The organism is Pseudomonas simiae, from assembly GCF_900111895.1.
In the GTDB taxonomy this organism is placed as follows: domain Bacteria; phylum Pseudomonadota; class Gammaproteobacteria; order Pseudomonadales; family Pseudomonadaceae; genus Aquipseudomonas; species Aquipseudomonas simiae.
Genome location: NZ_FOKB01000002.1, coordinates 338,381 through 453,723 on the forward strand (window position 1 = coordinate 338,381; position 115,343 = coordinate 453,723).

The following is a 115,343-nucleotide window of genomic DNA, read 5'->3' on the forward strand; positions in this document are numbered from 1 at the left end:
GGAAACTGCGGCCTATACATTTGTCTACCACAGACCGTTTCGCAACGGCCTCATCGCGATCAGCGAAGTCAACTCACCGATGGGGGGTAACACACTCATCAGCTACGAAGAGAATGGCCATCAATACGCAAACAATCAGTACATCCCGCGCGTGGTGGGGTGGCGGCAAACCCCGGGGGGTAATCAGCCACCGATCGGTCGTAAGTACAGTTACAGTGCGGGGACTAACTTCACAGGTTATCCCTACTCGGGTGGCTTCACTCCGGGTGAAGAAAACATGTACCTGATTGCCGGTGACTATGCCTATTGGGGCGAAGAGACGGTCATTGATGTGAGCAACAATGATGCCCCGTTGTATGCCACCCGCATGACCTATAACAAGTTCCACCTGTTGACCGAGGAGCGCGTGACCCGCGAAGGGACCCGAACCACCACAAGTCTTGCCTATAACATCCTCCCTGGAAAATTGTTCCCTGATCAGCCGCCCAACCTGCAATTGCCTCGGCAGGTGGTCAGACGCTTCGAATTGGTTGCTGGCGGCAACGCTCGTGAAGAAGTGCAAACCATGGAGACCGATGACTATGGCAACGAGCTAAGTCGTACCGAAGCCTCTGGCGTTTGTGTCGAACGCAGCTATTACCCGGTCGCGGGCGAGGCGGGAAAGTGTCCGGCCGACCCCCATGGTTTGTTCCAGCGCTTCGTGAAGCAAGAGCGCCTTGTTGCCGCAGGCGATACGCCAGCCGCACGACTCACCGAGTACACACATACCCGTGTGCCACAGACGGGTAACAGCTACTTTGTGGTGCAGGAGTCGGTGACTCAACCTGACCTGTTCAGCACGCGGCATACCTACTACGACACACCCGTCTTGTTGGTTGGTCGATTGAAAAGCACGTCCAATACAATCGACGAGCTTGCGTTGACCAGTCACTTCACCTACACCGTTGCGGCGGGCAACCTTGTTGAGACCCGGCGCATGATGGGGCGTGAAGGGCAATGGCTTGAGTCGGCACGCACGCTCTCGCTGGTCAATCGGCGGTTGCTGTCGATGACTCGAGACGGTGGTTGCTCACTGGATCTGGCGTTCGATGTCAGTGGCCGTTTGACAGCGGAAACAGTTTCTCTCGGCAAACCCCAGCAAGCCGGGCGGCGTTACGCCTATCATTTTGCGACGCCGGAAAAACGTGCTCATTTGATCACCACTGATGCGCAAAATAACCAGGTCATTACCTACTTTGATGGTGTCGGGCGCCAAGTGTCCGAAGCTCAATTGATCGGTGCCAACCGTGACCAGGAGCGTGTCACCAGAACGTGGCGTTACGACGCGTTGGAGCAACTATCGGAAGTGGTCAAGCACGATTACCTGACCGATGGGCAGCGCTCATTGAAAAGCACCTACTCCTATAACCATTGGGGCAACTCCAGTCGTGTGACCCGCGCCGATGGCAGTGTGCAGATCGATGAGTACGATCCACTGCTCAACCTCAGGGTCGAAGGAGTTGAAGGCGGCGAGCGCTTGAGGCGTTACTTCAATGAGCACAATCAGCCGGTAAAAGTGGAACGTCTCGACGCAGGCGGCGCGACTGTCGAAGTGGAGTCGCGCACCTACGATGGCTTGGGGCGCTGCCTGTCGGTACTGGATAATATGGGCAACAAGCGCACCGAGTTTACCTATGATGCCTTCGACCGGTTAATGACGACCCTTGAAATACCGCTTGATGGCACGCCGCAAAGGCTGCAAAAAACGGACTATGCCCCCGGCACCAGCGACGCAATGATCAGTGCGTTGGCGGTCGATGGCAAGTGTCTGGGGGCCCGTACTTATGACAGCTTGGGCCGCTTGACCAGTCAGACGCGCGGGACGGGGCAGACCACAACCTGGGAGTATGAGTCTGGATGGACTGAGCCTGTCGCCATAACTTCCCCACGGGGTCATCGTCAGACGCTGACTTACGATAAAGAGTTGGGTGTACCGATCCGTAGAGAGATGACAGGGCTTCCGGTGAGCGCCTACCGACATGATGCAACTACCAGCATGTTGACCCGCTCGGAAACCGATGGCCTGATTCACGAGTATTTTCAGGACGCGAATGGCCATCCAGAAAAGGATATTCAAACCGCCAACGGTGAGTCACTCACTGCGCTGTATAGCCATTCTCCTGGTGGGCGCCTGTTGCATCAAACGGCTGCCGATGGTCAGCTCAGCACGCTTGAGTACGATATTTACGGGCGTTTTTCCCGGATCACCACCGGGCCCATGGTGATCGAGCAAGGCTACGATACCCTTGGCCGGCCTCAGGACCTGACCACGGTCTATGAGGACACGACGGTGGTGACCAAGGTGTCTTATGATGCATGGGGACGGGAAGCCGAACGCCGCTTCGAGGAGAACGGTGTACTGCTGCAGGTGATGACCAATACGTATCACGCCAACAGTCTGTTGGCGACCCGCTTTCTTCGAGACGCGAGTTCGCGGGTGGTGATTGGTGAAACGTTCACCTACGACGCTTTCTTACGGTTGAAAACCTACCGTTGCGAAGGCCTCGAACAGCCTCAGGATCATTTGGGGAGAGGCATTGTCGGGCAGGACTTCAGCTTAGATGGCCTCAACAATATCACCGGCGTAGTGACCACCTTTGTCGATGGCACGCAGGACATCTGCGAGCGATTTTTCACCGGCGCCGATCCGACACGATTGACTCGCCTGACCCATACGGCACCACCACAAGATGTGACCCTGACGTACGATGCGGCGGGCAACCTGCAGGCAGGACCGTCTGGGCAGGTCTATACGTACAATGCCTTTGAGCAACTGACAGGTGTGCACGCCGGTTCCGACCAGTACAGCTACCAGTACGATGCCGACTCCCGACAGGTCGTTGCATCCCGGGGCGATGAGCCGCCAGTGAGGTTGGCCTATAGCGGCGAAGGCCTTGAACTACTGGTTGAGGGGAACAAAACCATCCGTTACGCCAACGGCGATGATCAAGTGATGGCACTCAGCGGTGGGGTGGATGGGGTGCAGTTGTATGCCAACGATGCCTCTGGCAGCGTGCGCGGCATAACCGCCCCAAGCGAGGCTCATGTGCGGCGACACTACACGCCCTATGGCGATACGACGATATCGCTGGACGATGGTAAGGCCCGCAGCATGGCCGACCTGCAACTACCTGGAATCAATGGCCAGCGACTGGACGTAGCGACCAACCTCTACGTCCTCGGCAGCGGCGTGCGCGCCTATGACCCGCGCCTGATGATATTTCTGCAGGCTGATCCGCTGAGCCCTTTCGATGAAGGTGGGGTCAATGGTTATGGGTACGCTGCGTGTAATCCGACCAACATGATGGACCCCAGCGGGTTGTGGCCGACCTGGTTGAAGTGGGCTTTCACAGGGGCTGCGTTGGCGTTTGGCGTTGTGACACTGGGGGCAGGTTTGGCAGGCATTGCTGCTGCTGGTTTAGCCGCCGTTACCTCGGCCCAGATAGTAGCCGTCGTCGGAGCGACGATGGGTGTCATTGGCAACATCTTAGGGGTGACCGCACTGAGTATAGAAGCGGTTGATAACGCAAACGGATGGGATCGCTCCCATCACATTAAAAATCTGGGGTGGGCGTCTTTCTCCTTTTCCATCGCCAGTTGGTCAGCCAGTGGGTACAACGCCTGGGGGGCTGCGAGTAAAGCGTATGGCGCGGCGAAGACGGGGGTGGATGTAGGGAAGAACACAGCTGGTTTTGTTGTCGACGTCCCACTGCGTGAGGCGCTGAGGAGTGGGAGCAAATTAATCTTGGGTCGAACCTTTAAATTCGGTAAAGCGGTGACCACTAGCAGTAAGGCGTTCGGTTCCACACGAGCATTTGTCAGAACGGCTAATTTGATGCGCTCGTTGGTGGCGCGTTACGACGCTCTCGACTCCCCTTCCGAAGTGGACGACGCGACTAAGGGGGAAAGACGTGAGGCGCAGTCGCAATCACGTTCGGAGCTGGCGCACATCGCCGACATGCCAGACACCGCAAACCGGTTTTATCTGGCGTTCAGGGAGGAGGCTTTACGTATTCGTCAGCCGATCCTGAGTGAGCTTTACCAGGCGGCACCACAACGGTAAGGGTGATTCAAACACATCAGCAACGTGGAAAGCGTTGCGGCGATGTCGCTCCGCTGGAAATAGTGGACAAAAAAGCAGGTACATAAAGCCCTGCTTCTTCGTCCTTGGTTCAGGCTTACGGGCGTTTGCGCTCGACAGGGCGCAACAGGTGCGTCGGCGGCGTTTCACAGCTGATCTTGCGCCCCAGCAGCGTCTCGATCGACGGCAACTGATACGAGTCATCTTCCCCGGCAAAGCTGATCGATACACCCGCCGCCCCGGCACGACCGGTACGGCCGATACGGTGTACGTAATCGTCCGGCACTTCCGGCAGGGTGAAGTTGATCACATGGCTGATGCCATCGATGTGAATCCCGCGACCGGCCACGTCGGTGGCCACCAGCACGCGGATCTTGCCTTCGCGGAAGCCTTCGAGGGTCTTGATGCGCTTGTGCTGTGGCACATCGCCCGACAGTTGCGCAGCGTTGACGCCGTCACGCACCAGGCGTTCTTCGATGCGGCGCACTTCGTCCTTGCGGTTGGCAAACACCATCACGCGCTCCCAACCGTTGTCGTTGACCAGGTTGTAGAGCAGCTTGTACTTGTCGGCACCGGCCACGGCATAGATGTGTTGCTCGACGTTCTCGCTGGCGACGTTTTCCGCTTCGATCTCGACGATGGACGGGTCGGTGGTCCACTGCTTGGCGAGGTTCATCACGTCCTCGGTGAAGGTCGCGGAGAACAGCAGGGTCTGACGCTCGGATTTCGGCGGGGTCTGGCGAATGATCTGACGCACTTGTGGGATGAAACCCATGTCGAGCATGCGGTCGGCTTCGTCCAGTACCATCACTTCTACCATGTCCAGGTGCACGTCGCCGCGCTGGTTGAAGTCCAGCAGTCGGCCCGGCGTGGCTACCAGAATGTCGCAGTGACGGGCTTCGAGGTGCTTGAGCTGTTTATCGAAGTCCATGCCGCCGACGAACGTCATTACGTTAAGGCCGGTGTACTTGGTCAGGTCTGCGGCGTCCTTGGCAATCTGTACCACCAGCTCCCGGGTCGGGGCGATGATCAGCGCGCGCGGCTCACCCATGTAGCGTTCTTTCGGCGGCGGCGTCTGCAGCAACTGGGTAATGATCGAGATCAGGAACGCGGCGGTCTTGCCGGTGCCGGTCTGTGCGCGACCGATGGCGTCTTTGCCGGCCAGGGTGAAGCCCAGCACCTGCGCTTGGATCGGTGTGCAGTACGGGAATCCCAGGTCCTGGATGGCGTGCATCAGTTCAGGCGCCAATTTGAAATCGTGGAAGCGCGTCTTGCCTTCCTGCGGCTCGACGACGAAGTCTTCGAGTTTCCATGGGATCACCGGCGGCGTTGGCGCACGTTCGCGACGTGGCTTCGGTGCCACTGGCGCGGCAGCGGGTTCAACCGGCTTTGCCTGTTCAGGCGGTGTCACCGTTGGCTTCTTTGGCTGGGCAGCCGGTGCGTGCCGTGCGGGCTGTTTGCCGTCATTGCGGCTACCGGCTGTCGGAGCAGGAGCACTGGAATCAGGCGCGAGCGGCTCAGCCTCGCTTTTGCCGAACATCTTCTTGAGTGCTTTGAGCACGGTGATCTCATTAATTGGTTAAGGAATGTACGCCGGCCAGTGTAATGCAAGAATCGGGCGCGGCGTAGTGCGTCTGTCATACAGCTACATAAACTGTGGTTTTCAGCCCAGGCGAACGGTCAACCAGGCACCGATATCGCGTATCTCCTCGGGTAACACTTCGTGGCCCATTGGGTATTCCTGCCATGTCACGGTGACACCACGGGTTTTCAAATGCTCGTAAGCGCTGCGGCCCATGGCGTTCTGTACCACATCGTCGTACTGGCCGTGCAGGCACAGGGCGGGAATGCGCTGTTGGCTGGCTGATAATTCCAGCTCGTCGCTGAACGTAGGGGCATAGGTGGAGAGGGCGATCACGCCACCCAAGGGACCTTCCCAGTTCAGGAATGCGGTGTGGAAAACCACGGCGCCGCCCTGGGAAAAACCGGCGAGGAAAATTCGCGAAGCGTCTATTCCGGTTCTCTTCTGCGCTTCGATCAGGTCCGTGACCATTTTTGATGATGCTTCCAGTTCTTCCAGGCTGATCGAACGGGCCGGGCTCATGGCCTTGATGTCGTACCAACTGGGCATTTCATAGCCCCCGTTGATCGTCACCGGACGGGTCGGTGCCTGAGGCAAAACGAAGCGAGTGGTCAGCAAGCTTTCTTGTAGCGCCTCGGCCACCGGCAGGAAGTCGTAGCGATCGGCACCCAGGCCATGCAACCAGATTACGCAGGCATCTGCGGGCTTGGCGGGCTGAAGAATCAAGGGGTCGGTCATGTCTGCTCCATTAATGTGCGTGCGCTCCGATTAAGTGCGACGGAACGGTGCGTGGCTTGTCGATCTGTTAAGAGAATGTCGCAAGGTTGAATCTTTTGCACTTGATCATGGGCTGAAACGGCTCAGCCAGCACTCTGGTACGCGCCTTGCTACGTGTAGGTCGATGTCAGAACTTTCCTCAAGCGGTAACACTATCAGTGCATGCCGCTTGTAGGAAACAAGCTGGAATTACTGCGACAACTTCATGCCGCTTGACCCTAAAAAAAGCCAACACGGGTCGATATCGCCTCATAAGGGTGCGCTGAGGTTCGAGCTCCGACACAACAAGAGCAAACTGGAGGTTTGAATGAAGGTATTGAAATCCACCCTGGCCATCGTTTCCGCGGCGGCCGTTCTGGGTGTCAGCGGTTTCGCCCAAGCCGGCGCCACTCTGGATGCCGTGCAGAAGAAAGGCTTTGTGCAATGTGGCGTGAGTGACGGCCTGCCGGGTTTCTCGGTGCCGGATGCCAGCGGCAAGATCCTCGGGATCGACGCTGATGTGTGCCGCGCCGTGGCCGCTGCCGTTTTCGGCGACGCTACCAAGGTCAAATTCAGCCAGTTGAATGCCAAGGAGCGTTTCACCGCGCTTCAGTCCGGCGAAGTCGACATTCTGTCCCGTAACACGACCATGACCAGCTCCCGCGACGCCGGCATGGGCTTGAAATTCCCAGGCTTCATCACTTATTACGATGGCATCGGCTTCCTGGTAAACAACAAGCTGGGCGTGAAAAGTGCCAAAGAGCTGGACGGTGCAACCATCTGCATCCAGGCCGGTACCACCACTGAGCTGAACGTTTCCGACTACTTCCGCGGCAACAACCTGAAATACACCCCGATCACCTTCGATACCTCCGACGAAAGCGCCAAGTCGCTGGAGTCCGGGCGTTGCGACGTGCTGACCTCCGACAAGTCCCAACTGTTCGCCCAGCGCAGCAAGCTGGCCGCACCGAAAGACTACGTGGTACTGCCGGAAACCATTTCCAAAGAGCCATTGGGCCCCGTCGTGCGTAACGGCGACGACGAGTGGCTGGCCATCGTGCGCTGGGTTGGCTACGCCATGCTCAACGCTGAAGAAGCCGGCATCACTTCGAAAAACGTTGAAGCTGAAGCCAAGTCCACCAAGAACCCGGACGTTGCACGTCTGCTCGGTGCTGACGGCGAATACGGCAAAGACCTGAAAGTGAAGAAAGACTGGGTCGTACAGATCGTCAAGCAAGTCGGTAACTACGGTGAAGTGTTTGAGCGCAACCTGGGCAAGAGCACCCCGCTGGAAATCGACCGTGGCCTGAACGCGCTGTGGAACAACGGCGGCATTCAATACGCACCCCCTGTGCGCTGATCGCTGATGGTTCTGTCACCCGGTGGGCCAACCGCCGGGTGATGTTCTGTTCCATTATTTTCGGGGCATTTCATGCAAAAACAAATCGGCGCACCCAAGCAGAAGCTCAGCTTCAGCGATCCCAAATTGCGTGCGTGGCTCTTCCAGATCATCACGATTGTGGCGGTGGTCTCGCTGGGCTGGTACCTCTTCAACAACACCCAGACCAACCTTCAGCACCGAGGCATTACCTCGGGTTTCGACTTTCTTGAACGCAGTGCCGGCTTCGGCATCGCGCAGCATTTGATCGACTACACCGAATCGGACAGTTATGCCCGGGTGTTTGTGATCGGTTTGCTCAACACCTTGCTGGTGACTTTTATCGGCGTGATCCTGGCGACGCTGCTCGGGTTCGTCATCGGCGTGGCGCGGTTGTCGCCGAACTGGATGATCAACAAGCTGGCGACCGTGTATGTGGAAGTGTTCCGCAACATCCCGCCGCTGCTGCAAATCCTGTTCTGGTACTTCGCGGTGTTCCTGACCATGCCGGGGCCACGCAACAGCCACAACTTCGGCGACACCTTCTTTGTCAGCAGCCGTGGCCTGAACATGCCGGCAGCGATTGCCGCTGACGGTTTCTGGCCATTTGTGGTCAGCATCGTGGTTGCCATCGTGGCAATCGTGCTGATGGCGCGTTGGGCCAACAAGCGCTTTGAAGCCACCGGCGTACCGTTCCATAAGTTCTGGGCGGGCCTGGCGTTGTTCATCGTGATCCCGGCGTTGTGCGCCTTGATCTTCGGTGCACCGCTGCACTGGGAAATGCCCAAGCTGCAAGGTTTCAACTTTGTCGGCGGCTGGGTACTGATCCCTGAACTGCTGGCATTGACCCTGGCGCTTACCGTGTACACGGCAGCGTTTATCGCCGAGATCGTGCGTTCGGGTATCAAGTCCGTCAGCCACGGCCAGACCGAAGCCGCGCGCTCACTGGGCCTGCGCCCTGGGCCGACGCTGCGCAAGGTCATCATTCCGCAGGCCCTGCGGGTGATCATTCCCCCGCTGACCAGCCAATACCTGAACCTGGCGAAAAACTCGTCGCTGGCAGCCGGTATCGGTTACCCGGAAATGGTTTCGTTGTTTGCCGGCACGGTGCTCAACCAGACCGGCCAGGCCATCGAAGTCATTGCCATCACCATGAGCGTGTACCTGGCGATCAGCATCAGCATTTCCCTGCTGATGAACTGGTACAACAAGCGCATTGCGCTGATCGAGCGGTGAGGAAACGCCCATGAGTTCACATACTTTCAAACCGGATATGCCGCCGCCGAACAAAGTGTTCGGGCCGATGGCATGGATGCGCGCCAACCTGTTTTCCAGCTGGCTCAACACCCTGCTGACGCTGTTGGCGTTCTACCTGATCTACCTGGTGGTGCCGCCGATCCTGAGCTGGGCGATCATCGACGCCAACTGGGTTGGCACCACGCGTGCCGATTGCACCAAAGAGGGCGCCTGCTGGGTGTTTATCCAACAGCGCTTCGGGCAGTTCATGTACGGCTACTACCCCGGCGACCTGCGCTGGCGCGTGGACCTGACCGTGTGGCTGGCCATCGTCGGTGTGGCGCCGTTGTTTATCTCGCGTTTCCAGCGCAAGGCGGTCTACGGCCTGGGTTTCCTGGTGCTGTACCCGATCATCGCGTTCTTCCTGCTACACGGCGGGGCGTTTGGCCTGACCAACGTGGCGACCAGCCAATGGGGCGGCCTGATGCTGACCCTGGTAATCGCCACTGTCGGCATCGCCGGCGCCTTGCCGCTGGGCATCATGCTCGCGTTGGGGCGGCGCTCGAACATGCCGGCGATTCGGGTGGTCTGCGTGACCTTCATCGAGTTCTGGCGCGGTGTACCGTTGATCACTGTGCTGTTCATGTCCTCGGTGATGCTGCCGTTGTTCCTGCCGGAAGGCATGGGCATCGACAAACTGCTGCGGGCGCTGATCGGCGTGATCCTGTTCCAGTCGGCCTACGTGGCTGAAGTGGTGCGCGGTGGCTTGCAGGCGATTCCCAAAGGTCAGTACGAAGCGGCCGCTGCGATGGGCCTCGGCTACTGGCGTTCGATGGGCCTGGTGATTCTGCCGCAAGCCCTGAAGATGGTGATCCCCGGCATCGTTAACACCTTTATCGCGTTGTTCAAGGACACCAGCCTGGTGATCATCATCGGCCTGTTCGACCTGCTCAACAGCGTCAAACAAGCCGCCGCCGACCCGAAATGGTTGGGCATGGCCACTGAAGGCTACGTGTTCGCGGCCCTGGTGTTCTGGATTTTCTGTTTTGGTATGTCGCGCTATTCCATTCATTTGGAACACAAGCTCGACACTGGCCACAAGCGTTAGGAGTTGATGTTATGAGCGAAGCGATCAAACAGCCTGTGAGCCCTGAAGGCATTATCCAGATGCAGGGCGTCAACAAGTGGTACGGCCAGTTCCACGTGTTGAAAGACATCAACCTCAACGTCAAGCAAGGCGAGCGTATCGTGCTGTGCGGCCCGTCGGGTTCGGGCAAGTCCACCACCATCCGCTGCCTCAACCGTCTGGAAGAGCACCAGCAGGGCCGCATCGTGGTCGATGGCGTGGAGCTGACCAACGACCTCAAGCAGATCGAAGCGATCCGCCGTGAAGTGGGTATGGTGTTCCAGCACTTCAACCTGTTCCCACACCTGACCATCCTGCAGAACTGCACGCTGGCGCCGATGTGGGTGCGCAAGATGCCTAAGCGCAAGGCCGAGGAAATCGCCATGCACTACCTGGAGCGCGTGCGCATCCCGGAGCAGGCGCACAAGTTTCCGGGCCAGCTCTCTGGCGGCCAGCAACAGCGTGTGGCGATTGCCCGTGCACTGTGCATGAAGCCGAAAATCATGCTGTTCGATGAGCCGACTTCGGCACTCGATCCGGAAATGGTGAAGGAAGTTCTGGACACCATGATCGGTCTGGCTGAAGACGGCATGACCATGTTGTGCGTGACCCACGAAATGGGCTTTGCGCGCACCGTGGCCAACCGTGTGATCTTCATGGACAAGGGCGAGATCGTGGAACAGGCGGCGCCAAATGACTTCTTCGACAACCCGCAGAATGACCGGACCAAGTTGTTCTTGAGCCAGATTTTGCATTGATCGATGTCTGAAAAAATAAACCCGGCCAAGTGCCGGGTTTATTTTTGCCTGCTGAAAATTTTCAGGAGGCTTGTAGGGCGAGTTGTTGTGCGTCAATCGAAAATACCGCTCCTTTTTCCTACCTAAGAACCCCTAGTGCGTTGCCTTTGTAGGTCAGTCCGAATAGGCTGTAGGAAAATTCATCCTATGATGGGACGAAAGCGCAAAATCCTATGACAGACATCGCCCCCCTGATCAAACGCTCTCTGGTCGACCAGGCCCTGGAGCAACTGCGCCAGCGCATCAGCCAGGGCATATGGGCCATCGGCGAGCGCCTGCCCACCGAGCCCGAGCTTTCCGCAGAGTTGGGCATCAGCCGCAATACCGTGCGCGAAGCCATGCGCGTATTGGCGTTTTCCGGCTTGATCGAGATCCGTCAGGGCGACGGCAGTTACCTGCGCTCGATGACCGACCCGCTGGGCGCCATGCGCGCGTTGTCCCATTGCACTCTGGAGCAGGCGCAGGAGACGCGGCAGATCCTGGAAGTGGAGGCCATCGGCCTGGCCGCCCTGCGTCGTACCGAGCAAGACCTGCATCGGTTGCGCGCGGCGCTCGACACCAGCGCCGCGCTGTACCACGGGGAACTGGAGGCCTACATCAGCGCCGATCTGGTATTCCACCAACAGTTGGTGGACGCGGCGCACAACCCGGCGTTGAGCGAGTTGTACCAATACTTTTCCAGCATCATCGGCGCGCAACTGCGCCAGACCCTGAACCTCTCGCCGCGCCGCCAAGCGGTGTTCGACCTGCACACCGCCCTGCTTGATGCCGTCGCACAGCAAGATGCGGAGCGCGCCAAATCCCTTTGCCGGCAGTTGATCAATGAACCCTGATGCCCCACGCACGCCTGAGTTGGAACAACTGCTGATTGACGCCGAGGCCGATGACGATGAGGTCCAGCACAGCCCCCCGCCAGTGAGCCGGCCGTGGCTATTGCTGCTGGGCCTGGTGCTGGTGGCGCTGAACCTGCGCCCGGCCCTGTCGAGCCTGTCGCCGCTACTCAGTGAGGTTTCCAGCAGCCTGGGGTTGTCGGCGGCCAGGGCCGGTTTGCTGACCACCTTGCCGGTGCTGTGCCTGGGTCTGTTCGCGCCGCTGGCGCCGATCCTTGCCCGGCGTTTCGGCGCCGAGCGGGTGGTGCTGGGGATTTTGCTGATGCTGGCCGGCGGTATTGTGCTGCGCAGTGCGTTCGGAGAAGTCGGCTTGTTTGTTGGCAGCCTGATCGCCGGCGCCAGCATCGGCATCATCGGCGTGTTGTTGCCCGGTATCGTCAAGCGCGACTTCGCCAGACAGGCGGGCACCATGACCGGGGTCTACACCATGGCGCTGTGCCTGGGCGCGGCGTTGGCGGCGGGGGCCTCGGTGCCCTTGAGCGACTACTTCGGCCACCGTTGGAGCATCGGGTTGGGCTTCTGGATGCTGCCGGCGTTGCTGGCCGCGTTGTGCTGGTTGCCGCAAATCGGGCACAAGCATGGCGCGCATCGCGTTGCCTACCGGGTGAAGGGCTTGCTGCGTGATCCGCTGGCCTGGCAAGTGACCTTGTACATGGGCCTGCAATCGTCCCTGGCCTACATCGTGTTCGGCTGGGTGCCGTCGATCCTCATCGACCGCGGCCTGAGCGCCACCGACGCCGGGCTGGCGCTGTCCGGTTCGATCATCGTGCAACTGCTCAGCGCCCTCACCGCGCCGTGGCTGGCCACGCGCGGCAAGGACCAGCGCCTGGCCATCGTGGTGGTGATGCTGCTGACCCTCGGCGGGCTGATGGGCTGCCTGTATGCGCCGCTCGACGGGCTGTGGGGCTGGGCGATCCTGCTGGGCCTGGGGCAGGGCGGCACGTTCAGCCTTGCGCTGACCTTGATCGTGCTGCGTTCGCGGGATGCCCACGTCGCCGCCAACCTGTCGGGCATGGCCCAAGGTATCGGTTACACCCTGGCGTCCCTTGGCCCGCTCGCGGTGGGCCTGATTCACGATTGGACCGGTGGCTGGGCCGCCACCGGCTGGGTTTTCGCGGTGATCGGCCTGGGCGCCATCGTCGCCGGTCTCGGTGCGGGGCGGGCCAAGTACGTCGGCGTGTGCAGCGAAAAAGTCTAGAGGTACACCACCTCCAGGGTCGCCGAACCGTCCATGAGGATGTCGGTACTCAGGTCCAGATTCTGTTTGGCGTTGATCACCGTCTCCAGGGTCAGCGTGCTGGTCAGGTTCTGGATCGCCATGGGGCCGGCGGTGCTGCCCGCAGTATCGGTGAAGCCCAGCAGGCTTTTGGCGCCCACGTCGATCGGGTTGCGGTTGGCCGTGCGCCAGGCCAGGCCGCCGGTGGTGGATTCGGTGCCGTAGACCTCGGCCACGGCGTCCACCACGGTCAGCGTTGGATCGAACGTCACTGAGTACACGCCGATCTTGTTCGCGCTGTTGTCCAGGCCCAATCCGTAATAAATCTCGCTGTTGACGTAGGCGGTGCCGTCGCGGTTGTCGCGCATGCGCAATGCGTAACGCACCGGGCCGTTGCAGGTCACCGTCAGGCCCAGGGACTTGAGCGGCAGCCGCGTGCCCGTCGTGAGGTTGAGGTCTTGCTGGGCGATCTTGCCGAAGTCCACCTGCCCGTTGTCCGACAGGCTCGGCACACAGGACGCCGGGGTGATTGTGCCGTTGACGTTCAGGTCGACAGCGGCGGCCTGCGCCGGTTGGCTGAACAGCAGGGGTACGAGGATCAGGTAGCGAGTAATCATGGGAGCCTCCGAGGTGCTTAGAAGTAGGTGATTTCCAGGGTCGCCGAACCGTCGAGCCGCACTTCACTGCTCAGGTCCAGGCTGTCGAGCGGCGCGACAAAGGCTTTCAGGCTGAGTAGCGCGCTGAGGTTTTGCAGGGCCGTCGGGCCTTCTGTGCTGCCGGTTGTGGCGGTAAACCCCAGGAGGCTGCGTGCGCCCAGGGGAATTGTGCTGGCGCTGGCGTTGCTCCAGGCGGCGCCGCCGGTGGTGGAGTCGGTGCGATACAGCTGTGGCAGGTTGTCGGCGCTGGCCTGGGCGGGGTCGACCAACAGGTAATAGCGGCCGATTTTCTGCCCGCGTGCATCCAGGCCCAGGCCGTAGGCGGTTTCATCGATGCCGCCGGTGGCTGAGCCGGCGCGGTTGTCGTGCATGACCAGGGCAAACGGGGTCGGGCCGTCACAGCTGACCGTGAGACCCAACGCGCGGGCGGGCAGGGCGGTGTCTTTGTCGCGACGCAAATCGCTGACCGACAACTTGCCAAAGTCCACCGTGCCGTTGTTGGCCAGGGTGGGCGTGCAGGCCGCTGGCGCGAAGCGCGCTTGCAGATGCAGCTCGCGCGAGCGTCCGGACGCGGGGGCATCGACCAGCGCCGAGGCGTCCCAGGTCTCGGCATCGCGCACCCGAAACGCCTCTTCCCGGGCCCAGGCATTGACCTGCAGTTGTGCAGAAAAACTGCGCCCGGCGACGGGCTGGCCGTCGTGCAGCGGGACGATGCCATGGTCGGCGCGCCAAGTCAGGCTCGCCGCCACCTGGGCGGGCGCCTGGCCGGGGCCGGCGAGCAGGCCCAGTTGCACCGCGCGGCCATCGAGCACGGCGTCATGCACTTGCACGCGGTAACTGCCACCGTCGGTGAAGCGCAAACGCTCGGTGCCGGCGGCCAGAGCGCGGTAGAACAGGCTCATGTCGGCGGTTTCCGGGCAGTTGAGGGTCAAGGACAGGCGTCGTTCACCGAGCAGTCGCTCGGCGGTCGGCGTTGACGCAATGGCGCGGTTCATCAGGCCAAAATCCAGGCGCGATTCGCTCAGGTCCAGGCGGCAGTCGTCCTGGGCCAGGGCGGTGCCGGTACACAGCAGCAGGGCTGCCAGGCAGTGGTGACGTTTCATGGGGCGTTCCTCAAGGCCGCTGGCAGCGGGCCGGGGCGGTTTCGAAATACACGTGGGGGTCGGCCTTGGCCGGCAGTTCAAAGCGCAAGTGGCAGCGCGGCTGATCGGCGGCCTTGATCCAAAGCGAACGGGTGTCGAGCACGTCGGACAAGAACACTTGGTTGCCTTCCTGGACCAGCGTGATGAACTCGCCGTCCTCGGTGGTCACGGTCGAGCCGCGTGGCATCGGGGTGTCCAGGGTCAGCAGCGCGCGGCGGGTGAGCGACACTCCGAACTCGATGCGGTCCACCGCGCCGCGCCCTGCCGAGACCACCGCGAGCCCGTTGTGGATGTCGGCATTGCGCGGCAGCGAGCGGGTTTGCACTTCCAGAGGGCTGCGCCCATAGGCGCTGAGCTGGGGCGCGACGGCCTGACCCTGCCAGTCGGTCCACACCGGGCCGCTGGGGGTATTGACCTTGATTCCGGCCATGTCGCCCACCGACAGCACGGCAAAGGTGTCGCGCACCGGGTAGGGCGAGAACGTCAACCCGTCGCCGTGCAGCACCACCGCGCCGCGTGCGCCGCCCTGGTAGCTGGAGCGTTCGGCGTCGGAGCGGGTGTAGTTGAAGTCCAGCTGGCTGTAGAACGGCAGGGCCGAAACGCCCAGGGACGACTCGACCTCGCGGTCGCGGGTGTCATGTTCGACGCCGACCCGATACGCCAAATGGTCGTTGATCTGTTCGTTGAGCCCAAGCCCGGTGCGGTGCTCGCCACCGGAATTGCGCACCCACGCGCGGCCTCGGCGGCTTTCGCCCAGGGGCAGGCTGACCGTCAGGTACAGGCTGTCGTCGTTATAGCGACGCCCGCCCATGTGCCATTCGGCGGTGGCGGACACCGACATGCCGGCGATTTGCGTGCCCCAGGACGCCAGGGCACGGCTGCTGCTGTCGCCCTGGAACGAGGACGAACGCGAAAACCCCGCGCTGAAGGCGCCCAGCCACGGATGCGACCACGAGGTGGTGGCGCTCTGCTGGTCGCGGTAGCGCGTGCGTTGCTGCTCGCGGGTGTCGACGACGTAGGTCGACTCGCTGAGGTCGCGGTAGCCCAAGGTGCGCCAGGAATTGGCCGCCGTGAAGGCCCAGCGCTCGCTCAGTTTCTGCGACCACGACAGGTCGGTCTGCACACCGCGCTCCTGGGTGCGCCGCGAGGCTTCGGAGGCGACCACGGCGACTTGCACCTGGCTATCCTGCCAAGGCAACAGCCCCAGGCTCAGGCCCGCCGAGCGATAATCCTCGGCCGCCAACAGCCCGCTGCCGAAGCTGACCTGCGGATGCGGCGAGGCGCTCCAGCCCGCACTCACCACCCAGGGTTCAGCGCCTGGGCCGTCGCCGATATTGCGCACCCGCCCGGCCGCCACCGAGTAACCAGGCGCGGGCAGGCCCAGGCCGAGCATGGCGGCGGGCACGGTGAACCGGCGTTCCTCGCCGGTGCTTTCCTTGACCGTGACTTCGACGTCGGAGCGCCCATTCAGCCGCGGCACATTGCTCAGGCTGAACGGACCGGCGGGCACCACCGTGGAGTGAATCAACGTGCCGTTCTGGCGCACTTCCACCTGGGCCGGGCCATTGGCGATGCCATGGATGGTCGCGCCCTGGTTCTGATCTTGCAGGGCCTGTTCGGTGAGCACTTGCACGCCGGTGATTTGTGCCCCGGCGAGCACCGGGTTGTAGAGGTTGATCTGCCCGGCCTGCAACACCGCCTGGTGGCTGGCGAAGGTGCGCTGGGCGTAGGCGTCCAGGTGGGTGGTGCTTGAGGTGCTGTCTTGCCAGGTCTGCACCTGGCGGCTGCGCACGATCCAGTCGCCGGCATTGAAGCCGACCTCGGTATTGGCCGAGCCGAAGCGGCTGGCGTCGTCGCCGTAGTGGTTGTACAGACCGGTCACGTCGTAGTTGAGCAGCGCGGCAAACCCGCCGGTCTGATAGCCGGAAATGTCCTGGGTGACCGGGCGCAGCGCCTGGGTCGGTACCACCAGGTTCAGGTTCAGGTTGGCCGGGTCATGCTCAATCACGGTTTGCGGGTATTGCTGGAGAAAGTCGTAGCAACGGCTTTCCTCGGCCGGGCCCGAAGACGGCGTCACCAACTGCGCGGCGTTCAGCAGCGGCGGGTCGAAGCAGGTTGCGCCGTGCTGATCGATGCTCACATCGACGCGCCCGTGCCGCTGGCCGTTGACCGTCAGGTTGAGCGCGTGGCGGCCTTGGGTAAACCGCGGGGCCTGCATCAGCAGGCTCGCGAGTTCAGGGTCGATGCCGCGCTGGAGCAGGGTCTGTGGGTCAAAGGAATCGCTCGACGACGGCGTCTGTGCCCAGGCCAGGTTTGTCGGCAACCCCAGGCTGAGTGTCAGCACAAGCAAGGCGAGGTGTGGTGAAACGCCGGGCACGGCTTTGCCGTCACGGTAATGAATGACTGTGTTCACACAAATGCACTCGGATGATGGAAGTACCCGGCGTGATTCCCTATCGCGTCAGGTCTTCCCGGTGGCCTTCAGTGGGTGGCCACTTCGTTATCGTGGCGCCGTTGCATCCCTGGGCGCCGTTGCATCACAGGGTTATGGGCGCGTCGTGGGGCTCGACGGCAAAGCCATACACGGTGGCCGGTTGCAGGCGCACGCGGGTGGCGCCGGTGCCGGTGCCGCTGGCGGTCATGGTCAGTGTTTCGCCGGGCAGCACATAGGTGCGCGGCAGCATCGCCGAGGCATTGCCGGGCAGCAGTTGCAGCTCCTGGGCCAGGCGCACTACATACGGGGTAGGGTTGTGGACGCTGAGTTGGTCGGCCTTCAAGGTCCAGCTCAGGCCCAGCCACGGTGTGCGATTCGGTGCCAGCCCCTTGGGATGAATGATCACCGGCAGGTTCTGGCGTACGGTCACGCCCACTTGCGCGCGCCCGGCCTGGGCCGGGTCGCGTTGGGCGGGCATGCCTTCGAATATCGCGCGCTTGAGGCGCTGGGTTTGCAGCGGCGCCTGGGTTTGCAGGATGAAGCGCACCAGCTGGCTCTTGGACGCTTCGACGCGGGTCAGGGGTGGGGTCACGAACAGCAAGGTGTCGCTGTCCTCGGGAATGTTTTCGAGGGTGACGTGCAGCAGGGCCATTTTGTTGTCGGTGTTGGTGACCGAGACCGTAGCCTCGCCGTCGGCCTCGTTGACGATCACCACCGAGGTGTCCGGGACCATGCCGTCGGCACGCGCGACGGTTGCGCCGAAGACGGCCAGTGCCACGCAGCAGAGGCGCGGCATCGCACGCCAAACGGAAAGAAACAGGTTCATAACAGGGCTCTTCAATACAAGGTGCTTCAAGGGGGCCGCCATGTGCTCGGCACGTGACCGGGGCGCTGACGACGCAGGGTCAGAGGTAACGCAGGTTCAGCGTGATCGAGCCATCGAGGGGCACCTCTTCGTGGAGCGTCAAGGTGTTGGCCGGGCTGATCGAGGTGTCGACCCGCAGAGAGGCCACCAGCAGCCGGATCGGCGCGGGCAACGCATCGCCAGCGTGGGCGAAGCCCATGAACAGGCCGGGGTACACGTAAGGCTCGGGTTTCCAGGTGGCGCCCTGGTCGGATGAGGTCAGGGTCTGCATCAACTGCGAATCGCCAACCGGCCCGCGCAATGACAGGCTGACCGAGCCGAGGCGTTCGTCGGGGGCGTGGGGGTTCATGCCCAGCCCATAGAAGTAGTCCGGCGCCAGCGATGACTCGCGTTTGTTGTCGATGCCCACCAGAGCGAACAACACCGGTCCTTCGCAACTGATGCTCAAGCCCATTTGCTGATTCGGCAGCACGGTGTACTCACTGGGGTGCAGTGTCGTCGCGAGGATCCTGCCGTGGTCGACAAGGCCGTTGTCCGACAACGATACGGTGCAGGCGCTGGGGGTTATTCGCCCGTTGACGTCCAACTCCACAGTCGAGAGGGCGAAGGCCAAGGGCGTCGTCAGCAACAGCGAGGCGAGGGCCGGCAAGCGAATAAGCAGGTTCATGGCGTAAGTTACCTGGTGTTGAACGGTGGTACGGGCATCGGCTCAGGCGGCGTTACAGGTACTTGACTTGGATCGTGACCGAGCCATCAATCGGGGTATCGTCTGTGAGCGTCAGGTTCTTTGCCGCCAGGATGAACGGCCTTACCGCGAGCTCCATCGCAGTGTTCTTGGCCGCGACAGGGATGCGCCCTGCGTTGGGGTCGCGGATTGAAATAATGAGGTTTTTTGACCAGTTAGTGTCCGGATCATGGGTGCCCCAACTGGCGCCGTTGTCCATCGAGAAGATATGTGTGACGGCAGCCCCGTCGGCGACCCCTTTGTCGAGGAGCATGATGTAACCACCGATACGCTCACCCGCGAGCGTCTTGCCGATGCCATATCGGCCGATGTCACCGGAGTCTGCCCGGTTGTCAGTGGTCTGCATGGCAAACAGTGTCGGTGCCTCGCAGTCGATGCCCAATTGCAGGGTGGCCGGGGTCAGCCAGGTTGACGCCTCCGGGTTCAGGTCTTTGACCGAAATCCGGCCGACGTCGACGGTGGTGGCCGACAGGCTTGGCGTACACGCCGAGGGTACGATCAGGCCCTTGACGCTCAGGTCGACGGTGGATGCGGCGAATGCCGGGAATGCGCTGGCGATCAACAGGCCGGCAACGCTGGTGCTGAGTAGTTTTTTCATCACGGGTAAAGCTCCAGGGAAAGGGGGCATGCCCAGCCCATACAGGTGAACGGCGATACGGGCTTCGGGAAGGGCAGTGGCGTTACAGGTACTTGACTTCGATGGTGGCCAAACCATCGATCGCGGTGTCTTCGCTGATGGTCACGTTCTTTGCCGGGTGGATGAACGGGTTGACGGAAAGCGCCATCAGCGTGTTCTTGGCCGGGATGGGTGTTGACGCCGTACCGATTGCCTTGATCGAGATCAGACTCGTGGATTGCCAAAGGTCGTCTTCATAATGAGTGAACCAGGTGGTGCCGCCGTTGTAAGAAACAATGGTTTGGACGGCGACCGCGTCGGCCACGGCGTTGTCGAGAAACAGACCGTAGCCGCCGATCGGTTCGCCGGCGGCGGTCTTGCCGATACCAAACTCGCCGGCGTTGGCACTGGAATCAGTGCGGTTGTCGGTGGCCTTCATGGCGAACATCGTCGCGGCCTCGCAGTCGACGCTCAGCGACAAGGTGCTCGGGTTCAGCAGGGTGCGGCTTTCCTGATTAAGGTCCTTGACCGACACCCGGCCCATGTCGACGGTGTTGGCCGACAGGCTTGGCGTACACGCCGAGGGCACAATCAGGCCCTTGACGGTCAGGTCCACGGTGGACGCGGCGAGTGCCGGTAATGCGCTGGCGATCAACAGACCGGCAACGCTGGTGTGGAGTAACTTTTTCATGCGGGTAAAGCTCCAGGGAAGGATAGGCATACAGGGGGTGCAGGGGTTACAGGTAACGCACCTCGACGGTCACGTGCCCGTCGAGGGGGGCTTCATCGGTCAGGGTCAGGCCGTCGGCGCGGGCGATCCGGGTGTAGAGCGCAACGTCCGCGTCGAAACGCGTCACCGCCATGGGCCGGGTGGTGTTGTCGGCCGAAGCAGCCGCGAGCAGGTTGAGGTGGCTCAGCTGGGTTCCGGCGGCCCAACTGGTGCCGCCATCCAGTGACACGATGGTGCGCGCGGCCGCCTCATCCGCCACCGGGTTGCTCAAAGCCAGGGACACGCTGCCCAGGTTCTCGCCTTGGGACGTCGTGCCCAGGCCGTGATGGTTGGGAATCACCGCGGTGCCTTGACGGTTGTCGATGGTGGTCAAGGCAAAGAGCGTCGAGCCCTCGCATTGCACGCTCAGGTGCAGGGAATTGGGGGGCAACAGCGTGTGTCGGTCCGGGTTGAGGTCGCGCACGGTGACTTTGCCGTGGTCGATCACGCCGTCGTTCGACAAGCCCGTGATACAGGCTTTGGGCGTGATCGCGCCGGTCACGCGCAGGTCGGTTTGGCTGCCAGCCAAGGCGCTGGGCACAGTGGCCAGTAACAGGCTCGCCAGCAGCGCTGGGACATATTTATCCATGGAACGAACAACCTCTCTGGGTAATGTCCTGAGTGGATGGGTCACAGGTACTTGACTTCGATCGTGGTGGAGCCGTCGATCAGCACTTCATTGCTCAGGTCCAGGCTGTTGGCGGCGGCGATCTGGGTGTCGACCAACAGGTCGACGATCACGTTTTTGAGCGGGATCGGCTTACGGTTTTGCCCCGTCGAACCGTCGCCGAACGCCGCCAGGTACTGGCTCTGCCACATCACATCGTCGATGGGGCGCCAGCTCACGCCGTCCAATGACTCGATGGGCTCGGCGGCGACGTTGTCGGCCACCGGGCTCCTGAGGGAAATCCAGAACGTGCCGATTTTTTGCAGGTTGTTGATCAAGCCCAGGCCGTAACCGTAGCTGCTGGTCGACGACCCGGCGCGGTTGTCGATGGTGCGCAGCGCAAACAGGGTCTGGGCTTCGCAGTCGACGTTGAATTGCAGCCGGGCGGTGGGCAGGTTGGTCGCCGTGGTGAGGTTCAGGTCTTTGGCCGAGAGCTTGCCGTGATCCACCAGGCCATTGCCGGACAACGTCGGTGTGCAGGCACTCGGGGTAATCACGCCAACGACCGCCAGTTCCACGGTGCTGGCGGCAAACGTCATGCCGCTGCAGACAAGGGCGACGGCGGCGGTGAGGGCGGCTAAGGGCTTTTTCATGTGATCGAGCTTCCAGTGCAAAGCTGATTGCCGAGGGGTCAAGGGAGGACGCGTCGGCAACGAGGTGGCGAACGCCTGGAGTGGCCGGTCGCGTCCCGCTTAGGGGATGCCGGGCAATTTATCGGGGGGAAGGCGTCTGGCAAATACAACAAATACGACAATGAACGGGTGTCGCACACGCCCAATCGACTTGTCGGAACTCGTTTTAGTGTGTGTAGGAAATTTAAGGATTTCGTAGTTGTTGTATCGCTTCAGCGCGCTCATTCAACTAGCGTTCCGGCCGATAGTTTTTCCACAGCACATTCGAACAGGTCTGAGCGTCAGCGCTTGAACCGCGGCCCCTCCGTCGGTGGATGGTGTGCCAGCCGTTGAGGTTGCCGATTCCGGCGCCGCGCGCTTTTTGAAGTTGAGGTAGTCATGTCTTCAGACCCTATCCCAGGCGACCAAGCAGGGGATGACCGGGTCGCGCAGCCCCCGTCGACCGTGCATTGGCGTGAGCTCAAAGTGTTGTTGGTGGACGATCACCCCGCATACTGCCTGCTGATGGGCGCCATGTTCGAGCGGCTGGGGCTGGCTTTTGAAGTGTGCGCACATGGCCAGGCCGCGCTGGCGTTTCTGGACGTTACCTGTGTCGACCTGATTTTCAGCGACTGCCAAATGCCGGTGATGGACGGCTTTGCCATGACGCGCGAACTGCGCCGCCGCGAACAGCGCGCCGGAACGCAGGGCGTGCCGGTCATCGCGTTCACCGGCAAGCTGGGCGCGCATGAAATCCAGCAGTGCCAGGCCGCCGGCATGGATGCCTGGCTGGACAAACCGGTGACTTTCCAACAACTGCGCCAGGTGCTCGGCGACTGGCTGCCCGGCCCACGTATCAGCGAGGCGGTGCAGCCGATGGTGGCGGTCGAAGGGCGCTGGCCGAGTCGCGCACGGCTGGGTCAACTGTTCGGATGCCCGGAGGCGTTGCCCGGCATCCTGGCGAGCCTGGTGTACGAAGCCGAGATCGATCTGCATGCGCTGGCACAAGCCACCGACGGCCTGCACGCGCAGGCAACGGTCGAGCACCTGCACCGCTTGATCGGCAGCGTGGCATTCTTCGGTGCCACACCGCTGGAAAAGCGCGGTCACCTGTTGATCGAAGCGATCAACCGCGACGGCGTGGCCATGCACCTTCCGCGCTTGCTCGCATTGCGCAGCGACTTGATCGGGTATTTGAACTATTTGTCGGCGTTAGGAAATGGATGACAGTTCATGCTGATGTGTGTTGTAGGTCTTCGGAGTGGGGTATTTCCTTTTTTTCTGTAGGGCAAAATCCTGTTTCCAGGGATTGCTGGGCTATCTGCCATTACTGCTTTCAGGGGCGGTTGTTGCTGATCCGATCCGGGAGTATTTTGCGCGGATTCAAGTTGCCATCATGGTGGTGCTCATGCTTCGCGTAATTATTGCTGACGATCATCCCATTGTGCGTATCGGGCAGAAAGTGGTGATAGAAGCCAATGGCCGATGCAAAGTCGTTGCCGAGGCCGACGGTCCGGATCAGTTGCTGGCGCTGGTGGACAGCACGCCGTGCGACATCCTGGTCACGGACTTTGCCATGCCGGGTAACCAGCAAGCCGACGGTTATAGCTTGCTGGGCCTGATGCAGCGCCGGCATCCGGACTTGCCGGTGATTCTGGTAACCATGTTTGCCAGTGTCGCCACCTTGCGCGAATCGTTTGCCCAGGGGGCCCGGGCGGTCCTGGCCAAAAGCGCGTCGGCCCGTGAACTGCCGCTGGCGATTGCCGCCGTCAGTGAAGGGCGCACCTTCGTCAGCGAATGTTTGCGTGCGCAACTGGCGGAGGCCGGGACGGGTAACCAGCAAGCCGTGCCGCAGTTGTCCTGCAAGGAGCGCGAAGTGGTGCGCATGCTCGCCAGCGGTATGACCGTCAGCCAGATCGCGGCGCGGGTCAACCGCAGCATTTCGACCATCAGCAAGCAGAAAAGCACGGCGATGAACCGGCTGTGCATTTCTACCGATGTGGATCTGTTCGCCTATGCCCGCAGCAGCGGCATGGTGCCCTGAGCCCGGCGCGGCAAGCCGCCCATTTGCGCGGCGAATGTTGCTAGCCTTGGCGCTGCCGGCGGCTTATCGTGCGGCTATCTTTTCGACGCCAGCGGACCCTGCCCATGAGTGATGCCCATAACGCCCTGATCACCGAGTTCTACAGCGCCTTCCAGCGCCTGGACGCCGAAGCCATGGCCGCCTGCTACACCGACGACGTGGTGTTCAGCGACCCGGCCTTTGGCGAGCTGCGTGGCCGCGATGCCGGGGATATGTGGCGCATGCTCACCACCCGCGCCAAGGACTTCTCCCTGACCTTCGACCATGTGCGCAGCGATGACAGCACCGGCAGTGCGCATTGGGTAGCGACGTACCTGTTCAGCGCCACCGGCAATACGGTGGTCAACGACATCGGTGCGCGGTTCGTGTTTCGCGATGGCAAAATCTGCGAGCACCACGACCACTTCGATCTGTGGCGTTGGTCGCGCCAGGCCCTGGGCTTGAAAGGCCTGCTGCTGGGCTGGTCGCCTGCGCTGAAAAACGCCGTGCGCGCCCAGGCGCTCAAAGGGTTGAAGGCATTCCAGGCCGGTCGTTGATAAGATTAGCGTTCCTCTGGTTTGCAGACATCGCCCGTGACTGATCCTTCCGCACCCAAACCCTGGTTCGTCTACCTGGTGCGCGCCGCCAATGGTTCCCTGTATTGCGGCATCAGCAATGACCCGGTGCGCCGCTTTGCCTCGCACCAGAGCGGCAAGGGCGCCCGGTTCTTTTTGTCGAGCCCTGCCGTGGCGTTGGTGTACACCGAGCAATGCGCGTCCAAGGGCGAAGCGCTGCGCCAGGAACGCCTGATCAAGAAGTTGAAGAAGAGCGCCAAGGAGTGCCTGGCGGCCAGTGGCTCATTGATTTGACTGATGGGTTCCCATCGCCCCGTTTCCTGTGGTTGCAGGCTAAGCTAGCGGTTCATTTCTAGCGCGGAGCCTGGCATGTCTGAGTTAATCCTCCACCATTACCCGCAGTCCCCCTTTGCTGAAAAAGCCCGCCTGCTTCTGGGTTTCAAGGGATTGTCCTGGCACTCGGTGCATATCTCGCCCGTCATGCCCAAGCCTGACCTGACAGCCCTCACCGGCGGTTATCGCAAGACCCCGGTGTTGCAGGTCGGCGCAGATATCTACTGTGACACCGCCTTGATTGCCCGTCGCCTGGAGCAGGAAAAGTCTGCGCCGGCACTGTTCCCCCAAGGCCTGGAACTGGTCACTCAAGGCTTCGCGGCCTGGGCGGACTCGGTGGTGTTTTCCCATGCTGTGGCGCTGGTGTTCCAGCCGGAATCCCTGGCGGTGAAATTTGCCAAGGTGCCGCCGGAAATGATCCAGGTGTTGGTGGCGGATCGCAGCAAGCTGTTCAGCGGCGGCACCGCAACCCGTGTGCAATTGGACCAGGCCAAGCACCAGTGGCCGACGATCATCCATCGCATCCATCAGCAGTTGCAGCACCCGGCGGAGGATTTCCTGTTCGGCGAGCCGTCGATTGCCGACTTTGCCCTGGCCCACCCACTGTGGTTCCTCAAAGGCTCTTCAGTGACGTCGCCGTTGGTGGACGCCTATCCGACCGTCGCTGCCTGGCTGGACCGTGTGCTGGGGTTCGGCCATGGTACCTCTATCCAGATGAGCGCCGAGCAAGCCTTGGAGGTATCGCGTAACGCTGCACCGGCTGTTTTGCCTGAAGAAGTGTTCGAGGACTTGAACGGCTTCAAGGCCGGCCAGCAGGTGACCATTTCCGCCACCGACTACGGCACCGACCCGGTCGCTGGGGAACTGCTGTTCGCCGGGCGCGAAGAGCTGATCCTGCGCCGTACCGACGAACGTGGCGGCACCTTGCATGTGCATTTCCCGCGCATGGGGTTTTGCATCCAGGCGCAATAAACAAAAAAGTTGCAAATAAAAGTGAGGTAAATCCACGGCCCATCCGTGTAGTGCTTGAAACTGCGATCTATTCGCATTAACAGCGTTTTCTACACGGGTTCTCACAGCATGAAGTCGACGGCGGGCGGTTGGGTTAAACAGTGGCTGGGAGCCTCGGTATTGGCGGTATCGGGGCTGGCGCTGCTGCCCTTGAGTGTGGCGCAGGCGCAGGCGCAGGAGCAGCAAAGCGCCCGGTTCAACTTCGCCCTGACGGCCAAGCCGCTGCCCCAGGCCTTGAGCGATTTCAGCCGCGTCACCGGCATCAGCGTGATCTACACCGATGAAGCGCCCTACGGCCTCAGTGCCCCGGCGGTCAGCGGGCAAATGAGCGCGACCCAGGCCCTGCAACGGCTGCTGAGCAACACCGGCTTCACCTTCCGTCAGATCGATGCCCGCACCCTGGCGCTTGAGCCGGTGCCGACGGAGGGCGCGGTCAACCTCGGCGCAACCACCATCAGCGGTGTCGGCCAGCAAGTCGAGGACAGCACCAGCTACCAGCCACCGCCCACCAGTTCGGTGATGCGCTCCCACGCGCTGCTGCTGGAAACCCCGCAAACCGTCAACGTGGTGCCTGCCCAAGTACTGCGTGACCAGACCCCGCGTAATCTGGATGACGCCCTCGCCAACATCAGCGGCATCACCCAGGCCAATACCTTGGCCAGCACCCAGGACGCCGTGATGCTGCGGGGCTTCGGCGACAACCGTAACGGTTCGATCATGCGCGATGGCATGCCCATCGTGCAGGGGCGCGCGCTGAATGCTACGGCCGAGCGCGTCGAAGTGCTCAAGGGCCCGTCGTCGCTGCTGTACGGTATTCAGGACCCGGGCGGCGTGGTGAACATCGTCAGCAAAAAGCCGGAGCTGATGCGCTCCACTGCCCTGACCGTGCGCGGCTCTACCTTTGGTGACGGCAAGAACGGCAGCGGCGGCAGCCTCGACACCACCGGCCCGATTGGCGACAGCGGCTTGGCCTACCGGCTGATCGTCGACCATGAAGACGAAGATTACTGGCGCAACTTCGGCACGCACCGTGAGAGCCTGATCGCGCCGTCCCTGGCCTGGTACGGTGACAGCACCCAATTGCTGTTTGCCTACGAACACCGCGAATTTCTCACGCCGTTCGACCGTGGCACCGCCATCGATCCCAAGACCAATCACCCGCTGGACATCCCAGCCACACGCCGTCTGGATGAACCTTTCAACAACATGGAAGGCCGTTCCGACCTGTACCGCTTCGAAGCCGATCATGACCTGAACGATGATTGGAAAGCCCATTTCGGCTACAGCTGGAACCGCGAGACCTACGACGCCAGTCAAGTGCGTGTGAGTGCGGTGAACGCCAACGGCACGCTGACCCGCAAGATGGACGGCACCCAGGGCGCGATCACTACGGACCGCTTCGCCACGGCGAGTCTGGAAGGCAAAGTCAATGTGTTCGGCCTGCAAAACGATGTGGTGTTCGGCCTGGATGACGAGTACCGCAAGATCTACCGCGCCGACCTGATCCGCCAGAGTTCGCGCGCCACCAGCTTCAACTACAACAATCCGGTGTACGGCAACGAAGTGGCGGGCACGACCGTCAGCCCCGCCGACAGTGCCCAGACCGACCTGCTGCGCAGCGATTCGTTGTTCTTCCAGGACGCCATCCACCTGAACGAACAGTGGATTTTTGTCGCCGGCGCGCGCTACCAGATGTATGACCAATACGCCGGCAAAGGCGTACCGTTCAAGGCCAACACCAACGGCAACGGCCAGGCCTGGGTGCCGCGCGCGGGCCTGGTGTATCGCTACACCGATGAGTTGTCGTTCTACGGCAGCTACACCGAGTCGTTCAAACCCAATTCCACCATCGCCGCCTTGGCCGATGGCAGCACCTTGACCGGCGACCTCACGCCCGAGGAGTCCAAGTCCTGGGAACTGGGGGCCAAGCTCGACATTCCGGGACGCATCACCGCCAGCGCGGCGTTGTTCAATATCGACAAGCGCAACGTGCTCGTCTCTGTTGGCTCAGGCGCCAACACCGTCTACAGCATTGCCGGCCAGGTGCGTTCCCGTGGCCTGGAACTCGACGCTACCGGGCAGTTGACCGACAAGGTGAGCCTGATCGGCAGCTACGCTTACACCGATGCGCTGGACGTCAAGGACAAGGACCCGACCCTGGAAGGCAACCGTCTGCAAAACGTCGCCAAGCACACCGGCTCGTTGGCTGTCGCCTATGACTTCGGCAACATCTTTGGTGGCGACCAGTTGCGGGTGGGGACCGGTGCACGTTACGTCGGTGCACGCGCAGGCGATGCGGCCAACGATTTCACCTTGCCGGGGTATACCGTGGCGGATGCGTTCGCCACCTACGACACCAAGATCGATGGGCAGAAGGTCAAGTTCCAGCTCAACGTGAAGAACATGTTCGACCGCGTCTACTACACCTCGGCGGCCAGCCGCTTGTTTGTGTCCATGGGCGATGCACGGCAGGTGTCGGTGTCCAGCACCCTGGAGTTCTAAGGGGGTTGTGGTAGCGTTGCCGCCATTGATGTCTTGGCGGAAACGATACTGATGCATTTTGGACGATGGCTACATCTGCTGTGCTTGAGCTTTTTGCTGGGTGGTTGCGCGAGTGTTTCACCGACTTCCACCCCGGCAACCCTGGAGCAACTCCTGGCTGACCCGGCCCTCAACGGCGCCACTGTTTCCCTGATGGTGCGTGATGCCCGTAGCGGTAGCACGCTCTATCAACACAACTCGCGTACACGGTTGATCCCCGCGTCCAATCTCAAATTGCTCACCACCGCAGCGGCGATGGATGTGCTGGGGCCGCAGTACCGTTTTTCTACCCAATTGCTGAGTAATGGCACGCTGCAAGGCGAGCGCCTCACCGGTAACCTGTACCTCAAGGGCCTGGGTGATCCGACCACGCAGTTCGCTGATTACCAGGCATTGGCGGCACAGCTTGCAGCCCAAGGCGTGCGTCAGGTCCAGGGCGACCTGGTTTTCGACGATACCTTTTTCGACGCCGAGCGCCTGGGTGTGGACTGGGCTCACGACGATGAAAGTACCTATTACGGTGCGCAGATTTCAGCGTTGACCGTATCGCCGAACACGGATTTTGATGCGGGGACGTTGCTGGTCACGGCGAAGGCCCCTAGCGGGGTTGGCCAACCGGTCAGCGTGGTGGTGAGCCCGTCTACCGACTACGTGCAACTGAGCAACCGTGCTGTCAGCGGCCCCGGCAACAACTACGGCATCACCCGCCAGCATGGCACCAATCTGTTGCAGCTCACCGGCACGCTGGCGCCGGGCAAGCAAAGTCGACAGTGGGTGAGTGTGTGGGAGCCGACGCAACTGGTGGCCAATCTGTTTGAGCAGGCGTTGGCGCAGCAGGGCATTCAGGTGCTGGGGCGGCGTGTGATCGGTGGCGCAAGCCCGGTCACGGCCAGGGTGCTGGCCGAGCATCAATCGGCGCCGCTGCAGGCACTGCTCACACCGCTGCTCAAACTGTCGAATAACAACATGTCCGAAGCCTTCCTCAAGGCCATGGGCCGCAAGGCGTCCAATGCAGGGACGGCGCAGGCCGGTGTCGCGGCAGTGGCAGACTTTATGCGGCGCCAAGGTTTGGACCCGATGACGCTGAGCCAGGTCGATGGTTCGGGCTTGTCGCGGCGCAATCTGGTGTCGTCGCAAAACCTCACCGATCTGCTGCTGGCGACGGCCAAACAACCCTGGTTCGAGGCCTGGTACAACGCCTTGCCGATCGCCGGTAACACCGATCGCATAAGCGGCGGCAGCCTGCGTTATCGACTGCGCGGGACGCCGGCCGAAAATAACCTGCATGCCAAGACCGGCTCCATGGCCGGCGTGTCATCGTTGAGCGGCTACATCACCGACGCCCAGGGCCGGCGCCTGGTGTTTTCTATTATCAGCAACAACTACCTGAGTACCGCCGCACCGATCCGCGCCCTGGAAAACCGCGTGGCGCTGGCCCTGGTCCAGTGGCACGACTAGTTCAGGGCTGATAGCCCATGCGCCAACTCACGGCCCGGGTCGCCGCCAGCAAGTGCTGCGCCGCCGGGCCATCTTCGTCGGCATGGAACAACGAGGTGGGGCCAACGACGGTCATCACCGCCGCCACTTGGCCGATGGCGTTGAACACCGGCGCCGACAGGGCATCGACGCCGGGCATCAACAGACCGTGCACGAAGTGCAGACCACGGCTGCGGATCTGCTCGCAGGTGGTGGCGTAGGCCTGGTCATCCGCCAGGGCATGAGCGATGCCGGCCTGGATTTCCCGCTCACGCAGCTCCACGGTTTCCCGCGACGGCAGGTAAGCGCTGAACACCAGCCCGGTGGACGAGCTGAGCAGCGGCAGCACCGAGCCCAATTGCGTGACCACTGTTACCGCGCGCACCGCCGGCTCAATCTGCACGACGGTGGCGCCCTGGTTGCCCCACACGGCTAAAAAGCAGGTTTCATTCAGTTCATCGCGCAGCTCCGCCAGGGGCATCGCGCCGACTTTCAACACATCCATGCTGCCCAGCGCCGCCAAGCCCACGCGCAACGCTTCACGGCCCAGGCCGTAGTGGTTGGTGGCGGTGTTCTGTTCGGCAAAACCCGAGGCGATCAGCGCCTGTAAATAGCGGTGCACCTTGCTCGCCGGCATCTGCACGTGCTCGGCCAGGCGTGACAGCGAAGTGGCCGGCGACAGTTCGGCCAGAGCCTTGAGGATATCGGTGCCGACTTCGGCCGAGCGGACTTTCTGTTTACCGGTGTCGCGGGGCTTTTCCATGGAAGGGCGAGAATCCGAGAGATGAATGGGCGTCTTTATAGCTTGACGGTCGATGGTGATCAAATTACGTTATGCGTAACTGGATTACGATAAAAACAACTTCCGTGTAGAGGACGATCCATGAACCTCGAATACCTGTCGGGCTTCGGCAATGAATTCGCCAGCGAAGCCTTGCCCGGCGCGCTGCCGATCGGCCAGAACTCCCCGCAAAAAGCGCCCTACGGGCTGTACACCGAACTGTTCTCTGGCACTGCGTTCACCATGGTGCGCAGTGAAGCCCGGCGGACCTGGCTGTACCGCATTCAGCCGTCGGCCAATCACCCTGCATTCATCAAGCTTGAGCGGCAACTGGCCGGGGGGCCGTTGGGGGCGGTAACGCCTAATCGCTTGCGCTGGAACCCGTTGGATATGCCGAGCGAACCGACGGACTTCATCGATGGGCTTGTAGGAATGGTCGCCAATTCAGGGGCAGAAAAGCCCTCAGGCATCAGCATCTACACCTACCGCGCCAACCGTTCCATGGAGCGTGTGTTCTTCAACGCTGATGGCGAGTTGTTGATTGTGCCGGAGCTGGGTCGCCTGCGTATTGCTACCGAGCTTGGCGTGCTGGAGGTGGAGCCGCTGGAAATCGTCGTGTTGCCTCGTGGCCTGAAATTCCGCGTCGAGTTGCTGGATACGCAAGCGCGCGGTTACGTCGCCGAGAACCATGGTGCGCCGCTGCGTCTGCCGGACCTGGGCCCTATCGGCAGCAATGGCCTGGCCAATCCACGCGACTTCCTGACGCCGGTTGCCCACTACGAAGATGTGAAAAAACCAACAACGCTGGTGCAGAAATTCCTCGGCGAACTCTGGGCCTGTGAGCTGGACCATTCGCCACTCAACGTGGTCGCCTGGCACGGCAACAACGTGCCGTACAAATACGATCTGCGCCGCTTCAACACCCTTGGCACCGTGAGCTTTGACCACCCGGATCCGTCGATCTTCACTGTGTTGACCTCACCTACCAGCACCCACGGCCTGGCCAACCTCGACTTCGTGATCTTCCCGCCACGTTGGATGGTGGCTGAGAACACCTTCCGTCCGCCGTGGTTCCACCGCAACCTGATGAACGAATACATGGGCCTGATCCAGGGGGCCTACGACGCCAAGGCCGAAGGCTTCCTGCCCGGTGGCGCGTCGCTGCACAGCTGTATGAGCGCCCACGGCCCGGACGGCGAGACCTGCACCAAGGCCATCAACGTGGACCTGGCGCCGCACAAGATCGATAACACCATGGCCTTCATGTTTGAGACCAGCCAAGTGCTGCGTCCCACCCAGTTCGCCCTGGACTGCCCGCAACTGCAAAACACTTACGACGCGTGCTGGGCCTCGCTGCCCGCCACCTTCAACCCGAACCGGAGATAACCCATGACTCAGCCTACACTTACCCGCAGCTGGGTGGCCTCCGCCAATGGTCACACCGATTTTCCCCTGCAAAACCTGCCGTTGGGCGTGTTCAGCGTCAACGGTTCGACCCCGCGTGCTGGCGTGGCGATCGGCGACTCGATCCTGGATCTGCAAGCCGCCATCGATGAGTTTGACGGTGAAGCCCGCCGTGCGGTCGAAGCGACCGCGGGTGGCCAACTGAACGCGTTTTTTGCACTGGGCCGCGGCCCGCGCGTGGCCTTGCGCGAGCGTCTGTTGGAGTTGCTGGCCGAAGGCAGCACGTTGCACACCCGTGAAGCGCAGGTGCTGCATCGCGCTGCCGATTGCCAGATGCACGTTCCGGCGCGGATCAATGACTACACCGACTTCTACGTCGGCATCGAGCACGCGCAAAACGTCGGCAAACTCTTCCGCCCCGACAATCCTCTGCTGCCCAACTACAAGTACGTGCCGATTGGATACCACGGCCGTGCTTCGACTATTCGCACCTCGGGCACCGATGTACGCCGCCCCAAAGGCCAAACCCTGCCGGCCGGCCAGAGCGAGCCGACCTTCGGCCCGTGCGCACGCCTTGATTACGAATTGGAGCTGGGCATCTGGATCGGCCAGGGCAATGAGATGGGTGATTCGATTGCCATTGGCGATGCGGCCGATCACATCGCCGGTTTCTGTTTGCTCAATGACTGGTCGGCACGGGATATCCAGGCCTGGGAATACCAGCCGTTGGGGCCGTTCCTGTCGAAAAGCTTTATCACCACTATCTCGCCTTGGGTGGTGACGGCCGAAGCCCTGGAACCGTTCCGCAAAGCGCAGCCGGCGCGCCCTGAAGGCGACCCGCAGCCGCTGTCGTATCTGCTGGATAAACGTGACCAGGCCGCAGGTGCGCTGGATATCGAGCTGGAAGTACTGCTCACCACCGCCGCCATGCGCGAGCAGAACCTGCCGGCCCATCGCCTGGCCCTGAGCAACAGCCTGCACATGTACTGGACTGTCGCGCAATTGGTGGCGCACCACAGCGTCAACGGTTGCCAATTGCAGGCGGGCGATCTGTTTGGTTCGGGCACCTTGTCCGGCCCGCAAGCCGGCCAGTTCGGCAGCCTGCTGGAAATGACCGAAGGCGGTAAAAAGCCGGTCGAATTACCGTCCGGTGAGGTGCGCAAGTTCCTCGAAGACGGTGATGAAATCATCCTGCGTGCGCGCTGCAACCGTGAAGGCTTCGCCTCCATCGGCTTCGGCGAATGCCGCGGCACCGTGATCGCGGCACGCTAGGAGGGCAGGGCGATGGAACTCTACACCTACTACCGTTCCACCTCGTCGTATCGGGTGCGCATCGCCCTGGCGCTCAAGGGCCTGGACTTCACCGCCGTGCCGGTCAACCTGCTGGTGCCGGCGGGCGGTGCCCATCGCCAGCCCGAGTACCTGGCGATCAACCCGCAAGGTCGTGTCCCGGCCTTGCGTACCGAGGAGGGCGAACTGTTGATTCAGTCGCCGGCGATCATCGAGTACCTCGACGAACGTTATCCACAGGCGCCGCTGCTCTCCAGGGACCTGGCGACCCGCGCTCATGAGCGTGCGGTGGCCTCGATCATCGGCTGCGATATCCATCCGCTGCATAACTCCAGCACCCAGAGTCTGCTGCGCCAATGGGGGCATGACGAGGCGCAACTGTTGGAGTGGATCGGGCATTGGATCAGCCAGGGCTTGGGCGCGGTGGAACAGTTGATCGGCGACCAAGGGTTTTGCTTCGGCGAGCAGCCGGGGTTGGCCGATACGTTCCTGATCCCGCAACTGTATGCGGCCGAGCGCTTCAAGGTGCCGTTGGCCAGTTACCCGCGCATTGGACGGGTGGCGGCGTTGGCGGCCCAGCACCCGGCATTTGTGCGGGCACACCCCGCCAATCAGCCGGATACACCCGCTGCCTGATTCCTGCTGTTCCATAAAAATAAAAAACAGGTACTTGCGATGCACAATCAGCTTGCCAGCTTTCGCGCGGCACTCGACGCCCGTCCGGTGTCGCGCTATCAGTGGTTGATTCTCCTGTTGCTGGCGCTGCTGCTGGTGACCGACGGCTATGACGCCCAAGTGCTGGGTTACGTGGTGCCGGCGCTGGCCCAGGACTGGGGGCTGGAAAAGGCTGCATTTGGCCCGGTCTTCAGCGCCAACCTGCTGGGGCTTACCTTGGGGTCGTTGCTGGTGACGCCGCTGGCGGATCGGTTCGGCGTGCGGCGCATCCTGCTCGGCTGTGTGCTGATCTACGCCAGCCTCACCGTGTTGATGGTGTTCGCCAACTCGCTGACCACACTGATGGCCGCCCGGTTTATCTGCGGCATCGGTATGGGGGGCGCGATGCCGAGTGCGATGGCGTTGATGTCGGAATACTCGCCGCCGCGCCTGCGTACCTTGATGGTGACCCTGGCGGCGTGTGGCTTCTCGTTCGGCGGTGCGGCGGGCGGGTTTGTGGCGGCGGGGTTTATCGAAGGCTTTGGGTGGCAGGCGGTGTTTCTGGCGGGTGGCGTGACGCCATTGCTGTTGTTCCCGTTTCTGGTATGGCTGCTGCCGGAATCATTGCCGCGTTTGCTGCGTGATGCACCACCCTATGCACGGTTGCAGAACGTGACGTCACGCATGCTGCCGGGCTGGCAACCGCCGCTGGCGACCGAGGCCGAAAACCAACAGGAGCAGGGCAGCAAACTGACGGTGGTGGAACTGTTCCGCAATGGCTACGCACGTCCGACGCTGCTGATCTGGTCGACGTTTTTTGTCAGCCTGATCCTGCTGTATTTCATGATCAGTTGGCTTCCGTCGTTACTGCTGGAGAGTGGGTTGGCGTTGAAAGAGGCCAACCTGGTGACCTCGATGTTCCTGTTCGCCGGTACTTTGGGTGCCATCGCCATGGCCTGGTTCGCCGACCGCTTGAAACGCAAAGTGCGGCTGTTGTCCGGCGTACTGGCCGCCGCAGCGGTGTGCACGCTTCTGCTCGGCCTGAACCATGACAACCCGCGCTACTTGGTGGCCTGTGTCGTTGCGGCCGGTTTTTGCATCATCGGTGGTCAACTGACCCTCAATGCCTTCGCCAGTAACTTCTACCCCGCTCATGTACGTGCCACCGGTACGGGGTGGGCGCTGGGAGTGGGGCGTTTTGGTTCAATCCTGGGGCCGTTGTTTGGCAGCCTGTTGCTGGCAATGCATATCCCGGTGCAGCAGATTTTCTTTTTCTGCGCGATCCCGGCGGTGATCGCGGCTCTGTTGATCATTCAGGTGCGTTCGCCCGAAGCTGAAGGTTCGAAGAGCCCGTTGGCTGGGGATACCCTCAAGGCGCCACAGGCCTAATGCACCACTGAATTGGGCGGCAGGTGCCCCAGGCGCTCGGTCAGGCGCAGGCGCTGGATCGGGTCTTCGCTGAGCATCAGCGCATGTTCCAGGTCGAAGCGTTCGGCGTTGGGGCAGTCGAGGCGCTGATACAGGCTCGCCCGTGCAAGGTAATCGGCGGCGCTGGCATTGCCCAGTTCCAGCACGCGTTCGGCGTCGATCAGGGCCTGGAGTGGAATGTCGTTGGAAAGGTGCAGTTGTCGCAGGTTGCGTGACAACCGTTGCAGGATCGAACGTGGATCGGCGGTGTGCAGGTGATCGGCCTGCAGCTTGAGGTTGGGGCCGTATTGGCGCTGCAACAGGTCGCGGCAATCGTTGGGGTACAACCGCCGACCGCCGCAGGGATCCAGCAGGTGATCGGCGCCGGGTACCCGCAGCAGGAAATGGCCGGGGAAATTCACGCCGACCATGGGGATTTCCAGGCGGCGCGCCAGCTCAAGGGCGATCAGGCCCATAGCCAGGGGTTGCCCACGTTTGCGCTGCAAGACTTTGTCCAGCAGGGCGGCGGCGGGGCGCAAAGGGGTGAATTCATCCTGGGCAAACCCCAGGTCATTCAGACGTCGCAACAGCGGCTGGCCGAGTTCATCCGCCGGCAACAGGGGCATGCCCTGGCTCACCTGTTGTTGCAGCAAGGTCAGTTCCTGCAGGGTCTGCGAGGGTTGTACGGCCGGGTCATGCTCGGCAGCAATCCACAACGCCGCTTCAAACAGCGCAGGTGGGGAGCGTTCCAGGCAGGCGAAAAAGGCTTTGCGGGGATTCATTGCATTCTCCGGCGTATGCCCCCGTTTTAGCCTTGCTGGGAATTTTCGTCCAGTGGCTTAAAGAATATCCTGCTCGCTTATGTCGCAAGTTCTGCGAAAACGGGCGTCTTATTCCAGCGTGGTCCGGCAGTTTTCTGCCGCAAGCCTATACTTGGCCCACTACCAGAAGTGATTCGGGAGCTTGACGATGTTTGCTCTCATGCACAGCACCCGCCTTGAATCGCTGCACTTGAGCGTCGACCCGGTCACCGGGCTGAAGGCGGTCATCGCCATCCATAGCAGTCGCCTGGGCCCGGCCCTGGGTGGCTGTCGCTATCTTTCCTACCCCGACGACGAAAGTGCCGTGGCCGATGCCGCGCGCCTGGCCCAAGGCATGAGCTACAAGGCGGCCCTGGCCGGTTTGCCGGTAGGCGGTGGCACCGCCGTGATCCTGCGCCCTGGCCACGTGGAAAACCGTGCGGCCCTGTTTGAAGCCTTCGGCCGTTGCATCGAGCAACTCGACGGCCGCTACGTCACCGCCACCGACAGTGGCACCTCGGTGGCCGACATGGATTGCATCGCCCAACAAACCCGCTACGTCACCAGCACCACTGCCGCAGGCGATCCTTCGCCCCATGCGGCAATGGGCGTGTTCGCCGGCATCCGCACCACCGCCATGGCGCGCCTGGGCAGCGACAACCTCGAAGGCCTGCGCGTGGCGGTTCAGGGGCTGGGCAATGTCGGTTACGCCCTGGCTGAACAGCTGCACGCCGCCGGCGCGGAACTGCTGGTGAGCGACATCGATCATGGCAAGGTGCAACTGGCCATGGAGCAGTTGGGCGCGCACCCCATCGCCAACGACGCGTTGCTGAGCACGCCGTGCGATATCCTCGCGCCCTGCGGCCTGGGCGCCGTGCTCAACCGTCAGAGCGTTGGCCAGTTGCGCTGCGCCGCCGTGGCCGGTTCCGCCAGTGCGCAACTGACCAACCTGCAAGTGGCCGACCAACTGGAAGGCCGCGGCATCCTCTACGCCCCCGACTACGTGATCAACTCCGGCGGCCTGATCTACGTCGCGCTCAAGCACGGCGGAGCGGAACTGCCAACGATTACCGCGCACCTGTCCAACATCGGCACGCGCCTCACCGAGATCTTCGCTCACGCCCAGGCGGAAAAACGCTCACCCGCACGGGTGGCGGATGAGCTGGCCGAGCGTTTGCTGTACCGCTGATACACCGGTCAGAGTTGATACTTCTCACGCACCAGTGAGCCGACCCCCATGCGATCCAGAATGTGCATCGGACACAGGAGCGTGACGCGGACGGTCCCCGGTAGCCGACTGATTTCAATCGAGCCGTTAAGCGTTGCGCGGTTGCGCACCTCATCCATCGACAGGCCCGTGACGGCCGCTGCGCGCTCCAGGCCGTTTTCCGTCGCTAAGTTGAGGTCGGCGCCACTGCCGATAAACGTAATGGGTCCGTTGTCTTCTATCTCGAACTGCCCCCAGCGCTCGCCCAATGCCTTGACATGCAACCGTTGCTCGGCAGTCATCGGACGAGCCATGGGCGGCAGGTCATCAAGGTTCTGCAGCAGGATCGGGCCGTCGAGTGCCAACCCCTTGATCACATGGGCGGTCAGTTCGGTTTCACCCGATACATCGGTGGCATGCCCGGCAATTTCGCCGTTGCCTTGCTGGGCGTGCATATCGCCCATGTAAACCCCGGCGCCGGGGACTCTCACCGGGCAAATCAGCACGCAACCTTCACGTACCGAGTTGGTGTCCATGTGCCCGTCGGTTTTCGCGGCATGCAGTTGGTCATGGGTCATGCCGTAGCGATGGGGCGCGCCGACCAGGTACTGGCCGAAGTCGGCACAGTTGTGGGAATCCGGCAGATCCCGTGAAGGCGTGGTGCCAATATTGCCCAGGAACGGCCGCATGTGCGCGGCAAGGCCGGGGATATCGGCGCGGGCCAGGGACAGAATCGAATGCTGGGCGGACATCTCCGGCAACGCCGCCATATCCGGTGCCTGGCCGGCGAGGCGGTCGGCTACCAACTGGTTCACGGTCAGGCTCAGCTGATGCTCGGCATCGAACACGATGACGTAGCCATGGCTGAAACGAAATGCGCTGACCTCCGCCCCGCAGGCGTTGCAACGAATGGCGTCGGCGCCGATGCCGTCGACATGGCTGGCGGGATGCTCCTGCCCACAGTTGGAACAGAACTTGGCGACAAAGGGATCGCCATGATAACGCCCCTCAACAAAACGCATGACACCTGACGAAGTGGCCAGAGACGTCACGCGCATGCGTTTGATCTTCAGGGCCACGGCGTCACCAACCTCTGCGCCGGCGATGAATACGGGTTGAGTCACCTCATGACCACCCTCAAATGCGGGCGTGATCATTGGGCCCCAACACCCCGGCGGAGTACCGGTGATAAGCGTGCCGCCATCGGCGAGCGGGCCGAGCATCTTCTGGCTGGGGCCGATGAGGCCATTGGTGTAGGTGTTGACGATCAGGCGATCAACCGGTGCTGAGTGGTGCATTTTTATTCTCCGGGTCCTATGTGATTGAACCTTCGGTCACGGCTTATTGATCAGGGAAGGTTCAGGCAGGCCCAGTAGACCGGTGTTTTGTATCCCGAATATGTCGCGCGGGTGCGCTAATACACAGTGGTACATAACGATGGGAGAGGAGGGTTTGTAACTGCAAAAATCCTGATAGGGTTCTGTGGGCTGGCGCTTTGAGGTGCTTGCTCAGCTATCGTTTTCCTACTTGCTGCGGAGAATATTCATGTCCAATCAAGCAACAGCCCATTCCGTAACGTTCAAGCGTCCGGACGGCGCCGAGGTCAATGGCTATCTGGCCAGCCCGGCTGTGCTGGAAGGGGCGCCGGCCATCGTATTGATTCAAGAGTGGTGGGGGCTGAACGAGCAGATCAAGGGCGTGGCCATCCGCCTGGCCGAGTGCGGTTACCGGGTGCTGGTGCCGGACCTTTATCGCGGCGCCTCGACCGTGGAAGAGGAAGAAGCCCATCACCTGATGGACAGCCTGGATTTTGGCGATGCGGTATCCCAGGACATCAAGGGTGCGGTGCGCTATCTGCAGGCCGACTCGCAAAAAGTGGGCGTGACCGGCTACTGCATGGGCGGGGCGTTGACGCTGTTGGCGCTCAATGCAATTCCGGAGCTGGCTGCGGGTGTGGTCTGGTATGGCTTCCCACCGCTTGAATATCTGGATGCGGCAAAAATCAAAGCACCGCTGATTGGCCATTGGGGCACACAGGATGCTTTTTTCAACATCGAAACCGTCGCGGAGCTGGAGTCAACGCTGCACGCGGCAGGTGTGGACGCGACCTTCTACCGTTACCTGGCGCGCCATGCCTTTGCCAACGAAACAGCGATCGGCAACGGCCGTATCCCCGACACGCAATACGACGCCGCATGGTCGCAACTGGCGTGGGACCGCACGTTGACCTTCTTCGGTAAAACCCTGTGGCAGGCGTAAGGCGCAAATAGCCTTCGGTAAAACGATCAGTTGCCGGTCTGCCTGAACCTGTTGGTTCACCCTGAATCAACGGAGGCGGGCCGGCCTCCTTACTCTGCCTCTGGCTGCCCGATCTCGGCCAGGGCGCTGGCGTTGTTCTTGAACGCTGCTGCAAAGGCGGCGCGGTTCTTGGCCATGAAAATACCGGCGTCTTCTGCCTGCTTTTCAGTCAAGCCTTCCACGTTTTTCAACAGGACTTCCATCAGGGACTCTGCCAGTTCGAGCATCTGGTCGTGTGCGTCGGCAAGTTTGCGGTCCACGAATGTAGTCTCCAAGTCGCGGGTACTGCGATACAGGGTTTCAACAGCCATTTTTTGGCCTCGTCATCAGGGTGCAGTAGTGAAGGGGAGTAGCCCTTGTGTTCGGGTGTCGCTAGAGTGCTGTATTTATATACAGTAAAAAGAGTAAGCCAAACCCTCGGGTTTGGGTAGCAGTTTTTTAATGTAGCCCGTAAATACAGGTTTGGAGTGCCTCATGTCACCCCGCCATCATCTTATACCTGCCCCTGGCCTTTTTTCTGCATGCAGAACAACCGTCACGTCTAACCCGCATTATCCGGTCGAGTCGACCTAAGGAAGCATCATCGTGAAGATCAATTGGGCCGAAAGGCTGCGCCAGCAAGTACACGGGCTGGCCGAGTCACTGGGCAATCTGTTTGTCGAGTCGTTTCACTACCTGGCGCTGTTCGCCATTGGTGCGGTGACGGCCTGGGCGGCGGTGATGGAGTTTCTGGGGATGCTGGAGAAAGGGCACATCAAGATCGATGACATCTTGTTGCTGTTCATCTACCTGGAACTGGGCGCTATGGTCGGGATTTATTTCAAGACCAACCACATGCCGGTGCGCTTCCTGATCTACGTGGCGATCACCGCGCTGACGCGTCTGCTGATCTCCAACGTGTCTCACCACAACCCACCTGATGTGGGAATCATCTACTTGTGCGGTGGGATTCTGCTGTTGGCGTTTGCGATTCTGGTCGTGCGTTACGCGTCGTCAGCCTTCCCATCGGTGAAGGTCGAAGGCCCGCGTCGCAAGGGCGAGGCGAGCCTGGAGACCGAGAAGGGCGAGCTTTAAAGCCCGACGCTGAACGGCAGGGCGCGGGTCGGCGGTCGCTGTAGGACTTTGTGATCGCCATCCGTCATCATCGCCAGGATCTCCATGGCGCTGTGGCCCTGTTCGATGGCGATGCCGAACTGGATGCTTTGCACCAGGCGTTTTAGCCGCTTTGGGTCATTGCGCTGTTCGGCGCTGATCATCCGCTTGGCCACCACGCCTTGTTCGTTGGAGAGGGTCAGCATGATGCTGCCGTCCAAGCGTTGGATGCTCAGGTTGACGCGATATTCTGGAGTGAATGTGTCGGTGATGATCTGAAAAGGATTGTCCATGGTGCGTACCGCCTAATAAGAACATGCAGTCATTGACGACCGGTGTCGGGATTAGTTCGCGTCTCCTGACCATCGGCCAAATTCCGTTTCCCTCATAAGCTGTACAGCAAGGGCCGTGCCGTATAGAGATCTTTCAGGCGGTAAGGGGCCAATGTGGGAGCGGGCTTGCTCGCGAATGCGGTCCTTCAGCCGAGTATTCATTAGCTGATACACCGCGTTCGCGAGCAAGCCCGCTCCCACATTTGTTCGGTATTGTCGTTTCGGTCAGTGATCTGTTTCAGGGCAGGACGGAAAAAACGATCGCAGACAGCGCAATCAATCCAATCACCACCACAAATACGTTGGAGACCTGGCCCGAGTACTTGCGCAGAGATGGCACGCGGCGAATCGCGTACATCGGCATCAGGAACAACAGGCACGCGATGATCGGCCCGCCCATGGTTTCAATCATGCGCAGGATGCTCGGGTTGAAGGTGGCGACGGCCCAGCAGGTCAGCACCATGAACAGCGCGGTGCAACGCTCCAGCCATTTGGCCGACATCGAGCGATTGCGCCCCCGTAGGGATTTGACGATCAAGCCCTGGAAACCTTCGCTGGCGCCTATGTAGTGGCCGAGAAAGGATTTAGTAATGGCCACCAGCGCGATCAGCGGTGCGGCGTAGGCGATCACTGGCGTCTGGAAGTGGTTGGCGAGGTAAGACAGGATCGAGATGTTCTGGGCCTTGGCGGCTGCCAGGTCGGCCGGCGACAGTGCCAGTACGCAGCTGAAGCAGAAGAACATCACGGTCAGCACCATCATGCCGTGGGCCGTGGCCAGGATGCCGCTGCTTTTGCGCTCGGCCTGCGCGCCGTACACGCGTTTCTGGTCGACGGCGAACGCGGAGATGATCGGCGAGTGGTTGAAGGAAAATACCATCACCGGAATTGCCAGCCACAGGGTCTTGAAGAACAGTGGCATGGGCATGCCATCACCGGCGGAGGCGAAGAATGCGCCGTTCCAGTTGGGAATCAGGCTGAACGCCAGCAACAGCAGGGACGCGACGAACGGGTACACCAACACGCTCATGGCCTTGACGATCACGCCCTGGCCGCAGCGCACGATGGCCATCAGGCCAAGAATCAGCACCAGCGACAGAATCGCCCGAGGCGGTGGGGTCATGTGCAGTTGGTGTTCCATGAAACTGCCCAGGGTGTTGGTCAGCGCCACGCTGTACACCAGCAGGATCGGGAAAATGGCGAAGAAATACAGCAGGGTGATCAGCTTGCCCGCACCGACGCCAAAGTGCTCTTCGACCACTTCGGTGATGTCGCCGGATTTGCCCGACAACACAAAGCGCGTCAGCCCACGGTGGGCGAAGAAGGTCATCGGGAAGGCCAGCAGTGCCAGCACGATCAGCGGCCAGAAGCCGCCGACGCCGGCGTTGATCGGCAGGAACAGGGTGCCGGCACCGATGGCGGTGCCGTAGAGGCCCAGCATCCAGGTGGTGTCGTATTGGGTCCAGCCGGTGGTCACGGTTGTTGTGGCAGCGGGATTTTCAGCAGCAGGTGTACGTACATCGGTCATCGGTATTGCCTCGTTATTATTTTTGCGCGGGCTCACGTTGGGGCGGGTAGAGATGCTCCGATCAGCACTCCACCCAGCTGACCGCCAGGCCGCCCCGTGAAGTTTCTTTGTATTTGTCATGCATATCGGCGCCGGTATCACGCATGGTGCGGATCACCCGGTCGAGAGAAATGAAGTGTTTGCCGTCACCGCGCAGGGCCATTTGCGTGGCGTTGATTGCCTTGACCGCCGCGATGGCATTGCGCTCGATGCAGGGCACTTGCACCAGGCCGCCGACCGGGTCGCAGGTGAGGCCGAGGTTGTGCTCCAGGCCGATTTCGGCGGCGTTTTCCAGTTGCTCGGGGGTGGCGCCGAGGACATCGGCCAAGCCGGCCGCGGCCATGGCGCAGGCAGAGCCCACCTCGCCCTGGCAGCCGACTTCGGCGCCGGAGATCGAGGCGTTTTTCTTGCAGAGGATGCCGACAGCAGCGGCAGCCAGGAAGAAATTCACCACGTCGTCGTCGGACGCCTCGGCGTTGAACTTCATGTAGTAATGCAGCACAGCGGGGATGATGCCCGCAGCGCCATTGGTTGGTGCGGTGACCATGCGCCCACCGGCGGCGTTTTCCTCGTTGACGGCGAGGGCGAACAGGTTGACCCACTCCATGGCCGACAAGGTCGAGGTGATGACATTCGGCTTGCCGATTTCCAGCAGGCTGCGGTGCAGTTTCGCCGCGCGTCGAGGCACGTCCAGGCCACCTGGCAAGATGCCTTCATCGCGCAGGCCCTGTTCCACGCATTCACGCATTACCGACCAGATATGCAGCAAGCCACTGCGAATGTCGGCGTCGCTGCGCCAGGCGCGTTCGTTGGCCATCATCAGCTCGGAAACCCGCAAGCCGTGCTTGTTGCACAACGCCAGCAGTTCTACGGCGCTGGAAAAGTCGTAGGGCAATTCCACATCGCTGGTCGGCGCAATGCCCGAGGCCGCTTCCGCCGCTTCGATGATGAAACCGCCGCCCACCGAGTAATACGTCTGCTCGCTCAGCAGGCCGTTTTCGCCGTAGGCGTGCAGGGACATGGCGTTGGGGTGGTAGGGCAGGCTTTCGTCCAGTAGTCGGAGATCCTGTTGCCAGTTGAAGGCAATGTCCTGCAGGCCAGCGAGCAAGAGTCGGCCGGATTCGCGCAGTTGCTGGATGCGTGCATTGATCGAGGTGGGGTCGACCCGGTCCGGCCATTCGCCCATCAGGCCCATCACGCAGGCACGGTCGGTGGCATGGCCGACACCGGTAGCGGACAGTGAGCCATACAGGCGCACTTCCACACGACGAGTCTGGCTCAGTAATTGTTGATCGATCAGGGCCTGGGCAAAGGTTGCCGCCGCCCGCATCGGGCCGACAGTGTGGGAGCTGGAAGGGCCGATGCCCACTTTGAATAGATCGAAAACACTGATAGCCATGCTAAAGCCTTACAAGCAATGGAGTAGGAATCGCTGCCATGTTTTGTAGAGCGAGCGGAATTGGCGTGATACTGAGCCTCTGGAACGGCACTGACCAACGAATTATCCTAAGACACTCTTTAGCAGGACTAAACGCTATGACCCGGCCCCTCCATGGCCAGACTTATGTCTGGTTGCACGTTTTTTCCTGTGCTGCGCGGCATTTGTCGTTCACCCGCTGTGCCGAGGAACTGCACATCACACCGGGTGCGGTGAGCCAGCAGATTCGCCAGTTGGAGGAGCGATTGGGTTTCCGCTTGTTTCATCGGCGCGCGCGTGGGGTGGAGCTGAGTGCCGAGGGGCAGCGGTTGGCGGCCACGGTGGGCGAGGCCTACGGCAGCATCGACGCGGAGTTGCAGCGCCTGGATGCAGGGATGATCAGCGGCACCTTGCGCCTGCGCTCGATCCCGTCGTTTCTCGGTAAGTGGCTGACCCCGCGCCTGCCGCGTTTGCAGCAGCGCTTTCCGGATATCCAGCTGCGCATGGTCGCTGAAGACAGCAGCATCGCCCTGCATGAGGGCGACTTCGACCTGGCCATCGACTTGAACGACGGCAGCTACCCTGGCTTGTTATCCACAGCCCTGTTGGACGAGCAGATTTTCCCCGTCTGTGCCCCGAGCCTGCTGCGCGGCAGACCGCCGCTGCATGGTCCCGCCGACCTGGTGCATTTTCCGTTGCTGCACGACATCACCGCCTGGCGTGGGAGTTATGAGTACGCCGAATGGGAGTTTTACCTGAATGCTATCGGCTATCACCACGCCGACGTGCGACGCGGTCACACCTTCAACCGCAACCACCTGACCATCGAAGCCGCCATCGCCGGTATGGGCGTGGCCATTGCGCGACGCACCTTGCTCAACGATGAGCTGGAGCGTGGCACCTTGATCGTACCCTTCGGGCTTGCCGTGCCTAACTACAAGCGTTACGTGTTGCTGTATGCCCCAGGCGCACTGAGCCATCCGGGCGTACGCGCGGTGCATGATTGGCTGGTTGAAGAAGCGGGGATTTTCCGGGGATTGCACCCGTTGGGAGAGGGGCAATTATGAGGTTCGCAGCGCGTAAGAAGATGTAACTAACTCCCCACCCTAACAGTGTTTTTGCTCGTAGTCAGACTTAATTTGTAATGTGGGATTTATCTTTGCAAAGGGGTTGAATTGTTCTGCTGACTGCTCAATTGTGTAGTTAAGAGGTCATGGTTTCACCGACCCGGTGTTGCAGTTGTGACCTCTCGCGAGCTAGCTGAAATAAGGGAAGAACTATGCAAATCCAAGTCAATAGCGATAACCATATTGAAAGCAGCATCCGACTGGAGGAGTGGGTACGTACTACCATTGAGAGCACGCTCGAACGTTACGAAGAAGACCTGACCCGAGTTGAGGTCTACCTGCGGGATGAGAACGGCGATAAGCCCGGTCCCCACGATTTAAGTTGCCGCCTGGAAGCGCGGCCAAAAGGCCATCAACCGCTGTCCGTGCTGCACAAAGCCGATACCCTGGAACAGGCGATCGACGGTGCGGCCACCAAGCTGGAACATGCGTTGGAACATCTGTTTGGTAAACTGCAAGGCAAGCCACGCGCTGCCGGGAAAAACCAGCCGACCACCAAAGTCAACGAAGACGAGCTTGAGCAGGAGTTTCTGGAAAAAGAACGCGCTGTGTTCAACGGCTGATAGATTTATCACGCTCCACTAAAAACGGGCCTGCATATGCAGGCCCGTTTTCGTTCTGGGCGGCGTTAGAACGCGATAGAGGTCTGCACGTAGACCGTGCGTGGTTCGCCTACGTATTTGCCCTTGTTGTTATCGTCGAACGAGCGGGTGAAGTATTGGGTGTTGAAGATGTTTTTCACACCCACTGCCACATTCAGGTCCGACAGCTGCGGGCCGAAGTCATAGGCCGCACGGCTGCTGAACAGCATGTAGCCAGGGATGCGTCCGTTGGCGCCGTCGGCGGTTTCCTTCTCGGTGTTGGCGTTGTCGGCGAACTGGCTGCTCTGGTAGCTGCTGTCCAGGTTGAGCTTCCAGCGGCCTTCGGTGTAGCCCACGCCGAGGGTGCCTTTGTGTTTGGAGGAGAAGGGCACGCGGTTGCCTTTGTTCGGGCCGTCTTCGCGAATGGTGGCGTCGACGTAGGCGTACGTGGCATACACATCGAACCCCGCCAGCGCCGGGCTCAAACCATCAAGCGCGTAATTGATGCTGGTCTCGATCCCCTGGTGACGGGTTTCGCCACGGGCAATGACCGAGTCATTGGTCTGGTTGCTTTCGTATTGGTTGTCGAAGTTGATCAGGAACGCGCCGATTTCCGCACGCAAGGTGCCGTCGTCGTAGCGGGTACCCAATTCCCAGGTACGGGCTTTTTCCGGTTTCACTTCGCCGCTGGTCACGCGGTTCGGCATCTGGCTGTACTGCACGCTGCCGAACGAACCTTCGGTGTTGGCGTAGAGGTTCCAGTTGTCGGTGAGGTGGTAGAGCACATTCAGCGCCGGCAGCGCGGTGTTGTAGTCGCCCTTGTATTTGACGTTGGTCAGGTTGTTCGTCTGCTGCGACTCGATAATCTCGTAGCGAATGCCCGGGGTGATGGTCCACTTGCCGATATCGATCCGGTCATCGACGAAGAAGGCATTGGCCTCGGTGCCGCCACGGGTGTCGCGGTCGTTGCGGCTGTTGGTAGTGGGGATCTGCTGGTTGGCGGCAATCGGCGTGCGGTAACGCAGCTCGTGGCCGGCCTCGTTGATGTATCGGTAGCCGACGCCCACTTCGTGGCTGGTCGGGCCCAGGTCAAAGCCTTGGGCGAAGCGGGTCTCGATGCCACGCACCCAGTATTCACGCGGGGACAACGAGAGGAACGTGCCCTGGTCCAGGTAACCGCTGCGCAAGGTCTTGGTGAAGAAACTGTTCACAGTGAATTCACGGCGGTCCTGCTCATAGCGATAGCCGACGTTGAACATCGTACGGCGGCCCCAGAATTTGTCGTAGGGGCGGGTGGACTGGTAGGGGTCCGCCTTGTAGTCCGCGACGTTCAAGCCACCCGGCATATCGGCCTGGCCTTCGTAGTACTGCGCCATGGCGTTAAAGCTGTTGGCGTCATCCAGTTGGTATTTGCCCTTGAGGATCAGGTCGTCGATGCGCGTGTTGCTGTTCTCGCGCCAGTCACCACCACGGGTTCCGGAGTACAGAATCGCGCCACCCAAACCATTGTCGGCGGTGCCGCCGGCCAGCAGGTTGCCGGTGGTCTTGAAGCCGTCGTGGCTGGAGGACGGGCTGGTTTCGGTCTGCAAGCCGCCTTTGACCGTGGGGGCATCCGGGATCGCACGGGTCACGAAGTTGACCACACCACCGACGTTCTGCGGGCCGTAGCGCACCGCACCGCCGCCGCGCACCACGTCGACCGCGTCCATATTGCCCATGCTGATCGGCGCAAAGGAAAGCTGCGGCTGGCCGTAGGGCGCGAACGGCACCGGAATGCCATCCATCAGCACCGTGGAGCGCGATGCCAGGCGCGGGTTGAGGCCACGAATGCCGAAGTTCAATGCCATGTCGTGGCTGCCGGTGCCGTTGTTGTCCGGGGCATTTACGCCGGGAATGCGGTTGAGCACGTCCTTGGCTTGGGTCGCGCCCTGGCGTTCAAACTCTTCACGGCGGATCACATCGCGGGCGCCGGGGTGTTCGAACACATGGGTTTGCGCCGCGTCACCCAGCCAGTCGCCGACGACGCTGGACGTGCCCAATTCGATACTGGCCGGTGCCGTGGCCGGTTGCAGGCTGTAGGCATTGTCGCCTTCGGCGCGGGCTTGCAGGCCGGTGCCTTCCAGCAGCTTTTGCAGGCCGTCCGCGGCGCCGTAATTACCGGACAAACCGCGGCTCTGCATGCCCGCCGTGACTTCTGAACCGAACGAAATCAGCACGCCCGCTTCGAGCCCAAACTGGTTCAGCGCAGCTTCCAGCGACGTCGGGGCGATGTGATACGGCTTGGCATCGGCCGCCATCACAGGGGGAAGTGCCGTAAGACTCAAGCTGGCGCCGAGTAGGAGTTGGCGCAGAGTGCGGGCAAGAAGCGTCGGTTGCTGGGGCATGAAGAGCGGTCCTGAGAAGGAAGGATCAAGGTGGCTTTCCTTCTCTGTCACGCGAGGGGTGGAAAACGGCTCAGTGTTTTTGAAATAAATTTCAGGCGCGTGCCTGCACCGTCACCCAATACCGCGTAAAGCGCCGCACTTTCACGGGCAGGCTGACTTCCAGCAGGTCGAGAATGCGTTCGCTGTCGTCCAGAGGGTAGCTGCCGGAGATCAACAAGTTGGCCACCTGCGGATCGCAATTGACCTGGCCACGACGATAACGGCCCAGTTCGCCAAGGAAATCTTCCAGGCGCATGTGCGCGGCGACCAGCATGCCGTCCGCCCAGGCGCCGCTGTTGGCGTCGGTGGGGCGCGGAGTGTCCCAGCCTTTGCGCGTAAAATTGACTTGGCGCGTGGCGTCGACCGCCAGCGGCAGGCCGCTGTATGTAGTGGGCATCACCTCGACGCGACCGTCCAAGACCGCCAGTTGGGTATGGTCGTTGAACTGGCGCACGTTCATGCGTGCCGCCTGGCTGGTGAGCAACCCCTGGCCGGTCAGCACCTGCAGCGGCGTACCGGCTGCGTGGCCGGTGAGCAGTATCTCGCCTTCAAGCAGGCGGATCAGCCGTTGTCGGCCATCGAAATGCACATCCACCGCGCTGCCGGTATTGAGCTGCAACTGGCTGCCGTCGGCCAATTGCACCTTGCGTCGCTGGCCAACGGGGCTGCGGTAGTCGGCGGTCAGTGGCGGCAGGATATGTTGCTGGCGAAGGCTCCAGGCGGCAGCGGAACCGGCGCCGAGTATCAACAGCAGTTTCAACGCCTGGCGACGGCTGGTGGAGGTTGGTGCATTCAACGCCGCATGGGCCAGTGGCGAGGGCATGCCGCGCAGGCGCTGGTTGACGCGTTGCATGTGGTCCCAGGCGCGCTGGTGTTCGCTGTGGGCGTTCAACCATTGCTGCCAGGCGGCTTGCTGGCGTGGGTTCAGCGCGCCGTGCTGCATTTCCACCAGCCAATGCACGGCTTGTTCGGCGACTTGAGTGGAGAAGTTCATAGGGCGAAGTAGCAGCGCATGGCCGCTTTGCTCAGGTGGCGTTTGACGGTGGCAATGGAAATACCCAGTTCAGCGCCGATTTGCGCGTAGGTCAGGCCATCGCATTGGGCCAGCAGGAACGCACGCTTGACCTGGACGGGCAGGCCATCGAGCAGTTGGTCCAGTTCGACCAGGGTTTGCAGGATGATTGCGCGTTCTTCTTCCGACGGTGCCACGTGCTCGGGCATCTGCGCCAAGGCGTCGAGGTAGGCGCGCTCAAGGTCCTGGCGGCGGTAGAAGTTGAACAGTACGCGCTTGGCGACCGTGGTGAGGAACGCACGGGGCTCGATCAGCGTGGGTGCTTCCCGCGCAGTGAGCACGCGCATGAAGGTGTCCTGGGCCAGGTCGGCGGCGCTTTCCGGGCAGCCGAGCTTGCGTCGCAACCAGCCGGTGAGCCAGTGGTGATGGTCGTTGTACAACACTTCGACGGTATTGGGCGGGCTCAACGCGGACACTCCACAAGCATCGCCATGCTTTAGAGAACAAGAATTGTTCGCATTGTAGGGGCGGAGACTGGCTTCGGCAATCCGTCGGGACAGGTCTTTCATCCGTTCTGTTTTGCTTATGAGAATATTTATCATTAATATTGCGACCTGATGAACCTGGCGCCTCCCGCATGAAAAGCAAAACCTCGCTGCCCGTCTCCTATCGTCTCGCCGTCACCTCGCGCGTGCTGGCTGCCGTGGTGGGCGGTTATCTGATGGCCTCCCTGGCCAGTATCTGCCTGGCGCTGTGGATACCCACTTCCCGCGCTGATGCCGTGATCACCGGGATGATGAGTTCGTTCGTGTTCTACCTGCTCGCCGTGCTCTGGTGTTTCGCCTGCCGCAGCGCCGCGCGCGCCTGGTTTGGCGTGATGTTACCGAGCGCGGCATTTGCCACCCTGGCAGGTGTGGGCTTCTGGATGGCGCGCACATGAAAGAGGGTTTCCGCCAGGCCATGGCCTGGTTGCACACTTGGGCGGGCCTGATCTTTGGCTGGCTGCTGTTTGCGATTTTCCTGACAGGCACCTTGGCGTATTTCAAGGATGAGATCAGCCATTGGATGCAGCCTGAAGTGCAGGCCCGTGCCCTGGACGATGCACGCAGCCTGACGGCCGCCCAGACCTATTTGCAGCAGGTCGCGCCGACCGCTGCGCGTTGGTTCATCACCCTGCCGGACAGCCGCGACCCCGGCCTGTCGGTGATGTGGCAAGACAAGGTCGACCCTGGCAAACGCGGCAACTTCATCCAGAAAACCCTCGACCCTGTCACGGGCCAGGCCGTGGAAGCCCGTGAAAGCATGGGCGGCGAATTCTTCTATCGGTTCCACTTCCAGCTGCAAATGCCCCATCCCTGGGGCCGCTGGCTCTCGACCATCGCCGCGATGGTGATGTTCGTCGCCTTGATCACCGGCATCATCACCCACAAGAAAATCTTCAAGGACTTCTTCACCTTCCGCCCCCGCAAGGGCCAGCGTTCCTGGCTCGACGGGCATAACGCGGTGGGGGTGCTGGTATTGCCCTTCCACCTGATGATTACCTACAGCAGTCTGGTGATCTTCATGAGCATGGTGATGCCGGCCCCGATCATTGCTTCCTATGGCAATGACACCCGGGCCTTTTTCAGCGAAGTGTTTCCGAATACCAACAACGCGCCAGCACTGGGCCAGCCAGGCACATTGCTGCCGCTGACGCCGATGTACGAGCAAGCACGGGCGCAATGGGACGGTGGCCACGTGGGGCGCGTCGCCGTGAACAACCCCAGTGATGTGAACGCCTCGGTCAATGTGTTCCGTGCGGGTTCCGACAGCGTGGTGCATGACTTCGGCAGCACCGTGTCCTTCAACGGCACCACCGGCGAGCTGTTGCGGGTCAGTGGCGGGCAGTCGCTTCCTGCTGCCATCGGCGGCACGTTCTATGGCCTGCACATGGGGCATTTCGCCGGGCCGGTGCTGCGCTGGTTGTACTTTATCTGCGGCCTGGCGGGCACGGCGATGATCGGCACCGGTCTGGTGATCTGGCTCGGCAAGCGCCAGCTCAAACATGCCAAAGCGGCCGCAATGCCTTTTGAATTACGCTTGGTGGAAGTCCTGAACATCGCCAGCATGTCCGGGTTGATGATCGCCATCGCGGCGTTTTTCTGGGCTAACCGGTTGTTGCCGGTCAGTTTCGCCGAGCGTTCCGACTGGGAAGTGCAGACCTTCTTCATCGCCTGGGGCCTGAGCCTGTTGCATGCGGTCCTGCGCCGAGGCCGTCCGGGCTGGGTCGAGCAACTGAGCGTTGGCGCGCTGCTGTTTAGCGCCATTCCATTGCTCAACGCCTTGACGACGTCGCACCACCTCGGTGTTTCGTTGAGAACCGGCGACTGGGCCATGGCGGGTTTCGACCTGACGTGTCTGGCCAGCGGTGTGTTCCTCGCGTGGGCCGCCTGGAAGATGCAGCATCGCACCGCGCCTGCGACCAAGGCTGCGCGCGCACGCCCATTGACGCTGAAGCAGGAGGCCAACTGAATGCTCCTCGCACTGCTGATGTGCTATGCCGGATTCACCGCACTCTGCCTGTCCACCGACCGTCACCACGGCGAGTTACTGCGCCGCAAACCCTCGCCCCGTCGACGCCTGGGCTTGCGTGTGATCGGTTGGATGCTGCTGGTGGTGTCGATCTGGCCGGCGGTGGACGTCGCCGGATGGGGCCAGGGCCTGGTGGAGTGGTGCGCCGTGCTGATGCTCAGCGCATTGCTGCTGGTGCTGTTGTTGCCGTATCGGCCACGGCTGGCCTTGATCCTGGCGGGCGTCGGCCTGCTCGCCAGCCCTGTTGCAGCCTTCGCCACCCTCTGAGCCCGCCCATGATGATCAGCACGCCACCCGAATCCCAGGACAGCCAGCACGCTGACGCGGCAGGCGGGCGTGCGCATTTTCTGCAGGTGTTTTTGTCCCAGCGTTCGCAGATGGAGGCCTTGGTGAGTCGCCGCGTCGGCTGCCGCGCCACGGCGGCCGACCTGGTGCAGGATCTGTTCCTGCGTTTCTGGCGCCGGCCTTTGGTACAGGTCGAGGAACTCAGCACTTACCTGCTGCGCTGCGCCGGCAACATCGCCATCGATCACCTGCGCAGCGAAGGCGCGCGGGCGCGCAGCAGTGAAGGCTGGTTGCCCGAACAGCAAGACAACCAAGGTTCAGAACCCCAGGCGGCACTGGAAGCCGGCAATGATCTGCGTCACGTCGAAGCGGCCTTGCGCAGCCTGCCCGAGCGCACGCGGCAGATTTTCCTGCTCAACCGCATCCATGGCCGCAAGTACGCGCAAATCGCCAAGGCGATGGGCCTGTCCCAAAGCGCCGTGGAAAAACATATGATGCGTGCCCTCGAAGCCTGCAAAGCCAGCCTTCGCGAACCCTCATCCCCACGCACGCCAGGGAAAGCACCGTGAACGTCACCCCTACGCCCGCCCAGGAACAAGCAGCACTGGCCTGGCTGAGTCTGCTGCATGACCAGCCCAGCGGTGGTGACCAGGCCACGTTCAGCCAGTGGCTGCGGGCTGACCCGGCGCACGTCGAGGCCTATGCCCAGGCCCAGGTGCTGTGGGAGTTGAGCGAAGTGCCAGCGCGCAAGCTCGCGGACGAAGAGGCGTTGGTGTTGCAGGGTTATCTCAACGCGATGAACCCTTCGAAGCGCTCGCGGGTGGCGCGTTGGTCTGGCGCGTTGGCGATGGCCGCCTGTCTGCTGTTGATGGTGTCCATGGGCGTCGGATGGCAGCCGTCACGCTGGGTTGATGATTTCGGCGCCGACTACGTGACGGCGCCGGGCGAAGTCAAAACCGTCACGCTGGCCGACCAATCCCAAGTGACCCTTGATGCCGACAGCGCCATCGCCGTGGACTTCACCCAGGGCGAACGGCATATCCAGTTGCGCCGCGGGGCCGGCTTTTTCAGCGTGACCCACACCGGGCAATCTTTTGTGGTGGAGGCGGGCAGTGGTGAAGCGCGGGTGCTGGGTACACAATTTGAAGTGCGCCTGCAGCCGGCAGGCGCTGAGGTGACGGTGTTGTCCGGGCGGGTTGGCGTGACGCCGTCCAAGCAGGGTCAACAGCAAATTCTTACGGCAGGGCAGCAGGTGGCCTACGCCGAGGGCGTCGCCGACGCCCTGCACGCGGTCGACAGCGAATCACGCCTGGCCTGGCGCGACGGTTGGCTCAACTATTACAAAGCGCCGTTGGCGGACGTGGTCAAGGACCTGGAGCGTTATTACCCAGGTCGCATTCTGTTGCTCAACAAAGAGATGGGTGCCAAGCGCGTCAGCGGCAGTTTCCCGAGCAAGGACCCGCAGGCCGTGTTGAATGCGTTGCAAGCCGTGCTTGGCTTCGAACAGCACACATTATTGGGACGGATGATCGTGGTGCGCTGATTATTTCAGCGCCGCCATGATTTTTTCCGGTGCGTAATCGCGAATCAGCGTGCCGTTCACGTCCACGAACGGAATTCCGCCCCCGCCCAACGCCTCATACGCCTTGCGCGCCTGGGCATCTTTCTCGATATCGAACGCCTGGTAGGGAATGCCCTTCTGGTCCAGAAAGCGGCGGATCTGCTTGCAGTACCCGCACCACTCGGTGGAATAGAGCACCACACGCGCCGAAGTGCGCACGTGCTCCGGCGCCACCTGCGACGGGTTGAACACCCGCTCGATCTTGCCCCAGTTCTGGATCACTACCACCACCAGCAACACCAGCAGGACTTTCTTGAAAACCCCGCCAAGCATCAGTTACGGCGCTTGAGCTGATCAGTCAGTTGAGTCGGCAGGCCCTTGATGATCAAGGTGCCGGCGGCTTCGTCGTATTCGATCTTGTCGCCCAGCAGATGGGCTTCAAAGCTGATGGACAAACCCTCGGCGCGGCCGGTGAAACGGCGGAACTGGTTGAGCGTGCGCTTATCCGCCGGGATCTCCGGCGACAGGCCGTAGTCCTTGTTGCGGATATGGTCATAGAACGCCTTAGGCCGATCTTCATCGATCAACCCCGACAGTTCCTCCAGGCCCATCGGCTCGCCGAGCTTGGCCTGGCTGCTGGCGTAGTCCACCAAGGTCTTGGTTTTCTCGCGAGCGGACTCGTCCGGCAAATCTTCGCTTTCGACGAAGTCGCTGAACGCCTTGAGCAGGGTACGGGTCTCGCCCGGACCGTCGACGCCTTCCTGGCAGCCGATGAAGTCGCGGAAATACTCCGAGACCTTCTTGCCGTTCTTGCCCTTGATAAAGGAAATGTACTGCTTGGACTGCTTGTTGTTCTGCCACTCGGACACGTTGATGCGTGCCGCCAGGTGCAGCTGGCCGAGGTCCAGGTGGCGCGACGGGGTCACGTCCAGCTCGTCGGTCACCGCCACGCCTTCGCTGTGGTGCAGCAGGGCGATGGCCAGGTAGTCGGTCATGCCTTGCTGGTAGTGGGCAAACAACACATGGCCGCCAGTGGAGAGGTTGGACTCTTCCATCAGTTTTTGCAGGTGCTCGACCGCCGTGCGACTGAAGGTGGTGAAATCCTGGCCACCGTCGAAATACTCCTTCAACCAGCCGCTGAACGGGTGCGCGCCGGACTCGGCGTGGAAGAAACCCCAGGCCTTGCCTTGTTTGGCGTTGTAGCTCTCGTTGAGGTCGGCAAGCATGTTCTCGATGGCGGCCGACTCGGCAAGCTCGGAGTCGCGGGCGTGGAGAACTGCGGGTGTGCCGTCGGGTTTTTTGTCGATCAGGTGGACGATGCAATGACGGATCGGCATAGGCTTCTCGGCTGGTTGAAGGGGAGCGGTTGGCCTCCCCGAAAAGTCGCCCAGTGTACCGCACCCATTGGCCAAGACACGCTTCGAAGGCGGTTTTGGGCACCCTCCGACGGTCTATATGCCTTTTTTTCACGGTTTAGAGCGATAAAGCTGACCAAATGGGTAGGTAGAAGCGGATATTTCCCCGTCTCTGTGCTAGTTTTGCCCCGTCTTACGCCAAGTCTCGGCGATAAGCGTGCATTCAGCATCTGTCAGGTCGAACCAATCCCCGTTTCAAGCATCTATAACCCCGATCTCCGTGGTTATAGCCGGGGGTGCCAGGCCATGACGGTCAGGCTCGACGGCTGACACTGCACTCTGCAATCCATATGAATTTGATAGGGAAGGAACACCACAATGGCTTTGACTAAAGACCAACTGATCGCTGATATCGCTGAAGCTATCGACGCGCCGAAAACCACCGCGCGCGCAGCTCTGGACCAACTGGGCCAGATCGTTGCCGATCAGCTGGAAAACGGCGGCGAAATCACTCTGCCAGGTATCGGCAAGCTGAAAGTGACCGAGCGTCCTGCCCGTACTGGCCGTAACCCTTCGACTGGCGCTGCCATCGAAATCGCTGCCAAGAAAGTTATCAAGCTGGTTGTGGCCAAAGGCCTGACCGACGCTGTTAACAAGTAAGATGCGGTAAAAAAACCGTGCACCGGAGTGATCCGGGCACGGTTTTTTGTTGCCTGCGATTTGTGCTTAACGCACCCAGCGCTGACGCCAGATCTGCTGTTCGTTCTTGGTCTGGAAGGTCCATGCCACGAAACGGCTCTGCTTCTGGCCCTGGGACATTTCCACTACCTGGCTTTCCAGAACACCGGCTTTTTTCAGGGCTGTCTCGATCGCGGGCAAGTTCGACGCTTTTGACACAAGGGTGCTGAACCACAGCACTTTATGAGCAAAGTGTGCGCTCTCGGCAATGAGTTGGGTCACAAAGCGCGCTTCACCGCCTTCACACCACAGCTCGGCCGATTGGCCACCAAAGTTCAGCACCGGCAACTTGCGCTTGGGATCCGCCTTGCCCAAGGCGCGCCACTTGCGTTCGCTGCCCTTGGTCGCTTCATCCATCGACGCGTGGAAGGGCGGGTTGCACATGGTCAGGTCAAAGCGCTCGCCCGGCTCCAGCAAGCCCAGCAGGATCTGTTTGGGATTGGTTTGCTGGCGCAATTGAATGACCTTGCTCAGGTCGTTGGACTGCACGATGGCCCTGGCTGCGGCGACGGCGATAGGGTCGACTTCCGAACCGAGGAAATTCCAACGGTATTCCATGTAGCCAATCAGCGGGTAGACGCAGTTGGCGCCCATGCCGATGTCCAGCACCTTGACGATAGAGCCGCGCGGGATCTTGCCGTCGTTGGTACTGGCCAGCAGGTCGGCGAGGAAGTGCACGTAGTCTGCACGCCCCGGTACCGGCGGGCACAGGTAGTCGGCCGGGATGTCCCAGTGCTGGATGCCATAGAACGCTTTCAGCAGCGCTCGGTTGAACACACGCACTGCATCCGGGCTGGCAAAGTCGATACTTTCCTTGCCGTATGGGTTGATGATCACGAATTGCGCCAGTTCCGGCGTGGTCTTGATCAGCGCCGGGAAGTCGTAACGGCCTGTGTGGCGGTTGCGCGGATGCAGGGTGGCCTCCTTGCGCGGCACAACGGGCTTGGTCGTGGCTGCGGTTTTAGGCTTCTTGCGCGGAGGTTTTGGCGTGCTGGGGGCGGTCATGATGATTCTGGTGTTGGCTCAAAGTGGTGGGCATTGTCACACATCTTGAGCGCAACTCGGTCAAATGTGGGCGCGGGCTTGCTCGCGAAGGCGGTATATCGGATACACATTCAGTGACTGACCCAGCGCTTTCGCGAGCAAGCCCGCTCCCACATTGACCGCGTTGCCAGCAGGAGATCGGAAATGTCCAGGCAAAAAAAAGAGACCCGAAGGTCTCTTTTTTCACACGGCTCACACCTTACAGGCTGGAGATCCGCGCATGTTGCTCCGCCAGCTTGCCCAGGGCCTGTTCAGCCTCGGCCAGCTTGGCGCGTTCTTTCTCGATCACTTCAGCCGGGGCCTTGTCGACGAAGGCCGCGTTGGACAGCTTGCCGCCCACTCGTTGCACTTCGCCTTGCAGACGGCCGATTTCCTTGTCGAGACGTGCCAGTTCGGCGCCCTTGTCGATCAGGCCCGCCATCGGCACCAACACTTCCATCTCGCCAACCAGCGCGGTGGCGGACAGCGGTGCTTCGGCGTCGGCCGCCAAGACGGTGATCGATTCCAGCTTCGCCAGCTTCTTGAGCAGTGGATCATTTTCGGTGAGGCGACGCTGATCTTCCGCACTGGCGTTCTTCACAAACACGGCCAATGGCTTGCCCGGCCCGATGTTCATTTCGGCGCGGATGTTACGCGTGCCCATCATCAGGGTCTTGAGCCATTCGATATCGCTTTCGGCCGCTTCATCGATGCGTGCTTCGTTGGCCACTGGCCAAGGTTGCAGCATGATGGTCTTGCCTTCGATACCGGCCAGCGGCGCCAGGCGCTGCCAGATTTCTTCGGTGATGAATGGCATGAACGGGTGGGCCAGGCGCAGCGCCACTTCCAGCACGCGCACCAGGGTGCGACGGGTGCCGCGCTGGCGCTCGACCGGCGCGTTTTCGTCCCACAGTACCGGCTTGGACAGTTCCAGGTACCAGTCGCAATACTGGTTCCAGATGAACTCGTACAAGGCCTGTGCGGCCAGGTCGAAACGGAACTGGTCGAGTTGGCGGGTCACTTCGGCTTCGGTGCGCTGCAGCTGCGAGATGATCCAGCGGTCGGCCAGGCTCAACTCATAGGCTTCGCCGTTCTGGCCGCAGTCTTCGCCTTTGTCCAATACGTAGCGCGCCGCGTTCCAGATCTTGTTGCAGAAGTTGCGATAGCCTTCGACGCGGCCCATGTCGAACTTGATGTCGCGACCGGTGGACGCCAGTGAGCAGAACGTGAAGCGCAGGGCGTCGGTGCCGTAGCTGGCGATGCCGTCGGCAAATTCGTCGCGGGTTTGCTTCTCGATCTTCTTCGCCAGTTTCGGCTGCATCAGGCCCGAGGTGCGTTTCTGCACCAGGGTTTCCAGGTCGATACCGTCGATGATGTCCAGCGGGTCCAGCACATTGCCCTTGGACTTGGACATCTTCTGGCCCTGGCCATCACGCACCAGGCCGTGCACGTACACGGTCTTGAACGGCACTTGCGGCGTGCCATCCTCGTTTTTCACCAGGTGCATGGTCAGCATGATCATCCGGGCAACCCAGAAGAAAATGATGTCGAAACCGGTGACCAGCACGTCGGTGGAGTGGAATTTCTTGAGGAATTCGGTCTGCTGCGGCCAGCCCAGGGTGGAGAAGGTCCACAGGCCCGAGCTGAACCATGTGTCCAGTACGTCGTTGTCCTGTTGCAGCGCAATGTCGGCACCGAGGTTGTGCTTGGCGCGCACTTCAGCTTCGTCACGGCCTACGTAGACCTTGCCCGACTCGTCGTACCAGGCCGGAATGCGGTGGCCCCACCACAGTTGACGGCTGATGCACCAATCCTGGATGTCACGCATCCACGAGAAGTACATGTTCTCGTACTGTTTCGGCACGAACTGGATGCGGCCATCTTCCACGGCGGCGATGGCAGGTTCTGCCAACGGCTTGGTGGAGACGTACCACTGGTCGGTCAGCCACGGCTCGATCACGGTGCCGGAGCGGTCGCCCTTCGGCACTTTCAGGGCGTGGTCGTCAACGCTGACCAGCAAACCGGCAGCGTCGAAGGCGGCGACGATCTGCTTGCGTGCTTCGAAACGGTCGAGGCCTGCATATTCGGCCGGAATCTTACCGTCGATGCTTTCGTTCAGCGTGCCGTCCAGGTTGAACACCTGGCAAGCCGGCAGTACGGCGGCGTTTTTGTCGAAGATATTCAGCAGCGGCAGGTTGTGGCGCTTGCCGACTTCGTAGTCGTTGAAATCGTGGGCCGGGGTGATTTTCACGCAGCCGGTGCCGAATTCAGGGTCGCAGTAGTCGTCTGCGATGATCGGGATGCGCCGGCCGACCAATGGCAGCTCGACGAACTTGCCGATCAGCGCCTGGTAGCGCTCGTCAGTCGGGTTAACTGCAACGGCGGCATCGCCGAGCATGGTTTCCGGACGGGTGGTGGCGACGATCAGGTAGTCGTTGCCTTCAGCGGTCTTGGCGCCGTCGGCCAGCGGGTACTTGAGGTTCCACAGGAAGCCTTTCTCATCGTGGTTTTCCACTTCGAGGTCGGAAATCGCTGTGTGCAGCTTGGTGTCCCAGTTGACCAGGCGCTTGCCGCGGTAGATCAGTCCGTCTTCATGCAGACGCACGAAGGCTTCTTTCACGGCTTCCGACAGGCCGTCGTCCATGGTGAAACGCTCGCGGCTCCAGTCCACGGACGAGCCCAGGCGACGAATCTGACGGCTGATATTGCCGCCGGATTGGTCCTTCCACTCCCAGATCTTTTCCAGGAATTTCTCGCGCCCCAAGTCGTGGCGACTCTGGCCGGTGGCTTCGAGTTGGCGTTCCACCAGCATCTGGGTGGCGATACCGGCGTGGTCGGTGCCCGGTTGCCACAGGGTGTTGCGGCCCTGCATACGGCGGAAACGGATCAACGCATCCATGATCGCATTGTTGAAGCCATGGCCCATGTGCAGGCTGCCAGTGACGTTCGGTGGCGGAATCATGATGGTGTAGGAATCGCCCGCGCCTTGCGGGGCGAAATAATTCTCGGACTCCCAGGTCTGGTACCAGGAAGTTTCAATAGCGTGCGGCTGGTAGGTCTTATCCATGCGCGGCGGGACCCTAGTTGGCATTAATTCAGGAAAGCCGACAAGTATAACGGGGGATAGGGCGCAGGGCGAGGTGAAGACAGGCTTGAGATGTACGCTGAGCAAATGTGGCAGCGGGCTTGCTGGCGAAAGCGGTGTGGCAGTCAGCTCAGGCGTTGACTGATCCAGCGCTTTCGCCAGCAAGCCCGCTCCCGCAGGGTGACGTGTATGGCTTAAGACTGGTATTGGCTGAGCAACCGCTCCATGCGCGCATCCAGCCGGCGCTTGATCTCGGTTTCGATATGCGGGGCAAAGTCGTCGATCACGTCTTGCATGATCAGTTGCGCGGCAGCGCGCAGTTCGTTGTCCAGGTGCAGCAGCAGGGCATCTGGGCCTTTTTCAGCAGGCGCAGGTTCGACGGCGGGGGCCACGGCGACGGGCTCCGGCGCGACGGGTTTGCCGCCGACCATGTCGAACAACAGCGGAATCTGTACCTCGCCCTCGACCGGTTCGGTCAACAGCGGCGGTTGCAAGTCATCATCACCCAGCAACTGACGGATCGACTCGAGGTCGTCCAGCAGGTGGTCATCTTTTTTTAGAGGGTTTGGAGTGTCCATCGTGTGCTCAAAGTCGTTGTAGCCGGTGATCCTGCAGAGGATAGCCCTGTTCGCGGTAGAAACGGAAACTCTCCCGCGCGGCCTGACGAATAGCCGGATCCTCAACCACCACTTCCGCCACACGGGCGAATGCCTTGGCGAACGGCGGTACTTTCAGGTCCAGGTTGACCAGCAGGTCCAGGTGGTCGCCGCAACTGTCTCCCAAACCCAGGACAACCAGGCCTTCAGGTTCAGATTCGGCGGGGCCGTGGGGCACGAAGCTTTCGCCCTTGAAACGCCAGAGGCGGGCATCCAGCTCATCGCGTTGGGCGGCATCGCTGCAATGCAGGTAGATGCGGTGGCCCATGCGCCAGGCTTTTTCGGTGAGTTTGCAGGCAAAGTCCAGGCGCGCGAGCGGGTCGGCGCTGGGCAATATATAGAAGTCGACTTGGGTCATTGCATTTCCTGGGCTTGCGCATCCCCCCGCAGGACCGGGCAAGCCGGCTCCTGCAGGGGGATTGCGTTTAGGCCTTGGCGCGGTCCAGCAGGTACTGGGTCAGCAGGGGAACCGGACGGCCGGTGGCGCCCTTGTCCTTGCCGCCGCTGGTCCAGGCCGTGCCCGCGATGTCCAGGTGGGCCCAGTTGAAGTTCTTGGCAAAGCGCGACAGGAAGCAAGCAGCAGTGATGGTGCCGGCTTTCGGGCCGCCGATGTTGGCGATGTCGGCGAACGGGCTGTCCAGTTGTTCCTGGTACTCATCGAACAGCGGCAATTGCCAGGCACGGTCGTCAGCGGCTTTACCGGCGCTGAGCAGTTGCTCGATCAGTTCGTCGCTGTTGCCCAACAGGCCCGAAGTGTGGGAACCCAGGGCGACGATGCAGGCACCGGTCAGGGTCGCGATGTCGATCACGGCCTGTGGCTTGAAGCGCTCGGCGTAGGTCAGCGCGTCGCACAGCACCAGGCGGCCTTCGGCGTCGGTGTTGAGGATTTCGACGGTCTGGCCGCTCAGGGTGGTGACGATGTCGCCCGGACGGGTCGCGCCGCCGCTCGGCATGTTCTCGGCGCAGGCCAGGATGCACACCAGGTTGATCGGCAGCTTGAGTTCCAGCACAGCACGCAGGGTGCCGAACACGCTGGCGGCGCCGCCCATGTCGTACTTCATCTCGTCCATGCCCAGGCCCGGCTTGAGGCTGATGCCGCCGGTGTCGAAGGTGATGCCTTTACCGACCAGTGCGTAAGGCTTCTCGGACTTCTTGCCGCCGTTGTATTGCATGACGATCAGGCGTGGCGGCTGGTCGCTGCCCTGGCCCACGGCATAGAACGAGCCCATGCCCAGTTCCTTGATCTTCTTCTCGTCCAGCACTTCGACTTTCAGGCCCTTGAACTCTTTGCCCAGCGCCTTGGCTTGTTCGCCGAGGAAGGTCGGGTGGCAAATGTTCGGCGGCAAGTTGCCCAGGTCGCGGGTGAACGACATGCCGTTGGCGATCGCTTGTGCGTGGGTCACGGCGCGCTCGACTTCAGCCTGGGCGGCCTTGATGGTCAGCAGGGTGATTTTTTTCAGCGCGCGGGGTTCGGCTTTGGTGCTCTTGAACTGGTCGAAGACATAACCGCCATCCATCAGGCTCTCGGCCAGCAGGCGAGTCTTGCCATAGCTGTCACGGCCTTTGACCACGACTTCGTCGAGCGCCAGCGCGGCGTCAGTGCCGCCCAGGCCCTTGAGGGTGGTGAGGATGCCGCTGATGATTTTGCGGAATGGACGGTCGCCCAGTTCAGCGTCCTTGCCCACGCCCACCAGCAATACGCGGTCGGCCTTGAGGTTAGGCAGGCTCTGCAGCAGCAGGCTCTGGCCGACTTTGCCGGCCAGGTCGCCGCGCTTGAGCACTGCGCTGATGGCGCCGCCGCTGAGTTCGTCGAGTTGCTTGGCGGCAACGCCGAGCTTGCGGCCTTCGCCGATGGCGACCACGAGGGTGGCGGTTTTCAACGTTTCGGGGCTAACGCTTTTTACAACCAATTCCATTTTCGGGTCCCTTATACAGGTCGGTTAGCCAGGAGTCTGTACTCCGGCTTTAATACCAGGCAGCTGTGTAAGCCGCCGGCAACAAAGGCCGCAGTTTGAACCTCGCCGGCGGAGCCTGACAACCCTTGTCACCCGCTTTGTGCATGCGCATGAGGTTGCGCAGTGACAGGCGCGGTCAATCACAGGATAATGCGCCATCTTTTTAGTCGGCCCCTGCAAATGGGCTGGCTCGGTATGCTTGCTTGTTTGGCCGCCTTAGCCTGACAACCCTGGAGTGTCTGGTTTGATCGTCTTCCGTTATCTGTCCCGCGAAGTCCTGTTGACCCTGAGTGCCGTGAGTGCGGTGTTGCTGGTCATCATCATGAGTGGTCGTTTCGTCAAATACCTGGCTCAAGCCGCCTCGGGCGCCCTGGATCCGGGCTCGCTGTTCCTGATCATGGGCTTTCGCCTGCCGGGCTTCCTGCAGCTGATCCTGCCGCTCGGCCTGTTCCTCGGGATCCTGCTGGCTTACGGCCGCCTGTACCTCGAAAGCGAAATGACCGTGCTTTCGGCCACCGGCATGAGCCAGCAGCGCCTGCTGGGCATGACCATGATCCCGGCCGCCGGCGTCGCGCTGATCGTGGCCTGGCTGAGCCTGGGTCTGGCCCCCCAGGGCGCCATGCAGTTCCAGCTGGTCCTGAACAAACAGGACGCGATGACCGAGTTCGACACCCTCGAACCGGGCCGCTTCCAGGCGCTCAATGACGGTTCGCGTGTGACCTACACCGAAACCATGACCGACGACCGCGCCAACCTGGGCGGTGTGTTCATCTCCGAGAAGCGTCTGGGTCAGGACAAGAAAGATCGTGGTATTTCCGTGCTGGTGGCCGATTCAGGTCGCCAGGAAGTGCGTCCTGACGGCAGTCGCTACCTGATCCTGGAAAATGGCTATCGCTACGATGGCAGTCCGGGCATGGCTGATTACCGTGCGATCAAGTACGACACCTATGGGGTGATGCTGGCTCGTCCGGATATCAGCGACGAAGTCACCGACCGCGACGCCATCCCGACCACCGAGCTGTTCGGTAGCAAGGAACTGCGCTCGATCGCCGAGTTGCAATGGCGGATTTCCTTGCCGTTGCTGGTGTTCATCGTGACCTTGATGGCGGTGCCGCTGTCCCGCGTCAACCCACGTCAGGGCCGCTTCCTCAAGCTGTTGCCGGCGATCCTGCTGTACATGGCTTACCTCACCATTCTGATTTCCGCCCGTGGCTCCCTGGAGAAAGGCAAGCTGTCGCCGACCCTGGGGCTGTGGTGGGTGCACGGGATCTTCCTGGTGATTGGCCTGGGCCTGCTGTATTGGGAACCGATCCGTTTGAAAATGAAGAGCCGTCGTGGCCAGAAGGAGTTGGCTCGTGGCTAAGCTCGATCGCTACATTGGTAGCAGCGTACTGATCGCCATCCTGGCGGTACTGGGCATCATCCTCGGGCTGGCATCGTTGTTCGCCTTCATCGATGAAGTCGGCAACGTCACCGACACCTACACCGTGTGGGACGTGCTGAGCTATGTGGGCCTCACCGCGCCGCGCCGTCTGTACGACATGATGCCGATGGCCGCGCTGATCGGCTGCCTGATCGGCCTGGGCAGCCTGGCCAGCAACAGCGAACTGACCATCATGCGCGCCGCCGGCGTGTCCATCGGTCGTATCGTATGGGCGGTCATGAAGCCCATGCTGCTGCTGATGGCGTGCAGCGTACTGATCGGCGAATACGTGGCCCCACCGGCGGAAACCACGGCCCAGGCCAATCGCGCCCTGGCCCAGGGTTCGGGCGATGCGCAAAGCGCCAAGCACGGCCTGTGGCACCGCCAGGGTGATGAATTCATCCATATCAACGCCGTGCAGCCGGGCGGCCTGTTGATTGGTGTGACCCGCTACACGTTCGACAAAGAACGTCATTTGCTGGAGTCCAGCTTCGCCAAACGTGCACAGTACAGCGGCGAAAAATGGCAACTCAGCGACGTTACCACCACCTACTTCCGTAATGTCGGCCAAGGCACCAAGGCCAGCACCGAAGTGATCAATGTGCCGAGCCAGGAGTGGGACATTGCCCTCAAGCCGGAATTGTTGAATACCGTGGTGATGATCCCTGAGAGCCTGCCGATCTCCGGGCTGTGGGGTTATATCCACTACCTGAAGGACCAGGGCTTGAACAACGGCCGTTATTGGCTGGCATTTTGGGTCAAGGTGTTGCAACCCGTGGTGACTGCCGCGTTGGTGCTCATGGCAATTTCCTTCATCTTTGGTCCGCTGCGTTCCGTAACGCTGGGGCAGCGCGTATTCACGGGTGTACTGGTGGGGTTCACGTTCCGCATCGCCCAGGACCTGCTGGGCCCATCGAGCCTGGTGTTCGGCTTCTCGCCGCTGTTTGCGGTGCTGGTGCCCACGGCGATTTGCGCCCTGGCCGGCTTCTGGCTGCTGCGCCGGGCCGGTTGATTCCGCGCTTATGAACAAAAAATGCCCCGGTCGGTAGATCGGGGCATTTTTGTTCTGGTCAGCAAAGATGACGTCTGGCCTGAGCATCAGGTACAATTCCCGGCTATTTTTCAGCGGGCAATCTGCCTGCAGCCTTTTTGAGTGTTGATCCGTGAGTGATTTGAGTCATATCCGCAATTTCTCCATCATCGCCCACATTGACCATGGCAAGTCGACGCTGGCCGATCGATTCATCCAGATGTGCGGCGGCCTTGCCGAGCGTGAAATGGAAGCCCAGGTCCTGGACTCCATGGACCTCGAGCGCGAGCGCGGGATCACCATCAAGGCCCACAGCGTTACGCTGTATTACAAAGCCAAAGACGGCATCACCTACCAGCTGAACTTCATTGACACCCCGGGCCACGTTGACTTCACCTACGAAGTCAGCCGTTCCCTGGCGGCCTGTGAAGGTGCCTTGCTGGTGGTCGACGCCGGCCAGGGCGTTGAAGCGCAGTCGGTTGCCAACTGCTACACCGCGATCGAGCAGGGCCTGGAAGTCATGCCCGTGCTGAACAAGATCGACCTGCCCCAGGCCGAGCCTGAGCGCGTCAAGGAAGAGATCGAGAAGATCATCGGCATCGACGCCACCGACGCCGTCACCTGCAGCGCCAAGACCGGCCTGGGTGTCGACGAAGTGCTCGAACGCCTGGTGCACACCATTCCAGCCCCGACCGGCAACTACGAAGATCCGCTGCAAGCGTTGATCATCGACTCCTGGTTCGACAACTACCTGGGCGTTGTGTCCCTGGTTCGCGTTCGTCACGGCCGCGTGAAGAAGGGCGATAAGATCCTGGTCAAGTCCACCGGCAAGATCCACCTGGTGGACAGCGTCGGTGTATTCAACCCCAAGCACACCGCGACCGTTGATCTGAAAGCCGGTGAAGTAGGCTTCATCATCGCCGGCATCAAGGACATTCACGGCGCACCGGTGGGTGACACCCTGACCCTGAGCTCCACGCCGGACGTCGACGTGCTGCCAGGCTTCAAGCGCATCCAGCCGCAGGTCTACGCCGGTCTGTTCCCGGTCAGCTCCGATGACTTCGAAGATTTCCGCGAAGCCCTGCAGAAGTTGACCCTCAACGACTCGTCGTTGCAGTACACCCCGGAAAGCTCCGACGCACTGGGCTTCGGCTTCCGCTGCGGCTTCCTGGGCATGCTGCACATGGAAATCATCCAGGAGCGCCTTGAGCGCGAATACGACCTGGACCTGATCACCACCGCGCCGACCGTTATTTTCGAGTTGTTGCTGAAAACCGGTGAAACGATTTACGTCGACAACCCGTCCAAGCTCCCGGATCTCTCGGCGATCGAAGACATGCGCGAGCCTATCGTGCGGGCCAATATCCTGGTACCGCAGGAGCACCTGGGCAACGTCATTACGCTGTGTATCGAAAAGCGTGGCGTCCAGCGCGACATGCTGTTCCTCGGCACCCAGGTCCAAGTGACCTACGACATGCCGATGAACGAAGTGGTATTGGACTTCTTCGACCGCCTCAAATCCACCAGTCGCGGCTATGCTTCGCTGGATTACCATTTTGACCGTTACCAATCGGCTAATCTGGTGAAACTGGATGTGTTGATCAACGGCGACAAGGTCGATGCCCTGGCACTGATCGTGCACAAGGACAACGCGCACTACAAAGGTCGCCAGTTGACCGAGAAGATGAAAGAGCTGATTCCGCGCCAGATGTTCGACGTCGCGATCCAGGCCGCCATTGGCGGGCAGATCATTGCGCGGACCTCCGTCAAGGCACTCAGAAAGAACGTACTGGCCAAATGCTACGGCGGTGACGTAAGCCGTAAGCGCAAGCTGCTTGAGAAGCAAAAGGCCGGTAAAAAACGCATGAAGCAAGTAGGTAACGTGGAAGTTCCACAAGAAGCCTTCCTTGCGGTGCTCAGGTTGGATAGTTAGGTCCTATGTCGCTAAATTTCCCGCTGTTGCTGGTCATCGCCGTTGCCGTTTGCGGCCTCCTGGCGTTGCTCGATCTGGTGTTCTTCGCCCCGCGTCGGCGGGCGGCTATCGCGTCCTATCAGGGCAGCGTCAGCCAGCCCGATGGCGTGGTGATCGAGAAGCTGAACAAAGAGCCCTTGCTGGTTGAATACGGCAAGTCGTTCTTCCCGGTGTTGTTCATCGTGCTGGTGCTGCGTTCGTTCCTGGTGGAACCGTTTCAGATTCCTTCGGGGTCGATGAAACCCACCCTGGACGTGGGCGACTTCATCCTGGTGAACAAGTTTTCCTACGGGATCCGCCTGCCGGTGATCGACAAGAAGGTCATCGAAATCGGTGACCCACAGCGTGGCGATGTGATGGTGTTCCGCTACCCGAGCGACCCGAACGTCAACTACATCAAGCGTGTGGTTGGCCTGCCGGGCGACGTGATCCGTTACACCAGCGACAAGCGTCTGTTCATCAACGGTGAGTCGGTGGCCGAGAAACTGGTCGGCTCCGAGCCGAACAGCCTGGGCAGCGCCGAGCTGTACCAGGAAAAACTCGGTGCGGTGGAGCATGAAATCCGTAAGGAAATGAGCCGCTACCGTGCCCAGCCAGACGGCCAGTGGAAAGTGCCGGCCGGGCACTACTTCATGATGGGCGACAACCGCGACAACTCCAATGACAGCCGGTACTGGGATGACCCCAACATTCCCAAGGACCTGCTGGGCATGGTTCCCGACCAGAATATCGTCGGCAAGGCCTTCGCGGTCTGGATGAGCTGGCCGGAACCCAAACTCAGCCACCTGCCGAACTTCTCGCGGGTCGGGCTGATCAAGTAATACAGGCGGCGCTGTGAACACAGCGCCGAATGCTTTTCTGGGGTGGGGACAAATCGGTCCTGCCTCATGCTGCACCAACCAGGATTTGAATTTGAACACTGCGTCAATCGTCGATGGCCGCCGGTGCCACCAAACAGATATGGGTAAACCGTGAGCGTTTCTCTAAGTCGTCTCGAGCGCCAGCTCGGCTACACCTTCAAGGACCAGGAATTGATGGTCCTTGCCCTTACACACCGCAGCTTTGCAGGGCGCAATAACGAGCGCCTGGAATTTCTCGGTGATGCCATCCTCAATTTCGTCGCCGGTGAAGCTCTTTTCGAGCGCTTCCCCCAAGCCCGTGAAGGCCAGCTGTCGCGCTTGCGCGCACGCCTGGTGAAGGGCGAGACCCTGGCCGTGCTGGCCCGTGGCTTCGGCCTGGGCGAGTACCTGCGCCTGGGTTCCGGTGAGCTGAAGAGCGGCGGTTTCCGCCGTGAATCGATCCTGGCCGACGCCCTCGAAGCGCTGATCGGTGCCATCTACCTCGATGCAGGTATGGAAGCAGCCAAGGAACGTGTCACCGCGTGGCTGACCTCCGAGATCGAAAGCCTCACGCTGGTCGACACCAACAAAGACCCCAAGACCCGCTTGCAGGAATTCCTGCAATCGCGCGGTTGCGACCTGCCACGCTATGAAGTGGTGGATATCCAGGGTGAGCCGCATTGCCGCGTGTTCTTCGTGGAATGTGAAATCACCTTACTGAACGAAAAAAGCCGAGGTCAGGGTGTGAGCCGTCGTATTGCCGAACAGGTAGCGGCCGCTGCAGCACTGATTGCCCTGGGCGTGGAGAATGGCCATGACTGATTCAAACGCAACACGCTGTGGCTATGTTGCCATCGTCGGCCGCCCGAACGTGGGCAAGTCCACGCTGCTGAACCACATCCTTGGCCAGAAGCTCGCGATCACCTCGCGCAAGCCGCAGACCACCCGCCATAACATGCTGGGCATCAAGACCGAAGGCAACGTGCAAGCGGTCTACGTCGATACCCCGGGCATGCACAAAGGTGGCGAAAAAGCCCTGAACCGCTACATGAACAAGACCGCTTCGGCGGCGTTGAAAGACGTCGACGTGGTGATCTTCGTGGTCGACCGCACCAAGTGGACCGACGAAGACCAGATGGTCCTGGAGCGTGTGCAGTACGTCACCGGCCCGCTGATCGTCGCGCTGAACAAGACTGATCGCATCGAAGACAAAGCCGAGCTGATGCCGCACCTGAGCTGGTTGCAGGAACAGCTGCCGAACGCCCAGATCATCCCGATCTCCGCCCAGCACGGCCACAACCTGGACGCCCTGGAACGTGTGATCGCCGAGCACCTGCCGGAGAACGAGCACTTCTTCCCGGAAGACCAGATCACCGATCGCAGCAGCCGCTTCCTCGCCGCCGAACTGGTGCGCGAGAAAATCATGCGCCAGATGGGCGCCGAGCTGCCGTACCAGATCACCGTCGAGATCGAAGAGTTCAAGCAGCAAGGCAAGACCCTGCACATTCATGCGCTGATCCTCGTCGAACGTGACGGCCAGAAGAAGATCATCATTGGCGACAAGGGCGAGCGCATCAAGCGTATCGGCACCGAGGCGCGCAAGGACATGGAGTTGCTGTTCGACTCCAAGATCATGCTCAACCTGTGGGTGAAGGTGAAGGGTGGCTGGTCCGATGATGAGCGTGCATTGCGCTCTCTGGGCTACGGCGACCTGTAAGGACGCCGCAGGGAAAAAATGTGGGAGGGGGCTTGCCCCCGATAGCGGTGGGTCAGTTAGCAAATAAGTGACTGACACACTGCCATCGGGGGCAAGCCCCCTCCCACATTAGGTTTGTGTCGTTTTCACTAGTGCATTCCAGCAACGAGAACCCATGTCCTCAACCACGCCCCCCAGCCAGCCCGCGTACGTCCTGCACAGCCGCGCCTACCGCGAGACCAGCGCCCTGGTGGACTTCCTCACGCCTCAGGGCCGCCTGCGCGCAGTATTGCGCAGTGCGCGGGGCAAGGCGGGCACGTTGGCGCGGCCATTTGTCGCCTTGGACGTGGAGTTTCGCGGCAAAGGCGAGCTGAAAAACGTCGGGCGCATGGAAAGCCTCGGCACTTCTGCCTGGCTTAATGGTGAGGCGCTGTTCAGCGGCCTCTACCTCAACGAATTGCTGATCCGCCTGCTGCCCGCCGAAGACCCACACCCGGCGGTCTTCGATCATTACGCCGCCACCTTGCTCGCCCTGGCCGAAGGGCGTCCCCTGGAACCGCTGCTGCGCGCCTTCGAATGGCGTCTGCTCGACGACCTGGGTTACGGCTTCGAACTGGCCAACGACCTGCACGGCGATCCTGTCGCCGCCGATGGCATGTATCGCCTGCAAGTCGACGCCGGCCTGGAGCGCGTGTACCTGTTGCAGCCGGGCCTGTTCCAGGGCACCGAACTGTTGGCCATGAGCGAGGCGGACTGGACCGCACCCGGTGCGCTTTCTGCCGCCAAGCGCCTGATGCGCCAGGCCCTGGCCGTGCACTTGGGCGGACGGCCGCTGGTCAGTCGCGAGTTGTTTCGAAAGCCCTGACAACCCCGTGTATGCTGTGCAGCGTTTCTTTCCCTATTCAGGAGCGCTTCCGTGACCACCAGCAATCGCATTCTTCTTGGCGTCAACATCGACCACGTCGCTACCCTGCGCCAGGCCCGGGGCACCCGTTACCCGGACCCGGTCAAGGCCGCGCTGGACGCCGAAGAAGCGGGCGCCGACGGCATCACCGTGCACCTGCGCGAAGACCGCCGTCATATCCAGGAGCGTGATGTGCTGGTGCTCAAGGATGTGCTGCAAACCCGCATGAACTTCGAAATGGGCGTCACCGAAGAAATGATGCAGTTCGCCGAGCGCATCCGCCCCGCGCACATCTGCCTGGTGCCGGAAACCCGTCAGGAACTCACCACCGAAGGCGGCCTCGACGTGGCCGGCCAGGAAGCGCGGATCAAGGCCGCCGTGGAGCGCCTGTCGAAGATCGGCAGCGAAGTGTCGCTGTTCATCGACGCCGACGAGCGCCAGATCGAAGCCTCGCGTCGTGTCGGCGCACCGGCTATCGAACTGCACACTGGCCGTTACGCCGATGCCACCACGCCGACCGAAGTGGCTGATGAGCTGCAACGCATCATTGACGGTGTGAGCTGCGGTCTCAAGGAAGGCCTGATCGTCAACGCCGGCCATGGCCTGCATTACCACAACGTCGAGGCGGTGGCGGCGATCAAGGGCATCAACGAGCTGAACATCGGCCATGCGCTGGTGGCGCATGCGCTGTTCGTCGGTTTCAAAGGTGCGGTTGCCGAGATGAAGGCCCTGATCCTGGCAGCCGCCAGAACTTAAGCGAACACAGTCTAAAGAACGCTGAAGATCAACATTGTGGGAGCGGGCTTGCTCGCGAATGCAGTGGCTCAGTCAAAGATGTATTCACTGACCTGTCGCCTTCGCGAGCAAGCCCGCTCCCACACTGGATCTTCAGTGTATCCAGAGTCCTGACCACCCAGCTAAACCCTTTGAATTCAGCTGTGCGGCAATGCGAACCCTTACTGTTTAGCGCCCGCGGGTGTATTGTATCTGCCCTTTGCAGGCCCTGTGCCTGCTGCAGATACGTGAGGTTGTTGTGTCCCAATCGTTTTCCCGTCGACAGATTCTCGGTGGCCTTGCCGGCCTGGCAGTAGTCGGTGTGGGTGCCGGTGGCGCCTACCGCTACTGGCTGGGCAAGGTTGCCGATGCCAACGCAGGAAGCGATTACCAATTGATTGCCGCGCCGCTGGACGTGGAGCTCGTGCCGGGTCACAAGACCGAAGCCTGGGCATTCGGCCCTTCGGCGCCTGGCACCGAGCTGCGCGTGCGCCAGGGCGAATGGCTGCGAGTGCGCTTCATCAACCACTTGCCGGTCGCCACCACCATCCACTGGCATGGCATCCGCCTCCCGCTGGAAATGGACGGCGTGCCTTACGTCTCGCAATTGCCGGTGCTGCCCGGCGAATACTTCGACTACAAGTTTCGCGTGCCCGACGCGGGCAGCTACTGGTATCACCCCCATGTGAACAGCAGCGAAGAACTCGGCCGCGGCCTGGTTGGTCCGCTGATCATCGAAGAGCGCGAGCCCACCGGTTTCAAACATGAACGCACCCTGAGCCTAAAAAGCTGGCACGTGGACGAAGAGGGCGCTTTCGTGGCCTTCAGCATTCCCCGTGAAGCGGCGCGTGGCGGCACCGCCGGGCGGTTGTCGACGATCAATGGCGTGTCCCAGGCCGTCATCGATCTGCCCGCCGGGCAGATCACCCGCGTGCGCCTGCTCAACCTCGACAACACCCTGACCTATCGCATCAACATCCCGGATGTCGAAGCGCAGATCTACGCGCTGGACGGCAACCCCATCGAGCCGCGCCCGCTGGGCAAGGAATACTGGCTGGGCCCCGGCATGCGCATCTGCCTGGCGATCAAGGCACCGCCTGCCGGTGAGGAACTGTCGATTCGCAACGGCCCGGTGCGCCTCGGTACGTTTCGTTCGGTGGCCAACTCCGATGCACCGACTGCGTGGCCGCCCGCATTGCCCGCCAATCCGATCAGCGAACCGGACCTGGCCAATGCGGAGAAACTCAACTTCAATTTCGAATGGGTTGGCACCGTTTCAGTCGATGACGGCAAGCCACCCAGCCTGTGGCAGATCAACGGCAAGGCCTGGGACATCACTGACAAGACCTGCGCCGACCGCCCGATTGCCAAGCTTGAGAAGGGCAAGAGCTATATTTTCGAATTGAAGAACATGACCCAGTACCAGCACCCGATCCACCTGCACGGCATGAGCTTCAAGGTGATCGCGTCGAACCGCCACAAGGTGATCCCGTACTTCACCGACACCTACCTGTTGGGCAAGAACGAACGCGCCCGCGTGGCGTTGGTGGCGGATAACCCAGGCGTGTGGATGTTCCATTGCCACGTGATCGACCATATGGAAACCGGCCTGATGGCCGCCATCGAGGTGGCGTGATGCGCCAGTTTCGCCCCCCCGCGATCATCGACCGCAGCCGCGACCAGGACTTCATGCGCGAAGCCCTGGCCCTTGCCGCCCAAGGTGCTGCATTGGGTGAAGTGCCCGTCGGTGCAGTGCTGGTGCAGGACGGTGAAATCATCGGCCGTGGCTTCAACTGCCCCATCAGCGGCAACGACCCCAGTGCCCACGCCGAAATGGTCGCCATCCGCGCCGCCGCGCAAGCCATCAGCAACTACCGCCTGGTGGGCAGCACGCTGTATGTGACGTTGGAACCCTGCAGCATGTGCGCGGGCTTGATCGTGCACTCACGGATTGCGCGGGTGGTGTACGGCGCGCTGGAGCCCAAGGCGGGGATCGTGCAAAGCCAGGGGCAGTTTTTTACCCAGGGCTTTCTCAATCATAAGGTGCTGTTTGAAGGCGGCGTGCTGGCCGAGGAGTGCGGCACGGTGTTGAGTGAGTTCTTCAAGGCTCGCCGGGCCAAACCACCACGCTAAAGAACACTGAGGACAAAAATGTGGGAGGGGGCTTGCCCCCTGCCACATTTGGCCCTGTGTTTCTTCAGGGCGATCGGGACTATTTCTTGGCGATGATCACCGCCCGCATTGGCGCCGGCAGCCCTTCGATGGTCTTGCTGTGATCTTCCGGGTCCAGGAAATCGCTGAGGGACTGGTACTTCATCCACTGCGTCCCACGCTGTTCCTCAACCGTGGTCACACTCACATCCACGCACCGTACGTCGCTGAAACCTGCACGCCGCAGCCACAGCATCAAGGCCGGCACCGAGGGCAGGAACCATACGTTACGCATTTGCGCGTAGCGATCTTCCGGCACCAGCACCTGTTGCTGATCGCCTTCCACCACCAGGGTTTCCAGGACCAGTTCGCCGCCTTTGACCAGTGTATCTTTCAGTGCAAGCAGATGCTCGATGGGCGAACGACGGTGGTAGAACACGCCCATGGAAAACACCGTATCAAAGCCTTCCAGGTTCGACGGCAGGTCTTCGAACGGAAACGGCAGGTGCCAGGCCTTGGGCTCGGACAGGTAGCGCTGCACCGCCTGGAACTGGCAGAAGAACAGCCAGTTGGGATCAACGCCAATCACGCTATCGGCGCCGGCGCCGAGCATGCGCCACATGTAGTAACCGTTGCCGCAGCCCACGTCGAGGATGCGCTTGCCCTTCAGGTTCAAGTGCGGTGCAACGCGGGACCACTTCCAGTCCGAGCGCCACTCAGTATCCACATGCACGCCGAATAGGTTGAATGGTCCTTTGCGCCAAGGGCTCAGGCCCATCAGCGCGGTATGCATCTGCGCGCGGGTGTCATCGTCGCAGTGGGTATCGAGTGTCAGGCCGTTGAGCAAATCCACTTCGCTGGGTTGGATCTTTGGCAACGCATCCAGCGCACTCTGCCAGCGCTCCAGGTCGCCATGACCCTTTTCCATCTTGCTATCGAGTTGCGCTTGCAGGCCCTGGGCCCACACGGCCAGGGGAGTGCCGACCAGGTGGCGGGCGAGGGGAGACAGATCAATCATGGCAAGGCAATCAACGAGGCAAAGTTAAGACACTGGAACCATGGCACAACTGTCGAGAACCCGGCCGCCAACAGGCGTTCGCGATGTTCTTCGAGGCTGTCGGGCTTCATGACGTTTTCGATGGCGCTGCGCTTCTGGGCGATTTCCAGTTCGCTGTAGCCATTGGCGCGTTTGAACGCGATATGCAGGTCGGTGAGCAGCGCATGTTCTTGCGCATCGTTGAAACGCAGCTTCTCCGAAAGGATCAGCGCACCGCCCGGCAACAGTGATTGGCGGATGCGCGAGAGCAGCGCCAGGCGCTCATCGGGTGCGATGAATTGCAGGGTGAAATTCAGCGCGACCACTGACGCCGGCTGAAATTGCAGCGCGAGGATATCGCCCTCGATCACTTCAACCGGCAGCAACTCCTGGAACATCGAGTCCTGGCCATTGAGGTATTCACGGCAACGCTCGACCATCGCCGCCGAGTTATCCACCGCGATCACTCGGCAACCGTCGGTGCGCACATGACGGCGCAAGGCCTGGGTCACTGCGCCGAGGGATGACCCCAGGTCATACAGCACGCTGTTGGGTTGGGCGAACTGCGCGGCGAGTACGCCAAGGTTCTCGACGATGGTCGGGTAACCCGGTACCGAGCGCTTGATCATGTCCGGGAACACCCGCACCACGTCCTCGTTAAAGGCGAAGTCCGGCACCTGGGGCAGGGGCTGGGCGAATAGGCGATCGGGTTCTTTGCTCACGGTTGTTCCGGCGACGAAGGGGGAAAGGCCGGCATTTTAGCCAACTTGGCCCTCATGTGCGCGGGTTGTCTGATGGAAAGCCGAGGCCGTGATGCCCCATTGGCCGAGCCAATACGTAGTGATCAGCAAATACGGCGCTGCATCGAACGCCACCACAAATCGGTTGATGCCGATCAGCGTGTCGGAAAACACGAACGACGCCGCGCCCGCAGCCGCCAACCCTGCCGAACGCTTCGGCACATCGCTGCCTAGCCGGGCCAATGCGCGCCAGAGCATGGCGCTGATTACCAGGGCATACACCACCACTGGAATCAGCAGGTCGCCCAGCCCATGGGAAATCAGGATGCTCAGCAGGATCGCGCCCACGGCCAGCGCCAAGATCAGCGGCAGCAGCGCCAAGCGGCGACAGTCACTGAAATAGGCTTTGAGGTAGGCCAGGTGCGCCAACAGAAATGCACCCAAGCCAAAGATGAACAGGTCACCCGGCCAGGCAAGCAGCACATCGCCCACCAGGGAAAAAATCAGCCCCAGGCTGATCCAGCGTCGATAGTCGGTGGGTGGCGCATCATGCAGCCAGCCCAGCAGCGCCAGTACTGGCAGCGGCTTGACCAGCAGGCACAGCAACGTGGCATGGGTGGTCAGGCCGTAGATAAAGGTGCCGGCGCCCATCAACGCAAGAATCAGCCATGGCATATCAGTTCACCGTGATAGCGCAGTCAAAGGTCTCGACGGGTTCGGCTTCCGGCTCCCAGGGTTGTTGGGAGGTCAGGCGCAAACGGCCCTGCCCGGTGGCGAACGCCTGGAAGCGCCAGGTCGACTGGCCGCCGCCACCGATCACGCCGGATTCCGAGCTGCTGTAGACCTCCGGGCTCAACGCACGCAACACGCCGCCGGCGGAGTCCTGGATCGCCCAGCGGTAGCCAGTGGTGGGGTTGCTCGGCAGGGTCAGGATCAGGTTTTGTCCGCTTTTAAGCTGCAGCGGGCAGGCGCTCTGATTGTCCACGGTGACGTTTTGCTTCGGTGCACTGGCGCACGCGGCCAGCAGGGCAAGGCTCAAGGGGAGAAGCAGGCGGGCAGCGGTCATGGGGGCTCCGTTGATTCACGACGAAGGGCGAGCATAACCGAAGATGAGACAAGGTGTGACTGGATGGGAACTTGTGGTGACCGGGCCGGCCCTTTCGCGAGCAAGCCCGCTCCCACCTGTCGACCGCGTACGCGGTCAACATGGAGGAGCGGGCTTGCTCGCGAAGAGGCCGCTCCAGGCGCTACATAACGATCAGAACAGCACTTTGGCCACATCCGCAAATCGCTTGGCAAAGTGCACCGTCATGCCTTCTTTCAGGTACTCCGGCAACTCTTCAAAGCTCCCGCGATTCGGCTCCGGCAAGATCAGCTCATGGATCTTCTGGCGCCGCGCCGCAATCACCTTCTCGCGCACCCCGCCAATCGGCAGCACATGCCCGGTCAGTGTCAGCTCGCCGGTCATCGCCACGCCTTTTTTCGGCGGCTGGTTGCGTGCCAGGGACAGCAGCGCACTGGCCATGGTTACCCCGGCGCTTGGGCCGTCTTTCGGCGTGGCGCCTTCCGGCACGTGCAAGTGCACGAAGGCTTCGTCGAAGAACTTCGGATCACCGCCAAACGACTTCAGGTTCGAGCTGATGTAGCTGTAGGCAATCTCCGCGGACTCCTTCATCACCTCACCCAATTGCCCAGTGAGCTTGAAGCCGCGATTGAGGGTATGGATACGCGTCGCCTCGATCGGCAGGGTCGCGCCGCCCATGCTGGTCCAGGCCAGGCCGGTGATGACGCCGGTGCCGGACAGCACTTGCTCATTGCGGAACACCGGCACGCCCAGGGAGCTTTCCAGGTCCTTGTTGCCGATCTTGATCACCGAGTCCGGCTCATCCAGCAACTTGACCACCGCCTTGCGCACCAGTTTGCCCAGCTGTTTCTCCAGCTGACGTACGCCGGCCTCTCGCGCATAGCCGTCGATCAACGCACGCAGCGCGCCATCGCTGATGGTCAGGGTGTTTTTTGACACGCCTGCTTTTTCCAGCTGTTTCGGCCACAGGTGGCGCTTGGCGATGGCGACTTTCTCTTCGGTGATATAGCCCGACAGGCGGATCACTTCCATACGGTCCAGCAACGGGCCGGGGATGGAATCCAGGGTGTTGGCGGTGCACACGAACAGCACTTTGGACAGGTCCAGGCGCAGGTCCAGGTAGTGGTCGAGGAATTCGACGTTCTGTTCCGGGTCGAGGGTTTCCAGCAGCGCCGACGCCGGGTCGCCCTGGAAGCTCTGGCCCATCTTGTCGATCTCGTCGAGCATGATCACCGGGTTCATCACTTCCACATCTTTAAGCGCCTGCACCAGCTTGCCGGGCATGGCGCCGATGTAGGTGCGGCGATGGCCCTTGATCTCGGCCTCGTCGCGCATACCGCCGACGCTGAAGCGATAGAACGGCCGCCCCAGGGACTCGGCGATGGATTTACCCACGCTGGTCTTGCCCACGCCCGGCGGGCCGACCAGCAGCACGATGGAGCCGGCGACTTCGCCCTTGTAGGCACCCACCGCCAGGAATTCGAGGATGCGGCTCTTGATGTCATCCAGGCCCGCGTGGTGTTTATCCAACACTTTTCGTGCATGTTTCAGGTCGAGCTTATCCTCGCCATACACGCCCCATGGCACCGACGTGGCCCAGTCCAGGTAGTTGCGTGTCACCGCGTATTCCGGCGAGCCGGTTTCGAGGATCGACAATTTGTTCAGTTCTTCATCGATGCGTTTTTTCGCCTGGGCCGGCAGTGCTTTGCCTTCCAGGCGTTGCTCGAACTGTTCGACGTCCGCACTGCGATCGTCCTTGGTCAGCCCCAGTTCTTGCTGGATGACCTTGAGCTGTTCCTTGAGGAAGAACTCGCGCTGGTGTTCACCGATCTTGCGGTTCACCTCGGCGGACAGTTCTTTTTGCAGGCGCGCGACTTCGACTTCTTTGCGCAGCATCGGCAGCACTTTTTCCATGCGCTTGAGCATGGGCACGCAGTCCAGCACTTCCTGCAACTCATTACCGGTGGCCGAGGTCAGCGCAGCGGCGAAGTCGGTCAGTGGCGATGGGTCGTTGGGGCTGAAGCGGTTGAGGTAGTTCTTCAACTCTTCGCTGTACAGCGGATTGAGTGGCAGCAGTTCCTTGATCGCATTGATCAGCGCCATGCCGTAGGCCTTGACCTCGTCGGTCGGCTCGCTCGGCTGGTGCGGGTATTCGACTTCCACCAGATAGGGCGGGCGGTGGTGCTTGAGCCAGGTTTTGATGCGCACACGGGTCAGGCCCTGGGCCACGAATTGCAGCTTGCCGTTCTCGCGGCTGGCGTGGTGCACCTTCACCAGGGTGCCGTACAGCGGCAGGGCTGAGGTGTCGAAGTGGCGTGGGTCTTCCGGCGGCGTGTCCATGAAGAACAGGGCCAGGGAGTGGTGGTCGGATTTGCTCACCAACTCCAGGGTCTCGGCCCACGGCTCTTCGTTGACGATCACCGGCAGCACTTGCGCCGGGAAGAAGGGCCGGTTGTGGATCGGAATGATGTAGACCTTGTCCGGCAGGTTTTGCCCAGGCAGGGCCAGGCCGGTATTGGACGAGGCGGATTCAGCGTTTTCGGGGTCGGCGTAGTCGTTGAGGTCGTAATCAGGGAATTCTTGCTGGTCGCTCATGGGGCACCTGCATAAGGAAGTATGCAAGTTAGATGGGGCGGGGTAGCGGTGGTTTCAATGGTCGGGTGAAGTTAGCAACAAATTGCATGAATTCAGCTGATTTTGTGCAGGTAGCTCGGCAATGGCTGCTCCGGCAGCACTGACAACACTTTCAACCGCTGCAGCATACGCTGCCGTGCGCGTTGCAAATGCTCGCGCAGGTTCAGCGCCGCCGCGTCAAAAGCGCCGTGCAACAACAACTCTAGAATCAGCCGATGTTCGGCCAGCATGGCTGGATCGGCGCCGATCCCCAGCAAACGGTAGAAAATCCGGCTGATGATCATCGGGCTCTGTCCTTGGCGAATCAGTGCCGCGATCTTGCGATTCTGTACGCCGGCTAGGCAGCGCTGGTGCAGGTCCTCCTCGATCTGTTCGATGGCCTCCAGGCTGCAGTGGGGGCTGTCCTGGGCATCGAGCACGCGTTGCAACATGGCCTCCAGCAATTCGCGGTCGAGGTGGGGCGCGCTCTGGCGTAGGGCTTCGGGTTCCAGGCAGGCGCGCAGCTCGTAGTCTTCGGTGACTTCGCGGGCGGTCAGCGGTCCTGCCAGCCATTGAGAGTAGGGCTCTTTTTCCACCAGGCCTCGGTCGCGCAGGCGCATCAGCGCTTCGCGCACCACTGCGCGGCTGACGCCGTAGTGGTCGGCGGCGGCTTGCTCGTCCAGGCGGTAGTGACCGAAGGCAATGCAGGTGGACAACGCAGCGCCGATTTCCTCGACGATGCGCTCGCCCAGGGGCCGCGTGTCCACCAACTCATCTTCCCCGTTGAGGCCCAAGTGCGCATGGCTCAAGGGTAGGCGCAGCGGTTCCAGCGCCAGGCCTTCGGGGTTGATCAGGTAACCCCGGCCGTTGAAGCGACAGATCAGCCCTTCCTCATGCAGCAGGTCGAGGGCTCGGCGAACCGGCACGCGACTGGTGCCGAACAATTCGGCCAGCGGCGCTTCCAGCAAGACCAGGCCGTGGCGTGCGGTGCCGTTGACGATCGCATCACGCAATACCTGGTGAATCATCGCGTAACGGGAGGCCGAGGCGGACACTGCTTTCATCGCTTTCTCTGGGGCTTGTAGGACGGTGGCCGGGGATTCTCTCATAAGTTGCGCCTGTCACCCTGCGCCACAGCGGCGGCACTTTTTTGGGGCTTGAAATGTGGTGATGTTACTTTTCTGCACAAAAATGTACTTATTAATAAAAGATACATTATTTCATTCGGCACGCTTTCCGGCGTGCTCCCGTCCTTTTTTTGCGCTGTTTAAAACCTTCTATCCCGTAGCTCTGGGCAAAATCCACGGTTTGCGTAGAGCCCGTCAAACAGAGACTGGCACGAAAGCTGCCTTTGTAAAATGTATATTTTATTAATATGTACGTTTTATAAGGGGCAACCTGATGTCAGACGCCACTTCAATGGCCGAGGATTTCGCCAGCGGTCGCAGCGACCCGGTGCAAGTCCTTGAACAGGCACTCGAGAAGGCGAGCCAGGTCCCGGCTGTGTTCATCAGCCTGACTGCCGAGCGCGCGCGCCGGGAAGCTGAAGCCGCTGCCGCCCGTTGGCGCGCCGGCCAGCCTTTGAGTGTATTCGACGGCGTACCCTTGGCCTGGAAGGATCTGTTCGACGTGGCCGGCAGCATTACCACTGCTGGCGCCGCCTACCGCCGCAACGCGCCTGCCGCATTGCTCGACGCACCGACGGTCGGCTTGCTGTGCCGCGCCGGGATGGTCAGCGTGGGCAAGACCAACCTCAGCGAATTGGCGTATTCCGGCCTGGGCCTGAACCCGCATTTCGGCACGCCACACAATCCCCATGGCACTGACCAGCCACGCATTCCCGGCGGCTCGTCGTCCGGTTCAGCCGTGGCCGTCGCTGCCGCAATTGTGCCCATCGCCATGGGGACCGACACCGCCGGTTCCATCCGCATCCCCTCGGCGTTCAACGGCCTGGTGGGTTACCGCAGCAGCAGCCGACGCTATAGCCGCGACGGCGTGTTCCCCCTGGCCCACACCCTCGACAGCCTGGGTCCGCTGACGCGCAGCGTGCGTGATGCCCTGGCCATCGACGATCTGCTGCATGGCCGTCGCCAAACGCACATCGCCCGCAGCCTCAAGGGCCAGCGTTTTGTGTTGGCGCAGCAAGATGTCGAACCCGCTGTACGCAACAACCTGCTGCGCGCAGTGGAGCAACTCAAGGCCCACGGCGCGTTGATCGAAGAACGCGAGTGCCCGACCTTCCAGGCCACCTTGGACCTGATCAAGCACCATGGCTGGCTGGGTTCCTTCGAAGCCTTCGCCTTGCACGAAGCCTTGCTCGACAGCCCCGACGCCGAACAACTCGACCCCCGTGTACGCCGCCGCCTCGAAGCCGCGCGCGCGCTGCCGGCCAGCCAACTGCTCCACTTGTTCGACGCCCGTCGCCGCCTGCAACAGCAATTGATGGCCGACCTCGACGGCGCCCTCCTGATCACCCCCACCATCGCCCATGTCGCTCCGGCGTTGGCACCGCTGGAAGCCGATGACGAGCTGTTCGTCAAAACCAACCTCGCCACCCTGCGCCTGACCATGCCCGGCAGTTTGCTCGACATGCCGGGCGTGACCCTGCCCAGCGGCCGTGATGCCCAGGGCCTGCCCACCGGGCTGCTGCTCAGCGCCCCGACGGGGGAAGACGCTCGCCTGTTGCGCGCGGCGCTATCCGTCGAATCCGTACTCAACGTTTAAGGAGACACATCATGGCTAAAGACATTCTCTGTGCATTCGGCGTCGACGTTGACGCCGTCGCCGGCTGGCTCGGTTCCTACGGCGGCGAAGACTCGCCGGACGACATCTCCCGTGGCCTGTTCGCCGGCGAAGTCGGCGCGCCGCGCCTGCTCAAGCTGTTCGAACGCTATGGCCTGCGTACCACCTGGTTCATCCCTGGCCACTCGATGGAAACCTTCCCCGAGCAGATGAAGGCCGTGGCCGACGCCGGTCACGAAATCGGTGTGCACGGCTACAGCCATGAAAACCCCATCGCCATGACGGCCGAGCAGGAAGAAATTGTCCTGGATAAATCCATCGAGCTGATCACCCAAGTCACCGGCAAGCGCCCGACGGGTTACGTGGCGCCGTGGTGGGAATTCAGCAAGGTCACCAACGAACTGCTGCTGAAAAAAGGCATCAAGTACGACCACAGCCTGATGCACAACGACTTCCATCCCTACTACGTGCGCAAGGGCGACAGCTGGACCAAGATCGACTACAGCCAGCACCCCGACACCTGGATGAAACCCCTGGTGCGCGGCGAAGAAACCGACCTGGTGGAGATCCCGGCCAACTGGTACCTCGACGACCTGCCGCCAATGATGTTCATCAAGAAAGCCCCCAACAGCCACGGCTTCGTCAACCCGCGTCACCTCGAAGAAATGTGGCGCGACCAGTTCGACTGGGTGTATCGCGAACACGAACACGCCGTGTTCACCATGACCATCCACCCCGACGTCTCCGGCCGTCCGCAAGTGCTGCTGATGCTTGAGCGCCTGATCGAACACATCCAGAGCCATGCCGGTGTGCGCTTCGTGACCTTCGACGAAATCGCCGACGACTTCATCCGCCGCCAACCCCGTACCTGACACACCCCACCTGTAGCAGCGGGCTTGCCCGCGGAAACCGTCAACGATGACGCGGGCATCCTGGATGAACGCGGTGTCGAGGCGTTCTTCGCCAGCACGTTCGCTCCTACGGAGGGCCACTAACCCTTGAGGCGCGACCCATGTCCATCTACAACAAGCTTGACCTGACTGGCTGGAAACCCCGGCAACTGACGTCCAAGGAGGTGCGATTTGCCACCTGGATCGCGTTTTTCGCCTGGGTGTTTGCGGTGTATGACTTCATCCTGTTCGGCACCTTGCTGCCGGAGATCGGCCGGCATTTTGGCTGGGGTGAAGTGGAGCAAGCTGAAATCGCGACGTGGGTGGCGGTCGGCACGGCGGTGGTTGCGTTTGCCATCGGCCCGGTCGTGGACAAATTGGGGCGGCGTACCGGCATTATCTTCACGGTGGCCGGCTCCGCGCTGTGCTCGGCACTCACCGCGATCGGCGGTGCGTGGGGCAAGTCGCCGCTGATTCTGATCCGTTCGTTGGGTGGCTTGGGGTATGCCGAAGAAACCGTCAACGCGACGTACTTGAGTGAGTTGTATGGCGCCTCGGAAGATCCGCGACTGACCAAACGCCGTGGTTTTATCTATAGCCTAGTGCAAGGCGGCTGGCCGGTGGGGGCTTTGATTGCCGCCGGGTTGACCGCGCTGTTGCTGCCGATCATTGGCTGGCAGGGCTGCTTCATCTTCGCCGCGATCCCGGCGATTGTCATCGCGATCATGGCGCGCAAGCTCAAGGAGAGCCCGCAGTTCCAGATCCACCAGCGCATCAGCGAACTGCGTAAAAGCGGCGCATTGAAGGAAGCGCAAAACGTTGCCGTGACCTACGGCGTGGACTATGACGAACACAGCAAGGCCGGCCTCAAGGCCGCGTTCCGGGGCCCGGCGCGGCGCGCCACGTTAGTGATCGGCGCGGCACTGTTGCTCAACTGGGCGGCGATCCAGGTGTTCAGCGTGCTCGGTACGTCGGTGATCGTCAGCGTGCACCATATCTCGTTCGAGAATTCGTTGATCATCCTGGTGCTGTCGAACCTGGTGGGTTACTGCGGTTACCTCAGCCACGGCTGGATGGGTGACAAGATCGGCCGTCGCAACGTGATTGGCCTGGGCTGGATGCTCGGCGGCCTGTCGTTCGCCGGGATGCTGTTTGGCCCGAGCAATATGCCGATGGTAGTCGGGCTGTACAGCCTGGGCCTGTTCTTCCTGATCGGTCCATATTCGGCGGCGTTGTTCTTTATCAGCGAGAGTTTCCCCACCAGCATCCGCGCCACTGGAGGCGCAATCATCCACGCCATGGGGCCGATCGGTGCGGTGGTTGCAGGCTTTGGCGCAACCCAGGTGTTGTCTGCCGGCAGCGACTGGCAGACCGCCGCGCTGTGGTTCGGTGCGCTGCCGTGTTTCCTGTCCGGCGCCTTGATGTTTGCCGCACGCCATGTGCGCCCGGAAACCGTTCAGTAAGGAGTGTGTGATGAGCCGTAAAGTCGCCTTGATTACCGGTGCCGCCAGCGGCATCGGCCAAGCCCTCGCCGTGGCCTATGCCCGTAACGGCGTGGCGGTGGTCGGCGGGTATTACCCGGCCGATCCCCATGACCCGCAGACCACCGTCAGCCTGGTAGAAGAGGCCGGTGGCGAGTGCCTGATGCTGCCGTTGGACGTGGGTGACACCGCTTCAGTCGATGCCCTGGCCGCGCAAGCCATCCAGCATTTCGGTCGACTGGATTACGCCGTGGCCAACGCCGGCCTGCTGCGTCGCGCACCGTTGCTGGAGATGACCGACGCGCTGTGGGACGAAATGCTCAACGTCGACCTGACGGGGGTGATGCGCACCTTCCGCGCGGCGACCCGGCACATGCAGGAAGGCGGTGCGCTGGTGGCGATTTCGTCGATTGCCGGCGGTGTGTATGGCTGGCAGGAACACAGCCATTACGCGGCGGCCAAGGCCGGCGTGCCGGGGTTGTGCCGGTCGCTGGCGGTGGAGTTGGCGGCCAAGGGCATCCGTTGCAATGCGGTGATCCCAGGGTTGATCGAGACGCCGCAATCGCTGGATGCGAAGAACTCGTTGGGGCCGGAAGGCTTGGCGAAAGCGGCGCGCGCGATTCCGTTGGGCCGGGTAGGGCGGGCGGATGAAGTGGCGTCTCTGGTGCAGTTTTTGACCAGTGACGCATCGAGCTATCTGACCGGGCAAAGCATCGTCATCGACGGTGGCCTGACCGTGCGCTGGCCCGATTGACTGTACCCACATCAGAACTGTGTTTGTCTCGGGAGAATTTACATGCCCCAACTCATCCACCGCCGCGCCGTCATCACCGGCGCCGGCAGCGGCATCGGTGCCGCCATCGCCCATGCCTACGCCACTGAAGGCGCGCGCCTGGTACTGGCCGACCGCAACGCCGCCAGCCTCGCGGAAACGGCGATCACCTGCCGCAACCTCGGTGCCGAGGTGTTCGAGTGCCTGGCTGACGTCGGCACCGTCGAAGGCGCCCAGGCCAGTGTCGATTGCTGCATCGAACACTTCGGCGGAATCGATATCCTGGTCAACAACGCGGGCATGCTCACCCAGGCACGCTGCGTCGACCTGTCCATTGAGATGTGGAACGACATGCTGCGTGTCGACCTCACCAGTGTGTTCGTCGCCAGCCAGCGCGCCTTGCCGCACATGCTCGCGCAACGTTGGGGGCGGATCATCAACGTCGCGTCGCAACTAGGTATCAAGGGCGGCGCCGAGCTGACCCATTACGCCGCAGCCAAGGCCGGGGTGATCGGTTTCACCAAGTCCCTGGCCCTGGAAGTGGCCAAGGACAATGTGCTGGTCAACGCCATCGCGCCAGGCCCGATCGAGACGCCGCTGGTAGGCGGTATCAGCGACGACTGGAAGCGCGCCAAGGCCAAGGAACTGCCCCTGGGTCGCTTCGGTCTGGCTGATGAAGTTGCGCCAACGGCGGTGCTGCTCGCCAGCGAGCCCGGTGGCAACCTGTTCGTCGGCCAGACCCTGGGCCCGAACTCCGGCGATGTCATGCCATGAGTGGGGTGTAGCCATGTGCGGACTCTGCGGACTGCTTGGCGAAGACCTGCACTGGAGCGATCCCCTGGGCGATGAACTGCCCCGGCGCCGCGAACGCCTGCGCCGGATTGCTGCGATAAACCAGGTGCTGGCAGTGTTCCGGCTCAAGGTCGAAGATTTCCAGGGCGCGTCGTATTTGCTGTTGGGCGCCACCGGCAAACAGGCGCTGGCCAGCGGCCTGGATCAACTCTGGCAGGCGGCCGAGAGCATGCTCGGCCGCCCGCTGGACCCCCTCGACCCCCACTTGCTGGATCACCTGGACTTGTAGGCGCCCGGCTTGCCGGCGATGGCATTCTGAAGGACGCCATCGCCGGCAAGCCGGGCTCCTACAGGGGCATCATTGAGGTAGTAAACAATGAGCATGGCTCTGAATGTGATCACCGGCTTCCTTGGCAGCGGCAAGACCACCTTGCTCAAGCGCCTGCTGCAAGGCGAAAGCCTGGGCGACACCGCGCTGCTGATCAACGAATTCGGCGATGTCGGCATTGACCACCTATTGGTGGAAGAGGTGGCACCGGACACCGTATTGTTGCCCAGCGGATGCGTGTGCTGTTCGATCCGTGGCGAGTTGAAAGACGCACTGCTCGGCCTGCTGCAGCGTCGCGAACGGGGTGAAATTCCGGCCTTCAAGCGGGTGATCCTGGAGACCACCGGCCTGGCCGACCCGGCACCGATTCTTGCCACCTTGAACAACGACGTGCAACTGCGCGGGCGTTTCCATGTTGGCCTGGTGATTACCCTCGTCGATGCCAGCCACGCCTCTGTGCAAGAACGCCTGCACCCGGAATGGCTGGCGCAAGTGGCGGCGGCGGATCGCCTGCTGCTGAGCAAGACCGATCTGGCCGGCGATTGCACGGCGTTGCGCGCCCATTTGCAGGCGCTGAATGCCGGCACGCCGATTCTCGATACCCACGAGATCCACAGCGGCGATCAACTGCTGCTCGGCGAAGGCCTGCGCAGCCTCGAACCCGCCGTGGAGGTCAGTCGCTGGCAACTGCATCGCACCGCCACCGCCACCCACGGCGCCGCACAAGTGTGCAGCCTGACCTTCGACCAGCCCCTGGACTGGGTGGGGTTCGGGGTGTGGTTGTCGATGCTGTTAAGATGCCACGGCGAACGGATCCTCCGTGTCAAAGGGCTGCTCAACGTGAACGCCAGTAACGCCCCCATCGTCATTCATGGTGTGCAGCATTGCCTGCATGCGCCGGTGCACCTGCCTGCGTGGCCGGGCAGTGATCGGCAATCGCGCCTAGTGTTTATCCTGCGCGGCCTCGACCCCGAACTGTTGCGACGTTCCTTCAACGTGTTTTCACGACGGTTTGCGGCATGATCACGTTAAGAGTCCTCGGTACTTCGGTCACCCTGCTTGAATGCTTGCGCGTGCGCGCTGAGCAGGAGCTGGGCATTCGCCTGATCTATCAGGTGCACGACGTCGAACAGGCCCAGCGTATCGCGGTGATGCAACCCGACAGCTACGACCTGTACGACCAGTGGTTCCACAACGTTGACTTCGTGTGGCCGGCCCGGGCGATCCAGCCCATCGACACCCGACGCATCGCGCTGTGGCACGAAATCAACGATCTGCCCAAGCGCGGTCGCCTGTCACCCGATGACCGCCTCGGCAGCGGCAGTGTGCCCAGTGAACGGTTGTTCGTGCAGCACGATGGCAGCCTCGGCAGCACGGTCACCGACCGCATCAGCATGTTGCCCCTGACCCACAACGCCGACAGTTTCGCCTACCGCCCCGAACGGTTGCCCGAAGGCTTTTGCCACGGTAACGAAAGCTGGGGCTGGCTTTTGGACCCCGCTTGGCGTGCGCGCACGGCCTTGCAGAGTGACGCCGCCATCGGTGCGTTGGATGCGGCGTTGGCGGTGCAGGGCGCGGGGCTGGCGAGCTTCAGGGACATCGGCAACATGAGCATTGAAGAGATCGACGTGCTTGCTGACATCCTGGTGCGCAAGCAGAAGGAGGGGCACTTTGCGGCGTTCTGGTCCGATGATGAAGAGGCCGCGCAATTGATGCTCAGCCCGAGTATCGATATCCAGAGCCTGTGGTCGCCGACCTTGATGCGGCTGCATCGCGCGGGGGTGAAATACCGCTTGGCGGTGCCGCGTGAAGGGTATCGCGCGTGGTTTGGTGGGTTGTCGTTGTCGCGGCATGCCAAGGGCGCGGTGTTGGATGCGGCGTATGCGTATTTGAATTGGTGGTTGTCGGGGTGGCCTGGGGCGGTGATGGCGCGCCAGGGTTACTACATTGGGAACCCGGCGCGTACGCGGGATCACTTGAGCAGTGCGGAGTGGGATTATTGGTACGCGGGGGAGCCGGCGCGGGAGGAGTTGCTGGGGAGTGATGGGTTGCCGTTGATTGATGTCGGGGAAGTGCGGGATGGGGGGTCTTATGAGCAGCGTATGGGGCATATTGCGGTGTGGAATTCGGTGATGGATGAGCATAATTATTTGGTGCGGCGGTGGGGGGATTTTATGCGGGCTCGCTGTTTTTGATTGATTGATTGATTGAGTACATATCCGTTTCTTTGGTAACGGCGACTATGGGTTCCGCTCTTACAGCGGGTCACTTTTTGAAGAGCGCAAAAAGTAACCAAAAACGCTTCGCCCCAACACTCGGTGCCTCACCTAGGCTCGGCATGCCCTCACTCCGGCTTGTTTGACGGGGCGCCCCAGATCAAAAGCAAAAGCGCGGCGGCCTTAGAGCCGACCGGTTTGGGGAGGCGTACGCGGTCAAATGTGGGAGCTGGCTTGCCTGCGATGGCATCACCGGGGTGTGCCTGCGGTACCGAGTCGTTCGCATCGCCGGCAAGCCAGCTCCTACAGGTAACAGCCTTTGATCCAACCACTCGGGCTGGCTGTCAGGGCGCCGTGCTTTTGTTTTTGCTTTTGCTTTGCTTTTGATCTCAGGCGCCCCGTCAAACACGCTGGCCGGAATTCGGCAGGGATTTGGGGGGTAAACCGGCAGGGATGCCGGCTTAGCCGCCCCGCGCCATGGATGGCGCGTGGCGGCGGCCCCCCAAATCACTGTCGGATTACGGGCACACCGAGCGTGAGCGAGGTGCCGAGTGTTGGGGCAAGAGCCTTTTGGTTACTTTGGGGCTTTTCCAAAGTGACCCGCTGTAAGAGCGGAACCCATAGTCGCCATAACCTAAATAAAGGATATGTACTCAACCCCGCGTCCCCCCCCCGAGCCGCCGAGCCCTTCAGTCAACCCATTGTCGCCAAAAAACCGCCACAAAACTCCCCGTTTTTATTGGGTGCACTTAACCCTACTCCCAGCTAATCTCCTAAAACCTAATATCCACTCAAAATAGATGTTTTTTTGACGCCAGGTCAGCGGTCGCAGGGAATGCACATGACAAAGGGACGTAGTGGCAGAGAGAGGCGAACGCTGCCAGAGGGCACTGCAATGAGGTGGCGCCATACGTTCCAAACCCGCATTGCCGGGGTGCTGGCTCTGTTGCTGCTGGTGGTCGTCGCCGCCACATATTTCGCCGTCAAGACCGCCACCACCCGCGCCGTGGAAAACCAGGCGCGAGTCCAACTGCAAACCGGCAGCCAGGTATTCGAGCGCCTGCTCGACCTGCGCGGGCGTCGCCTGCAGTACGGCCTGGACTGGCTGACCGCCGATCTCCCATTCAAACATGCCGTGGCCGAAGGCAAGACCGGGCCGGTTCTCGCTGCATTGCGTCGCCACGGCACGGGCATCCGTTCCAGCGAAGTGTTTGTACTGGGGCTGGATGGCAAGGTCATGGTCAGCACCTTGCCAATCTTCGTGCGCGGTCAGTCTTTTCCCTATGACGACGCCTTGCGCCACGCCCGGCGTACGGGCCTGCAGATGCTGATCGTGGCCCTGGATGGGCGGCCCTATCTGTTGGTGCAGCGCGAAGTGATCGACGATTTACCCATTGCGCGCGTCGTCATGGGCTTTCCCATGGATAAGCTGTTCGCCAGTGAGCTGCGCTCCATGAGCAACCTGGAGGTGTCGTTCCTCAGCGTGCAAAATGACACGCCCGGCCCGCTGTTCAGCACCCAGCCGCAGGCTTACCAGGCCGGTACGCTTAGCCTGTTGCGCGAAGGGCATGTCGACCCCGAACCGAAAATCCATATGTTCTACGGTCAGCGTGTGCTCAGCCTGGTATTGCCGCTGGCCAATACCGGCAATGGCGATGAAGTGCGTGTGCTGCTGCAAAGCCCGCTGGACCATGCCCTGGAATCCTTTGCACCGCTGGACCGGCAGTTCCTCGGGATTGCCCTGGCGGTGCTGCTGGTGTCGTTGGCCGCCGCGTTGTTTCTGGCGCGACGGGTGTCGCGCCCGCTCAACGCCCTGGTGCAGGCGGCCGAGCGTATCGGCGCCGGTGATTACCGCACGCCGGTGCGCGTGCGCAGCCACGATGAATTCGGTCTGTTGGCCCGCGCTTTCAACGCCATGCAAAGCGGTATCGCCGTGCGCGAGCGGCAATTGGCGCACAACGCGCTGCACGACCCGCTCACCGGCCTGCCCAATCGGGCCCTGGCCATGGAGCGCCTGGGCAGCGCGATCAGTGCACGCCGGCCGGTGGTGTTGCTGTACCTGGGGATCGAGAACTACCGAGTGATCAACGAAGGTTTCGGCCCCCAGGGCGTGGAAGAGATGCTGCGCGAAGCCAGCCGTTGCCTGTCTATCAGCCTGTTGGCCAGTGATACGGCGGCGCGTATCGCCGGCAGCGAATTCCTGCTGTTGTTGGAAAACACCGAGGTTGACCGCGCTGTGGCCCGTGCCGACCGCCTCTACGCGCTGCTCACCGAGCCCCAGCGCATCGGCAATGACGAACTGCGCCACGAGGTGAGCATGGGGATTGCCGCCTACCCGGCAGACGGCCAGCAAGTGGAAGAGTTGATCAGCCGCGCCGCCATCGCCCGGCATGACGCGGCCAGCCTGCCGGGGCATTTGCAGATCTACCAGCAGGACCGCGACCTGGCCCATCAACGCCAGATCACCTTGATCCGCGACCTGCGGCGTGCCGCCATCGAGGGCGAATTGTTCCTGTGTTACCAGCCCAAGCTCGACCTCAAGCACGGCCATGTATGCCAGGCCGAAGCCTTGTTGCGCTGGCAGCATCCGACCCTGGGCCAAGTCTCTCCCGTCGAATTCATCCCCCTGGCCGAACGTACCGGCAGCATGCGCAGCCTGACGCTGTGGGTGATCGAAGAAGCCATCCGCCAGATCGCCGAGTGGGCGCAGCGCGGCATGCTGATCCAGCTGTCGGTGAATATTTCAGTGGACGATCTGGCTGATGATGACCTGGCGATCCGTGTCACCGCGCTCTTGATGACGTACCAAGTGGAGGCCGAGCAACTGATTTTCGAGATCACCGAGAGCGCGATCATGCACAACCCGCAACAGGCGCTCAGCGTCCTGGAGCAACTGCGCGGCTGCGGTATCAGCCTCTCGGTGGATGACTTTGGCACCGGCTATTCGTCCCTGGCGCAATTGCAGCGCCTGCCGGTGCAGGAGTTGAAGATCGACCAGTCCTTCGTGCGCAACCTCGACAGCACCAGTGGTGACGGGGTGATCGTGCGCTCCACCATCGAGATGAGCCATAACCTTGGGCTCAAGGTGGTGGCCGAAGGCGTGGAATTCGCCCCCAGCCTGAAACTGCTCAAACAATGGAATTGCGACACCGCCCAGGGTTATCTGATCAGTCGGCCGTTGAATGCGATGGCGTTCGAGATGTGGATGCGCCGGGAGCGGGTGCCGCTTTAACCGGCATAAAAAAGGCGGCTACCTTCACAGGTAGCCGCCTTTGTTTTACCGCCGGTGACGCTTATTCCGGCAGTTTGAACGCCATCACGTAGTCACCCTGTTTGGTGCCCAGGGAGCCGTGACCGCCGGCCATGACCAGCACGTACTGCTTGCCGTCTTTACCGGTGTAGGTCATCGGCGTGGTTTGCGCGCCTGCTGGCAGGCGGCCTTCCCACAGTTGCTTGCCGTTTTTCACATCATAGGCACGCAGGTACTGGTCGAGGGTACCGCTGAGGAACGCAACACCACCGGCGGTGGTGAAGGTGCCGCCCAGGCTAGGTACGCCCATGGTCAACGGAATTGGAACCGGCGCGCTGTCACGCACGGTGCCGTTCTTGTGCATCCAGATGGTCTTGTGGGTGGTCAGGTCGACCGCCGCTACATAACCCCATGCCGGCGCCTGGCACGGCAGGCCCATTGGCGACAACATGGCTTCGAGGATCACACCGTATGGCGCGCCTTTGTTTGGCTGCACGCCTTCGGTTTCGCTGACGCGTGGGCCTTGCTTGGCGATGTCGGCGGCCGGGATCAGCTTGGATTTGAACGCCATGTAGCTTGGGTTCACGAAGGCGATCTGGCGCACCGGGTCGACGGAAATGCCACCCCAGTCGAACACGCCGAAGTTGCCTGGGTAAACGATCGAACCTTGCAGCGAAGGCGGCGTGAAAGCACCGTCGTAACGCATGGATTTGAAATCAATCCGGCACAGCAGTTGGTCGAACGGTGTCACGCCCCACATGTCACGCTCTTTGAGCGGCGGTGGCATGAAGTTCAGGTCGGACTTCGGTTGGGTCGGGGAGGTGCGGTCGCCCGCCACTGCGCCTTGCGGTACCGCCACTTCGTGGATCGGCACGACCGGTTGGCCGGTGGCGCGGTCCAGCACGTAGATGCTGCCTTGTTTGGTCGACGCCATCACTGCCTGCTTCACGCCGGCTTCGGTCTTGATGTCGATCAGCGAAGGCTGGCCGCCCACGTCCATGTCCCACAGGTCGTGGTGAGTGAACTGGAAGGTCCACTTCACGTGGCCAGTGTCGATGTCCAGGGCGGTGAGGCCGGCAGCGTATTTCTCGGAATCGTCGGTACGGTCGCCGCCGTATTGGTCGGGCATCTGGTTGCCCATCGGCAGGTAGAGCATGCCGAGTTTTTCATCCACGGCGAACATGGACCACATGTTCGGCGAGTTGCGGGTGTAGGTCTTGCCTTCGGCCAACGGGGTGGTGTCGTCCGGGTTGCCGCTGTCCCAGTTCCACACCAATTTGCCGGTGTGCACGTCGAACGCACGGATCACGCCGCTCGGCTCGTCGGTGGAGACGTTATCGGTCACGTGACCGCCGATCACGACCAGGTTCTTGGTCACGGCCGGTGGCGAGGTGGAGTAGTAACCGCCTGGGGCGAAGCCCCCGATGTTCGCGCGCAGGTCGACTTGGCCTTTGTCGCCGAAGTCTTCGCACATCTTGCCGGTGTCGGCGTTGAGGGCGATCAAGCGGGTGTCGGCCGTCGGTACAAAGATGCGTTTCGGGCAGGCATTCGGTGCGGCAGACGGGCTGGCGCTACCGGTTGGGCTCTGCTCGGAAGCGTAGGCGGCGTCATCGTGGTACGACACGCCACGGCAAGTCATGTGCGCCCAACCCTTGAAGTTCTCGGCACCCATGCTGCTGATCTTCGGATCGAAGCGCCAGATTTCCTTGCCGGTGTCCGGGTCCAGGGCAATCACTTGGCTGTGTGGCGTGCACACGTAGAGCATGCCGTTGACTTTCAGCGGGGTGTTTTCCGCGGTGGTTTCGCCTGGATCGTTCGGGCCAGGGATGTCACCGGTGCGATACGTCCACGCCGGCACCAGCTTGTGGGCGTTTTCCGGGGTGATCTGCGCCAGTGGCGAGTAGCGATCGCCGTAGGCCGAACGGCCGTAGGAGTTCCAGTCACCCTCAGCCTGGGACGGCGCAGCACTGGCCATGCCAGGTACTGCGTCGCGGTCCAGTTGGCCGGTCTTGACCATTTCACCTGGGTTGGTGAATTGGCTGGCCAGGGCGGTAGCACCTGCCAGCACCACGGCCACACTCAGTGCGCCAGTGCCCAGCGGGGCCGGTTGGCCACGCAGCAACGGACGGCGAAACCACGGAAGCAGCATGACGATGCCCAGGGCGAACAGCAGCGCCAGGCGCGGCACCAACTGCCACCAATCCAGGCCGACTTCCCACAAGGCCCATACGGTGCTGGCGAACAGCACCAGTGCATACAGGCCCAGTGCAGCGCGGCGGGTGGCCAGCAGCAGGACGCCGGTCAGGGTGATGCCGATACCCGCCAGCAGGTAGTACAGCGACCCTCCAAGCATCGTCAGCTTGATACCCCCGGCCAACAAGGCCAGGCCCATGATCAGCAGCAAGACGCCTAGCAACCTGGGCAGCAGGCGGCTTGGGCTTGAAGCACCATCAGTGCTCATAGTGTGTTTCTCCGTGACGTTGGAATTATGTATCCCCGTGTTTCTTCACTGTAGATGACGATTCGACACGGGCTTGGTTCAGCGTTAATTCGGTTTTTCTGGGGATAAGTAGGGTTATCCACAGGCGGGCGATTTATCCTCAGGCGCAGGTCTGGGTAAGACAGCGCTGTCTTGATAGGCGGTTTGAAGCAGCAAGATGGGGTCGACCGGGAGGTGAAACGTTTCAGATTATTGCGGGCAAGGATAAAGGGAGTTTTCTTGGAGAGAAAGGACGAATCGCGATATGCATCATTTCTGAATTGGTAACAGTGACCAAGTGTCGCTGCAAAACCAATGTGGGAGCGAGCACGCCCGCTCCCACAGGGGGCATAGGGTGTGAGTTAGAACGTGGTGCGAATGCCGAACTGCACGCTTCGACCCGGTGCCGGCGCAATATCGCGCAGGATCGAACTGGCATAGCGCACAGTTTGATTGGTCAAGTTTTCACCGTTCACAAACGCCAGCCACTGGCTGCCACCGACATTGAAGCGATAACCCGCGCTTGCCCCCAACGTGGTGTAGCCATCGGTGCCGCTCTCGTTATCCGGCACACGGCCCTGGCCTGCGGCATGTTCCACGTCGATGCGCGCCTGCCAGCGGTCCAGTTCCCACAGCAAACCGCTGTTCAAGCGCAGCGGTGCAATACGCGGCAGGGCTTCGCCGGTGTCCAGGTTGGTGGCGCGGGTGTAGTCGCCCGACAGTTCCAGTGCGAACTTGCCGTAGGCGCTTTCGCCAAGTTTCCAGTGATCCTGGGCTTCGAAGCCAGCGAAACGGGCGCGCACGCCGGAGTATGTGTACTCGGGGATGCCGCCAGCGTCTTCTTCGCCTTCATCGTTCAGCGTGCGACCGCTGCCCAGCAGGCCGATGTAGTTGGAGAAGCGGCTGTAGAACATGCCGAAGCTGCCCTTGTGAGTGCCATTGTCAAAGCGCAGCGCCAGGTCGCTGGACACGGCTTTTTCTTTCTTGAGGTTGGCATCGCCCAACTCGTAGGTGCCGGTGGCGACGTGGGCGCCATTGGCATACAGCTCGTAGAACGTCGGTGCGCGTTCGGTGTAGCCCAGGGTTGCGGCCAGGGACCAAACCGGCGTGAGGGTGTAGACCGCACCGGAAGACAGGCTGCCGGCGGTGAAATCGTTGGATTTATCGGCACCGGCAAAACGTGCGTTGCCCTTGGCATCCGGGTCGACGTTGGTGTGTTCCAGGCGTCCGCCGAGGCTGAGTTTCAGGCGTTCAGTGGCCTGCATTTCTTCGAGGATGAACAGCGCGCCGGCATTGGTGTTGGTCTGCGGGACAAAGGCTTCTTCACCCAGGGCCGAGAACTCGTTGCGGGTCACTTGCGCGCCGACCACACCGTCGAACGGACCAATGGGTTGGTGGCGTGCTTCGACGCGTGCTTCATAGCCTTTGTTCTTGAAGATCGTACCGGTTTCGCCGCCTTCGATTTCGCGGTGTTCGTAGTCGGTGTAGCCGGCGTCGAGTTTTACCGAGGTAAATGGGCCTTGCAAGTTGCGGATTTCCGACGCGAAGGCGTAATGATCCTGCTTCATGCGGATGCGTACGTCCTGCTCGGCCGGGGAGCCATAGTTCGCGTCGTAATTGCTGTAGGACAAACCAGCATAGCCGTCGTCCCAGGTGTAGGAACCGCCCACGGCACCGCCATCCTGGCGTCCGTCGCTGTTGCCCAGGCGACCGTTTTTGCCGGGGGCGTCTTCGGTTTCCGGGGCGTGACGGCTGCGTGCCTGGCCGGGGATTTTCAGGTCGTTGAAGGCCCGCGCATTGGCATCCAGGTGTAAGGCGAACGTACCGTTGCCGGCTTCCAATTTGCCCGCGCTGCTGCGGGTGGTGTCGGCGCCGCCGTAGCGCAGTTCACCGGCACCGTGGATGCCTTCGATGGCCTCGGTAGGGATGCGGTTGTCGAAGGTATTGACCACGCCGCCGATGGCGCTGCCGCCATACAACAACGCGGCCGGCCCGCGCACGATTTCGATGCGGTCGACGTTGACCGGGTCCAGCGGCACTGCGTGATCGTAGGACAGCGACGAGGCATCCAGCGCGCCCACGCCGTTGCGCAGGATGCGAATGCGGTCGCCATCCTGGCCACGGATGATGGGGCGGCTGGCACCGGGGCCAAAGTACGACGATGAAACACCCGGCTGCTTATTCAGGGTTTCACCAAGGCTGCCTTTTTGTTGCAGGGTCAGGTCATCGCCCTCCAGTACCGTGGTCGGCGAGGCGAGTTGTTCGCTGCCCAGCGGGTTGCCGGTAATGACTTGGGGTTGCAGCTCCAGGGCGTGGGCTTCGGAGCAGATCAGCAGGGCGGCGGCAAGCGGGGACAAGCGCCATACAGAAGAGAAGGGCATCAAACACATTCCTTGGCAAAACGACTAAAGATCTGAAATTCATGGTTACAATATAACATTACTTTTTAACTGAGAACGGGAACTTTTTTGTTCGTGCTAAAGTGACCGGCTGTATTTCTACTTACTGCAAAAGGCCCGGCATGACCGCGACAAGCAACGACCCACTCCACGGCGTGACCCTGCAACACGTCCTCACCACCCTGGTGGAACATTACGAATGGAGCGGTCTGGCCGAACGCATTGATGTGCGCTGTTTCAAGAGCGACCCCAGCATCAAGTCGAGCCTCACGTTCCTGCGCAAGACCCCTTGGGCGCGGGAGAAAGTCGAAGGCCTCTACGTAAAACTGATGCGCACCAAACGTCCGCTGGACTGAACCTATGAAGCGCTGTGTAGCGGCGGCCGCCTTGGCCGGTTGGGTGGGGCTGGCGATTCAGCAGTACCTGATTTTCCATTCGCGCTGGTCGACAGGCGCCAGTCTGTTGGGCGGGCTGGTCAACTTCTTCAGCTTCTTTACGGTGCTGACCAACACCCTGGTGGCGGTGGTGCTGAGTTATGCCGTGGTTCATCGTGATTCAGCGGTGAAGCGGTATTTTCTGGCGCCCGGGGTCAGCAGCGCGATTGCCGTCAACATTGTGCTGGTGAGCCTGGCCTATAACGTGTTGCTACGGCATTTGTGGCAGCCCGAGGGGTTCCAGTTCATCGCCGACGAATTGCTTCACGACGTGATGCCGCTGCTGTTTGTCGTCTACTGGTGGCGCTGCGTGCCCAAGGGCGCCTTGCGGTTCAAGCACATTGGCCTGTGGGTGTTGTACCCGCTGGCGTACTTCGCCTATGTGTTGCTGCGCGGGGATTTGCTCGGGCAGTACCAGTACCCGTTCATCGACGTCGGTACCCTTGGTTATCCACAGGTGTTTGTGAATGCCGGGGGGATTTTGACGGGGTTTGTGCTGATCGCGTTGGCGGTGGTGGGCTTGGACAAATGGCTCACGCGGGCACAGTAAAAAAGCGCGGGCTTGCCCGCGATCACGCCTGCCCGAACACCTTCCCTCTCAAACCTCTGCACCCCTAAGTCTCCACCCGCCGTATGCGCCGCCGCTGACAGCTCTCTGCGCGTCGCTCGCCCCTGGCTTGGTTTCCATCGTGACGAAGGTATACAGCGCACCGCGCGGCAACGGATGGACGCTGAATCAGCGTCTGGTCGCACGAAACCGATAACTAACTCGCCGAGGCACAATCGGCTGCCTCTACACGCTCGTGTCTTAATTAGTTAGTGGGTTTGGCCCGGTAGAGGCTGTTATTTTTCTACGCTTGTAATCCCGTTCTTACATACCTGTTTGTAGTTGATGGATGCTCATTAACTTGCATGTAGTCTGTTTCTTACGGATGGTTTTAAAGTTTTGGCAAGTTGCCATTATTTTCCTATGTGTCTGCGTGTAACAAAGCTACGCACGTTTGCGAATCGGACGGCTTACTTCTTAATGGCGACGGGGGAAACTTGCGCTGCTTCGAACAACATCCTGATTAAGCAATGCAAATAGTTGGAAAAGCCGTTTTACGCACAATCGCGTGATCCAAACTTTTACCGAGATAAATCAGGCGCTACACCCTGTTCGTCGCTCGCTTAGTAAGTCCTGTAGCACTGTTGTTGCAGGGGGTCTTAATGAAAATTATTAATGTGTGAGTACTGGAAAATGAAAAGCAAAATGAAAACTGCACTGTTGTCTGTCGGGCTGTTGCTGGGTTCGGCGTCCATGGTTCATGCGGCGGATGGAACGGTTACGTTTATCGGGTCGGTCCACTCGGGTGCTTGCTCTATTAAGCCTGACTCCGTCGATCAGACTGTTCACCTGGGGGCGATCGCAAAGCATCAGTTGCAGAGCGGAGGCAAGTCTGAGGCCCGACGTGTGCTTATTGAACTTGAAGGCTGCGATTTGACTGGCCTCACTGATAACACCGTGACGACCACCTTCACCGGGGCACCCTCGGGCGCTGTGCCTGGCGCGATCGGCACGGTCGGCGGTGCGGGTGGTATCGGCATCATGATGACGCATGGCAACAAACTCGTTGAGCTGGGTGTCCCTACGGCTCCGCAGGCCATTGTCGTCGGTGATAACACCCTGGAGTTCGGTGCCTATGTACAAGGCGCCGCTGCGGACCCGATCGTCCCTGGCAGTTTCAGCGCGGTAACCAATTTCACCTTGGCTTATCAGTGAGTTTTCCCCCCGCCACTTAAGGTGGCGGGGGACGCTGGCGGGAGAAAACGGTGAATACATTCATACGCCTTGCTATCACCTCTTCATTGACGATTTTCATCAACCCTAGCGTGTTCGCGCAGGAGCCTGCGCAAGGCGCCGGGGTCGTCACGTTGGGGGGGGAGATCATTGATTCAGCTTGCGGGCTGGAATTGGTCAGTGCCGATCAATCCATCGAGATGGCGCCCGAACCCATAGGTCGGCTCTTGCGAAATACGATGGGCGAACCACACCCCTTCCAATTGCGTCTGGTCAATTGCTCATTGAGTCGCCCCGACCCGTCGCGGCCAGGCGTCAGTTTGCCGGATTGGCAGCATCTGCAAGTGACCTTTGACGGGGCTCGCGATAGAAACGGTCGCTCCTTTGCTGCCTTCGGCGATTCAGAGGGGATTGCCCTTCATATCTGGGATGCGGCTGGTCAAGAGAGTGTTCCGGGTGAGCCGATGCCTCTGCTGCCGTTGGCTGAAGGTGACATGACACTTCACTACACGCTTCGCCTGATTGGAAACGGACTGCCGCTGGTGCCTGGCGCTCACCTTGCTGCGGTGCGGTTCAAGTTGGAATACTTTTGAACAGTGATGGGTTGTTTTCATGTTGAATGCGTCGAAGATCAAAAAAACGCTCCGCCCAAGCCTGTTTGGCGGGTTGATGTCAGCGGTGGGAACGGCATTGGGTGCAGGGGATATCGAGTTTAATACCGATGTTCTTGATCTCGTTGACCGCACCAATATTGACTTGTCTCAGTTTGCTCGCAGTGGGTTTATTCTGCCGGGCACTTACTCGATGGTTGTGCAGATCAATAGCCAGCCTATTTCTGAGCAATCGGTGGCGTTCTATCCCCCCGATGATGATCCCAAAGGCAGTCAGGCCTGTGTGTCGCGCGCGCTTGTGGAGGAGTTGGGCCTCAAGGCCTCCGGCGCTGCCGGGCTTACTTGGTGGAAAGGCGGGGAGTGTCTGGATATTCAAGGCTTGCCGGGTATGGAAGTCGCTGGCGATCTGGCCACCTCCACCCTGAGCATCAACCTCCCCCAGGCCTACCTTGAATACAGCGCCATCAACTGGGACCCACCCTCCCGCTGGGACGAGGGGGTGCCGGGGTTGCTGGTTGACTACAACGTGACGGCGCAAGCCAGTCACCAAAAGAATGACAGTGTCCGCCATAACTTCAGTGGCAACGGCACCGTGGGCGCCAATGCCGGGGCCTGGCGCCTGCGGGCGGACTGGCAGGGGCGTGTCGACAGAGACCGCGATCAGGCGGCCAGGCATCCGACACTGGAGTGGAGCCGCTACTATGCCTATCGCGCCATTCCTGCGCTCAAAGCGCGCCTGGTACTGGGTGAGGACTACCTGTATTCGGAGCTGTTCGACAGCTTCCGTTTTACCGGTGCTGCACTCAACTCGGATGAAAGTCAGCTGCCACCCAACTTGCGCGGTTACGCACCTGAAGTGGTCGGGGTCGCCAAGACCAATGCAAGGGTCATCATCAGCCAGCAGGGGCGTGTGCTGTATGAAACGCTGGTCGCGGCCGGACCTTTTCGTATTCAGGACCTGAATGACGCCGTGAGCGGCAGGCTCGATGTGCGGGTCGAAGAGCAGGATGGTTCGGTCCACACGTTCCAGATCGATACGGCAGGCGTGCCCTACCTGACGCGGCCTGGACAAGTGCGTTACAAACTGGCGAGCGGGCGACCGTCGAATCTTCAGTACGGCGGTGATGGTGACTTCTTCGGCAGTGGCGAGTTTTCGTGGGGCATCAGTAACGGCTGGTCGTTGTATGGCGGCGGTATAACCGATAACAACTACCGTGCGCTGTCGGTCGGTGCCGGTCGTGACCTGTTGGCGTTCGGTGCTGTGTCACTGGATGCAACTCAGTCGCACGCGAGTGTGTGGAATGAGACGCTCTCGGGGAAATCCTACCGCCTTCAATACTCCAAGAAGTTTCAAGAATACGACAGCCAAGTCACCTTTGCCGGTTATCGCTTTTCCGAGAAGAACTACTTGAGCATGAGTGAATACCTCGATGCTCGACATTACGGGAGAAACGGCGAACTCGCCGGGCTCGACAAAGAAAGTGAGTACAGCGGCAGTTGGAAACCGATTGGGGGCAGCAAGGCACTTTATACGGCCACGCTGAATAAGCAGTTTCGGGATCTGGGGGCCACGGTTTACCTGAGTTACAACAAACAAACATATTGGGAGCGCCCGGCCACTCAGCGTTGGAACGTGTCGATGTCACGCTACTTCAATGTGGGTAGCGTCAAGAACTTGAGCGTTTCGCTGAACATGTATCGCACTCAGGAGTACAACTATAAGGATAACGGCATGGCGCTGACGGTCAGTCTGCCGTTGGGGCGCAGCGGCACGCTGTCGCTGGATGCCAATAGGGCAGCAGGCAAGAACAGTTTTTCGACGCGCTACAGTGATCGCCTCGATGAGCGTAATAGCTACCAGCTCAGTGCCAGCGATAACGCTGCCAGTGGTTATCTGAGTCATATCGGTGACCAGGCAGACATCGATCTCGCTGCCAGTAAGCAACAAGGCGATTACACCAGCCTCAGTGTCTCGGCGCGTGGCGGCGGCACACTCACCGCTCACGGTGCGGCATTGCATCGTACCAACAGCACGGGCGGTACGCGCCTGATGGTCGATACCGCCGGTGTGCCCGATGTGCCTGTGCGGGGTTATGGCGCGCCGACGCGCAGCAACGCCTTCGGCAAAGCGGTCATTTCCGATATCGGCAGCTATCAGCGCACGGCGGCCAGTGTCGATCTGGAGAGTTTGCCGAGCAATGTCGAAGCCACTCAATCCGTCACGCAACTGACGCTCACCGAAGGGGCGATCGGATATCGATTCCTGGACGTGATTTCCGGCCAGAAGGCCATGGCCGTTCTGCGCCTGCCGGATGGCAGTTCCCCGCCCTTCGGCGCGACGGTGAAGAACGTCAAACAGCAGGACACCGGGATTGTGAATGACGGCGGCAATGTCTACCTCAGCGGTATTCAGCCCGGCGAAGAGATGATCGTCAGTTGGGGTGGGGCCGAGCGATGTGTCCTCACGCTGCCAGGTGTTTTGCCGGCCGATGGCTTGACCCATGCCCTGCAACTGGGCTGCCGCAGGGTAGCCACTGATCAATCCTTGCCCGAGCCAGCCAAGCTGACCGGGAAGCCTACCGATATGGAGAACACATCCTCATGATGCTCAAAACGCGCCTCACACTCCAAGCCTTTACGCTGCTGGCCCTGGGCTTGAGCCAGAGCGCCAACGCGGCGGTTGGCCTGGATCGTACCCGAGTGATTTTTGATGGTGGCAAAGAGGCCACCAGCGTGAACATCACCAACAACAACACCCAGTTGCCCTATTTGGCTCAGGGCTGGATCGAGGACGAGGCGGGCAAAAAAATCACCTCGCCGTTGATCGTACTCCCGCCGGTTCAACGCCTGGAGCCAGGGAAGCAAAGCCAGGTGAAAGTTCAGGCGTTGCCGGCGGCCAAATCGTTACCGCAGGATCGAGAGACGGTCTACTACTTCAACCTGCGGGAAATTCCGCCGCGCAGCGATAAGGCCAACACCCTGCAAATCGCGCTGCAGACCCGGATTAAATTGTTCTATCGGCCGCAAGCCATTGCGCCAAGCCAGCAAGACTTATCCAACCCGTGGCAGGAAAAACTGACCCTTACCCGCGAAGGCGAGCGTTACCAGGTGAATAACCCTACGCCTTACTACGTGACCCTGGTGGATGCACGCAGCACCAAGGACGGTAAAACCGTGCCGGGCTTCGAACCCCTGATGGTTCCGCCCAAAGGCACGCTGACCTTGGGGCCAACGGCCACCGTACTCGGCACAACGCCTTATTTGGCCTATGTGAATGATTACGGCGGGCGTCCGGTACTGGCATTCACCTGCGGTGGCAATACTTGCAAGGTCAACTCGCAAGTATCGACGCCTAATGAATAGTGCCTGCTGCTGGAGAACGTCATGAAGTCGCGCAATGTGAAGGTCTTGGGCGGCCTGTTGCTGGTCTTTGCGGGGGGCGCACAGGCCGAGGATGTCGAGGGCATGAATGGGCTGCTGAACATTTCCGGGGCCATGCATGAAACCCCCTGCAGCCTGGAGATGGCCTCACTCCATCAAACGGTTGACCTGGGCGCCGTGTCGACCAGCCAGTTGCAGCGTCCCGGCGATCAGGCAAAACCGGTGGCGTTTCAGCTGCGGTTTACCGATTGCCACCGCACCGCAGGCAGCATCCGCAGTGAACGTACCGGGAACCTGACCTGGAGTGCCTTTCAACCCGTGCTGTCGGTGGCGTTTTCCGCACCCGCCGATGCTGATGATCCGCGGTTGGTCAAAGTGCAAGGCGTCACCGGGATGGGCCTGCAATTGACCGATGCACTGGGGCGGGATGTGCAGTTGGGCGCCAGGGGCGAACCGTTGTTTTTACCCCTGGGCGGCAATGTCCAGACCTGGAACGTTCAACCCACGCGCACTTCCGCGGCGTTGACCAGTGGGGCGTTTCGGGCCGTGGTGGATTTCAGGCTCAATTATGAGTAGGGGCAGAGTGATGGCAACCTCAACCGGCCCGTGGGCCATTCTTATCGCTGGCAGCCTGCTGTGGGCTGTCGGCCAAGGCGTGCAGGCTGAAACCAGCCTGACCATCCGCGCGGTCATCATCGCGCCGCCGCCCTGTGTCATTAACAACGGCAGTACGCTCGATGTGCCGTTTGGGAACGACCTGCTGACGTCGCGGGTGGACGGGGTCAATTATCGTCGAGACGTGCCTTACACCGTCAGGTGCGACTCCCCCTTCAGCAACGCGTTGACCCTCGAACTCAAGGGCTCGGGGGCTGCGTTCGACAATCGTGTGCTGGTGACCCGCAAACCGGATCTTGGGGTCAAGCTGTTCGTGAACGGGGCTGACTGGCCGCTGAATACGGCGGTGAATTTTACCTATCCGAACTTTCCGGTGGTGCAGGCGGTGCCGGTCAAACGGGCGGGCAGCACGCTGACGGGAGGCGCATTTGATGCGACCGCCACCCTTGTGGTCGATTACCAATGAAGAGGAACGATCAATGACATTTTGGCAACCGCGAGCGTTGCTCGTCTGGTGGTCCATCGGCCTTTGCAGTGGTGCTTCGGCCAACCTGACCTTTAGCGGAACGCTGAACGAGCCTCCTCCTTGCACGATCGATGGCGGCAACACCATCGAAGTCGACTTTGGGGACGTCGGCGTCAAGCGAGTCGATGGCGTGAAATATCGCAGGGGGCTCGGTTACACCATCAGTTGCAGCCCTGCCACGCTCCCTTGGGAGCTGAAGTTGAGTGTGAACGGCACGCCCACGGTGTTCGACGGCTCGGCGGTGCAGACCAATGTGCCTGAACTGGGCATTCGGATTTTTCAGAATAACCTGCCGTTTCCACTCAATACGCCACTGGAGATAACCCTGTCGTCGCCGCCGGTGTTGGAAGTCGTACCGGTCAAACCGCTGGGCGCCATTCTGGCCCCGGCAAGGTTTACGGCGGTGGCCACGCTATTGGCCGAATACGAGTAGGAGTTGAGCCCATGCGACATGAAATGCTTCATAAAGGCTGGGCATGTGCCGGGCTGGCATGCCTGTTGATCTTCGGCCTGATCCCGGCGGGGCAGGCGGCGGACAACCTGAGTTTCAAGGGCAATCTGGTTGAAGAGGCTTGTACGATCCGCCCTGGCGACGAGGCCATCACCTTGGAACTCTGGGACGTTACCAGCAAGCACCTCTATATCAACACGCGCTCACAGGGGAAGGGTTTCAAACTGCACCTGGAGGATTGCGACACCACGATTGGCAACACGGTCACCATCACGTTCGGCGGTAGGGAAAACATGGCGCTCCCTGGATTGTTCGCGCTGGACGGTGGAAGCGGTGCATCAGGTATTGGCGTCGGTTTAGAGACGCCGAGCAACAAGCCATTGCCGCTCAATACCGTCAGCGATGAACAGGTGCTGAGTAATGGCAACAATGTCATTGAACTCAAGGCCTATGTGCAGGGTGAGCCGGATGCGATCAGGGATCAAACCATCGGGCATGGCCTGTTCACAGTGACCTCGACGTTTACGCTGGACTACCCGTAACCGCCTCAGACAAGCCTCAACTCTCCCCTGGGCGGCGTTAAAGCGTGGGCTGAATGTTCGCGGGGCAATGCATGGGTAGAGCAACAAGAGAGATCAAAATGAAACAACTCTATAGTGCGATGGCGCTGTTCGTCCTGATGGGTTTCAGTACGATCGCAAGCGCCGCTACATGCCGTGTGAATGGCGGACAGTGGACAGAGATAGTCGGGGAACTCCCCCTACGGGTCCCTGTTACGGTGACCTTGGCCGCAGATCGTACACGGATAATGATGGAAGGCGCACGGCTTGAATGTGGGTTCTCCAGAGGCTCGCAGAGCCCGTCTTCCCGGCGGGACTACTGGGCAACGGGTAGCTCGGCGGGGACCCCCTGGGTACCGGGTATCAAATTCAGCCAGGAAGGGGCTGGTTTACGAATCAATGGAACGTACCGAAATAACCCTATCCCGAACGGAATAAGGTTCGCCACACTGCCTGACGACCTGAGAGGTTATCCGATCGATGTCACGCCCTATATTCTGCTGCGCAACAATCCGTCCAATCCGATCGATATTCGAGTAGGGGATACGCTGGGAATCCTGCGTCTCACCGCCACGAACAACTACAACGCCAATACGGCAAGGATCTCGGTTACCTACACCGCCGCCAACAACTTCACCATCACACCGTCAACCTGCACGATCAACAATAACAACCCGATCGAGATCAATTTCGGCAACGTTCACCAGCGGGCCATCGGCGCCGATCCGTTGACCACGACGATCCGTAGCGACCGCAGGCTTACCTACTCATGCCCGGACGGCGGGATTACCACGCCGATAACTATTTCCTACAAAGGCAGCCCGTCGTCGTTCGACACACGCCTGCTGATGATGTCCAACCCGGACGTGGGCACGGCCCTTATTCGTGCGGGATCTGCGGTTCCAGTCAACGGTTCGTTCCTGACCCACATTACCAACAGCGTGGGGGGCGACGATGTGACGTTTTCTCTGGTTCGGCGCGCGGGGTCGCTACCTGCCGCTGGCGCCACCAGCGGCAGCGGGGTATTGGTGATGGGGGTGCCGTAACACCCGCACCAGGCTCATTCTTCCTCACTGCCCTCGGCACGCCAATAACCGACGGCCTTGAGGAACGCTTCATCGACCTTGTGCGTGTCCAGCAACACCCGACGCACCTGACGCGACAGCTTGGTTTCCATCGCGACAAAGGTGTACAGCGCGCCGCTCGGCAACGTCAGTGTGCGCACGGTGTCGAGCAGGTCAACCTGGCCGCGTAGCACCCAGATCACTTCCACCTCGGCCGCGCTGTGCAGCGCCTGTTGCTCGGCCGCATCGGCGATTTCAATCACCGCCAGCACCTTGCGCCCGGCCGGCAGTTCTTCGAGGCGGCGGGCGATGGCGGGCAGGGCGGTTTCGTCGCCGATCAGCAGGTAACTGTCGAAGATATCCGGCACGATCATCGAGCCCCGTGGGCCGCCGATGTACAGGTGCTGGCCGACTTGGGCCTGTTCGGCCCAGGTGGAGGCGGGGCCATCGCCGTGCAGCACGAAGTCGATATCCAATTCGCCAAGGCTGAGGTCGAAACGCCGTGGCGTGTAGTCGCGCATCGCCGGCTGCGGGCCATCGCCCTTGATGCTGAACGTCGGGCTTTGCAGCGCGGCCTGCTCGGCGGCGTTTTGCGGGAACATCAGCTTGATGTGATCGTCACTGCCCAGGCTGACAAACCCCGCCAGCTCAGGCCCGCCGAGGGTGATGCGGCGCATGCGCGGGGTGATATCGACCACCCGTAGCACGTCGAGGCGACGGCGTTTGATTTCGTGGGTGACGCGATGGATGACGGGCGTATTCATTGGGTTTCCCCCTGGACAGGTTGAACGGCCGGGCCGTCGACGATGGCCCGGGCGGTGCTGTTGAGCAACGCGGCGACGCGCGTGATTTCTTCGGCGCTCCAGCGCCCATGGTGCAGTTGCAGGGCATGGCGCAGGTTATGCACCGCCTCGTGGATTTCCGGCGGGCGATCATGGCCGCGCAGCGAGCGTTTGCTGACATCGATGCGCATGCGCACGCCTTCCAGTGCAATCGCCTGCTCACCTAAAGAAAGACGACCGGCGTCGGTGAGGGTGTAGCGTTTTTTTCCACCTTCGGCGTCGCCGCTGATCAATTCGCTTTCTTCAAGAAAGGTCAGGGTGGGGTAGATCACGCCGGGGCTGGGACTGTAGGCACCGTCGAACAGGCCTTCGATCTGGCGGATTAAGTCGTAGCCGTGGCACGCCTGTTCGGCGATCAACGCCAGCAACAGCAACTTCAGGTCGCCGGGGGCGAACACGCGTGGGCCGCGGCCGCCGCGTTCTCGGCCGGGGCGTTTTTCGAAGCCGTCGCGGCCGTCGCCGTGGTGGTGGGAATGATGCTCTCTCATTTTGGGCCTCTCCGTTCTGGTTAAGATATAACTTAAGATATATCTTAAGGCTGTTCAAGATCAGTCGACCAATGGTCGCGGCCCTACTTAACTACCACCGCCTCGCGTGATGCGCCCAGCATGCTGATAGCCCTTCCCATGTGCATGGAGCCAGTGCGATGAGCACATTGATTTCTCCCCCTTACTCGCCGACCTCCTTGGAAATACGGGGCTATCTGCATCAGATCGGTCACCAGTTGCTCGAAACCGACACCCCTTTGCTGTCCAAACGGCCGCTCCCCATCGAGTTGCAGCAGTTGGAAAAACTCAACCAGACGCTCAAGGCATACACGCAAGCGCATGTTGAAGAAAATCGTGCGCTGTACGCCGATGTGGCCCAGGTCGACCTGCAGAGTGACGAGGGCAAGCGACGGCTGGCGACGCTCAAACGCGACCTCACCCCGCAGTTGCAGAAGCTGGACGAAGTCGGTGTGCTGGGCAGCAAAAGCCTGCGCACGTTCATGGCCAACGACGCGGGCCTGGTTGCGTTGGAACTGGAAGCCAGGCTCAACATTCAGGACTATCTGCTGCATCGTGAAGAAGCCCGGCTGGTGCAGAACCTGGGACTGGGGCCGAGCTTTCGACCGGGCATCTATGCGCTGACCTTCACCTACCAAACGCAGACGATCGAATTCGCCGGGGCCTTTGTGCTGACCGAAAAAAACACCCCCGTGGTCACGCAGTTGACCGCTGCGGAGGACGTCGGCTACGTGGTGCTGTTTACCCCAGCCCGTGGCTTTGAGTCGTTCGGCACGCTGGCCGAGATGAACAGCCAACTGCGCGAAGCAATGGCGGTCGGCAGTTGGCGCAAGGAGTTCATGACCCTGCTGCCGCGCCAATACCAGGGGCTGTCCGCCATGGGCGTCTGGCCTCTGCTGTTGACGTCCATCGATGGCGAACCGCTGTGCGAACACACCTACGACGCCCGGCTGGCCAAGCGCGCGCTGGATATCGACTGGGCCCTGAGCAACCCCGGCCCCAGCGCCCAACACCTGCTTGCCGAGCTGGACGCTGCGATACGCGCCGCGTTGCCCGACTTCAGTCAGCGCCTGGAATTGCGCGCCCAACGCCTGCTGGACCGCTGCCTGGAACACAGCGCCCCGGCCTGGTACCGCAACGCCCCCAGCCACCAACGCGAGGCTCTGGCGCGGCACCTGGCCGAGTACGACGAGGCCCGGCAAACCCTGCTGAACCTGTTCGGCCATGCCGCCTCGCCGCAGACCCTGGCGCGCTATCAGTTGCTCGAACAACTGGCCACTGACCTGGAAATCAACGACCTTGACCCCGACCGCCTGCACGTGCGCACGCGTCGCAGCGTGGCCAGGGTCGGCACCTACGAACAAAAACACAGCCTGACCGAGCTGGCGCTGCGCGGCCTGCACAGCGGCGACGAACTGGCCGGGTCGACGTTTTTGCTCAATACCTCCTTCACCTATGCCGACGCGCCGCTGCCCGAGGCTTATCAAGACTTGACCGCCGACTATCTGGTCGGCCTGCTCGACACCCTCAAGCCGCGTGTGGCGTTTGAAACCGTGCGCCGCGAGTACTACGCCAAACCCGAGATCCATGCCGCCATCGAACAGTTGCTCGACCGCCGCCTCAACGCCCTGGCCTACACCGCTAAGCTGCAACGCCACATCACCGCGGCCGACTATCAACGCTTCACCCGCCTGCGTCGCGGCACCGACGCGCAACTGCGCGCGAGCAGCGTTGCGCTCAATGGCTACGTGCTCAAAGACCTCTGGCTGCTGCGCGAAAGCGACGAGCAGGGCGGCCTCACGCGCTTGCTGCTGTGTACCCCCGAAGCGCCCCAGGCCCAGCAGTTTCATGGTTTCGACTCAGAAGTGCTGTGCCAGGCCCACCTCCTCGCGTGGTGTGCAGACGACGCCATGCGCGCGTATCTGCTGGAGCAAGTACCCCTCAAGTCCCGTGCGGGCCTGAACACCTTCATGACCGGCCTGGGCTTTATCCCGGCACACCAGGAATACCGTCACGTCACCTTCAGCGAGGCGAGCAGCCACGCCGACTGCCTCAAGACCTTGCGCGGCCAGCTGCTGGCGGTGCAGACCGACGATTACCACTGGGGCACCCCAACATGGTACCGCGCGGCCAGCGAGGCCCAGCGCCGACAATTGACGCTGTTGGCCGAGCAGGCCGAAGGCGCCGCCAACACCTACGCGCAGCACCCGTTGTCCGACGCCAGCTTCATCACCTTCGAGCGGTTCCTGCATGCCCAGGCCAAGGTACAGCTCAATACCCTGCTTGGCCGCCAGCGGCAAAACGATGTCGACCCCGATACGGTGTGGATGCATTACCCCAAAAACTTCCCGGCGTTAACGCGCCCCGCGTCCGTGACTTATACCCGGCTGTATCGCGATGGTTATGAGGAGTCGCTGGGGTTTCTCGACGCGAAGTTCGAAACCGTCGCCACCTTCATGGGCCCGGCCGGGGTCGACCTGAGCAAGCTCACGCCGCGCAATGTCGGGCTGTCAGTGCGCGGCGTGTGGATCGGCCAGCGCTACGCCAATGAAGTCCAGGCCAAACTGCAAAACCCCACCAGCCCCGGTTACGCCCTGCGCCGCGATGCAACGCTGGCCATCAACCAGTTGCAGTTGCGCAACGCGGCGCTGGAGTCGCGCCTCAAAGGCCATATCGTCCAGGCCGATCTGGACTGGTTCGAGCGCGCCGTCCAGAGCCTGGACGACACCTCGGTCGAGACGCGCAGCACCTACCGCGTGCATCGCCTGATGATCGACGGCGACTGGGTGATCGACACCCTGCTGTTCAGCCACGCCGCGAACCCGGTGTTGCTCTATACACCGCAGGCCCCGGACGGCGTGTTCTTCCGTGAAGCCAGGCAGTTCAACTACCTGCTGAAAAAAGTCGACGGCATGCTCGACTACTTCTGCACCCGCGTCGCGGTGCAGTCTCAGGTGCGCGTGCGGCATTTTCTGCAAACCGCCCAGGCCGGCCTGCCCGCGGACCTCAACAGCACCGACCTGAGCCTGGCGCGCTACGACACGATCGAGCGCGTGCCGCCCGTGCTCGACCTGCGTCACCTGCTGCACGACATGAAGCTGCAACGCAAGATCGACGACGTGGCCGCCACCACGGTCAATCGCACCGACATGATCATTGGCCTGGTCTGGCGTTGCCTCGAACCGCTGATCGCGATTGCGACCGCGCCGTTCCCGATGTTGAGCCTGAGCCTGGGCCTGCTGCTGGCGCTCAAGGACGGCATGCTCGCCCTGCACGCCTACAACCAGGGCGACACCGACGCCGCGCTGCAACACTTCGTCGGCTACCTGAGCAACAGCCTTGGCGCGGTGTTCACCGACCTGCGCCCGGCACTCAAGTCCATCGGCCCGCTGGTGCGGCCGATGCGCCACCTCATGCGCCCAGCCGCGCCGCGCGAGGCCATGGCGCTGATCAAACAACTGCAGCCACCGACCCCCGCGCCCGCCGCTATGCAGGCCGTACTATTCGAAGGCCGGCCGTTATGGGCGCCCAAGCAACCTGATGCCTTGGGTCGCTATATGCTGTTTCGCCAAGACCCGGTAAGCGGCAAACTGTTGTCGACTGCGCGCCTGGTCAACCAGACGGTCGAGGGGCGCTGGGTGCGCTCGGGCCTCACCGGCGGCGCGCCGAAACGTGCGCTGCCGACACCCCACGCGTTGCAGCGCTATGAAGTGCCGATCGAACAGGCCAAGGACTACGAAACCCTGATGACATTGGAGTTTGGGCAACGCTCCAGTGTCGATCAGTTGTTGGGCGAGGGCACACGCGACAGCCTGCTGACCTATGAAATGAGCCCGCTACGGGCTCCGTATTTAAAGGCATACCTGCAGTTGCGCAGCGACGCCGACACCTTCTTCGCCCAGCTCAAACCCATCGTCCCCAGGGCCGATGTGCTGGCCTTGCAAGTGAACGCGAGCCATCGGCATATCCTGGAAAGTGCCTTCAAGGAAAACCAAGGCTTGGTGCTGGGCGCGGTGCCTGGCTCGCTCGCCGCCAGACAGCTGCTGATCGACAACATGCCCACCCTCTACGAGCAGGGCGTGCGGCGCCTGTATATCGAATACCTGCCGGGCGACTTGTTCCGGGCCAAACTGGACAAGTTCAACGCCGGCGGCAGCTACAGGCACATCGGCGACTATCTGAAAAAAATCGAGACAGCCCTGGGGATTGCCAAAGACTCGCCGCACTCCTATCGCGCCCTGATCCTGGCGGCACGCCGCGAAAAAATCGCCGTCTGTGCGCTGGACGCGTCCACCGGCTACGAGGTGGACAAAGCCTTCAACCTGAGCAACGGTGCGATGGTCAGCCCGCGACCCAACGCCCAGCGCAATTTCTATTCCCACAAACTGATCGAGACCGACCTCGCCGAAAAACCCAGCGAAGGTTGGGTCGCGCTGGTCGACAGCCGCCGCCTCAACACGCACACACAAACCCCAGGGTTGGCGGACCTGCAAAAGACCCTGAGTGTGCGCGTCGAAGACGTCGCTGCCGGCCAGCCGGTAGGCATCTGGAACGACGTGCCCGGCTCGATCGCCGACGACCCGTTGGCCAAAGCCGATTTCAAGCTGACTCTGCAAACCTCCTACAGCGCGCCCCCTGCGTTCATCAGCGCACCCCGCGCGGCTAACACCTTCAGCGACTTCGATATCGACCCACGGTTCACCCACGAACTGCACCAAATGGGCAAGGACCCACATCCGTTCGACACCCGTTACGGCTCGCTCAACCCGAAAATCGCCGCCGCCGAAAACGCCTTCCGGAAAACCCGCGACCGTCTGAATAAGCGCGCGCAGGAGTTCTTCAAAACCCATGAACTGCCACCCCGGCCCACCTTGCCGGACCTGCCGGCGAGCACCACGCCCGCCGACTTTATCGAGCGCAGCTACCAACACGCCCCAGGGCTGATCATCTGCGAGAGCCACGCCGAGCAATCGAGCAAAGCCCTGCTGATCGATCAGATGAGCGTACTCAAGGCGCAGGGGGTCAAAACCCTGTACATGGAGCACCTGTTCACCGACCTGCACCAGGCGCACCTGGATGCCTTCCATCAAACCGGGGTGTTGGCCAAACCGCTCAAAGACCACCTGTGGACCTTAGACCGTGGCCACATGATCGAGTACCAGGGGCCGCACACCTACACCAGCGTGGTGGAAGTGGCGGGCAAACACGGCCTGCGCATCCGCGCATTGGATTGCGTATCGAGCTACTACACCAAGGGCATGAGCGAACCGAGCACGTCGCGGACGTCGATGTTCAACTTCTTCGCCAGCGAGGTCATCCGTCAAGACCAGGTCGCCCAGGGCGCGCACAAGTGGGTGGCGCACATGGGGAACGGCCATGTGTTTCCGGTCGAAGGGATTGCCGGGGTGGCCCAAACGCAAGGCGCGATCAGCCTGCGGACGTTCGATGTACCGACGGGCACGACCACCGAGTTGCGTTCAGGGCTGGAGTGGACAGTGGCCTACGGCTCGTCGTTGTACCCCAACCGGCTGACGGCGATCCGCAGCGACTTCACCTTGAGTGTCGGCATCCCTGGCAAGCGTCCTCCTCCCGCCTATGTGCCCGCCGATCGTTCACGCTTGACGCGACCGGGGCAGTTCATGGTCGAGCAGCTTTCACCCCACGAAGTGAACCTGGTGCATCACTCGCGCAGTGGCGAGATCCTCTCCACGCCGATCCAGATCGACGATCAAGGCCGCTTCTTCATCGAGCGCTGGGCAGAACTGAAGGACGAGCGTTTTACCGTGTTCGAGCGACTGCTCAGCGCCCTTGATCAGGTGCTCAAGCTCACGCACGTCCAGTAGGCCTGGCGCCCCCTGTCGGCATGCGGCAGGGGGAAAGCGCGAATTGCCGTTCGGCTCAGAGCGAATCTTGCCCACACCGTTTATCCCGGATTGGCTGCAAGGCCTGTGTTGCCGGCGCGAGCAAACCATGCGTTCAAACCCGGTGACTGAAACCCTGAGCGCGGTGGACGCTTACCTCGCCGCCGGTGTTGTTCAACGGCCGCGACAACATTGCGCTCAAAGTCACCTGCAACCCACCGAAACTGGGGCTTGACGCCTTGCGCGTGGTGCCCATGAGCGGCGCGCCGTATCGAGGACGAGTGAAGCCGGTGCGCATAAACCACACGTCACGGTGATCCGGGACTAACTGTCTACCGCCGTTGCCCATGGCTGCGGAACTAGTTTCCCAGGCTTGGGTGAGTCGTCGACTCACCAGGCAAGGAGCTAGTTTTGTGACACAAGCCAATCCCACGGCGCTGCTGCGTCAGACTCACATCGATACGATCCACGCCCTGTTCGCCGATCCACCGTCCCTGCGGGCGGTGGCCCAGGCCAGTGCCCAGGCCCATCTGGACGAGCACTTCGCGGCGCGTACACTGGCCGTCGAGCAGCTTTACCTGCGCACGCCGCTGGCGAGCCAGACCGCGACGTATGACTACACCGCGTTGGCGGACGCACTGGTGGCGCGGCTGGTCAATGGTGAACCGGTGCTCTACGTGCCGGGCCACCATGAGAGTGTCCAGCGGGTGGGGGATGACTATGAGCCGAGCACACTGGATCTGTTCGAGTGTGAAGTGCTGGTCAATGAGCGCGGCGCGCTGTTGTTGGCGTCTTACCGGGAGCAGTTGCAGGCCTGGTGGAAAACGCGCTGGTGGCCGCTGGTCGAGGCGTTGATGGGCGTCGTCAGCGATACGCCCAGGCAGCCTGGCATGAGCCAGCGCCATCTTGATACGTTCTTTTCGCTGTCTTTCACCAACCCCGGCGGGGAGCTGGCCGCTCCGGCCGGTCCGTTGCGTGTCTCTACGGTTCACCTGCGCCGCGAGGACGCGGGAGACGACGATTCGGGCGAAATCCTGCCCCTGTGCTTGCTCCAGGCAACGCATTCCACGGACATGGCACTCTACAGCCCAGCGATGGGCGTGCAGTTGATCGACCAGTTGGACGATATCGGGCCGTTGCTGGCCGATCACCTGAGCCCGTTGTTGGATGAACCGGCAGGTGAGTGGTTTGTCGTTGAGCACGCAGGCCTGGCCCCTGAATCGCTGGCAAGCGGTTACCTGGCACGCCAGTTGAGTGAAATTGCCGCCATCGACCCCACGGTGCGTAGAACCGCGCAACAGTATCAGGCGCTGCTCAATGCCATCACCGATACGCGTCGCTGGTTTGTGTCCCCCCTGACAGCGTTCGGACAAGGCGTTCACGAGGCCATCCCGGCGTGGCTGTTCAACGCTGCGCAAACTGATCGACTTCAATATGGGCGTCTGCTGGTCGAGCAGGTGCGCCACTTGAACCAGGGCGCGGGCAAGCGGTTTTTCCCCGAAGTCCCGTCTCTGGCGGCGTTTGCCGAAACAGCGTTGCAAGACTGTCTGGACAACGAGCCACGCGCGGTCGAGCTCAAGGTCCTGGATATCCATGGGGTGTTCGGCCCGCCGAGCGCTGCGCCCCTTGAGTTGACCCTGACCGAATGGGCGCTGGAAACCCTGGGCGGGTTCACGCCGAGCCCCATCACTATCACGCTCAAAGGCGCCCCCGCACCCGCCTGGCTGACCGAGCCCTTGCTCAGAGACTGGCTGGCCAAAGCCGATATCGCCAAGACTTACGGCGCGGTTCTGAGGCAACGGTTGGCCAAGGGCAACGCCGCCAAAGACTGGGACCGGGACCTGGCCGGCGATCAGGTGCTGTCACAGCTGAAGATGCTGGCAATGGCATACAAAATCCAGGGGCTGCACGGGCTGACCCAGCAGGGCTATCGCCTCATTAGCGAACGTGCCGCGGGGCTGCGGGCATCCTCCCGTCTGTTGCCGCTGACGCTCAAGGCCATGCCTCAAGGGCAGACGGCCGTTGTGCAGCACATGCACCTGTTGATGCCCCGGCAGGCGCCACCGGGCGCGTGCCTGTTGTATCGACCGCTGTTGAATCCGGTCGTACAGGAATTTGCCTCGCTGGAGGATCTGCACACAGCGATCAAGGCGCCTGGTGCCTTGCGCGACAGTGTCCTGGCATGGCTGCCGACGAGTCACCGAGCGGTGTTCGAGCCGCTGCTCAGCGCCCTGCCGGTCGATGACAACGCGGCGCTGGCGGTGGAGGTGGAGGTGAGCGAGGACCTCGAGTCGGTGCATTCCCTGCGCGAGGCGTTCTATCTGGCGCTGGAAACCTTGAGTGAATGGCCCGTATCGGGTGGTGATGCACGGCACTGGGCCTGCTTCAAAGCGGCAGGCTGGTCGCTGACCGATGGGCTGATGCCACTGGTGCAGGGCGTGCACACGCTGACCGGGTGGCTGGGGCAGTTGATGGACACTGTGCGCCAGGATGTCGGGGCTACCACGGGTGTCGACGTGCTTGGCAACCTGGCGTGGGTGCTCGCGCAGCGGGTTTCGCCGGCCAACGTGCAGTTGCAACTGGACCTGTCAGCGTTGATGTTTGCGACGCCGCAGAGGGTGCAAAATCCGTTGGAGTTGACCCGTATCCCAGCGCCCAAGCAGTTCAAGCAGCCGGATAAATGGGGCTCCGTTCTCCGTGTGAAGGCGCTCATTCAGCAGGCTCGGCTACAGACGAATCTGCGTCTTGAAGAGTGGCAAGCGCTCTACGATGGCGCCGACAGCACACGTGCCGAGGCTGAGAGCCGAGTGAGCGTGCTGTCGAGTCTGGTGGACAGCATTGTCGACAACCTTGCAGATGCAGCCGCTAACCAGGTGCGT

Annotated in this window: 99 protein-coding genes (2 of these 99 running past the window's edge); 61 read left to right on the forward strand and 38 right to left on the reverse strand. The window is 61.3% G+C overall.

Translation table 11 applies throughout. The annotated features are described in order from the left end of the window. Window positions 1-4,102, forward strand: partial view of an RHS repeat domain-containing protein gene (locus BMZ57_RS07575; RefSeq protein ID WP_069672385.1) — the 3' portion only. The gene continues 668 nt to the left of window position 1, outside the view; the window shows 4,102 of its 4,770 coding nt (coding positions 669-4,770); the start codon falls outside the window, past its left edge; the stop codon is at window positions 4,100-4,102. Between the two features lie 115 nt (window positions 4,103-4,217). On the opposite strand, the gene rhlB is transcribed toward BMZ57_RS07575, so the two are convergent. Both rhlB and BMZ57_RS07585 read right to left on the reverse strand, forming a co-directional pair. Continuing rightward, window positions 4,218-5,681 (reverse strand): ATP-dependent RNA helicase RhlB, encoded by a 1,464-nt coding sequence (gene rhlB / locus BMZ57_RS07580; RefSeq protein ID WP_010212956.1) that lies wholly within the window; start codon window positions 5,679-5,681, stop codon window positions 4,218-4,220. A 102-nt stretch (window positions 5,682-5,783) separates the two neighbouring features. Further along, window positions 5,784-6,440, reverse strand: coding sequence for an alpha/beta hydrolase (locus tag BMZ57_RS07585; RefSeq protein ID WP_010212955.1), 657 nt, complete (start codon window positions 6,438-6,440; stop codon window positions 5,784-5,786). 346 nt (window positions 6,441-6,786) lie between these two features. Between BMZ57_RS07585 and BMZ57_RS07590 the strand changes: the two genes are divergently transcribed. From BMZ57_RS07590 to BMZ57_RS07615, 6 genes are all read left to right on the forward strand, one after another. Then, a complete protein-coding gene (locus BMZ57_RS07590) occupies window positions 6,787-7,818 on the forward strand; it encodes an amino acid ABC transporter substrate-binding protein (protein ID WP_010212954.1) in 1,032 nt (343 codons plus the stop codon). A gap of 72 nt (window positions 7,819-7,890) precedes the next feature. Continuing rightward, window positions 7,891-9,072 (forward strand): amino acid ABC transporter permease, encoded by a 1,182-nt coding sequence (locus tag BMZ57_RS07595; protein WP_010212953.1) that lies wholly within the window; start codon window positions 7,891-7,893, stop codon window positions 9,070-9,072. Between the two features lie 10 nt (window positions 9,073-9,082). Beyond that, window positions 9,083-10,180 carry an amino acid ABC transporter permease gene (locus BMZ57_RS07600; RefSeq protein WP_021491844.1) on the forward strand — a complete coding sequence of 366 codons (1,098 nt, stop codon included), beginning with the start codon at window positions 9,083-9,085 and terminating at the stop codon, window positions 10,178-10,180. A gap of 11 nt (window positions 10,181-10,191) precedes the next feature. After that, window positions 10,192-10,956 carry an amino acid ABC transporter ATP-binding protein gene (locus tag BMZ57_RS07605; RefSeq protein ID WP_003171943.1) on the forward strand — a complete coding sequence of 255 codons (765 nt, stop codon included), beginning with the start codon at window positions 10,192-10,194 and terminating at the stop codon, window positions 10,954-10,956. Between the two features lie 212 nt (window positions 10,957-11,168). Continuing rightward, complete coding sequence (locus BMZ57_RS07610; RefSeq protein WP_010212949.1) at window positions 11,169-11,828, forward strand: FadR/GntR family transcriptional regulator; 660 nt, start codon at window positions 11,169-11,171, stop codon at window positions 11,826-11,828. Next, the gene (locus BMZ57_RS07615) at window positions 11,818-13,083 is read left to right on the forward strand and encodes a CynX/NimT family MFS transporter (RefSeq protein ID WP_069672384.1); all 1,266 of its coding nucleotides are present in this window, start codon (window positions 11,818-11,820) and stop codon (window positions 13,081-13,083) included. Before BMZ57_RS07610 ends, BMZ57_RS07615 begins: the two co-directional genes overlap by 11 nt. On the opposite strand, the gene BMZ57_RS07620 is transcribed toward BMZ57_RS07615, so the two are convergent. The 9 genes from BMZ57_RS07620 to BMZ57_RS07660 all read right to left on the reverse strand — a co-directional run bounded on the left by BMZ57_RS07620 (window position 13,080) and on the right by BMZ57_RS07660 (window position 21,588). Then, window positions 13,080-13,718, reverse strand: coding sequence for a DUF1120 domain-containing protein (locus BMZ57_RS07620; RefSeq protein WP_010212946.1), 639 nt, complete (start codon window positions 13,716-13,718; stop codon window positions 13,080-13,082). The genes BMZ57_RS07615 and BMZ57_RS07620 overlap by 4 nt on opposite strands. A gap of 17 nt (window positions 13,719-13,735) precedes the next feature. Continuing rightward, complete coding sequence (locus BMZ57_RS07625; protein WP_045791292.1) at window positions 13,736-14,860, reverse strand: DUF1120 domain-containing protein; 1,125 nt, start codon at window positions 14,858-14,860, stop codon at window positions 13,736-13,738. A 10-nt stretch (window positions 14,861-14,870) separates the two neighbouring features. Continuing rightward, on the reverse strand, window positions 14,871-17,312 hold the full coding sequence (locus tag BMZ57_RS07630; RefSeq protein WP_069672383.1) for a fimbria/pilus outer membrane usher protein: 2,442 nt from the start codon (window positions 17,310-17,312) through the stop codon (window positions 14,871-14,873). A gap of 124 nt (window positions 17,313-17,436) precedes the next feature. Further along, window positions 17,437-18,159: a fimbria/pilus chaperone family protein gene (locus BMZ57_RS07635; protein ID WP_080923181.1), complete on the reverse strand. Its 723-nt coding sequence runs from the start codon at window positions 18,157-18,159 to the stop codon at window positions 17,437-17,439. Window positions 18,160-18,238: 79 nt separating this feature from the next. Then, window positions 18,239-18,865 (reverse strand): DUF1120 domain-containing protein, encoded by a 627-nt coding sequence (locus tag BMZ57_RS07640; protein ID WP_069672382.1) that lies wholly within the window; start codon window positions 18,863-18,865, stop codon window positions 18,239-18,241. 52 nt (window positions 18,866-18,917) lie between these two features. After that, window positions 18,918-19,541 (reverse strand): DUF1120 domain-containing protein, encoded by a 624-nt coding sequence (locus BMZ57_RS07645; RefSeq protein WP_044286668.1) that lies wholly within the window; start codon window positions 19,539-19,541, stop codon window positions 18,918-18,920. 82 nt (window positions 19,542-19,623) lie between these two features. Then, on the reverse strand, window positions 19,624-20,250 hold the full coding sequence (locus BMZ57_RS07650; protein ID WP_069672381.1) for a DUF1120 domain-containing protein: 627 nt from the start codon (window positions 20,248-20,250) through the stop codon (window positions 19,624-19,626). A gap of 46 nt (window positions 20,251-20,296) precedes the next feature. Continuing rightward, window positions 20,297-20,917 carry a DUF1120 domain-containing protein gene (locus BMZ57_RS07655; RefSeq protein ID WP_010212936.1) on the reverse strand — a complete coding sequence of 207 codons (621 nt, stop codon included), beginning with the start codon at window positions 20,915-20,917 and terminating at the stop codon, window positions 20,297-20,299. 41 nt (window positions 20,918-20,958) lie between these two features. Further along, window positions 20,959-21,588, reverse strand: a complete 630-nt coding sequence (locus tag BMZ57_RS07660) for a DUF1120 domain-containing protein (protein ID WP_069672380.1) — start codon at window positions 21,586-21,588, stop codon at window positions 20,959-20,961. 417 nt (window positions 21,589-22,005) lie between these two features. Between BMZ57_RS07660 and BMZ57_RS07665 the strand changes: the two genes are divergently transcribed. From BMZ57_RS07665 to dacB, 7 genes are all read left to right on the forward strand, one after another. Continuing rightward, the gene (locus tag BMZ57_RS07665; RefSeq protein ID WP_010212934.1) at window positions 22,006-22,833 is read left to right on the forward strand and encodes a response regulator; all 828 of its coding nucleotides are present in this window, start codon (window positions 22,006-22,008) and stop codon (window positions 22,831-22,833) included. A 181-nt stretch (window positions 22,834-23,014) separates the two neighbouring features. Beyond that, window positions 23,015-23,650: a response regulator gene (locus tag BMZ57_RS07670; protein WP_029529239.1), complete on the forward strand. Its 636-nt coding sequence runs from the start codon at window positions 23,015-23,017 to the stop codon at window positions 23,648-23,650. A 104-nt stretch (window positions 23,651-23,754) separates the two neighbouring features. Continuing rightward, window positions 23,755-24,225, forward strand: a complete 471-nt coding sequence (locus BMZ57_RS07675) for a nuclear transport factor 2 family protein (protein WP_010212931.1) — start codon at window positions 23,755-23,757, stop codon at window positions 24,223-24,225. A gap of 36 nt (window positions 24,226-24,261) precedes the next feature. After that, window positions 24,262-24,537, forward strand: a complete 276-nt coding sequence (locus BMZ57_RS07680) for a GIY-YIG nuclease family protein (protein WP_010212929.1) — start codon at window positions 24,262-24,264, stop codon at window positions 24,535-24,537. Window positions 24,538-24,612: 75 nt separating this feature from the next. Continuing rightward, complete coding sequence (locus BMZ57_RS07685) at window positions 24,613-25,548, forward strand: glutathione S-transferase family protein (protein WP_042571688.1); 936 nt, start codon at window positions 24,613-24,615, stop codon at window positions 25,546-25,548. Window positions 25,549-25,656: 108 nt separating this feature from the next. Beyond that, window positions 25,657-28,089 (forward strand): TonB-dependent siderophore receptor, encoded by a 2,433-nt coding sequence (locus tag BMZ57_RS07690; protein ID WP_074900457.1) that lies wholly within the window; start codon window positions 25,657-25,659, stop codon window positions 28,087-28,089. Between the two features lie 51 nt (window positions 28,090-28,140). Continuing rightward, a complete protein-coding gene (dacB, locus tag BMZ57_RS07695; protein ID WP_042571690.1) occupies window positions 28,141-29,586 on the forward strand; it encodes a D-alanyl-D-alanine carboxypeptidase/D-alanyl-D-alanine endopeptidase in 1,446 nt (481 codons plus the stop codon). A 1-nt stretch (window position 29,587) separates the two neighbouring features. Here dacB and BMZ57_RS07700 read toward each other — a convergent pair whose 3' ends face one another. Beyond that, window positions 29,588-30,367 carry an IclR family transcriptional regulator gene (locus BMZ57_RS07700; protein ID WP_010212925.1) on the reverse strand — a complete coding sequence of 260 codons (780 nt, stop codon included), beginning with the start codon at window positions 30,365-30,367 and terminating at the stop codon, window positions 29,588-29,590. A gap of 120 nt (window positions 30,368-30,487) precedes the next feature. On the opposite strand from BMZ57_RS07700, the gene hmgA reads away from it, so the two are divergent. The 4 genes from hmgA to BMZ57_RS07720 are packed head-to-tail and all read left to right on the forward strand — an operon-like array spanning window position 30,488 to window position 35,122. Further along, on the forward strand, window positions 30,488-31,771 hold the full coding sequence (hmgA, locus tag BMZ57_RS07705) for a homogentisate 1,2-dioxygenase (RefSeq protein ID WP_044286672.1): 1,284 nt from the start codon (window positions 30,488-30,490) through the stop codon (window positions 31,769-31,771). Between the two features lie 3 nt (window positions 31,772-31,774). After that, window positions 31,775-33,061, forward strand: a complete 1,287-nt coding sequence (gene fahA, locus BMZ57_RS07710; protein WP_044286673.1) for a fumarylacetoacetase — start codon at window positions 31,775-31,777, stop codon at window positions 33,059-33,061. Between the two features lie 12 nt (window positions 33,062-33,073). Beyond that, complete coding sequence (gene maiA / locus BMZ57_RS07715; RefSeq protein ID WP_069672378.1) at window positions 33,074-33,715, forward strand: maleylacetoacetate isomerase; 642 nt, start codon at window positions 33,074-33,076, stop codon at window positions 33,713-33,715. A 39-nt stretch (window positions 33,716-33,754) separates the two neighbouring features. Beyond that, window positions 33,755-35,122: an MFS transporter gene (locus BMZ57_RS07720; protein WP_021491836.1), complete on the forward strand. Its 1,368-nt coding sequence runs from the start codon at window positions 33,755-33,757 to the stop codon at window positions 35,120-35,122. Here BMZ57_RS07720 and BMZ57_RS07725 read toward each other — a convergent pair. After that, complete coding sequence (locus BMZ57_RS07725) at window positions 35,119-35,922, reverse strand: SirB1 family protein (protein WP_021491835.1); 804 nt, start codon at window positions 35,920-35,922, stop codon at window positions 35,119-35,121. The genes BMZ57_RS07720 and BMZ57_RS07725 overlap by 4 nt on opposite strands. Window positions 35,923-36,109: 187 nt before the next feature. Here BMZ57_RS07725 and BMZ57_RS07730 point away from each other — a divergent pair, with 187 nt between their 5' ends. Continuing rightward, complete coding sequence (locus BMZ57_RS07730; RefSeq protein ID WP_069672377.1) at window positions 36,110-37,129, forward strand: Glu/Leu/Phe/Val dehydrogenase family protein; 1,020 nt, start codon at window positions 36,110-36,112, stop codon at window positions 37,127-37,129. An 8-nt stretch (window positions 37,130-37,137) separates the two neighbouring features. On the opposite strand, the gene BMZ57_RS07735 is transcribed toward BMZ57_RS07730, so the two are convergent. Further along, window positions 37,138-38,445: an acetamidase/formamidase family protein gene (locus BMZ57_RS07735; RefSeq protein WP_010212917.1), complete on the reverse strand. Its 1,308-nt coding sequence runs from the start codon at window positions 38,443-38,445 to the stop codon at window positions 37,138-37,140. Window positions 38,446-38,692: 247 nt separating this feature from the next. Between BMZ57_RS07735 and BMZ57_RS07740 the strand changes: the two genes are divergently transcribed. After that, window positions 38,693-39,406: a dienelactone hydrolase family protein gene (locus BMZ57_RS07740; protein WP_021491833.1), complete on the forward strand. Its 714-nt coding sequence runs from the start codon at window positions 38,693-38,695 to the stop codon at window positions 39,404-39,406. 89 nt (window positions 39,407-39,495) lie between these two features. On the opposite strand, the gene BMZ57_RS07745 is transcribed toward BMZ57_RS07740, so the two are convergent. Then, complete coding sequence (locus tag BMZ57_RS07745; RefSeq protein WP_010212914.1) at window positions 39,496-39,756, reverse strand: YebG family protein; 261 nt, start codon at window positions 39,754-39,756, stop codon at window positions 39,496-39,498. A 274-nt stretch (window positions 39,757-40,030) separates the two neighbouring features. Between BMZ57_RS07745 and BMZ57_RS07750 the strand changes: the two genes are divergently transcribed. Continuing rightward, on the forward strand, window positions 40,031-40,519 hold the full coding sequence (locus BMZ57_RS07750; protein ID WP_045791285.1) for a phosphate-starvation-inducible protein PsiE: 489 nt from the start codon (window positions 40,031-40,033) through the stop codon (window positions 40,517-40,519). Here the strand turns inward: BMZ57_RS07750 and BMZ57_RS07755 are convergent. The 3 genes from BMZ57_RS07755 to BMZ57_RS07765 form a co-directional block, all read right to left on the reverse strand. Then, a complete protein-coding gene (locus BMZ57_RS07755) occupies window positions 40,516-40,830 on the reverse strand; it encodes a DUF3509 domain-containing protein (protein WP_010212911.1) in 315 nt (104 codons plus the stop codon). The two genes, BMZ57_RS07750 and BMZ57_RS07755, sit on opposite strands and share 4 nt — an antisense overlap. A 277-nt stretch (window positions 40,831-41,107) precedes the next feature. After that, entirely contained in the window at window positions 41,108-42,394 is a 1,287-nt protein-coding gene (locus BMZ57_RS07760) for a serine/threonine transporter (protein WP_010212910.1), read from the reverse strand. Window positions 42,395-42,455: 61 nt separating this feature from the next. Beyond that, window positions 42,456-43,832, reverse strand: coding sequence for an L-serine ammonia-lyase (locus tag BMZ57_RS07765; RefSeq protein WP_045791283.1), 1,377 nt, complete (start codon window positions 43,830-43,832; stop codon window positions 42,456-42,458). A 137-nt stretch (window positions 43,833-43,969) separates the two neighbouring features. Between BMZ57_RS07765 and BMZ57_RS07770 the strand changes: the two genes are divergently transcribed. Both BMZ57_RS07770 and BMZ57_RS07775 read left to right on the forward strand, forming a co-directional pair. Further along, window positions 43,970-44,917 carry a LysR substrate-binding domain-containing protein gene (locus tag BMZ57_RS07770; RefSeq protein WP_010212907.1) on the forward strand — a complete coding sequence of 316 codons (948 nt, stop codon included), beginning with the start codon at window positions 43,970-43,972 and terminating at the stop codon, window positions 44,915-44,917. A 212-nt stretch (window positions 44,918-45,129) separates the two neighbouring features. After that, complete coding sequence (locus BMZ57_RS07775; RefSeq protein ID WP_010212906.1) at window positions 45,130-45,540, forward strand: HPF/RaiA family ribosome-associated protein; 411 nt, start codon at window positions 45,130-45,132, stop codon at window positions 45,538-45,540. Between the two features lie 65 nt (window positions 45,541-45,605). Here BMZ57_RS07775 and fecA read toward each other — a convergent pair whose 3' ends face one another. The 3 genes from fecA to BMZ57_RS07790 all read right to left on the reverse strand — a co-directional run bounded on the left by fecA (window position 45,606) and on the right by BMZ57_RS07790 (window position 49,460). Continuing rightward, window positions 45,606-47,942 carry a TonB-dependent Fe(3+) dicitrate receptor FecA gene (fecA, locus tag BMZ57_RS07780; protein ID WP_069672376.1) on the reverse strand — a complete coding sequence of 779 codons (2,337 nt, stop codon included), beginning with the start codon at window positions 47,940-47,942 and terminating at the stop codon, window positions 45,606-45,608. A 91-nt stretch (window positions 47,943-48,033) separates the two neighbouring features. Then, on the reverse strand, window positions 48,034-48,975 hold the full coding sequence (locus BMZ57_RS07785) for a FecR domain-containing protein (protein WP_010212903.1): 942 nt from the start codon (window positions 48,973-48,975) through the stop codon (window positions 48,034-48,036). Beyond that, a complete protein-coding gene (locus tag BMZ57_RS07790; RefSeq protein ID WP_010212902.1) occupies window positions 48,972-49,460 on the reverse strand; it encodes a sigma-70 family RNA polymerase sigma factor in 489 nt (162 codons plus the stop codon). Before BMZ57_RS07790 ends, BMZ57_RS07785 begins: the two co-directional genes overlap by 4 nt. Before the next feature lie 170 nt (window positions 49,461-49,630). Between BMZ57_RS07790 and BMZ57_RS07795 the strand changes: the two genes are divergently transcribed. Genes BMZ57_RS07795 through BMZ57_RS07815 form a run of 5 tightly spaced genes read left to right on the forward strand, consistent with a single transcriptional unit; the run spans window position 49,631 to window position 53,392 of the window. Then, window positions 49,631-49,933, forward strand: a complete 303-nt coding sequence (locus BMZ57_RS07795) for a DUF3649 domain-containing protein (protein ID WP_010212901.1) — start codon at window positions 49,631-49,633, stop codon at window positions 49,931-49,933. Next, window positions 49,930-51,504, forward strand: a complete 1,575-nt coding sequence (locus BMZ57_RS07800) for a PepSY-associated TM helix domain-containing protein (RefSeq protein ID WP_069672375.1) — start codon at window positions 49,930-49,932, stop codon at window positions 51,502-51,504. The genes BMZ57_RS07795 and BMZ57_RS07800 overlap by 4 nt, the downstream gene beginning before the upstream one ends. Then, a complete protein-coding gene (locus BMZ57_RS07805) occupies window positions 51,505-51,831 on the forward strand; it encodes a DUF3325 domain-containing protein (RefSeq protein WP_021491827.1) in 327 nt (108 codons plus the stop codon). Window positions 51,832-51,839: 8 nt separating this feature from the next. Next, complete coding sequence (locus BMZ57_RS07810; protein WP_010212898.1) at window positions 51,840-52,418, forward strand: RNA polymerase sigma factor; 579 nt, start codon at window positions 51,840-51,842, stop codon at window positions 52,416-52,418. Then, on the forward strand, window positions 52,415-53,392 hold the full coding sequence (locus BMZ57_RS07815) for a FecR family protein (RefSeq protein ID WP_044286681.1): 978 nt from the start codon (window positions 52,415-52,417) through the stop codon (window positions 53,390-53,392). The genes BMZ57_RS07810 and BMZ57_RS07815 overlap by 4 nt, the downstream gene beginning before the upstream one ends. Here the strand turns inward: BMZ57_RS07815 and BMZ57_RS07820 are convergent, their stop codons facing one another. Together BMZ57_RS07820 and yejK are read right to left on the reverse strand one after the other, a co-directional pair. Continuing rightward, complete coding sequence (locus BMZ57_RS07820; RefSeq protein WP_010212895.1) at window positions 53,393-53,743, reverse strand: glutaredoxin family protein; 351 nt, start codon at window positions 53,741-53,743, stop codon at window positions 53,393-53,395. After that, on the reverse strand, window positions 53,743-54,747 hold the full coding sequence (gene yejK / locus BMZ57_RS07825) for a nucleoid-associated protein YejK (protein WP_010212893.1): 1,005 nt from the start codon (window positions 54,745-54,747) through the stop codon (window positions 53,743-53,745). The genes BMZ57_RS07820 and yejK overlap by 1 nt, the downstream gene beginning before the upstream one ends. Window positions 54,748-55,143: 396 nt before the next feature. Between yejK and BMZ57_RS07830 the strand changes: the two genes are divergently transcribed. Further along, window positions 55,144-55,425, forward strand: coding sequence for an HU family DNA-binding protein (locus tag BMZ57_RS07830; protein ID WP_005785131.1), 282 nt, complete (start codon window positions 55,144-55,146; stop codon window positions 55,423-55,425). Between the two features lie 66 nt (window positions 55,426-55,491). Here the strand turns inward: BMZ57_RS07830 and rlmF are convergent, their stop codons facing one another. From rlmF to BMZ57_RS07855, 5 genes are all read right to left on the reverse strand, one after another. Further along, window positions 55,492-56,508: a 23S rRNA (adenine(1618)-N(6))-methyltransferase RlmF gene (gene rlmF, locus BMZ57_RS07835; protein WP_010212891.1), complete on the reverse strand. Its 1,017-nt coding sequence runs from the start codon at window positions 56,506-56,508 to the stop codon at window positions 55,492-55,494. A gap of 238 nt (window positions 56,509-56,746) precedes the next feature. Further along, complete coding sequence (locus BMZ57_RS07840) at window positions 56,747-59,593, reverse strand: valine--tRNA ligase (RefSeq protein WP_010212889.1); 2,847 nt, start codon at window positions 59,591-59,593, stop codon at window positions 56,747-56,749. Between the two features lie 212 nt (window positions 59,594-59,805). Further along, complete coding sequence (locus tag BMZ57_RS07845; protein WP_010212888.1) at window positions 59,806-60,189, reverse strand: hypothetical protein; 384 nt, start codon at window positions 60,187-60,189, stop codon at window positions 59,806-59,808. Window positions 60,190-60,196: 7 nt separating this feature from the next. Continuing rightward, entirely contained in the window at window positions 60,197-60,625 is a 429-nt protein-coding gene (locus BMZ57_RS07850; RefSeq protein WP_069672374.1) for a DNA polymerase III subunit chi, read from the reverse strand. Between the two features lie 67 nt (window positions 60,626-60,692). After that, entirely contained in the window at window positions 60,693-62,183 is a 1,491-nt protein-coding gene (locus tag BMZ57_RS07855; RefSeq protein WP_069672373.1) for a leucyl aminopeptidase, read from the reverse strand. Between the two features lie 283 nt (window positions 62,184-62,466). Between BMZ57_RS07855 and lptF the strand changes: the two genes are divergently transcribed. The 10 genes from lptF (at window position 62,467) to tadA (ending at window position 72,993) form a co-directional block, all read left to right on the forward strand. Next, on the forward strand, window positions 62,467-63,585 hold the full coding sequence (gene lptF, locus BMZ57_RS07860; RefSeq protein ID WP_010212885.1) for an LPS export ABC transporter permease LptF: 1,119 nt from the start codon (window positions 62,467-62,469) through the stop codon (window positions 63,583-63,585). Continuing rightward, complete coding sequence (gene lptG / locus BMZ57_RS07865) at window positions 63,578-64,657, forward strand: LPS export ABC transporter permease LptG (protein WP_010212884.1); 1,080 nt, start codon at window positions 63,578-63,580, stop codon at window positions 64,655-64,657. The genes lptF and lptG overlap by 8 nt, the downstream gene beginning before the upstream one ends. A gap of 151 nt (window positions 64,658-64,808) precedes the next feature. After that, window positions 64,809-66,608 (forward strand): translation elongation factor 4, encoded by a 1,800-nt coding sequence (gene lepA, locus BMZ57_RS07870; protein ID WP_003188853.1) that lies wholly within the window; start codon window positions 64,809-64,811, stop codon window positions 66,606-66,608. A gap of 5 nt (window positions 66,609-66,613) precedes the next feature. After that, on the forward strand, window positions 66,614-67,468 hold the full coding sequence (gene lepB / locus BMZ57_RS07875; RefSeq protein ID WP_010212881.1) for a signal peptidase I: 855 nt from the start codon (window positions 66,614-66,616) through the stop codon (window positions 67,466-67,468). Window positions 67,469-67,618: 150 nt separating this feature from the next. Beyond that, entirely contained in the window at window positions 67,619-68,308 is a 690-nt protein-coding gene (gene rnc, locus BMZ57_RS07880; RefSeq protein WP_010212880.1) for a ribonuclease III, read from the forward strand. Beyond that, the gene (gene era, locus BMZ57_RS07885) at window positions 68,301-69,203 is read left to right on the forward strand and encodes a GTPase Era (protein ID WP_010212878.1); all 903 of its coding nucleotides are present in this window, start codon (window positions 68,301-68,303) and stop codon (window positions 69,201-69,203) included. Before rnc ends, era begins: the two co-directional genes overlap by 8 nt. Window positions 69,204-69,357: 154 nt before the next feature. Beyond that, window positions 69,358-70,047, forward strand: coding sequence for a DNA repair protein RecO (gene recO / locus BMZ57_RS07890; protein ID WP_010212877.1), 690 nt, complete (start codon window positions 69,358-69,360; stop codon window positions 70,045-70,047). A 51-nt stretch (window positions 70,048-70,098) separates the two neighbouring features. Beyond that, complete coding sequence (gene pdxJ, locus BMZ57_RS07895) at window positions 70,099-70,842, forward strand: pyridoxine 5'-phosphate synthase (RefSeq protein WP_021491822.1); 744 nt, start codon at window positions 70,099-70,101, stop codon at window positions 70,840-70,842. Between the two features lie 277 nt (window positions 70,843-71,119). After that, entirely contained in the window at window positions 71,120-72,496 is a 1,377-nt protein-coding gene (locus BMZ57_RS07900) for a multicopper oxidase family protein (protein ID WP_021491821.1), read from the forward strand. After that, window positions 72,496-72,993: a tRNA adenosine(34) deaminase TadA gene (gene tadA, locus BMZ57_RS07905; protein ID WP_010212871.1), complete on the forward strand. Its 498-nt coding sequence runs from the start codon at window positions 72,496-72,498 to the stop codon at window positions 72,991-72,993. Before BMZ57_RS07900 ends, tadA begins: the two co-directional genes overlap by 1 nt. A 79-nt stretch (window positions 72,994-73,072) precedes the next feature. On the opposite strand, the gene cmoB is transcribed toward tadA, so the two are convergent. The 6 genes from cmoB to BMZ57_RS07935 all read right to left on the reverse strand — a co-directional run bounded on the left by cmoB (window position 73,073) and on the right by BMZ57_RS07935 (window position 79,548). After that, window positions 73,073-74,029, reverse strand: a complete 957-nt coding sequence (gene cmoB / locus BMZ57_RS07910) for a tRNA 5-methoxyuridine(34)/uridine 5-oxyacetic acid(34) synthase CmoB (protein ID WP_010212870.1) — start codon at window positions 74,027-74,029, stop codon at window positions 73,073-73,075. Next, the gene (cmoA, locus tag BMZ57_RS07915) at window positions 74,026-74,769 is read right to left on the reverse strand and encodes a carboxy-S-adenosyl-L-methionine synthase CmoA (RefSeq protein WP_010212868.1); all 744 of its coding nucleotides are present in this window, start codon (window positions 74,767-74,769) and stop codon (window positions 74,026-74,028) included. Before cmoA ends, cmoB begins: the two co-directional genes overlap by 4 nt. A 36-nt stretch (window positions 74,770-74,805) precedes the next feature. Beyond that, entirely contained in the window at window positions 74,806-75,462 is a 657-nt protein-coding gene (locus BMZ57_RS07920; RefSeq protein WP_010212866.1) for a lysoplasmalogenase, read from the reverse strand. Between the two features lies 1 nt (window position 75,463). After that, the gene (locus tag BMZ57_RS07925) at window positions 75,464-75,853 is read right to left on the reverse strand and encodes a protease inhibitor I42 family protein (protein WP_010212864.1); all 390 of its coding nucleotides are present in this window, start codon (window positions 75,851-75,853) and stop codon (window positions 75,464-75,466) included. Window positions 75,854-76,045: 192 nt separating this feature from the next. Continuing rightward, window positions 76,046-78,466: an endopeptidase La gene (gene lon, locus BMZ57_RS07930; RefSeq protein ID WP_010212861.1), complete on the reverse strand. Its 2,421-nt coding sequence runs from the start codon at window positions 78,464-78,466 to the stop codon at window positions 76,046-76,048. 92 nt (window positions 78,467-78,558) lie between these two features. Further along, entirely contained in the window at window positions 78,559-79,548 is a 990-nt protein-coding gene (locus tag BMZ57_RS07935; protein WP_069672372.1) for a GntR family transcriptional regulator, read from the reverse strand. 337 nt (window positions 79,549-79,885) lie between these two features. Between BMZ57_RS07935 and BMZ57_RS07940 the strand changes: the two genes are divergently transcribed. The 9 genes from BMZ57_RS07940 to BMZ57_RS07985 all read left to right on the forward strand — a co-directional run bounded on the left by BMZ57_RS07940 (window position 79,886) and on the right by BMZ57_RS07985 (window position 90,937). Next, complete coding sequence (locus BMZ57_RS07940; protein WP_044286684.1) at window positions 79,886-81,208, forward strand: amidase; 1,323 nt, start codon at window positions 79,886-79,888, stop codon at window positions 81,206-81,208. 11 nt (window positions 81,209-81,219) lie between these two features. Continuing rightward, the gene (locus BMZ57_RS07945) at window positions 81,220-82,098 is read left to right on the forward strand and encodes a polysaccharide deacetylase family protein (RefSeq protein ID WP_010212857.1); all 879 of its coding nucleotides are present in this window, start codon (window positions 81,220-81,222) and stop codon (window positions 82,096-82,098) included. Between the two features lie 140 nt (window positions 82,099-82,238). Continuing rightward, window positions 82,239-83,579: an MFS transporter gene (locus BMZ57_RS07950; RefSeq protein ID WP_069672371.1), complete on the forward strand. Its 1,341-nt coding sequence runs from the start codon at window positions 82,239-82,241 to the stop codon at window positions 83,577-83,579. Window positions 83,580-83,589: 10 nt separating this feature from the next. Next, entirely contained in the window at window positions 83,590-84,351 is a 762-nt protein-coding gene (locus tag BMZ57_RS07955; RefSeq protein ID WP_042571706.1) for an SDR family NAD(P)-dependent oxidoreductase, read from the forward strand. Between the two features lie 42 nt (window positions 84,352-84,393). Further along, window positions 84,394-85,143 (forward strand): SDR family NAD(P)-dependent oxidoreductase, encoded by a 750-nt coding sequence (locus BMZ57_RS07960; protein WP_010212852.1) that lies wholly within the window; start codon window positions 84,394-84,396, stop codon window positions 85,141-85,143. A 13-nt stretch (window positions 85,144-85,156) separates the two neighbouring features. After that, complete coding sequence (locus BMZ57_RS07965) at window positions 85,157-85,450, forward strand: hypothetical protein (protein WP_021491815.1); 294 nt, start codon at window positions 85,157-85,159, stop codon at window positions 85,448-85,450. Window positions 85,451-85,537: 87 nt separating this feature from the next. Continuing rightward, window positions 85,538-86,512 carry a CobW family GTP-binding protein gene (locus BMZ57_RS07970; RefSeq protein WP_069672370.1) on the forward strand — a complete coding sequence of 325 codons (975 nt, stop codon included), beginning with the start codon at window positions 85,538-85,540 and terminating at the stop codon, window positions 86,510-86,512. Further along, window positions 86,509-87,684 (forward strand): ABC transporter substrate-binding protein, encoded by a 1,176-nt coding sequence (locus BMZ57_RS07975; protein ID WP_069672369.1) that lies wholly within the window; start codon window positions 86,509-86,511, stop codon window positions 87,682-87,684. The genes BMZ57_RS07970 and BMZ57_RS07975 overlap by 4 nt, the downstream gene beginning before the upstream one ends. 916 nt (window positions 87,685-88,600) lie before the next feature. After that, the gene (locus tag BMZ57_RS07985; protein ID WP_021491812.1) at window positions 88,601-90,937 is read left to right on the forward strand and encodes a putative bifunctional diguanylate cyclase/phosphodiesterase; all 2,337 of its coding nucleotides are present in this window, start codon (window positions 88,601-88,603) and stop codon (window positions 90,935-90,937) included. 61 nt (window positions 90,938-90,998) lie between these two features. Here the strand turns inward: BMZ57_RS07985 and BMZ57_RS07990 are convergent, their stop codons facing one another. Both BMZ57_RS07990 and BMZ57_RS07995 read right to left on the reverse strand, forming a co-directional pair. Then, window positions 90,999-93,416: a glucose/quinate/shikimate family membrane-bound PQQ-dependent dehydrogenase gene (locus BMZ57_RS07990; RefSeq protein WP_029529234.1), complete on the reverse strand. Its 2,418-nt coding sequence runs from the start codon at window positions 93,414-93,416 to the stop codon at window positions 90,999-91,001. Between the two features lie 380 nt (window positions 93,417-93,796). Continuing rightward, window positions 93,797-95,815 (reverse strand): TonB-dependent receptor, encoded by a 2,019-nt coding sequence (locus BMZ57_RS07995; protein ID WP_044286686.1) that lies wholly within the window; start codon window positions 95,813-95,815, stop codon window positions 93,797-93,799. Window positions 95,816-95,955: 140 nt separating this feature from the next. Here BMZ57_RS07995 and BMZ57_RS08000 point away from each other — a divergent pair, with 140 nt between their 5' ends. The 11 genes from BMZ57_RS08000 to BMZ57_RS08050 all read left to right on the forward strand — a co-directional run bounded on the left by BMZ57_RS08000 (window position 95,956) and on the right by BMZ57_RS08050 (window position 105,237). Beyond that, window positions 95,956-96,189, forward strand: a complete 234-nt coding sequence (locus BMZ57_RS08000; RefSeq protein ID WP_010212838.1) for a VF530 family protein — start codon at window positions 95,956-95,958, stop codon at window positions 96,187-96,189. A gap of 4 nt (window positions 96,190-96,193) precedes the next feature. Next, window positions 96,194-96,817, forward strand: coding sequence for a Pr6Pr family membrane protein (locus BMZ57_RS08005; protein WP_010212837.1), 624 nt, complete (start codon window positions 96,194-96,196; stop codon window positions 96,815-96,817). 702 nt (window positions 96,818-97,519) lie between these two features. Continuing rightward, a complete protein-coding gene (locus tag BMZ57_RS08010) occupies window positions 97,520-98,029 on the forward strand; it encodes a fimbrial protein (RefSeq protein WP_032883091.1) in 510 nt (169 codons plus the stop codon). Window positions 98,030-98,079: 50 nt separating this feature from the next. Beyond that, window positions 98,080-98,640 (forward strand): fimbrial protein, encoded by a 561-nt coding sequence (locus tag BMZ57_RS08015; RefSeq protein ID WP_010212835.1) that lies wholly within the window; start codon window positions 98,080-98,082, stop codon window positions 98,638-98,640. A 19-nt stretch (window positions 98,641-98,659) separates the two neighbouring features. Beyond that, window positions 98,660-101,263: an outer membrane usher protein gene (locus tag BMZ57_RS08020; protein ID WP_175439629.1), complete on the forward strand. Its 2,604-nt coding sequence runs from the start codon at window positions 98,660-98,662 to the stop codon at window positions 101,261-101,263. After that, on the forward strand, window positions 101,260-102,021 hold the full coding sequence (locus BMZ57_RS08025) for a fimbria/pilus periplasmic chaperone (RefSeq protein WP_010212832.1): 762 nt from the start codon (window positions 101,260-101,262) through the stop codon (window positions 102,019-102,021). The genes BMZ57_RS08020 and BMZ57_RS08025 overlap by 4 nt, the downstream gene beginning before the upstream one ends. A gap of 21 nt (window positions 102,022-102,042) precedes the next feature. Beyond that, window positions 102,043-102,615, forward strand: a complete 573-nt coding sequence (locus BMZ57_RS08030) for a fimbrial protein (RefSeq protein ID WP_010212831.1) — start codon at window positions 102,043-102,045, stop codon at window positions 102,613-102,615. Window positions 102,616-102,625: 10 nt separating this feature from the next. Continuing rightward, window positions 102,626-103,120 (forward strand): fimbrial protein, encoded by a 495-nt coding sequence (locus BMZ57_RS08035; protein ID WP_010212830.1) that lies wholly within the window; start codon window positions 102,626-102,628, stop codon window positions 103,118-103,120. A 13-nt stretch (window positions 103,121-103,133) separates the two neighbouring features. Continuing rightward, complete coding sequence (locus BMZ57_RS08040; protein ID WP_010212829.1) at window positions 103,134-103,613, forward strand: fimbrial protein; 480 nt, start codon at window positions 103,134-103,136, stop codon at window positions 103,611-103,613. Between the two features lie 11 nt (window positions 103,614-103,624). Continuing rightward, the gene (locus BMZ57_RS08045; RefSeq protein ID WP_021491808.1) at window positions 103,625-104,173 is read left to right on the forward strand and encodes a fimbrial protein; all 549 of its coding nucleotides are present in this window, start codon (window positions 103,625-103,627) and stop codon (window positions 104,171-104,173) included. 98 nt (window positions 104,174-104,271) lie between these two features. Further along, on the forward strand, window positions 104,272-105,237 hold the full coding sequence (locus tag BMZ57_RS08050; protein ID WP_045791274.1) for a fimbrial protein: 966 nt from the start codon (window positions 104,272-104,274) through the stop codon (window positions 105,235-105,237). A gap of 14 nt (window positions 105,238-105,251) precedes the next feature. On the opposite strand, the gene BMZ57_RS08055 is transcribed toward BMZ57_RS08050, so the two are convergent. Next, entirely contained in the window at window positions 105,252-106,019 is a 768-nt protein-coding gene (locus tag BMZ57_RS08055; protein ID WP_042571710.1) for a siderophore-interacting protein, read from the reverse strand. Then, window positions 106,016-106,585 (reverse strand): PadR family transcriptional regulator, encoded by a 570-nt coding sequence (locus tag BMZ57_RS08060; RefSeq protein WP_010212822.1) that lies wholly within the window; start codon window positions 106,583-106,585, stop codon window positions 106,016-106,018. Before BMZ57_RS08060 ends, BMZ57_RS08055 begins: the two co-directional genes overlap by 4 nt. Before the next feature lie 158 nt (window positions 106,586-106,743). On the opposite strand from BMZ57_RS08060, the gene BMZ57_RS08065 reads away from it, so the two are divergent. Together BMZ57_RS08065 and BMZ57_RS08070 are read left to right on the forward strand one after the other, a co-directional pair. Then, the gene (locus BMZ57_RS08065) at window positions 106,744-112,446 is read left to right on the forward strand and encodes a membrane-targeted effector domain-containing toxin (RefSeq protein WP_069672368.1); all 5,703 of its coding nucleotides are present in this window, start codon (window positions 106,744-106,746) and stop codon (window positions 112,444-112,446) included. Between the two features lie 431 nt (window positions 112,447-112,877). Next, a protein-coding gene (locus BMZ57_RS08070) for a hypothetical protein (protein WP_069672367.1) crosses the window boundary here: on the forward strand, window positions 112,878-115,343 show its 5' portion. It continues 1,626 nt past the right edge of the window; 2,466 of the gene's 4,092 nt are visible here — the first part of the coding sequence; its start codon is at window positions 112,878-112,880; its stop codon lies off the right edge, out of view.

What these genes read in the sequence shown, in the direction of transcription:
- BMZ57_RS07640 (WP_069672382.1), bottom strand. Translation starts at nt 18,865, where the DNA reads ATGAACCTGCTTATTCGCTTGCCGGCCCTCGCCTCGCTGTTGCTGACG.
- BMZ57_RS07990 (WP_029529234.1), bottom strand. Translation starts at nt 93,416, where the DNA reads ATGAGCACTGATGGTGCTTCAAGCCCAAGCCGCCTGCTGCCCAGGTTG.
- BMZ57_RS08000 (WP_010212838.1), top strand. Translation starts at nt 95,956, where the DNA reads ATGACCGCGACAAGCAACGACCCACTCCACGGCGTGACCCTGCAACAC.
- BMZ57_RS07800 (WP_069672375.1), top strand. Translation starts at nt 49,930, where the DNA reads ATGAAAGAGGGTTTCCGCCAGGCCATGGCCTGGTTGCACACTTGGGCG.
- BMZ57_RS07660 (WP_069672380.1), bottom strand. Translation starts at nt 21,588, where the DNA reads ATGAAAAAGCCCTTAGCCGCCCTCACCGCCGCCGTCGCCCTTGTCTGC.
- lon (WP_010212861.1), bottom strand. Translation starts at nt 78,466, where the DNA reads ATGAGCGACCAGCAAGAATTCCCTGATTACGACCTCAACGACTACGCC.
- BMZ57_RS07645 (WP_044286668.1), bottom strand. Translation starts at nt 19,541, where the DNA reads ATGAAAAAACTACTCAGCACCAGCGTTGCCGGCCTGTTGATCGCCAGC.
- BMZ57_RS08065 (WP_069672368.1), top strand. Translation starts at nt 106,744, where the DNA reads ATGAGCACATTGATTTCTCCCCCTTACTCGCCGACCTCCTTGGAAATA.
- BMZ57_RS07625 (WP_045791292.1), bottom strand. Translation starts at nt 14,860, where the DNA reads ATGAAACGTCACCACTGCCTGGCAGCCCTGCTGCTGTGTACCGGCACC.
- BMZ57_RS07720 (WP_021491836.1), top strand. Translation starts at nt 33,755, where the DNA reads ATGCACAATCAGCTTGCCAGCTTTCGCGCGGCACTCGACGCCCGTCCG.
- BMZ57_RS07745 (WP_010212914.1), bottom strand. Translation starts at nt 39,756, where the DNA reads ATGGCTGTTGAAACCCTGTATCGCAGTACCCGCGACTTGGAGACTACA.
- BMZ57_RS07840 (WP_010212889.1), bottom strand. Translation starts at nt 59,593, where the DNA reads ATGGATAAGACCTACCAGCCGCACGCTATTGAAACTTCCTGGTACCAG.
- BMZ57_RS07960 (WP_010212852.1), top strand. Translation starts at nt 84,394, where the DNA reads ATGCCCCAACTCATCCACCGCCGCGCCGTCATCACCGGCGCCGGCAGC.
- BMZ57_RS07775 (WP_010212906.1), top strand. Translation starts at nt 45,130, where the DNA reads ATGCAAATCCAAGTCAATAGCGATAACCATATTGAAAGCAGCATCCGA.
- BMZ57_RS07845 (WP_010212888.1), bottom strand. Translation starts at nt 60,189, where the DNA reads ATGGACACTCCAAACCCTCTAAAAAAAGATGACCACCTGCTGGACGAC.
- BMZ57_RS07600 (WP_021491844.1), top strand. Translation starts at nt 9,083, where the DNA reads ATGAGTTCACATACTTTCAAACCGGATATGCCGCCGCCGAACAAAGTG.
- BMZ57_RS07965 (WP_021491815.1), top strand. Translation starts at nt 85,157, where the DNA reads ATGTGCGGACTCTGCGGACTGCTTGGCGAAGACCTGCACTGGAGCGAT.
- BMZ57_RS07935 (WP_069672372.1), bottom strand. Translation starts at nt 79,548, where the DNA reads ATGAAAGCAGTGTCCGCCTCGGCCTCCCGTTACGCGATGATTCACCAG.
- fecA (WP_069672376.1), bottom strand. Translation starts at nt 47,942, where the DNA reads ATGCCCCAGCAACCGACGCTTCTTGCCCGCACTCTGCGCCAACTCCTA.
- BMZ57_RS07635 (WP_080923181.1), bottom strand. Translation starts at nt 18,159, where the DNA reads ATGAACCTGTTTCTTTCCGTTTGGCGTGCGATGCCGCGCCTCTGCTGC.
- cmoB (WP_010212870.1), bottom strand. Translation starts at nt 74,029, where the DNA reads ATGATTGATCTGTCTCCCCTCGCCCGCCACCTGGTCGGCACTCCCCTG.
- BMZ57_RS07995 (WP_044286686.1), bottom strand. Translation starts at nt 95,815, where the DNA reads ATGCCCTTCTCTTCTGTATGGCGCTTGTCCCCGCTTGCCGCCGCCCTG.
- BMZ57_RS08055 (WP_042571710.1), bottom strand. Translation starts at nt 106,019, where the DNA reads ATGAATACGCCCGTCATCCATCGCGTCACCCACGAAATCAAACGCCGT.
- BMZ57_RS07585 (WP_010212955.1), bottom strand. Translation starts at nt 6,440, where the DNA reads ATGACCGACCCCTTGATTCTTCAGCCCGCCAAGCCCGCAGATGCCTGC.
- rlmF (WP_010212891.1), bottom strand. Translation starts at nt 56,508, where the DNA reads ATGACCGCCCCCAGCACGCCAAAACCTCCGCGCAAGAAGCCTAAAACC.
- yejK (WP_010212893.1), bottom strand. Translation starts at nt 54,747, where the DNA reads ATGCCGATCCGTCATTGCATCGTCCACCTGATCGACAAAAAACCCGAC.
- BMZ57_RS07950 (WP_069672371.1), top strand. Translation starts at nt 82,239, where the DNA reads ATGTCCATCTACAACAAGCTTGACCTGACTGGCTGGAAACCCCGGCAA.
- BMZ57_RS08035 (WP_010212830.1), top strand. Translation starts at nt 102,626, where the DNA reads ATGGCAACCTCAACCGGCCCGTGGGCCATTCTTATCGCTGGCAGCCTG.
- recO (WP_010212877.1), top strand. Translation starts at nt 69,358, where the DNA reads ATGTCCTCAACCACGCCCCCCAGCCAGCCCGCGTACGTCCTGCACAGC.
- BMZ57_RS07590 (WP_010212954.1), top strand. Translation starts at nt 6,787, where the DNA reads ATGAAGGTATTGAAATCCACCCTGGCCATCGTTTCCGCGGCGGCCGTT.
- BMZ57_RS07655 (WP_010212936.1), bottom strand. Translation starts at nt 20,917, where the DNA reads ATGGATAAATATGTCCCAGCGCTGCTGGCGAGCCTGTTACTGGCCACT.
- lepB (WP_010212881.1), top strand. Translation starts at nt 66,614, where the DNA reads ATGTCGCTAAATTTCCCGCTGTTGCTGGTCATCGCCGTTGCCGTTTGC.
- BMZ57_RS07605 (WP_003171943.1), top strand. Translation starts at nt 10,192, where the DNA reads ATGAGCGAAGCGATCAAACAGCCTGTGAGCCCTGAAGGCATTATCCAG.
- BMZ57_RS07970 (WP_069672370.1), top strand. Translation starts at nt 85,538, where the DNA reads ATGAGCATGGCTCTGAATGTGATCACCGGCTTCCTTGGCAGCGGCAAG.
- tadA (WP_010212871.1), top strand. Translation starts at nt 72,496, where the DNA reads ATGCGCCAGTTTCGCCCCCCCGCGATCATCGACCGCAGCCGCGACCAG.
- BMZ57_RS07665 (WP_010212934.1), top strand. Translation starts at nt 22,006, where the DNA reads ATGTCTTCAGACCCTATCCCAGGCGACCAAGCAGGGGATGACCGGGTC.
- BMZ57_RS08005 (WP_010212837.1), top strand. Translation starts at nt 96,194, where the DNA reads ATGAAGCGCTGTGTAGCGGCGGCCGCCTTGGCCGGTTGGGTGGGGCTG.
- BMZ57_RS07795 (WP_010212901.1), top strand. Translation starts at nt 49,631, where the DNA reads ATGAAAAGCAAAACCTCGCTGCCCGTCTCCTATCGTCTCGCCGTCACC.
- BMZ57_RS07810 (WP_010212898.1), top strand. Translation starts at nt 51,840, where the DNA reads ATGATGATCAGCACGCCACCCGAATCCCAGGACAGCCAGCACGCTGAC.
- BMZ57_RS07755 (WP_010212911.1), bottom strand. Translation starts at nt 40,830, where the DNA reads ATGGACAATCCTTTTCAGATCATCACCGACACATTCACTCCAGAATAT.
- BMZ57_RS07805 (WP_021491827.1), top strand. Translation starts at nt 51,505, where the DNA reads ATGCTCCTCGCACTGCTGATGTGCTATGCCGGATTCACCGCACTCTGC.
- BMZ57_RS07850 (WP_069672374.1), bottom strand. Translation starts at nt 60,625, where the DNA reads ATGACCCAAGTCGACTTCTATATATTGCCCAGCGCCGACCCGCTCGCG.
- maiA (WP_069672378.1), top strand. Translation starts at nt 33,074, where the DNA reads ATGGAACTCTACACCTACTACCGTTCCACCTCGTCGTATCGGGTGCGC.
- BMZ57_RS07945 (WP_010212857.1), top strand. Translation starts at nt 81,220, where the DNA reads ATGGCTAAAGACATTCTCTGTGCATTCGGCGTCGACGTTGACGCCGTC.
- BMZ57_RS07620 (WP_010212946.1), bottom strand. Translation starts at nt 13,718, where the DNA reads ATGATTACTCGCTACCTGATCCTCGTACCCCTGCTGTTCAGCCAACCG.
- BMZ57_RS07595 (WP_010212953.1), top strand. Translation starts at nt 7,891, where the DNA reads ATGCAAAAACAAATCGGCGCACCCAAGCAGAAGCTCAGCTTCAGCGAT.
- era (WP_010212878.1), top strand. Translation starts at nt 68,301, where the DNA reads ATGACTGATTCAAACGCAACACGCTGTGGCTATGTTGCCATCGTCGGC.
- BMZ57_RS08045 (WP_021491808.1), top strand. Translation starts at nt 103,625, where the DNA reads ATGCGACATGAAATGCTTCATAAAGGCTGGGCATGTGCCGGGCTGGCA.
- BMZ57_RS07785 (WP_010212903.1), bottom strand. Translation starts at nt 48,975, where the DNA reads ATGAACTTCTCCACTCAAGTCGCCGAACAAGCCGTGCATTGGCTGGTG.
- BMZ57_RS07830 (WP_005785131.1), top strand. Translation starts at nt 55,144, where the DNA reads ATGGCTTTGACTAAAGACCAACTGATCGCTGATATCGCTGAAGCTATC.
- BMZ57_RS07725 (WP_021491835.1), bottom strand. Translation starts at nt 35,922, where the DNA reads ATGAATCCCCGCAAAGCCTTTTTCGCCTGCCTGGAACGCTCCCCACCT.
- BMZ57_RS07920 (WP_010212866.1), bottom strand. Translation starts at nt 75,462, where the DNA reads ATGCCATGGCTGATTCTTGCGTTGATGGGCGCCGGCACCTTTATCTAC.
- BMZ57_RS08025 (WP_010212832.1), top strand. Translation starts at nt 101,260, where the DNA reads ATGATGCTCAAAACGCGCCTCACACTCCAAGCCTTTACGCTGCTGGCC.
- BMZ57_RS07855 (WP_069672373.1), bottom strand. Translation starts at nt 62,183, where the DNA reads ATGGAATTGGTTGTAAAAAGCGTTAGCCCCGAAACGTTGAAAACCGCC.
- BMZ57_RS07955 (WP_042571706.1), top strand. Translation starts at nt 83,590, where the DNA reads ATGAGCCGTAAAGTCGCCTTGATTACCGGTGCCGCCAGCGGCATCGGC.
- BMZ57_RS07675 (WP_010212931.1), top strand. Translation starts at nt 23,755, where the DNA reads ATGAGTGATGCCCATAACGCCCTGATCACCGAGTTCTACAGCGCCTTC.
- BMZ57_RS08060 (WP_010212822.1), bottom strand. Translation starts at nt 106,585, where the DNA reads ATGAGAGAGCATCATTCCCACCACCACGGCGACGGCCGCGACGGCTTC.
- BMZ57_RS07730 (WP_069672377.1), top strand. Translation starts at nt 36,110, where the DNA reads ATGTTTGCTCTCATGCACAGCACCCGCCTTGAATCGCTGCACTTGAGC.
- BMZ57_RS07690 (WP_074900457.1), top strand. Translation starts at nt 25,657, where the DNA reads ATGAAGTCGACGGCGGGCGGTTGGGTTAAACAGTGGCTGGGAGCCTCG.
- BMZ57_RS07685 (WP_042571688.1), top strand. Translation starts at nt 24,613, where the DNA reads ATGTCTGAGTTAATCCTCCACCATTACCCGCAGTCCCCCTTTGCTGAA.
- BMZ57_RS07740 (WP_021491833.1), top strand. Translation starts at nt 38,693, where the DNA reads ATGTCCAATCAAGCAACAGCCCATTCCGTAACGTTCAAGCGTCCGGAC.
- BMZ57_RS07770 (WP_010212907.1), top strand. Translation starts at nt 43,970, where the DNA reads ATGACCCGGCCCCTCCATGGCCAGACTTATGTCTGGTTGCACGTTTTT.
- BMZ57_RS07735 (WP_010212917.1), bottom strand. Translation starts at nt 38,445, where the DNA reads ATGCACCACTCAGCACCGGTTGATCGCCTGATCGTCAACACCTACACC.
- BMZ57_RS07940 (WP_044286684.1), top strand. Translation starts at nt 79,886, where the DNA reads ATGTCAGACGCCACTTCAATGGCCGAGGATTTCGCCAGCGGTCGCAGC.
- fahA (WP_044286673.1), top strand. Translation starts at nt 31,775, where the DNA reads ATGACTCAGCCTACACTTACCCGCAGCTGGGTGGCCTCCGCCAATGGT.
- BMZ57_RS08050 (WP_045791274.1), top strand. Translation starts at nt 104,272, where the DNA reads ATGAAACAACTCTATAGTGCGATGGCGCTGTTCGTCCTGATGGGTTTC.
- BMZ57_RS08020 (WP_175439629.1), top strand. Translation starts at nt 98,660, where the DNA reads ATGTTGAATGCGTCGAAGATCAAAAAAACGCTCCGCCCAAGCCTGTTT.
- BMZ57_RS07670 (WP_029529239.1), top strand. Translation starts at nt 23,015, where the DNA reads ATGCTTCGCGTAATTATTGCTGACGATCATCCCATTGTGCGTATCGGG.
- BMZ57_RS07820 (WP_010212895.1), bottom strand. Translation starts at nt 53,743, where the DNA reads ATGCTTGGCGGGGTTTTCAAGAAAGTCCTGCTGGTGTTGCTGGTGGTG.
- hmgA (WP_044286672.1), top strand. Translation starts at nt 30,488, where the DNA reads ATGAACCTCGAATACCTGTCGGGCTTCGGCAATGAATTCGCCAGCGAA.
- BMZ57_RS07610 (WP_010212949.1), top strand. Translation starts at nt 11,169, where the DNA reads ATGACAGACATCGCCCCCCTGATCAAACGCTCTCTGGTCGACCAGGCC.
- BMZ57_RS08010 (WP_032883091.1), top strand. Translation starts at nt 97,520, where the DNA reads ATGAAAACTGCACTGTTGTCTGTCGGGCTGTTGCTGGGTTCGGCGTCC.
- BMZ57_RS07975 (WP_069672369.1), top strand. Translation starts at nt 86,509, where the DNA reads ATGATCACGTTAAGAGTCCTCGGTACTTCGGTCACCCTGCTTGAATGC.
- BMZ57_RS07615 (WP_069672384.1), top strand. Translation starts at nt 11,818, where the DNA reads ATGAACCCTGATGCCCCACGCACGCCTGAGTTGGAACAACTGCTGATT.
- BMZ57_RS08040 (WP_010212829.1), top strand. Translation starts at nt 103,134, where the DNA reads ATGACATTTTGGCAACCGCGAGCGTTGCTCGTCTGGTGGTCCATCGGC.
- BMZ57_RS07765 (WP_045791283.1), bottom strand. Translation starts at nt 43,832, where the DNA reads ATGGCTATCAGTGTTTTCGATCTATTCAAAGTGGGCATCGGCCCTTCC.
- BMZ57_RS07700 (WP_010212925.1), bottom strand. Translation starts at nt 30,367, where the DNA reads ATGGAAAAGCCCCGCGACACCGGTAAACAGAAAGTCCGCTCGGCCGAA.
- BMZ57_RS07650 (WP_069672381.1), bottom strand. Translation starts at nt 20,250, where the DNA reads ATGAAAAAGTTACTCCACACCAGCGTTGCCGGTCTGTTGATCGCCAGC.
- BMZ57_RS08030 (WP_010212831.1), top strand. Translation starts at nt 102,043, where the DNA reads ATGAAGTCGCGCAATGTGAAGGTCTTGGGCGGCCTGTTGCTGGTCTTT.
- BMZ57_RS07985 (WP_021491812.1), top strand. Translation starts at nt 88,601, where the DNA reads ATGAGGTGGCGCCATACGTTCCAAACCCGCATTGCCGGGGTGCTGGCT.
- dacB (WP_042571690.1), top strand. Translation starts at nt 28,141, where the DNA reads ATGCATTTTGGACGATGGCTACATCTGCTGTGCTTGAGCTTTTTGCTG.
- BMZ57_RS07925 (WP_010212864.1), bottom strand. Translation starts at nt 75,853, where the DNA reads ATGACCGCTGCCCGCCTGCTTCTCCCCTTGAGCCTTGCCCTGCTGGCC.
- BMZ57_RS07760 (WP_010212910.1), bottom strand. Translation starts at nt 42,394, where the DNA reads ATGACCGATGTACGTACACCTGCTGCTGAAAATCCCGCTGCCACAACA.